This window comes from Chryseolinea serpens (assembly GCF_900129725.1).
In the GTDB taxonomy this organism is placed as follows: domain Bacteria; phylum Bacteroidota; class Bacteroidia; order Cytophagales; family Cyclobacteriaceae; genus Chryseolinea; species Chryseolinea serpens.
Genome location: NZ_FQWQ01000001.1, coordinates 1,384,115 through 1,499,457, shown reverse-complemented (window position 1 = coordinate 1,499,457; position 115,343 = coordinate 1,384,115). Strand labels below are relative to the sequence as shown.

Annotated in this window: 75 protein-coding genes (2 of these 75 running past the window's edge); 48 read left to right on the top strand and 27 right to left on the bottom strand. The window is 52.0% G+C overall.

Annotated elements, in window-relative coordinates; all coding sequences use genetic code 11:
• Both BUB30_RS35885 and BUB30_RS05795 read right to left on the bottom strand, forming a co-directional pair.
• Positions 1–182: the 5' end (the start) of a Calx-beta domain-containing protein gene (locus BUB30_RS35885; protein WP_073131877.1), read on the bottom strand. 979 nt of this gene lie to the left of the window's left edge; the window shows 182 of its 1,161 coding nt (coding positions 1–182); it begins with the start codon at positions 180–182; the stop codon falls past the left edge of the window.
• 89 nt (positions 183–271) lie between these two features.
• The gene (locus BUB30_RS05795) at positions 272–6,367 is read right to left on the bottom strand and encodes an alpha-2-macroglobulin family protein (protein ID WP_178377030.1); all 6,096 of its coding nucleotides are present in this window, start codon (positions 6,365–6,367) and stop codon (positions 272–274) included.
• Positions 6,368–6,879: 512 nt separating this feature from the next.
• Here BUB30_RS05795 and BUB30_RS05790 point away from each other — a divergent pair.
• Positions 6,880–7,617: a tetratricopeptide repeat protein gene (locus BUB30_RS05790; protein ID WP_073131875.1), complete on the top strand. Its 738-nt coding sequence runs from the start codon at positions 6,880–6,882 to the stop codon at positions 7,615–7,617.
• 229 nt (positions 7,618–7,846) lie between these two features.
• Here BUB30_RS05790 and BUB30_RS05785 read toward each other — a convergent pair whose 3' ends face one another.
• Positions 7,847–9,535 (bottom strand): D-apionate lactonase family protein, encoded by a 1,689-nt coding sequence (locus BUB30_RS05785; protein ID WP_073131873.1) that lies wholly within the window; start codon positions 9,533–9,535, stop codon positions 7,847–7,849.
• A gap of 142 nt (positions 9,536–9,677) precedes the next feature.
• On the opposite strand from BUB30_RS05785, the gene BUB30_RS05780 reads away from it, so the two are divergent.
• The 11 genes from BUB30_RS05780 to BUB30_RS05725 all read left to right on the top strand — a co-directional run bounded on the left by BUB30_RS05780 (position 9,678) and on the right by BUB30_RS05725 (position 30,757).
• Positions 9,678–10,949 (top strand): cation:dicarboxylate symporter family transporter, encoded by a 1,272-nt coding sequence (locus BUB30_RS05780; protein WP_073131871.1) that lies wholly within the window; start codon positions 9,678–9,680, stop codon positions 10,947–10,949.
• 8 nt (positions 10,950–10,957) lie between these two features.
• Entirely contained in the window at positions 10,958–11,647 is a 690-nt protein-coding gene (locus tag BUB30_RS05775) for a hypothetical protein (RefSeq protein WP_143164776.1), read from the top strand.
• A 442-nt stretch (positions 11,648–12,089) separates the two neighbouring features.
• Positions 12,090–16,202, top strand: a complete 4,113-nt coding sequence (locus BUB30_RS05770) for a carbohydrate binding domain-containing protein (protein ID WP_073131868.1) — start codon at positions 12,090–12,092, stop codon at positions 16,200–16,202.
• 9 nt (positions 16,203–16,211) lie between these two features.
• Positions 16,212–18,098, top strand: a complete 1,887-nt coding sequence (locus tag BUB30_RS34785) for a DUF6443 domain-containing protein (protein WP_143164775.1) — start codon at positions 16,212–16,214, stop codon at positions 18,096–18,098.
• A gap of 12 nt (positions 18,099–18,110) precedes the next feature.
• Positions 18,111–25,289 carry an RHS repeat-associated core domain-containing protein gene (locus BUB30_RS05760; RefSeq protein ID WP_073131865.1) on the top strand — a complete coding sequence of 2,393 codons (7,179 nt, stop codon included), beginning with the start codon at positions 18,111–18,113 and terminating at the stop codon, positions 25,287–25,289.
• 8 nt (positions 25,290–25,297) lie between these two features.
• Positions 25,298–25,849 carry a hypothetical protein gene (locus BUB30_RS05755; RefSeq protein ID WP_073131864.1) on the top strand — a complete coding sequence of 184 codons (552 nt, stop codon included), beginning with the start codon at positions 25,298–25,300 and terminating at the stop codon, positions 25,847–25,849.
• A gap of 281 nt (positions 25,850–26,130) precedes the next feature.
• The gene (locus BUB30_RS05750; RefSeq protein WP_073131862.1) at positions 26,131–26,499 is read left to right on the top strand and encodes a hypothetical protein; all 369 of its coding nucleotides are present in this window, start codon (positions 26,131–26,133) and stop codon (positions 26,497–26,499) included.
• A gap of 546 nt (positions 26,500–27,045) precedes the next feature.
• Complete coding sequence (locus BUB30_RS05740) at positions 27,046–27,651, top strand: hypothetical protein (RefSeq protein ID WP_073131859.1); 606 nt, start codon at positions 27,046–27,048, stop codon at positions 27,649–27,651.
• 10 nt (positions 27,652–27,661) lie between these two features.
• Complete coding sequence (locus BUB30_RS05735) at positions 27,662–28,144, top strand: hypothetical protein (protein WP_073131858.1); 483 nt, start codon at positions 27,662–27,664, stop codon at positions 28,142–28,144.
• 281 nt (positions 28,145–28,425) lie between these two features.
• Positions 28,426–30,129 carry a GMC oxidoreductase gene (locus BUB30_RS05730; RefSeq protein ID WP_073131856.1) on the top strand — a complete coding sequence of 568 codons (1,704 nt, stop codon included), beginning with the start codon at positions 28,426–28,428 and terminating at the stop codon, positions 30,127–30,129.
• Between the two features lie 25 nt (positions 30,130–30,154).
• Positions 30,155–30,757 (top strand): gluconate 2-dehydrogenase subunit 3 family protein, encoded by a 603-nt coding sequence (locus BUB30_RS05725; RefSeq protein ID WP_073131854.1) that lies wholly within the window; start codon positions 30,155–30,157, stop codon positions 30,755–30,757.
• Between the two features lie 144 nt (positions 30,758–30,901).
• Here BUB30_RS05725 and BUB30_RS05720 read toward each other — a convergent pair whose 3' ends face one another.
• From BUB30_RS05720 to BUB30_RS05690, 6 genes are all read right to left on the bottom strand, one after another.
• Positions 30,902–32,770: a gamma-glutamyltransferase family protein gene (locus BUB30_RS05720; protein WP_073131852.1), complete on the bottom strand. Its 1,869-nt coding sequence runs from the start codon at positions 32,768–32,770 to the stop codon at positions 30,902–30,904.
• A gap of 417 nt (positions 32,771–33,187) precedes the next feature.
• On the bottom strand, positions 33,188–34,081 hold the full coding sequence (locus tag BUB30_RS05710) for an aldo/keto reductase (protein ID WP_073131849.1): 894 nt from the start codon (positions 34,079–34,081) through the stop codon (positions 33,188–33,190).
• Positions 34,081–35,436 (bottom strand): amidohydrolase family protein, encoded by a 1,356-nt coding sequence (locus BUB30_RS05705; RefSeq protein WP_073131848.1) that lies wholly within the window; start codon positions 35,434–35,436, stop codon positions 34,081–34,083. Before BUB30_RS05705 ends, BUB30_RS05710 begins: the two co-directional genes overlap by 1 nt.
• 391 nt (positions 35,437–35,827) lie before the next feature.
• Positions 35,828–36,217, bottom strand: coding sequence for an acyl-CoA thioesterase (locus tag BUB30_RS05700; RefSeq protein WP_073131846.1), 390 nt, complete (start codon positions 36,215–36,217; stop codon positions 35,828–35,830).
• Between the two features lie 23 nt (positions 36,218–36,240).
• Entirely contained in the window at positions 36,241–37,065 is an 825-nt protein-coding gene (gene lgt, locus BUB30_RS05695) for a prolipoprotein diacylglyceryl transferase (RefSeq protein WP_073131845.1), read from the bottom strand.
• Positions 37,066–37,097: 32 nt separating this feature from the next.
• The gene (locus BUB30_RS05690) at positions 37,098–37,868 is read right to left on the bottom strand and encodes a hypothetical protein (protein WP_073131844.1); all 771 of its coding nucleotides are present in this window, start codon (positions 37,866–37,868) and stop codon (positions 37,098–37,100) included.
• 121 nt (positions 37,869–37,989) lie between these two features.
• Here BUB30_RS05690 and BUB30_RS05685 point away from each other — a divergent pair, with 121 nt between their 5' ends.
• Positions 37,990–38,565 carry a helix-turn-helix domain-containing protein gene (locus BUB30_RS05685; protein WP_073131842.1) on the top strand — a complete coding sequence of 192 codons (576 nt, stop codon included), beginning with the start codon at positions 37,990–37,992 and terminating at the stop codon, positions 38,563–38,565.
• Between the two features lie 476 nt (positions 38,566–39,041).
• Entirely contained in the window at positions 39,042–39,239 is a 198-nt protein-coding gene (locus BUB30_RS05680; RefSeq protein ID WP_073131841.1) for a JAB domain-containing protein, read from the top strand.
• Positions 39,240–39,459: 220 nt separating this feature from the next.
• Here BUB30_RS05680 and BUB30_RS05675 read toward each other — a convergent pair whose 3' ends face one another.
• The 3 genes from BUB30_RS05675 to BUB30_RS05665 all read right to left on the bottom strand — a co-directional run bounded on the left by BUB30_RS05675 (position 39,460) and on the right by BUB30_RS05665 (position 41,964).
• A complete protein-coding gene (locus BUB30_RS05675) occupies positions 39,460–39,669 on the bottom strand; it encodes a hypothetical protein (RefSeq protein ID WP_073131839.1) in 210 nt (69 codons plus the stop codon).
• Positions 39,670–39,771: 102 nt separating this feature from the next.
• Entirely contained in the window at positions 39,772–40,101 is a 330-nt protein-coding gene (locus tag BUB30_RS05670; RefSeq protein ID WP_073131837.1) for a hypothetical protein, read from the bottom strand.
• Between the two features lie 438 nt (positions 40,102–40,539).
• Positions 40,540–41,964, bottom strand: a complete 1,425-nt coding sequence (locus BUB30_RS05665) for an alpha-L-fucosidase (protein WP_073131835.1) — start codon at positions 41,962–41,964, stop codon at positions 40,540–40,542.
• A 328-nt stretch (positions 41,965–42,292) separates the two neighbouring features.
• On the opposite strand from BUB30_RS05665, the gene BUB30_RS05660 reads away from it, so the two are divergent.
• From BUB30_RS05660 to BUB30_RS05540, 26 genes are all read left to right on the top strand, one after another.
• Positions 42,293–46,438, top strand: a complete 4,146-nt coding sequence (locus BUB30_RS05660; RefSeq protein WP_084137919.1) for a two-component regulator propeller domain-containing protein — start codon at positions 42,293–42,295, stop codon at positions 46,436–46,438.
• 63 nt (positions 46,439–46,501) lie between these two features.
• Positions 46,502–46,672, top strand: a complete 171-nt coding sequence (locus tag BUB30_RS35060) for a hypothetical protein (RefSeq protein WP_178377029.1) — start codon at positions 46,502–46,504, stop codon at positions 46,670–46,672.
• Between the two features lie 225 nt (positions 46,673–46,897).
• Positions 46,898–50,125, top strand: a complete 3,228-nt coding sequence (locus tag BUB30_RS05655) for a SusC/RagA family TonB-linked outer membrane protein (protein ID WP_073131834.1) — start codon at positions 46,898–46,900, stop codon at positions 50,123–50,125.
• Positions 50,126–50,135: 10 nt separating this feature from the next.
• Complete coding sequence (locus BUB30_RS05650) at positions 50,136–51,644, top strand: RagB/SusD family nutrient uptake outer membrane protein (RefSeq protein ID WP_073131832.1); 1,509 nt, start codon at positions 50,136–50,138, stop codon at positions 51,642–51,644.
• A gap of 195 nt (positions 51,645–51,839) precedes the next feature.
• Positions 51,840–54,401 (top strand): glycoside hydrolase family 95 protein, encoded by a 2,562-nt coding sequence (locus BUB30_RS05645; RefSeq protein WP_073131830.1) that lies wholly within the window; start codon positions 51,840–51,842, stop codon positions 54,399–54,401.
• Between the two features lie 25 nt (positions 54,402–54,426).
• On the top strand, positions 54,427–56,394 hold the full coding sequence (locus BUB30_RS05640; protein WP_084137918.1) for a glycoside hydrolase family 97 protein: 1,968 nt from the start codon (positions 54,427–54,429) through the stop codon (positions 56,392–56,394).
• A gap of 12 nt (positions 56,395–56,406) precedes the next feature.
• Positions 56,407–57,609 (top strand): alginate lyase family protein, encoded by a 1,203-nt coding sequence (locus BUB30_RS05635; RefSeq protein WP_073131829.1) that lies wholly within the window; start codon positions 56,407–56,409, stop codon positions 57,607–57,609.
• A gap of 5 nt (positions 57,610–57,614) precedes the next feature.
• On the top strand, positions 57,615–58,820 hold the full coding sequence (locus tag BUB30_RS05630) for a glycoside hydrolase family 88 protein (protein WP_073131827.1): 1,206 nt from the start codon (positions 57,615–57,617) through the stop codon (positions 58,818–58,820).
• A gap of 30 nt (positions 58,821–58,850) precedes the next feature.
• A complete protein-coding gene (locus BUB30_RS05625; RefSeq protein WP_073131826.1) occupies positions 58,851–59,987 on the top strand; it encodes a glycoside hydrolase family 88/105 protein in 1,137 nt (378 codons plus the stop codon).
• Positions 59,988–60,239: 252 nt separating this feature from the next.
• On the top strand, positions 60,240–62,501 hold the full coding sequence (locus BUB30_RS05620; RefSeq protein WP_073131824.1) for an ABC transporter permease: 2,262 nt from the start codon (positions 60,240–60,242) through the stop codon (positions 62,499–62,501).
• A 291-nt stretch (positions 62,502–62,792) separates the two neighbouring features.
• Complete coding sequence (locus tag BUB30_RS05615) at positions 62,793–63,377, top strand: hypothetical protein (protein WP_073131822.1); 585 nt, start codon at positions 62,793–62,795, stop codon at positions 63,375–63,377.
• Positions 63,378–63,552: 175 nt separating this feature from the next.
• Positions 63,553–65,805 (top strand): heavy metal translocating P-type ATPase, encoded by a 2,253-nt coding sequence (locus BUB30_RS05610; protein WP_073131821.1) that lies wholly within the window; start codon positions 63,553–63,555, stop codon positions 65,803–65,805.
• Between the two features lie 89 nt (positions 65,806–65,894).
• The gene (locus BUB30_RS05605) at positions 65,895–66,098 is read left to right on the top strand and encodes a heavy-metal-associated domain-containing protein (protein WP_073131819.1); all 204 of its coding nucleotides are present in this window, start codon (positions 65,895–65,897) and stop codon (positions 66,096–66,098) included.
• A gap of 124 nt (positions 66,099–66,222) precedes the next feature.
• A complete protein-coding gene (locus tag BUB30_RS05600) occupies positions 66,223–66,630 on the top strand; it encodes an HYC_CC_PP family protein (RefSeq protein WP_073131818.1) in 408 nt (135 codons plus the stop codon).
• 107 nt (positions 66,631–66,737) lie between these two features.
• Positions 66,738–68,021: an efflux RND transporter permease subunit gene (locus BUB30_RS35760; RefSeq protein ID WP_073131816.1), complete on the top strand. Its 1,284-nt coding sequence runs from the start codon at positions 66,738–66,740 to the stop codon at positions 68,019–68,021.
• 11 nt (positions 68,022–68,032) lie between these two features.
• Positions 68,033–69,943 (top strand): efflux RND transporter permease subunit, encoded by a 1,911-nt coding sequence (locus BUB30_RS35755; protein WP_073131815.1) that lies wholly within the window; start codon positions 68,033–68,035, stop codon positions 69,941–69,943.
• Positions 69,930–71,177, top strand: coding sequence for a TolC family protein (locus tag BUB30_RS05585; protein WP_245804034.1), 1,248 nt, complete (start codon positions 69,930–69,932; stop codon positions 71,175–71,177). Before BUB30_RS35755 ends, BUB30_RS05585 begins: the two co-directional genes overlap by 14 nt.
• A complete protein-coding gene (locus tag BUB30_RS05580) occupies positions 71,155–72,468 on the top strand; it encodes a heavy metal-binding domain-containing protein (protein WP_084137917.1) in 1,314 nt (437 codons plus the stop codon). Before BUB30_RS05585 ends, BUB30_RS05580 begins: the two co-directional genes overlap by 23 nt.
• Position 72,469: 1 nt before the next feature.
• Complete coding sequence (locus tag BUB30_RS05575; protein WP_073131810.1) at positions 72,470–73,681, top strand: efflux RND transporter periplasmic adaptor subunit; 1,212 nt, start codon at positions 72,470–72,472, stop codon at positions 73,679–73,681.
• 162 nt (positions 73,682–73,843) lie between these two features.
• A complete protein-coding gene (locus tag BUB30_RS05570; RefSeq protein WP_073131809.1) occupies positions 73,844–75,658 on the top strand; it encodes a DUF4091 domain-containing protein in 1,815 nt (604 codons plus the stop codon).
• A gap of 51 nt (positions 75,659–75,709) precedes the next feature.
• Positions 75,710–76,177: a DUF3347 domain-containing protein gene (locus tag BUB30_RS05565; protein ID WP_245804033.1), complete on the top strand. Its 468-nt coding sequence runs from the start codon at positions 75,710–75,712 to the stop codon at positions 76,175–76,177.
• Positions 76,178–76,454: 277 nt separating this feature from the next.
• Positions 76,455–76,823 carry a hypothetical protein gene (locus BUB30_RS05560; RefSeq protein ID WP_073131806.1) on the top strand — a complete coding sequence of 123 codons (369 nt, stop codon included), beginning with the start codon at positions 76,455–76,457 and terminating at the stop codon, positions 76,821–76,823.
• Positions 76,824–76,916: 93 nt separating this feature from the next.
• Positions 76,917–79,415: a YbcC family protein gene (locus tag BUB30_RS05555; RefSeq protein WP_073131805.1), complete on the top strand. Its 2,499-nt coding sequence runs from the start codon at positions 76,917–76,919 to the stop codon at positions 79,413–79,415.
• Positions 79,416–79,426: 11 nt separating this feature from the next.
• Positions 79,427–81,295, top strand: coding sequence for a proton-conducting transporter transmembrane domain-containing protein (locus tag BUB30_RS05550; RefSeq protein ID WP_073131803.1), 1,869 nt, complete (start codon positions 79,427–79,429; stop codon positions 81,293–81,295).
• 255 nt (positions 81,296–81,550) lie between these two features.
• On the top strand, positions 81,551–82,054 hold the full coding sequence (msrB, locus tag BUB30_RS05545) for a peptide-methionine (R)-S-oxide reductase MsrB (RefSeq protein WP_084137916.1): 504 nt from the start codon (positions 81,551–81,553) through the stop codon (positions 82,052–82,054).
• A 236-nt stretch (positions 82,055–82,290) separates the two neighbouring features.
• Positions 82,291–84,231 carry an LTA synthase family protein gene (locus BUB30_RS05540; protein ID WP_073131801.1) on the top strand — a complete coding sequence of 647 codons (1,941 nt, stop codon included), beginning with the start codon at positions 82,291–82,293 and terminating at the stop codon, positions 84,229–84,231.
• Positions 84,232–84,605: 374 nt separating this feature from the next.
• Here BUB30_RS05540 and BUB30_RS05535 read toward each other — a convergent pair whose 3' ends face one another.
• From BUB30_RS05535 to BUB30_RS05500, 8 genes are all read right to left on the bottom strand, one after another.
• Positions 84,606–86,987, bottom strand: a complete 2,382-nt coding sequence (locus BUB30_RS05535; RefSeq protein ID WP_073131800.1) for a M43 family zinc metalloprotease — start codon at positions 86,985–86,987, stop codon at positions 84,606–84,608.
• A gap of 11 nt (positions 86,988–86,998) precedes the next feature.
• The gene (locus tag BUB30_RS05530; protein ID WP_073131798.1) at positions 86,999–87,499 is read right to left on the bottom strand and encodes a hypothetical protein; all 501 of its coding nucleotides are present in this window, start codon (positions 87,497–87,499) and stop codon (positions 86,999–87,001) included.
• 12 nt (positions 87,500–87,511) lie between these two features.
• Positions 87,512–88,303, bottom strand: coding sequence for a hypothetical protein (locus BUB30_RS05525; RefSeq protein WP_084137915.1), 792 nt, complete (start codon positions 88,301–88,303; stop codon positions 87,512–87,514).
• A gap of 3 nt (positions 88,304–88,306) precedes the next feature.
• Positions 88,307–89,674, bottom strand: coding sequence for a RagB/SusD family nutrient uptake outer membrane protein (locus tag BUB30_RS05520; RefSeq protein ID WP_073131796.1), 1,368 nt, complete (start codon positions 89,672–89,674; stop codon positions 88,307–88,309).
• Positions 89,671–92,700 carry a SusC/RagA family TonB-linked outer membrane protein gene (locus BUB30_RS05515; protein WP_073131794.1) on the bottom strand — a complete coding sequence of 1,010 codons (3,030 nt, stop codon included), beginning with the start codon at positions 92,698–92,700 and terminating at the stop codon, positions 89,671–89,673. Before BUB30_RS05515 ends, BUB30_RS05520 begins: the two co-directional genes overlap by 4 nt.
• 124 nt (positions 92,701–92,824) lie before the next feature.
• A complete protein-coding gene (locus BUB30_RS05510) occupies positions 92,825–93,733 on the bottom strand; it encodes an aldo/keto reductase (protein WP_073134821.1) in 909 nt (302 codons plus the stop codon).
• Between the two features lie 266 nt (positions 93,734–93,999).
• Positions 94,000–95,361, bottom strand: coding sequence for a sensor histidine kinase (locus tag BUB30_RS05505; RefSeq protein ID WP_073131793.1), 1,362 nt, complete (start codon positions 95,359–95,361; stop codon positions 94,000–94,002).
• Positions 95,358–96,728: a sigma-54-dependent transcriptional regulator gene (locus BUB30_RS05500; protein WP_073131791.1), complete on the bottom strand. Its 1,371-nt coding sequence runs from the start codon at positions 96,726–96,728 to the stop codon at positions 95,358–95,360. Before BUB30_RS05500 ends, BUB30_RS05505 begins: the two co-directional genes overlap by 4 nt.
• Before the next feature lie 233 nt (positions 96,729–96,961).
• Between BUB30_RS05500 and BUB30_RS05495 the strand changes: the two genes are divergently transcribed.
• Together BUB30_RS05495 and BUB30_RS05490 are read left to right on the top strand one after the other, a co-directional pair.
• On the top strand, positions 96,962–99,391 hold the full coding sequence (locus BUB30_RS05495) for an ABC transporter permease (protein WP_073131789.1): 2,430 nt from the start codon (positions 96,962–96,964) through the stop codon (positions 99,389–99,391).
• A gap of 35 nt (positions 99,392–99,426) precedes the next feature.
• Positions 99,427–101,865, top strand: coding sequence for an ABC transporter permease (locus BUB30_RS05490; RefSeq protein WP_073131788.1), 2,439 nt, complete (start codon positions 99,427–99,429; stop codon positions 101,863–101,865).
• Between the two features lie 4 nt (positions 101,866–101,869).
• Here the strand turns inward: BUB30_RS05490 and BUB30_RS05485 are convergent, their stop codons facing one another.
• Positions 101,870–102,781 (bottom strand): helix-turn-helix domain-containing protein, encoded by a 912-nt coding sequence (locus BUB30_RS05485; RefSeq protein WP_073131787.1) that lies wholly within the window; start codon positions 102,779–102,781, stop codon positions 101,870–101,872.
• 96 nt (positions 102,782–102,877) lie between these two features.
• Here BUB30_RS05485 and BUB30_RS05480 point away from each other — a divergent pair, with 96 nt between their 5' ends.
• Together BUB30_RS05480 and BUB30_RS05475 are read left to right on the top strand one after the other, a co-directional pair.
• Positions 102,878–103,348 carry a hypothetical protein gene (locus BUB30_RS05480; RefSeq protein ID WP_221408664.1) on the top strand — a complete coding sequence of 157 codons (471 nt, stop codon included), beginning with the start codon at positions 102,878–102,880 and terminating at the stop codon, positions 103,346–103,348.
• 2 nt (positions 103,349–103,350) lie between these two features.
• Positions 103,351–103,992 (top strand): ankyrin repeat domain-containing protein, encoded by a 642-nt coding sequence (locus tag BUB30_RS05475; RefSeq protein WP_221408663.1) that lies wholly within the window; start codon positions 103,351–103,353, stop codon positions 103,990–103,992.
• Between the two features lie 16 nt (positions 103,993–104,008).
• Here the strand turns inward: BUB30_RS05475 and BUB30_RS05470 are convergent, their stop codons facing one another.
• Complete coding sequence (locus tag BUB30_RS05470) at positions 104,009–104,356, bottom strand: response regulator (protein ID WP_073131784.1); 348 nt, start codon at positions 104,354–104,356, stop codon at positions 104,009–104,011.
• A gap of 446 nt (positions 104,357–104,802) precedes the next feature.
• On the opposite strand from BUB30_RS05470, the gene BUB30_RS05465 reads away from it, so the two are divergent.
• A complete protein-coding gene (locus BUB30_RS05465) occupies positions 104,803–105,198 on the top strand; it encodes an SWIB/MDM2 domain-containing protein (RefSeq protein WP_073131783.1) in 396 nt (131 codons plus the stop codon).
• A 256-nt stretch (positions 105,199–105,454) separates the two neighbouring features.
• On the opposite strand, the gene BUB30_RS05460 is transcribed toward BUB30_RS05465, so the two are convergent.
• From BUB30_RS05460 to BUB30_RS05450, 3 genes are all read right to left on the bottom strand, one after another.
• Positions 105,455–106,108, bottom strand: a complete 654-nt coding sequence (locus BUB30_RS05460; RefSeq protein ID WP_143164774.1) for a hypothetical protein — start codon at positions 106,106–106,108, stop codon at positions 105,455–105,457.
• A gap of 268 nt (positions 106,109–106,376) precedes the next feature.
• Positions 106,377–107,114 carry a LytR/AlgR family response regulator transcription factor gene (locus BUB30_RS05455; protein WP_073131779.1) on the bottom strand — a complete coding sequence of 246 codons (738 nt, stop codon included), beginning with the start codon at positions 107,112–107,114 and terminating at the stop codon, positions 106,377–106,379.
• Positions 107,111–109,060, bottom strand: a complete 1,950-nt coding sequence (locus tag BUB30_RS05450; RefSeq protein WP_073131778.1) for a histidine kinase — start codon at positions 109,058–109,060, stop codon at positions 107,111–107,113. Before BUB30_RS05450 ends, BUB30_RS05455 begins: the two co-directional genes overlap by 4 nt.
• Positions 109,061–109,238: 178 nt before the next feature.
• Between BUB30_RS05450 and BUB30_RS05445 the strand changes: the two genes are divergently transcribed.
• From BUB30_RS05445 to BUB30_RS05435, 3 genes are all read left to right on the top strand, one after another.
• On the top strand, positions 109,239–110,411 hold the full coding sequence (locus BUB30_RS05445; protein ID WP_073131776.1) for a vWA domain-containing protein: 1,173 nt from the start codon (positions 109,239–109,241) through the stop codon (positions 110,409–110,411).
• A gap of 68 nt (positions 110,412–110,479) precedes the next feature.
• A complete protein-coding gene (locus BUB30_RS05440; RefSeq protein WP_143164773.1) occupies positions 110,480–111,427 on the top strand; it encodes an ARPP-1 family domain-containing protein in 948 nt (315 codons plus the stop codon).
• A gap of 89 nt (positions 111,428–111,516) precedes the next feature.
• The gene (locus BUB30_RS05435) at positions 111,517–112,761 is read left to right on the top strand and encodes an MFS transporter (protein WP_073131773.1); all 1,245 of its coding nucleotides are present in this window, start codon (positions 111,517–111,519) and stop codon (positions 112,759–112,761) included.
• Between the two features lie 5 nt (positions 112,762–112,766).
• Here BUB30_RS05435 and BUB30_RS05430 read toward each other — a convergent pair whose 3' ends face one another.
• Complete coding sequence (locus tag BUB30_RS05430) at positions 112,767–114,383, bottom strand: hypothetical protein (protein WP_073131771.1); 1,617 nt, start codon at positions 114,381–114,383, stop codon at positions 112,767–112,769.
• A gap of 162 nt (positions 114,384–114,545) precedes the next feature.
• Positions 114,546–115,343, bottom strand: the end of a protein-coding gene (smc, locus tag BUB30_RS05425; RefSeq protein WP_073131769.1) for a chromosome segregation protein SMC. 2,739 nt of this gene lie beyond the right edge of the window; the window shows 798 of its 3,537 coding nt (coding positions 2,740–3,537); its start codon lies off the right edge, out of view — the gene reads right to left on this strand; it ends in the stop codon at positions 114,546–114,548.

The following is a 115,343-nucleotide window of genomic DNA, read 5'->3' as shown; positions in this document are numbered from 1 at the left end:
ATGAAGCCGACGGTATCCTCGCTGGCCTCGCTCAGGGTAACCGTAAAGTGCGCAGGCAAGCCTTCCTCGACGGTTATATCATCGATGGTTAGATCAGGTCTGCCTTTCGGGGGATCGTTTTGGGAGCAGGCCCATGCCAATGCAGCGACACATAACAACAGGATTCTAACGGAGTATTTCATACAAGGGGTTACTGGATAACGGGGTGCAAAATAATTGTTCAGACTGAAATCTGGATTCAATCTGAACAATTATTCCTCGGGCTTGCCAATTACCTCATATTCACCCGGATGCCTTGTGAATGGCTGCTAAACTCCGGCGCGTACATGCATTGTATGGTTGTGATGCCATTCGAAAAATCGCCCTTTTGCGACACGCGCAATGCATACTCGAAGACGTAGGTGCCTTTCGGCAGATAGCCGATAAAGAAGTTTGTGGCCAGGTCGCGGGGGCTTTCATAATAATACAAGCCATCCTGGTAGCGATAGGTCGAAAGGGTCGTCACGGGCTCGAAGCCGGCGGCGCGCATGTCTTTCAAGTGAACATATTCCATGTCGCGATCCACGCGGAGTTCGATGCGCACCTTCACGAGGTCGCCCACCTGTAAAAGGGTTTTGTCGTTCACGGGCGTGATCACCGGACCACGGTCGGTGTTTTGCTGGAGGAACAGATCCTTCTTCAGCTTCAACGGCGTTTCGGCCGGTGTGATCTTGTCGAGTTGTTCGAAGTATTGCCAATAGGCTGCACCCCAGGCCACGCCGTCGTCTGACTTGGTGACGGTGATGTTACCCATGCCGTTGGTGATCTCGCCGGCTTGCCAGGCAGTCTTGAAATAGCCCGTGCCGGCTTCCAACTTGGCGTCGTCGCGTTTGGTGGGGTCAACCACTTTGTTGTCGACTTTTACCTCTACCAATTGGGTGCTCGCCAGCAGGTCGGTGCCGCGGCGCAACAAAGCGTAGCAGGCTTCGGAAGTGGCTTTGGTAGTTTTCCAGTCCTGGGTTTGTTTCTGTTTGAGCAGCCACACCTTCAGGTCTTCCACGGATTTGATGTCGGCGGCCACTTCATCATACACTTCGATCATCAGCGCCTGGGTTTCGATGGGGGCTTGGTACCAATAGTAACCCCGGTCGCTCTTCCAATACATGCCCATCTCTTCCGAACGCAAGGCGTGTTCCGAAAACGATTTGATCATCGCGGCGGGTGTCACCTTATCGCCGGAGCGGTGCAGGGCGAGGGCCAGCATGCCTTGCATGTACAGGTTTTGTGACAGCCAATATTTCTTGGCTTGGCCGGTGTAATATTGGAAGGCTTCCTGTGTGTGCGAAGCGATCTTCACGTCTTTAAAGTAGCTGCGCGTGTACAGGTAGTGCACTTGCAGATAACCGAGGTTGTTGTCTTCCAGCTTTGCTTCCTTGCGTTTAACACGGCGCTTCAGGTCCTCATAATCGTCGGCCAGTTTGTTATCCATGTAGGCCAGCGCCTGCGTGGTCATCTGCCAGGTGTCGGTGCGCATGGATTTCACGCCCAGTGCGTCGAGGTGGCCCAGGCCGCTCACGATGTGTTGGGTCATGTAGCGGTCTTCTGGGAAACCGGGGAACCACGCAAATCCTCCATTAGGGGTTTGGGCTTTGGCCACTTTGTCGAGGGCGCGGGCTTGTTCGTTGGCCATGCGGTTCAAATCAAACAAAAGTCCCACGTTGCGTTTGCGTTCGGTTTCATTTTGTGCTTGCAATACCCAGGGTGTTTCTTCCAGCAATGCCGACTTCAGCTCCTGGTTCTTTTCCAGGTTCGACAGCAAGGCATCGGGTTGAACATTCTTCCACGTGTCGAACACCTGGCGGATGCGCGGATGGCTGTTGGCCACGTGTGCTGCAATGCTGTTGGCATAGAAGCGGCTAAACGTTTGCTCTACGCACTCGTAGGGATATTCCATCAGGTAAGGCAGGGCTTGGATGGCGTACCATGCGGGGTTGGAGGTGAACTCCAGGGTGAACTGCTGATGTTTCAACGTGCTGGAATTGTTCGCCAACAGTTTCTCGAAGCGGAAGGTCTTGCTTTGTTTGCCACGGATGGGCAGGGGCAAGCTTTCCGTCACCAGCATACGGTTGGTCACCACGGGCACAGTCATCTCTTCGCCGTCGGAGAAATTTCCGGCCTTGGCCACGACACGATAGGAGAGGGCCTGGAGTCCTTCGGGGATCTCGATGCTCCATTCCACGGCCGTGCTTTGACGGGGGCCTACGGAAAAGTTCTTTGAAGCATTCGTGTTTTTCATTTGTGCGTCGACTGGCTTGCCGGTGAGGGCATCGCGGAATTCCAGCTGAGCCTGGCCGGTCAACGCCTGGTCTACGAGGCTGCTGATCTTCACGGAGAAGGTCATCTTATCGCCTTCGCGGAAGAAACGGGGCGCGTTCGGCACTACCATTAAATCTTTTTGCGTCACCAGGTGATTGGTGGTGAAGCCAGATTTTAAATCCTGTGTGTGCGCAAAGCCTAACATCTTCCAACGTGTCAACGCTTCAGGAACAGTGAAGTTCACGATGATCTCCCCGGCTTCGTTGGTTTGCAGGTTGGGGAAGAAGAAGGCGGTCTCGTTGAAGTTGGTGCGGGCTTTTACATCGGAAAGATCTTCCGTGGCCTTTGACGCAGACCCCTTACCGGATTTGTCCTTATTTTTATTGACAACGTCACCACCGAGCGTAGCGTCAGCGTATTCCGTCACCACCTCTTCCTCCGCCATCTTTGCACTTTCCTTCTTTTCCATCATCGGGGCCGCCGACATTGCCATGGCGGGCATGGCATCTTGGTTACTAAGCCGGTACACACCACCCCTAACCGTGCGGCGGTTCATATAAAAACCAAACCAATTGAGCGCATCATAATCGGCCTCCGACGCATAACGCGAGTGGGAAGGATTCCATCCCTCAATATGGTTGGTCAATTGATGCTGTATAAATCCACGTTGACTTTCCCACGACAACGTCGAATACGTAGAAGAATAAAAAGTGGCAGCCCAGTCGTGGAACCTGAACACGTCCAGCGATTCATCGTACAAGGTAGCCACCATCTCCGCGGCGATCTTGTCGGCGTTCTTTCCTTTTACGCGGATCTTCCACTGCTCTTGTTGGCCCGGCAGCAGCTTGTCGCGGAAGGTCTCAAACGACACATCGAGCATCTTGTTGGTGTAGGGTACCTCCACCATAAAGTTTTCCGTGTAGAGCCGGTTGTTCTTCACGAAAGTATAATGCACGCCCAGGTTGCCCCGGTGTTCTTCTTTCACGGCGATCTCGAAAATGCGCTGCTCCTTGCTCAAGGTCACCCATTCCTGCGAAAGCAGTTTGCCATCGTACTCAACTTCATAGAGCACGCGTATTTTTTCTTCCGACGTGCCAGCGGCAAAGGTGGCTTTTTCACCGGGTTCGGCTTTCAGATTTACGCGTTGAAAATAATGCACCTGGGGTATGGCCAGTGTTTTCGCCTGCGGAGCAAACACCGAGAAGTAGCTCACTTCTTTCACCGGCTGCCCAAACTTGTCGGTGGAGGTGATCTCGAGCACATACTGGCCTTCCTTCCATTGGTGCAGGTTTGGGATGGAGAATGCCTTTTGCTTTTCCGTATCAAACTTCAAGGCAAAGGCTTCGTGTCCGCGTTCCCATTTGAATGGATTCGATTCGTCGGCATACAGATCGTAAGGGAACAGTTTGTAATATTCTTCCTGCGTATAGAGGTGCCGGTCGGTTTGCGGCCAGAAGCGCGGGCGGAATGCTTTCGCAGGCGCCTTCAAAGCATAAATATGAATATCGCCTTTTGCCGCTTCGGGCTGGCCGGCCAGGTTATTGGCCTGGATGGAAAACTCCTGTGTCAGCTGTGCCGTGTTGCTCTTATCCAAGTTGGGCATGGCGACGTTTACCACCAATGCTTTATAGCCGACATCAACCGTCGTGGATGAGCTATGGGTTTCTCCATTGAGGTCCGTTACGTCGGCATACACCGTATAGCTAAAGGTCGGGTCCGAAGTTTTGTCAACCGTTCCATCCGGAATGGCAAGAAAGTCGATGGTGAATTTTCCATTGGCATCCGTCTGCGCATCGCCGTGTTTGATCTCCACTTCCGGGGAAGTAGGGTAGTAGCCCCAACGGCACCACCACCAGAACGGGAAGTGCGCCACCCGCACGACGCGATAATGCACTTTGGCACCATCGATGTTGGCACCGGAATAGGCCCGCGCAAAACCAACCGTGTTCACGGTATCCGCCAGGCGGAACGTGCCTTTCACAAGGTCGAAGCCCACTTCAAATTTCGGACGTTTATACTCCTCCACAGAAAAGTCAACGCTGCCGCTGTGGTAGAGCTCCACCAGTTGCATGTTTCCGGTCAGGCCGGTGGTGGGCGCGGTGAAGGTGCCACTGAACGTTCCGTATTCATTGGTAACAACATTCACTTCGCTGCGCTGTTCCCCATTCACGTCATGAAGGGCAATGGTGGTGCTGTATCCTTTGCGGATCTCCGACGTCACGCCATCGGTGTCCACCATCAATCCCTTGAAGTAGATCGTTTGTCCTGGCCGGTAAATGGCCCGGTCGAGGAAGAAAAAGGTTTGCAGACGATGCTCGCGACCACTGGAGATATATTGCGAAATACCCCCATAATAATATTCGCCACCATCGATGCCCTGTGTGCCCGTCACATCATTTTTGTAAGTGAAGATCACCGAATAGTTTCTCCGGTCTTCCTCCCGGAAGAAGGGCACTTTGAAATGACCTTGCGCATCGCTGGTTTGCGTGCCCACGATCCTGGTCTCGTACTTATTTGTTTTATAGTTGTAATGGCTTGTCAACACCGTGGCGGTCACTCCCGCAAAAGGCTCGCCCGTTTGCCGGTGAAGCACAAAGAACTCGGTGGACCCGTCGGCGTTGTTTCGGTGCACATAACTGATGTTGGTCACGGAGGTGAATGTATACGCGATCCCATTGTTCAGTGTTGAAAAATCGGCCAGGTTACTGAACACGATCATATATTCTCCCACCGGGACAGCCTCGAGTTTCACTTCCAGACTGTGCAATTGATAGTCGCCATCGTCGGGCAGCGTAAACGAGCCTGACTTCGCCACCGGTTGCGCCAGGAAGTATTGCAAGAATTTTTGCTCCCGTTTGTCATAGTCCACCTTGTCCAGGCTTTTGCGCTGCGCTGCCACCGTCTCGCGGGTGGTCTTGATGATCCGATAGTATAACGAGGTGAAGTTTTTATATTCAATGCGACTGCGGAAGGGCTGATCCGGCAAGTTGTTCTCTTCCACCAATGCGGAGATGGATTTAATCCGGAGACTTTCTTGCAGATTTTCGCACTGTATGGCACCATCCGATTTAGGGAATCTTTTTAAAGCGCCATCACAAATCGCATAGGCTTTTTTCAGATCCAGCTTGTGCTCGTCCGACTGCAAAGGCTTATACAGGCGACCCGCCTCAACATACGTCTCGGCAATCGCATAGGTCACCCGTGTTGAAATGGGATGGGCGATAACGCCTTGCTCCAATTGTTCCAGCGCTTTGCGGTACAATTCATTTTTGGTGGAAAGCGTGAAATTATTTTTTACCAGGAGCAGCCGTTGCAGGTCCACGTCCACCAGGGCCGAGGGGTCCTTGTCGGGCAAGTGAAAGCGAATAAGTTCCTGGAGCAACAACAACGCCTGGAATTTCATGGATAGCGTGTCTTGCGATTGGATCGACAGGGTGGCAAAAGTTTTGGCAGGAGCCAGGTAAGCTTCCTGGTCCAGGGCAAAGGCTTCGGCTGGACGCGTAATGGCGGGTTCGTCGCCGGAGAAGAATTGGATGGCCCGTTGGGCGAGGAAGTCATAGAGCGTGGGGCGATACGCTCGTCCCGTTTCGTTGCCCTTGTGAATGACTTCCGGGAGAAGATCAATGGTGGCCGTCTTGCTTTTGTCGGCGTCTTCCAGCGAAAGCTTGTAATGATGGAAGGTGGCTTCCACGATCTTGTCGAGGCTCCAGGTGGCCACGTCATTATTGTCCATGTTCACCGTCTGGCTGCGTTGGTTAAAGCGCCAGCGGTTTTGTTGATAATAATTCCAATACATTTCCCCCAGCATGGTGTGCAGGATGGGTTTTACGGGATACGTTGCGGTCCGGGCTTCTTCTTCCACCACGCCCAGGTTCTTTACAAAATCGTCTTCTTCTTCATACTCGGTAAACTTCAGTTTGTGTACAACGGCTTTTACCAGTTGTGGGGCGTTTGCGTCTTTTTTGGCTTGCGCATAGATGGTGTTCACAACGGTCAGCGCGGATTTGGGCAATCCTTTACTCTCGAATTCGGTGACCTCTTTCCAGGCCTTTTCGTAGTTAAATGGGGTCATGGGAACGGATTTAGTTTGTGCCAGGGCAATGTTTACGATTAAGCTCAAGGCTACAATTCGCGCTAGTAAGTTCATGTCCGGATATTTTTTGAAGGTGTCAACGCACAATAGATGCCAGGATCGCACAAATCCACAGTTGTCTTGGGATTATTTTTTGATGGGGCATCAAAGCCTAAAAATAACGCATCAACGGCAATAAAGCGCTTTACATCAGTGATTAACCAACAACGACATCACTCAAAAAATGAAGGAATAAGCGGATCTGGAAAAACGTCCAGAAACATCCGGAAATGACGGTTAACGGGAATTGACAGCTATCGGCTCGGCGGTAAAATTATAAATTACCGTGGACAGTCAAACGCAATGGAAAAAAAATAGTTACAACGGGTTGGCGCATTCCGCCGTTGCGAGGTTTTATTTCCCTGAAAAAAGCTGTATCCTCGTGATCGAGTTGGAGCAATAGCGGGACCGATAGAAAATTTATTCCCCGACCTAAACCGCATCGCCATATTATGTTTCTTGGATTTTACACACCCGTCCTGGTACTACAGGGTTTTTGTTTGTATCACGCCTACCAAAGGAACTCTGAGCAACGCTGGTACTGGCTCATCATTTTCTTCCCCGCCGTGGGCTGTGCCATCTACCTGTATCACAATTTCTATAACCGCCGCAACATACAGTCCATCGCCGAAAGCGTAAAAACGGTGACCAACAGCAACTACCGGCTCGAACAACTCGAAAAAGCCGTACGCTTCAACAACAGCCTCGCCAACAAAACCATGCTGGCCGACGCCTACCTCCACCTGGGCCGTCCCAAGGAGGCCATCAACCTCTACATCGACTGCCTCCAGGGCTTCATGGCCGACGACCCCATCCTCCGCATGAAACTCCTCCAGGCCTATTACCTCGATGGCAACCACGACGCCGTGGCCGACATGGGCAGCCGCCTGGTCAATGAAAAAACATTCCGCGACACCGAAGAAGGCATCGCCTACGCCTGGTCGCTCCACCACCTCGGCCGCACCGACGAAGCCCAGGCCCAGTTCGAAGTCATGGACCGCACCTTCACCAACTACCGACAACGGCTGGAGTACTGCAAATTCCTGCGCCTCACCAACCAACACGAAGCGCTCAACCAAAAGCTGGTCGAGCTCCTCGAAGAGATCGCCCACATGACCAGCACCGAACGCCGCATCAAACGCGACGTCATCCGCGAGATCAAAGAGATGAACGCGACGGTGAGTGCGTGAGTCGGTAGTAAGTAGTAAGTAGTCAGTAGTCAGTAGTCAGTAGTAAGTAGTCAGTAGGTGATCGTCATTAGGCAGTGATCAAATATTTCAATAGATGGTGATCAACATCAATACATGGGATTCAGATGCAATTGAAAACAAAACACCAAATCTTTAGCTCTCCTGAATCATGACTACTGGCTACTTACTACTTACTACTTACTACTTACTACTTACTACTGGCTACTGATTAATCCCAATGGATCGCATAAGGCTTCAATAGCACTGTCCTGTTGTTGACGTGCACCGTTTGCTCTTCCGCTGTATAATTCCAAACGACGATTCGATTGCCCTCAAAAACAAAACCATCCGCTTTCAGGGGTTGTGTTGAATACGACGAAAGTACATTTCGTGGAAGGGCCAATAATTTTCGCAGCGCGTCACCCACTGGATAAGGTGTGCCATCCGCAGAAACAATTCCCTGCGGCCCATGTGTTTGAAAGTAGGTGACTGCCGAAGCGCCCGCTTCGCTCAGGTGCTTGATGCTTCCCAACGTCCATACCGCGCAGAGGGGTGTGGATTGGCGTGGGTCGGTGCGGTCTGTTTCGCTCATCACCCTATTTTTTGGATCCGACGCATAGGGATTAAACTGCTTTCGCAACGTGATGGGGGAGATGTTCACGGCGCGATCGGGATAGAGGGCCTGGGCGCTAAAGACCACGTCTTCTTGTGCGCCGAGATTTTCGATCAGCGTCAAATCATCAAAGGCATGTTCCTGTGGGTGCGCGGCAAAGGAAACAAAATCCACCGCCGTTGCGTCAAAGCTTCCCTGGTTCAATTGTTGAAAGTTGTAGTTCGTCCCCGCGCCAAAATGTGTTTTTGGAAAATAGGTTTTCAATGACGCGGCGTGGTCGATGATCGCCTGGGGCGTCACCGCGGCAGCATCGCCTAGCAGCAAGACGCGTTTCAATGTCAACCGGTTTTGTAGACAGAGTTGTGTAAAGGCGTCCAGCTCCAGTTTGTAATCCGCCGAAAGATGCAGCACAACTTCTGGTGCCAGTTGCAGTTCCGACGCCGCCACGCAGGCTTCCGAAAACGCCGTCACCCAATCATGGCCCAACGGCCGCACATCTATCCTGAAATGCGACAACCCCATCTCTCGGATCACGCGCCCAATCGCCGGCGACACCTGCACGTTGGTCGCCGCGCCCACGCCAATCTCGGGCAGCGCAACCAGGTCTTTATTCACGATGATGCGGATGGGCCCCTCATCGTCCACCGTCGGAGCCGCAGCAGCAGGAGGCGTGAATGTGACCTTCTGGTGAACGCGATCGCCCTTCTTCAATGCGACCGGAAACGGAAGGGTAGAAGGCGTGCAAAATGTTTTGAACGAGGCATCTGTCCAGTTGCGCTGGTCTTCGGTTTCAAACACATCGCCTTCGAAAGCCAGCGTGTACCAGTCACCCAACGTTTGCCAGCGGAAGCCTTTCATGTCCTTGAAAGGATTCACCGGGTCCACGTTCACGGGGAACGCTGAACGTGTGGTGTCGCCGTTGGTGTGCAATGCTTCTGCTAGCTGGCCTAGCGTCGTGTCCGGTGGATGGAGCACGCAGAAACCGGCGCGGTTTTTCAATTGATCGGCCAACGCCTCACCTGCAATCTCGAAAGTGATGGAGCCATCGCGCCGGCCTTCCAGCACCGCGTGCCACTGGAACACAGGCATACCGTTTTTGGTGTTTACGCAGTCGTAGGCAATGCGAAACGAATCGGGACCGATGGTGCGTTCTTCGTTTTGGATCTGTTTGTCCAGGGTGGTCCAGTTCTCATCCCGCAGGGCGAAGTAGATCATGCGCAAGATCTCGTGGCTCCCCAGTTGCAGGTGGCGCAAAAAACCGTTTTCATATCCCACCTGCCATTGTCCTGCGCGAAGTCGTTCCATGCCGTTAAGAATTTCGCTAAAGATAACCCCCTTTCTCAATTCCGTTTTCCGAACTTTCAAAGATTTCTACGCCCGGTGGGTTGCCATACTTTTTAAATTTCCCTATCTAGGGTCGTCGAACCTTTTTAAGACCCTTTAACTCTTGAGCACCACCGCCAAAACGATCCTGAAAAGCCTCACCTTCTGGGTATTGCTGTCCATCGCCGCCGGCATTGTCATCGGCATAGCCGACCCCGAACGGGCGGTGCAGATGGAATTCCTCGGCAAAGGCTTTATCAGCGTGGTCAAGCTCTTCATCAACCCCATCATTTTCCTCACCATCACACTGGGCATCGCCGCGATGGGCGACCTCAAAAAAGTGGGGAAGACCGGTGGCAAAGCTCTCATTTATTTCGAGGTCGTTACGAGCTTTGCCCTCCTCATCGGTGTGGCTGTGGCGTTCGTTATTCAACCTGGAGCAGGCGTAGATACCACGCGTGCGAGCGGCGCTGAGATAGGCAAGTATGTCACCGGCGCTCAGCAGTTCAGTTGGCTACATTTTTTTCAAGACAACCTCACGTTGCAAGTTCTGGTAGTGTCGCTCGTCACCGGATCCCTTATCAGTCTCTTCGATAAGCAACAACGGTTCATTAAGCCACTCACGTTCGTTTCCAAATATGTGTTCAAGGCGTTGCACATTGTGATGTACGCGGCGCCTATCGGCGCTTTCGGTGGTATGGCTTATACGGTTGGTAAGTTTGGGCCTTCTGCGTTGGTGTCGCTGGCTAAACTCATGGCGGCTGTCTACACGACGATGGGCATTTTTGTTTTTGTAGTGTTGGGGGCTATTCTTTGGATGTATCGAATACGGATCATCGATTTTTTAAAATACATCAAAGAGGAATTGCTCATCGTGCTGGGGACTTCATCGAGTGAGGCGGCGTTGCCTTCGCTGATGGAGAAGCTGGAACGTATGGGGTGTGCCAAGCCGATCGTGGGGCTTACCGTTCCAGCCGGCTATTCGTTTAATCTTGATGGCACTACGATCTACTTGTCGATGGCGTGTATCTTTCTCGCCCAGGCTTATAATGTGCACCTTAGCATGGATAAGATTCTTACGTTGATTGGTATTTTGTTGGTGACTTCTAAAGGAGCTGCAGGTGTGACGGGGAGTGGGTTCATTGTGTTAGCCACTACGTTGCAGGCGGTGAAGTCTATTCCTATTGAGGGGCTTGCTTTGCTGATTGGGGTGGACCGGTTTATGTCGGAGGCGCGGGCGATTACGAATATGATTGGGAATGGGGTGGCTACGGTGTGGCTTTCGAATAATGAGAAGGCGTTTGATCGTGGGAAGATGTTGGAGGCGTTTCAGAAGACGCCGACGAGTTTGGAATCGCCCCAGGCTGTGTCGGGAGATGGCAAATTACCATTGTAGTAGCATGAATGCGGGAAGGTTTTTTTATGCTTTCTTTTGTTGTCGCACTAGGCGTGGTTCATGCTGCTAAAGCTGAGAATCCAAAGCTCTCCATCGAATATCAATTGTCGGACAAGGACGTGGTGTTTACAATCCAATACCAAAACCCAACGTCGGATACCCTTGTTTTTTGGATTCAAAATTGGCGATTGATATTATTGAAAGATCCGAAGGTAAAATTCAGAGGTTTTCCGTATATGAGTAAGCTGGCCAATTATACGTTTTTTTTGGACAAGTCGATCGATTTGCTGAATCAGCTTTCGGATGAAGAATACTATTCGTCTATTAATGGGGAGATGGCTAGTGTATGCATGAAGAAACTTGACCCGAAAGAGACTTTTGTTGTTGAGATTGTCTCGAAAAACGAAGACTTAATTGGATTTATAAAAAAAGAATCATTTAAGATTACTTCGATCTTGAGCTATGCAAAAATAACTGATCTTAGAAAAAATGGCTCATTCAGTGAAGCGCTGTGCGTTGATTCCAATCTGTTGAAATTGGAAGATCTCCCGATTACGGGAAATGGATTGAATGAAATTCGTACTTGGGATTTTGCATTTTCAGAGAGGGTAATTAATCCACTCATTCCCTATCACAATTATGGCGATGGATTTCACTTATACATAGTGCGACAAGTGCCTGTAAGCAGGGTACACTAAGCTACACTCATTGCACGGTATACTTGTTCCGGATATTTCATATTCATAACCCGACGTAAATCCTGGTTCGAAAAATTGCCTCCTCCCTTTCAATAATTTTTTTATTTCAACCTTTTAACCGTAAATAACGCAGCTAAATATTTTTTTTCGACCACTAAACGGAAATTCCTGGAATTGTTTAGTTTTGCGTCAACAACAGTTGGGTAAAAAAAAGAAGCCTGACCAACGTTACTTAAAAATACGGCTAGCATGAATAGAATCATGCTGAATGTGAGTGATTTGGTAAGATAGCTGTGCTGTTGAATTGACCCTCCCCCGATTGTTTTATGAAGCAATTGCACAAGTCAGAAACTTGTGCACTGAGTTTACTTTGCCTGTATTTTCGGCTTGATACTATATACCCTCTTCCGAAGCATGACTTGATGGTTGTATTTGTGATGATATGGGTACCACAAACGTTGCCGATGTAGAGATTTTAATGATAAGCAATATGATAATTAGTGTAATGAAGAGAGGGACTGTTGCTCTCCTTCTAGCGTTTGTATCAATTCAACTCGTTTTTGCACAAAACGAAGATCCAGCGGCTCAATTCAAGACAAAGATCTTTCCTCCGTCACCGGAGGCGGCCTCTTTAGGAAAGTACGGGGACTACCCAGTTTCATTAAGCAATGGTCTGACGAACATTTCCGTACCGCTTTACGAGATCAATACCGGTAAGATCAAGTTGCCGATATCGTTCAGCTACCATCAGTCCGGTGTAAAGGCTTACGATATTTCTTCTGCTGTTGGCCTTGGCTGGAGTTTAAGCGCCAATTACTCCATCAGCAGGGTAATAAAGGGCCACCCGGATGAAGCTACCTACGGGATATTGAATAATCCTCTCCCGCAGCCAGACGACCCGGGGGAACATTACTCATGCTTCATCGCAAACTTAGCCAGACCAAATCATGCGGTTGATGGACAGCCTGATATTTTCTATCTTAATCTGGGAGGATTCAATGGAAAGTTTCTTTTTAAAACCGGGGCAGATCCCAGTGTGCCTTACGAAATTGTCACCATTCCCTACTCGCTGTTAAAAATAAAAGTCAATTCCGATTTTACAGAATTTTCCATAACCGATGTTGACGGCACCAGTTACATCTTCGGTAAAGTGGAAACCACCAGAGTCATGACGGAGGACGGCCAGCATTCTAACGGCCCTTCGGCTTGGTATATTACTTCCATAGTCTCGGCCGACAAATCGGACGTCATGACCTTTACATATACTGAACCTTCATTGGTGGTAACATCTCAAAGTAGTACCGCCCTGTCGGTGAAGAAGGACAGCGAGCTAAGCTTGGCAGGATGCCTGAGCTATTCACATAGCAGCGCGACAACCTATCATATGAGCGTTCTAGTTAAAGACATTACCTTTAGAAATGGGAAAGTTAGCTTTGACTACACTCCTGACAGGGAAGACCTGTCCAATGCTCAACGGCTGAGGACAATAAAAATATTTCAAGGTAAAGATGACGCCTTGATCGAGAAAAAGAGGTTTACCCTTTCGCAAACCTATTTCAGGGCTGCGGGTGGCCAGACAAGTCAGGTGGAAAGCGTTTTGATTCGTCTGGGGCAGGTGGATGAAAAAAATAAACGACTTAGACTTGATGCCTTATATGAACAAGGGTTTGGGGATGGCGTCACAGTGACGAAGCCGCCCTATACATTTACATATGAGAAAGGTGACCATCTGCCAGCGTATGGCACAACTGCCCAGGACTTTATGGGCTACTACAACGGCGCGCACGATAATACAAATCTACTTTTCTATGACTATGGCGTAGGCGAACTGGGCCCTGAAGTAAGTCAGTCTCACGGGGCCAATCGTAAAACCAATTCTAGCTATATAGACGCCGGTATTTTAACGCGAATTGATTTCCCTACCGGGGGGTATACTGTTTTTGAAGTCGAGCCGAATCAGGTGAATTATCAGGCAACCGTAACCGAGCCTGGCGTTGTAGCAGATAGCCACACAATAACAAGCAGAGACTTAACTGTTAATCACGTAACGTTCACAATAACTCTGCCCGCGGGCGCCGATGCTAACACGCTGACGGGCTATCTGTCATGTTCGCTAGTCAACAATCTAAAGGATCAGTATGGCAACGATGCACCAAAAATATCCACCAGCGTCACACTTCTCGATGAGACAACGGGTCAATTGGCCAACATTATTCCTCAGAGAGGAGGCTACTTGCAGTCGGCGATGTATGGGCTGCCTGCCGAATTGAAGGGGTTTACGGCAAAAGATGAGCTTGTTCTATTTCCTAATCATACGTACACGCTTTCTTATGGCACGAGCGTTCCGGTTACTAATAATTTTCTCTATACCACGGTTTCCTGGCAGGCGAACAACGGAACTGTTACTAGAAACATAAATGACACTTACTATACCGGAGGGCTAAGAATTAAATCGATCACTAAAAACGACGGCGAGGGCAACATTGTCAAGAAAAAGTATGCCTATACCAAATGGTACTATAACTCCAATCTTTTCAAGGGCGATGTGGGCCAGATGGCCGATCAGTTCAAGGGCAGATGCAAGGTTTTTGTGCCAGTGGATACGAGAAACGCAGCCTATTGGTATGATGTCTATGGCGAAAACATTACGTTCGAGTTAGGGTCGTCCACCAATACCACCGCTTCTTACGAAGAGGTGGAGGAATATCAAGTCGATCTGCAAGACAAGCCACTTGGAAAGACAGTTACCACGTTTAATAACGCTGTGGATCAAATCTCCAGTTGGTCACCCTATTTCAGATCCGACGAGGAGTGGCGAAGGGGTCAGGTTCTAAATCAGAAAACTTGTAAGTTTAATCCCTCCAGCCCTGCCAATCCCTACACAACAATAAAGGAGGTCACCAATGTGTATGAAAATAAATTGTTATTTGGAATCGAATACGTCTTTGCCGTAGTGTTCGAGAATGTGGATCCCGCCGTTGTACAATTGATGTTCAAAGAATGCGGTGTGCCTGTCGGCTATGTTTACAAGGTGGGTAATATTTCACAAAACATATTTAAAGGGGACCTGGTAAAAAGCACGACAACAGAATACGATCAGAACGGTGACAACGGAAAGAGTACGGAATTGCAGTTTGTTTATGATCAGACGAAGCATCGTCAATTGATACGCACTATCTCGCAGACGAGTGATAACCGGTGGCTCACAACAAACCTGAAATATTCCCCGGACTTTGCGGTGTCGCCTTGTGACGAGCAGACCTGTTTCACATCCTTTAATGCTGCGATTGATGCTTTGCTGGTGGAGAAAAAGAGTTGTGAGCTGCAAAATTATAACGATTATTTAAGTCATAGAGCCGAAGCCAATGCAATAGAGAATGTGATTAAACTTCAATATGATTCAGACTGGGAATATTGTGACACATTGGTCCCAGTCGTAGGAGATATTTGCAAAAGTGATGCTACAGACCGTTACTACAAGAGCTTAGAGAACAACGTCCAATTAAAAGCGGAAAACGCTCTTGCCGACGCAGCCTTTGACGCGTACTTGCAATGCGCCGCCACATTCCATACGGCTGTGCTGAATGCTATCCCCGCTTTCAATTCCTGCAGAGCGAATTACACATCGTGTACCACGTCGTTTTTGACCAGTGCCGCCAGCGATAGAGACAAGGGCTTGTTGCTGCTCCAGCTAAATAATGTAGTTAGCCCGGTTGTGGAGAGTAATGGCGGGTTTATGGAAGGCAGTGTTACCGGAACGGAATACACCACCTTTGGAGTTCGCACTGATTTTAAGCCCGCAACGTCCGGAGGAGTAGCGGTGCCGGATATGATCTGGAGGTTCGATGCGTCGGCAAAAGTTGCGAAAAGCGTGGTTGACGCTAATGCAGTTTCGTATTATCGCAAAATCGGTTCCTTTCCAAAGTATGACAATCGAAACAACTTGGCACAGCGTTCAAAGGATAGCGATGTGATCAGTAGTTATATCTGGGATTATGATGCACAGTATCCCATAGCAGAAGCCATCAATGCAACCGTGGACGACATTGCCTTTACTTCTTTTGAAGCCGATGGCACCGGTAATTGGGTAATCCCCAGTTCCGTAAGATATAATGAAGCACGAACGGGAATGAAATGCTACGATATCGTCAATGGTTCGATCCGTAAAAATGGACTGGTCCAGGGGCGTAACTATGTGGTGAGCTTTTGGGCTAAGACTAATAGTAATATTCTCGTGAACGGTACAGCAGCCTCTGCCTCGGGACCGGTGATTGGGGACTGGCAGTATTACGACATGAAAATCACAGGAAGTACAACCGTCACTGACATTGTCATTTCCGGAACGGGATACATTGATGAACTCCGCTTGGCACCAGCCAATGCGCTAATGACGACCTATACCTATGAACCCTTGGTGGGCATCCGGTCGGTTACCGATGCCAACAATCAATCCGTTTTTTACGAGTATGATGCATTGCAGCGGTTAAAATTGGTTCGCGACTCAAAGTTGAACCCCTTAAAGACTTACACCTATCACTACGCTGGCCAGAATTGATTTATGGTTATGAAAACATTATTTAAGCTTACCCTATGTCTTGCCCTCGTTTTTCAACTTGGCCAGGCGTACGCGCAATGCAACTTTGATGGAACGTTAACGATGACCTCCGGTTGCAACGGAAATAATACAGTCACGCTTCGAATTTGTGCGGCGCCATATCCTGGGCAATTTGATACGTATCAACTCGTCGGTACCAACCAAACTTATGTGGGTACGTATGGTGCGGTCGGCGGCGCTTGCAGCGTGATGGTGACGTGGCGCGGGGTTGCAGATGGGACATATACGTATAAGCTCAATACCAACGCCCCTTGCAGCAATCACACCGTAACGGTCACCAGCGTTCCGGCGACAGGTGCTATTACTTTAAATGCTTCCCGTTCGCCTCAGATCTGTCAGGGAGAGTCGATAACACTCACTGCGGCAGGAGGAACAGACTATCATTGGTCCAGCAGCGCGGGCGATTCGTGGAATGGTGGCACCTCCATTTCGGTTTCGCCCCAGGTCTCAACCACCTATACGGTAACAGGAACCCCTTTTGGATGCAGTGCGCCCGGAAGTGAGACAAAGAGCATACCCGTTTCGGTTACCCCCACGGTAGGGCCAGTGGCCATCACTTCCGGAACATACGAACGTTGCCAGGGCGCTGGCCAGAGTACTTTCGTGGGATCAACAGCAACAAACGCGTTAACGTATGGCTGGACATTGTCGCCTGAAGAAGCTGGATCGATTACAGCCGGTGGCGTGGCGACCTGGTCCGCGTCATTTTCGGGTACCGCTTCCGTTACCTACACTGCCAATGGTTGTGGAACATCCTCCGATACGAAGTCCGTGACCATCGACCCACCACCGAGCGCGACATTGTCGCCCAGCGGTGTGGTTCAAGTTCCCCTGGGTACATTTCAAACTGATTTGACCGCGCCGCTTAATAGCACATATACCTACAAATGGAGCTCGGATGCTGTCGACTACTCTTGGGTTACCGGGAATGTATTTACGGCCAAGGAATCCGGTTTGTATAAAGTGAAGATAACAACGCCACAAGGTTGTTCGGCCACTTCTGCCGCGACGAGAGTGATCATTTCGAAAGACCGGAATTACATCATCGAGCGAAATGTTCAGATCGACAAAAAAACAAACGGACAACCTGTTGAAGAGGCTGATGTGCCTTTGCTCGCTATCGGTGCCAAAACCGAGAACTATACTTTTTTTGATGGCATCGGCCGGCCTCAGCAAACGGTGGCAACGGGTGCTTCCCCAGGCCACATGGATGCGGTGCAACCCATAGCATATGATGTGTATGGCCGGGAAACCGTAAAATATCTGCCCTATACTTCGGCACAGAGCCCCGGCTGGTTCAAGGAAAATGCGTTGGGTACGGGGGGCGATTATGCCGGATCGGAGCAATATGATTTTTATCAACAACCGAATTCGACGATCGCACAAGATGAACCTTATGCGAAAACTACGGTGGAGATCAGTCCCCTGAACCGGGTTCTAAAGCAAGGCGCTCCTGGCGCGGCATGGCAACCAAACAATGATGACTATAGCCTGGAGGACAAGACAATAAAAAAAGGCTATTGGAATAACGCCCCCGAAGAGGTGCTATTTTTTACATACGACCTTCAAGCTGATATTTTGAGCGCAGGCGATGCGCCGTCATTTGACTACTATGACGCGAATACCCTTACGGCAAACAAAACGACGGATGAAAATAAAAACGAGGTTATTGAATTCATAGACAAACAAGGACGCACCGTTTGCAAAAAAGTGCAGTCAGGAACACAGAACGGTGTAAAGCAATATGCCTGCACCTACTACATCTACGATGACAAGGACCAGCTCATTTTAGTCCTTCCTCCCGAAGCCATCGTCGAGATCCTGAAACAACATTAATCGTTTACCGAGATGAAAAGAACGTTACATATTTTCCTGGCGTGCATTAGCCTAACGCTGTTTGGAACACTCCAAGCCCAAACTTTATATCCGATCCAATGGATCAACGTAGCAGGAGCGACGGTGAACGCCGACAACACTTTGACGAAAGTAGGCGCCAATGGCTGGACCAGTGGTGCGGCGTCCAGCAATTTATTGTATGCTGGTGTAGACGGCTCCGTGCAATTTACATACACAGGACCATCCACCGCGTATTACATGGTTGGCCTTTCACGAACCGACAAGGATGTGAATTACAATTCCATTGAATATGGTATCGCCTATAGCAACGGAGTGATCAGCGTGATCCAATCGGGCGCGAGTGTTTCCTATGGAGCACCTCAGGCAAACGAAGTGTTTAAAGTGGTTCGCACCGGGAACACGATTTATTATTATCGAAGCTCGTCGGCCACACCCATGACCACAACCACGTTGTCCAATATATACAATAGCACTTTCCGCGTCGACGTGTCCGTGTATAGCGGCACTATGCCCGCGGTGCAAGCCAGCTTTGATGTTGCGCTCAACATATCAGCCTCGGTAACCCCCGTAAGTTACGGCGGAATAAATGGAGGTATTTCCCTGTCGGTCACACAGGGCACGGCCCCCTACACGTATTCATGGAACACCGGCGAAACTACCAGCACCATCACTGGTAAAACCGTCGGCCCCTATACGGCTACTGTTACCGACGCGGTGGGGCATGTTACTACCAAAACGGTTTCCATCGGCTACAAACCCAACTGGACCAACCTCGTGGGAGGCGTTGCGGTGGATGTGAACAAGAACCTCGTGAAGACTGGTGCCAACGCCTGGGATGCTGGTGCGTCATCGTACAACATTTTGCCCAGGACGACGACCAATGGCTGGATCGAGTTTGCCTGGACAAGTTCACAACTGTATGAGATCGGCCTTTCCCGCCGGGACCCGGACGTGCTGACATCTTCACTGGAATACGGCTTCTACATTACCAACGGCGACATCGACATTTTCGAACTGGGTACGAACCTGGGTACATTCGGTCGCGCTGCCTCGGGCGACATCTTCCGCATTGTCAAGAATGGTGCGGCAGTGGAATATTATCACAACGGCATGTTGTTGCGCAGCGTGACGTATGCTACTCTCGATGCCGATTTTTTGGTAGACGTATCCGTCTATCACAACGGAACGGCGGTGCCCGCCATCTATACTTCCTTTGATTCGCGCCTCACGATCAAGAAAACAATTACGCCCGTTCAAAGTGCGTCCGCAGGGGGCTCAATTCAGGTAACCCCTAGCGGCGGCATGCCGCCGTATACCTATAGCTGGGACGTTGGGGGCAATACGGATCAGGTTACAAACAAGCCAGCCGGTAGCTACAAGGTCACCGTCACGGATGCTGAGGGCAGAACGGGCCTTTTTAATATCGGTCTAGGCTATGAAATCGACTGGACGTATCTCAATGCGGCCACGGTCCAGGTCTTGTCGAACGGGTCTATTCAACGATACTCAGCGACAAGCGCTTGGGACGGCGGGGCCAGCAGTTTAAATATGTTGTTGCCCAATACCGATGGCTGGGTAGAATTTGAAATAGAGCGAGCCACCGGAAGTTATTTTGAAATAGGCCTTTCCACGGGTGATATCAACTATTCTTATACCGGTACCGACAATGGCATTATGGCTAATTCTGATGGTAATGTTTACTTCTTCAAGAAGTCGGCTAACCAAGGTGCGATCGGGTTAAATAGGGCGACCGATGTGTACAGAATAGCACGCGAGACTACCGGTCCGAACACAGCCAGTCTGAACATTTACCGGAATGGGGTAGTGGCATACACCACGGCGATCGGCACGTCGATTCCTCAAGTAGTGGACGTGACGGTGCTGCAGGGAAAGACACCGGTGATCTACAGTTCGTTCGACACGCGTTTGCGCGTGCTCCCCACCATCAGGCCGCTCGACGCCAACGGCAACAACGCATCCATCGGGTTAACGGTCACAGGGGGCACCGCACCCAGTACAATAACCTGGTCACCAACCGAATCGGGGCCGGTATTGAGCGGAAAAGATATGGGACAATATACGGCCACCATTACCGACCATGCAGGACGAACGCTCACTCGATCCTACCGCACGGGATATCCCATTGAATGGGGTAGCCTGGTGAATGCATCTCGTGAAAGCAGTTATAGTCTCAGAAAATCCTCAACGAACGTTGGATGGGATGCCGGCGCGTTTTCGCACAACACGCTTGCCGCCAATACTGCTGGCTGGATTGAATTTGTTGCACCACCGGTATTCGGCAACATTTTGTGGGCGGTGGGTCTGTCGGCCACGAATGCAAACGCTTCGTTTGCCAGCATCGCGTACGCATTCGTATTTGGTTCGTCGGGTAACACGGTGTACATCTATGAAAATGGGACCTACAAAGCCAGTGCCGGGTACTGGTTCGCCGGCGACGTTTTCACCATCACACGCACCCAAGGCGGTGCGATGGCCTATTTCGTTAATGGTCAGCAGGTATACACGAGCGCAACGGTCAATACCCAAAATTTGTTTGTCGATGCCGCCATCTACTCGCCTGGCATGACCATTCCGACCGTGGTGGGATCCTTCAAAAGAGAACTTACCACCGTCGATCAAACGATCCGTAACAACTGGGCGTTCGAATATCGCTACGACGAGCGCCAGCGGATGATCGCCAAGAAAGTACCCGGCGCAGATTGGATATATATGGCATACGACAACCGCGACCGGCTGGTGCTGACACAGGACGGCAACCAAAGAGTCACCAACGAATGGTCATATACCAAGTATGATGTCTTGAATCGACCTATTACGACCGGGTTGTATAAGCATACAGGTAACGAGGCTACCCAGGCCGAGATGCAAGGCTATGTAAACACGCAGTACCAAACCTTGGCGTACTATGAAGACTATGACGGCACAACAACCCTTGGTTATACAACCAACAAGTCGTTTCCGGCTGCATCGACAACGCCGTTGACAGTGACCTACTATGACGATTACAAGTTCAAAGCGCTTTATAATGACCCCCGTTTCGATTTTGTGGCTGATCATTTGGATGGGCAATCCACCGCACCCAACGACCGCGTAATCGGCCAGGTCACCGGCGCGCAAGTGCGCAGCCTCAACGACGCGTATAACTGGATGGCGTCCGTTAACTATTACGACGACAAATACCGGGTCATCCAACGTGTAGAGGAAGACCACCGGGGCAAGATTTCCCGGCATACATCCACCTACGATTTCGTAGGGAAAGTAATCGAGACGAACAGCACCCAAGCACATGAATACGATGTGGTATGGAGAGCGGCCGGTTGCCGGATCGACAATATGAGCAACAAATTGATCTGCACCAGTGGCGCTTGGTCGGGCGGTGGCTCTTCGTTACAAGTATTGCCTGCCGCACAGGATGGCTGGGTGGAATATGTTTATGACGGAAGTTCGAGCAACGCCGTCGGGCTCTCGGCGACAGACGTCAACTACAATCAGACCTCAATTCAGTACGGTGCCTATAGCCTGTCAAGCGGCAAGCTTTATGCCCTGGGCAACGGCATCCTGGCGTTTCTGGGCGACATCCACAAGAGCGACGTCATTCGCATCGAGCGCGTTAAGGGCACGGTGTTGATGAAAGTGAACGGCACCTTATATTACACCTTTGCTACGGCCTCGACCACTTCACTTGTCGTGGATGTTTCGCTGGGCTCTGGAACCCTGGAACACGTCCAGACTTCATTTGGCGCCGATAAAACACAGTTCACGGGCATAAGCTGGCTGCTTTTCAAAGGTGTTTCCTGGGCAAACAATACCATCACCAAGACGGCCGGGAGCGGCTCATGGTCAAATGCAGCGACTACCTCGCAGAACGTGATGTCCGGTCCGGGTTGGATACAGTTCAAAGCCACAGAGACCAACACCAATCGATTTGTCGGCCTTTCATCGATATCGCCCATCGTCGACTATACCAACCTGGAGTATAGTTTTTATCTGGCCTCCGGCAGCGTTTTGCAGATTCGGGAAAACGATGTTGTTAAATACACTGGCACATTTGCTACCGGCGATGTATTGCGCATAGAAAGTACCGGTAGTGCCATAGTCTACTCAAAGAATGGACAGATCATTCCCATAGTGCCGCCGGCCCAGCCCTCTCCACCACCAACGAAAGCCTACCGGCTCGCAACGGTGTTGTCCAGCGGCACGGTGGGGGATGTAAGTGTTTCGTTCGGCGTTCCCCTGACCGAACAAAAGATCGACCTTTACAGCCGCTTTGAGTACGACCACGTCGGCCGCCCCCTCAAAGCATGGCAAAAAATCAACAGCGACCCGGAAGTATTACTCACGTCTAACGACTACAATGAGTTGGGACAACTGATTACCAAAAAACTTTATAACACCGATCCGAAGGAAACCGACGACAATGCCCGCCGGTTCAAACAAGAGGTAGACTACCGCTACAACATCCGCGGCTGGCTCACGCGCATCAACAACAGCGACCTGAAGCCCGACAACGGTGACGGACCTCAAGATCTTTTCGGTATGGAACTGGCCTACGAACAACCTATGACCAGCATCACGAACGAAAACCAGGTGGCCTTTAATGGCACTATCTCCGCCATCCGCTGGAGCAATAATCTTGGGCAAGGAGGTACCAACAATCCAACGCAACGCGCCTATCGCTATAGTTACGATCCCATGAACCGGCTCACCTCTGCAGATCATTTCGAGGGAACGCTAAGCGAGCAAGTCACCAACGGGCAGACCGTGCTGATCACCACATGGAATGCCTCGAATGCTTACAAGGAATCTATTATGGGCACGGGCGGCAAGAGCGGCTATGACCTGAACGGTAACATTCTCAAACTGCAGCGTACAGGCAAAGACGGCGCGAACATCGACATGCTCGACTACGACTACGGCTCGGATCTGCAACGCTCCAACAAGCTGTTGAATGTGGCAGATGCACCCAATACCGATGCCGATGTTAGAGACAAGGGCTTTAAAGACGGTGCCAGCACCGTCCTTGACTACAGCTATGACCTCAACGGTAACATGGTGAGCGACCTGAACAAAGATGTGCAAAGCATCACCTACAACTACCTGAACTTGCCGACACGCGTAAACAAGACCTCGGGAGAGTACATCAAATACATCTACGACGCCAACGGCCGCAAACTGACCCAGCAGGTATTCGATGCCAGCAACGTCATGATCAAGCGCAGCGACTATGTGGGTAGTCTTTTCCTGGAGAATGGCGAGTTGAAATTTATCAACCTTGCCGAAGGCCGCATCATTCCCGCTAAGGCGAAAACAGAAACGAACGAGTATCAATACCACCTGAAGGATCACCTGGGTAACATCCGCCTGACATTCACCACCAAGGATGAGACAGAGACCGTGTTGGCAACATTAGAACCCGACCATGTTGATGATGATCGCGCCAACTTCCTCTATTACGACGAAGCCATTCTGGTGAAAAACAATTGGTTTGATCACACGAATAATACACCGACCCCTGAGCACGACGACCCTGACGACAAAAAAGACACCGGATGGGGCGCCACCTCGGGTACGTCCACGCGTTTGACAGGCACCGACTATGACGGCGACGGTGTGAAGGATGATCAATATGGTCTTGCCCGCTCCATCAGCGTGATGCCGGGCGATGAGGTAAAGATGGAAGTCTATGCCAAGTATGTAGACTTGGCACAAGCCGACCCCAATGGCGCGTTCACAACCTTCATCCAATACCTCGCCACAGCCGGGGCAGCCACCACGGGAACGATCGTTGACGGCGGAGCCGCCGGTAGCCTGGGAGCGACTCCGATGCCCGTAATTCCCTTATCGCATGCCGACGACAACAATGGCACCCAAGCCCCCAAGGCTTACCTGAACTATATCTTCGTAGATCGCGATATGAACCGAATCTCTACTGATATCGGTTACAAACAAATCACCGAAGCAGCCAGGGAATCCGGACAAGATGGTCCACACGAATACCTGTCATTGTCCTTCCACGCAAAGCAGGCGGGATATTTGTATATTTATCTCAGCAACGACAATCCGCAGCCGGCGGAGGTCTATTTTGATGACTTTAAAGTGACGCAGACTAAATCGCCGGTCGTGCAGCAAGATGACTATTATCCGTTTGGACTTGTAGCTCAATCCTTTCAAAGGGAAAATAGCGTTACGCAAAACTATTTGTATAATGGAAAAGAAATGCAGGATGAGCTCAATCTTGGCGTGATAGATTATGGCGCTAGAATGTATATGCCTGATATAGGTCGATGGTTTGGTGTTGATTTAAAATCTGAGAAATATCACACTACTTCTCCTTACAATTACGTTCTTAATAATCCTGTTATTTTGGTCGATCCAGACGGAATGAAAGTGGAAGCTGTTGAAGGAGGCTACAGATACACAGAGGAGGATGCAAGGATGGCCTATGCTTTTACAGTACAAAATCAACATAAGAGAAATGTTTACATAGCTTTAGTTGAAAATGACGTCTTAAGAAAAAGTACGAACCGGCAAGCGAAGACTATTTACTACGGCCAATGGGCAGTTATGGCAGTTAAAACGGCAAAGGAAGCGGCTTTCCTTTTAACATTTCGAAATTCCAAAAGCCTTGATAATTTGGTGTACCAAGCTCACGGAGCAAGGCGCGTTGGAAAGGACCATGAAACTGCTTTCATGACGAGTATTGATTTTGACCCAAAGGATACGAAGTATGCAGTTACTGCAAGTCGCATTGATAAATACTTGAAAAATTGCGTAATAGATGAGGAAGTGGAGGCAATTGAAAATATAATGAGCAAAGTTAAGGATGACGGGAATGTTGTTTTTGAGTCATGCTTTACCGCAAGTGGAGATTCGGGGGATGAGATGTTGTCCAAGTTGCTCGAGTTGTCAGGAAGTAAAATCAATATTTCCTCAAGCGTAGACTTGTGTAGGCATTTTGATGGAACGAAAGTCCAAGGGGTGCCAAATTTTAACCAGGGCGTCTCAACGTATGGACCACTTCAGGACTCTAAGGACAATCCCAACGCCGGTTGGAAAATGATTCGGGCTTCCGATCATCATATTATTAAATATTCTGGAATTTCGGCATCGACTGTCTATGGAGAAAAACCTTTGACATTTGAGCCATAAGAGATTTTATGAACAGAATTATCTTGACTACGTTTTTTTTTATCTCCCTTATCGCCGCTTCTTGCAAGAGTCAGGCGCCGAGGCAAAAGGTTGATGGTGACCCCGAGATACAGGGCGTTAGTGAGGATCACGAGCTAGTATTCGAACAGGACGCCGCATCTATTTATGATAGCATTGCCCCCCCGCGCCTTCTTGCCGATAGCGTTTTGATTTATAAAGAACTAGCTAATCGTTTGAAATTTGCAAACCATTTGAAAGGGGATGGTGGGACTGACCTTGTTGAATGCTCCTTTGCGATAAATGAAAAGGGTGAGATCGAGTCAAAATTCTTTAGGTCATCAAAAAGCATCGACGCGAGTATGAGGACGATCACCGATGATTTATTAGATCAAATGAGAAACTGGGAGCCTGCTTATTATAAAACAGACCCAAAAAAGAAGATGAGAATCAGATTGAACATGTACTTTTTCTTTCATGAAAAGGAAATTTTGTTTAGGTTTTACGGTCCAGAGCGTTACTATATCTTGAAGAAGTCGTTCCAACGACCCATCTCCGAATAGGCAGAGCATCCGGTACACGGTATGGGCGAAACGTATTCTAAATCTAAGCTTTGTCTGTTGATTTATGTTTTTTGATTCAAATCGATAAGACCGCTCTGTAAGATGGTGCAAAAAGGGGAATTGGGAGTTCTATTGTGTTTGTCCTCTGCATGGTCTGTATATCTTGCCTATTATTCGCATGCAGGAATAGCAGGGCCGAGAATCCAGCAGACCTGTCAAATGGGTGCAGGTCGCATGAATTGTTAGACAGTAGCCACCACGCCAACTACTGCAATGGCTTTTTGTATAAAGAGCTGAATAAGAAAGATGTATTCGTGGTTTGGATTGGCGATTTTTATCTTAATTGGAGCGGTAGCAAAACCGATTTGGACGATACCCTGGTTTATGTGTTGAAATTAGAAGAAAACGAGGAAAGACAGTATAAATTTTGTTCTGATGTTGACTACCTGAATCTTACTTCGGGTGCTCTCTTGGAATTTAAAGGAGGCTCAAAGATAGATCCGGCTTTTTGCCGTCTTGACTCAGCGACGATCCGTGTCACGTTAACTATTGAAAAAGCTGATTTCGTCGCCGGCCATGACTCTATAACGTTATCGCATGAGTTCTTTTGGATAGATCTGAAACCGGAGCAACTACTTTCGAGGAAGTAATCTGCCATTCTGATCGATGAAACGATATCGAAAACTTACACGGACAGGCATTTACATCTTCATTGCCATCGGTGTAACGGCTGTTGCATTGATATTTAGTGGCTGGTATTTGCGGCTCAAGGGCGATGTGTATGGTAGGGAATACAACGAGAGCCGCATGAAGCAAGGGCAGCCTATCATTGAAGATTATTTCGTAAGGAAACCAAAGCGCAATGAGCATCTCACGGTTTGGTTTGACAGCACAGAATCTCATGTACATACGGATAAGTCTTACTTCACAACGACTACGGCGGACTATCGTACGAAACGGACTATTACAAACCAATTATTGACAGCAAATGGCTGCGAAAGCAGTTGGGTACAGCAGCGACCGAGCAACTGGAGTCATGGACTTTCAACAGGACTTATTATCCTGGCAAACCCGAACCGGCCTATGAGATCCGCTTTCGTTTAAAGGATGGACCAGATAGAACTGTAATAGTTAACCAACACATCGGAGATAGTTTGTTTCAAACTTTGAACTAGTCAGCATCAAAAAAACAGGGAATGAATGCGTCGACCGTAAATGAGATGAGAGGGAAGTATCTCGCCGCCGACTATAGTGGAGTGATTCAAGGCATCGAGGATTTATCTGATAAATTCAAATCGGATGAGATTTTAAATGATGACGATCTTGAAATTTTAGCCTTAGCATCTTTCAGCTATTTCAATACGGATGATTACGAGAATACTCTATTTTACGCAGTTAGATTGGTTAAGTATGTGATATCAAATCGTCGGTACGATGATAGTCGTAACCTATTTGAGAATTCTGTAATGATCGTCGTTGATTCATTGCTTCATAAGAAACGGGAGATTAAAGCCTATTTTTTTCTTAGAAAAACAGTTCGCTATGTACACAAGGATGGCGAAGTTGGGAGACGCGTAATGCAGCACTTCGATAGCATACGAAACAATATCGCAGAGAGGCTTGGCAACATGAGTCGGTATTTAGTCCTGATATTGGGGTTCATTTTAGTTGCACTACAGAAGTATTTTCACTTTTTGTCGCCCAAGGGCAATTTGTTAATGTCTGCTATTTTGGTTTTTTTAGTATTGTTCGGATGGAAATGGAATTATCTCCTGATACGGATTATTAGAAAAGCATTATGATTGATAACTCATGAAGATCAACTATAAAACAGTATTGTTGGTCGTCATCTCGAATTTTTTCGCCTTGAATGCCTTAGCGCAGGGTGCCTGGAACATCAAGTATCTGCCAATCGATTCGGTTAAAGAGTCTTTGGTAGGAAAAGCCGTGAGAGTTGATTTTAAGGCAAAGCCATCTGACCGGATTGAGGGAAAGGTCAGCGTACGTAGAATGCTTATCAGACGTGATACCGTTAGCTTGTCGATCGATGGTGTGTCTAGACGCTTCATAGAAAACTGGGCAATCTATGTGGATAGCGGAGTGCTTGGGGATCAAACATTAACAAGTATTGACAAGAGCAAAAAGATAATTATAAAGGAAATGTTTATGCAGGCTATTGGTAGTTCTTCAATTACCCTGCAGGTATTCGTCTATGCCTCTGGTGAAACCAACAAAGAAGTTAAAGAGATCACGATTGATAAAAAGGTGATACAAGGGATTCTTTCGACCTTATAATCTCGCGCCATATCAAGCCCGACCGAGGCATTCCTCAATTTTAACAATTGCGACGATCTCCAAGTAAACCGTTTTGTTCCTTTCAGAGAATTCGCACAGACGGACCTTTTGCGGCTTTGCGATGTCATCTGATTGAGTGTCAGTATTTTATTGATGATTTTTTCGTTTTAGATAGGCTCCGCTAGTCTTTCTAACCCCCGCACAATATTCTCTAACCACTCATATAATTTTCTTCCTAAATCGATTGAATAGTCTATTTTTAGGCAAACTTTCTATGGAGTATGAACCTGAATATCGACGCTGAGAAGCAGAATACTTTCGATGCCATCGTGGTGGGCACGGGTATCAGTGGCGGGTGGGCCGCAAAGGAGCTCACCGAAAAAGGATTGAAAACCCTGGTGTTGGAACGGGGTCGGATGGTGAAACACCCCGACTATCCCACGGCCACCAAAGACCCCTGGCAATTGCCCTACGCCGGCAAACCTACCCAGGAGGATCTGAAGCAGCAGGCCAAACAAGCCCGCACCGGCTACACCATCTCCCAAAGTACAAAACACTGGTTTGTAAACGACCTCGAAAACCCCTACACCGAAGTGAACCGCTTCGACTGGATGCGGGGCTACCACGTAGGCGGACGTTCCATCATGTGGGGCCGCCAAAGCTATCGCCTCAGCGACCTCGACTTCGAAGCCAACGCCAAAGATGGCATCGCAGTGGACTGGCCCCTGCGTTATAAAGAAATCGAACCCTGGTATGACTACGTCGAGTCCTTCATCGGCGTGAGTGGTCAGGTGGAAAACATACCCCAGTTGCCCGACGGCAAGTTCCTGCCTCCTATGGAGCTGAACTGCGTGGAGCGTGACCTCAAGAAATCGGTAAAAGATAAATTCGGCCGGCTCGTCACCATCGGCCGCGTGGCCCATGCAACGGCGCCGCTGCCGCATAGCCCGCAGCGCGGCACGTGTCAGTATAGAAACCTTTGCTCGCGTGGATGTCCGTATGGTGGATATTTTAGCAGCAACTCCTCTACGCTGCCCGCGGCAGAGAAGACCGGTCTTATGACACTACGCCCTAATTCTGTTGTACATGAACTGATCTACGACGAGAAGCAAGGCAAAGCCACCGGCGTAAAAGTGCTCGATGCTGAGACCGGCGAACAGGTAGAATACTTTGCTAAAGTGATCTTCCTTTGCGCGTCGACTTTCGGATCAGCTTTCATCATGCTGAACTCGATCTCTAACCGCTTCCCCAATGGTTTCGGTAACGACAGCGGCGAACTCGGCCACAACATTATGGACCACCATTTGAGCGTAGGTGCCCGTGCAGAAGTGGAAGGCTACGAAGACCAATATTACTTCGGACGTCGCGCCAATGGCTTCTACATCCCTCGCTACCGGAACTATGACGGCGAGAAGCGTGACTATATCCGTGGCTTTGGCTACCAGGGCAGCGCCAGCCGTCAGGGTTGGGCCGACCAGATAAAGGAATTGTCGCTGGGAGCAGCGCTGAAAGAGGCCGTGACCACACCCGGCAAATGGACCGTGGGCATGGGTGGCTTCGGCGAGATCTTGCCCAACCACGCCAACCACGTGGTCATCAACAAAGAAGTGAAAGACAAACACGGCCTGCCTACGCTCACGTTCGACGCCATCCTGCGCGAGAATGAATTGAAGATGCGCAAAGACATGGCCAATGACGCTGTGGAAATGCTCACTGCCGCAGGCTTCAAGAACGTGACGCCCTATGATCGCGAGATCGGTATCGGCCTTGGCATCCACGAGATGGGAACGGCCCGCATGGGTAAAGATCCAAAGACGTCTGTGCTGAATAAGTTCAACCAGGTGCACGCCTGCAAGAACGTGTTCGTCACCGACGGCTCGTTCATGGCCTCATCGGCTTGCCACAACCCTTCGCTGGGCTACATGGCTTTCACGGCGCGCGCTGTAGATCATGCCGTAAATGAATTGAAGAAGCAAAATATTTAAATCGAATCTGTAATCTGACAATACTATGGATCGTAGAGAAGCATTAAAGCGCACAGCCTGGATCATGGGCGGGGTAGTATCGGCCCCCACCATCATGGCTGTATTGAATGGCTGCGCCGCCAAACCCACCATCGACTGGAAGCCGGTGTTCCTCACCGAACCTCAAGGCTCCCTGGTTGCCACGGTGGCAGAGATCATTATTCCCAAGACCGACACTCCCGGTGCGAAAGATACGGGTGTGCCCGCCTTCATCGACCTGATGTTGAAAGACGCGTACGATCAGGAGACGCAAGACCATTACAACAAAGGGCTGAAGGAATTCGAGGAGGCTGCCGAAAAAGAATACGGTGATCCGTTCATCGAGTTGAAGCCGGAGCAACAGGCTGCCTTTGTGAAGAAGGTGCACGATGCTGCGGTAGAAGAAGAGAGAAATCGCAAGAAACCTGAACCGGGTAAGCCTGCGCCGAAGCGTTCGTTCATTCTTTTCACGAAAGAGCTGACGTTGTTGGGATTCTTTACTTCCCAACCCGGTGCTACGCAAGTGCTACAGTACGAAGCTGTGCCTGGCGCTTATAAAGGTTGTATTCCTTTGAAAGAAGCTGGAAATGGAAAGACCTGGGCTACCTAGTCTTTAGTCACAGGATAAAAAAATCATGCGCAGAGATGAAAGCTTCTTTTGTCTCTGCGCTTTTTTTGTGCAAAAAAAACTCCGGAAGTGATAAGCCTTGGTTTGCTTTTTCTTCCGGAGTTTGAAAGTTAAGATTCTCTATTGTTACCAGCCGATGCCGTAGTCCTCCCCGTGATTACTAGACCCACCCCAAAAGCTTCCATGCGTCCAGTCGATATAGATCGCATTGATGGGCCCCGACGTACGGTCATCAAAAGAAAGTTTATATCCCATCTCAAATAATTCCTTCCGCGTAAATTCAGGCGTAGCCGATTGCAGCAAGATCGCTCCTGGCTTTGGCTTGCGATCTTCACCGCCAAGCGACAGATACATTTGATAGGTGTTAATGTTCGGCGCTTCAGCAGCCTCTTGCACATTCATCCCAAACTCGACAACGTTGAGGAAGAACTGCAAAAGATTCTGATCCTGAGAGTCGCCGCCCTGCACAGCAAATGACAAATAAGGTTTGCCGTCTTTCAAAGCCATCGTCGGCGTGAGTGTTACGCGCGGTTGTTTGCCCGGAGCTACTACGTTGAAGGGATTCAGTTTTGGATCGGTCACGAAGCTTTGCATGCGTTGGCTCATGCCCACGCCGGTCTTGCCTGCAATACACGCCGGCAACCATCCGCCGCTAGGCGTGATCGACACTACCCAGCCTTCTTTGTCGGCTGCTTCCACAGACGTGGTGCCCAATAAAAATTGTTCGAGATAGCGATCGTCCAACGGCGACACGGGTTTGTTCAGGCTGGCTTGTCCCCATTGCTTCAGGTAGTCCTGGTAGGGGTTGATCTTGCCTTCGAAAGGGTAGGGATCGCCGGGGCCGGCCTTGGCGTCGTTCCTGTCCCAGCGAATGGTCTTGGCGCGTTCCTTGGCGTAGGCTTTCGAGAGCAGGCCTTGGATGGGCTCTTCGGGGGCAACCGCAGGATCGCCGTAATAAAAGTCGCGGTCGGCAAAAGCCAGGTTCATGGTTTGATAGAGCGTGTGGATGTAACGCGTGGAGTTGAAGCCCATCGCTTTCAGATCGAAGTTTTCGAGGATGTTCAGCGACTGCAGCAGGGCAGGACCTTGGGTCCACTGCGAGAGTTTGTAGACGTCGATGCCTTTGTAGTTTACTTTCAGGGGCTCTTCGGTTTTCACTTTCCAGTTGGCCAGGTCACTCGTAGTGATGAGGCCGCCTTGTTCTTGTGCACCGCGCACGAATTCTTTGGCGATGTCGCCCTTATAGAAGCGGTCGTAGGCAGCATAGATAGCTTCCTTCCGGGTCTTGCCTTTTTTCAAGGCTTGTTGTTCGGCGTCCACCATCTTCTTGAGCGTTTCCAGCAAGTCGGCCTGGCGGAAGATCTCGCCGGCGGCGGGGGCTTCGCGTTCCTGGCCCAGGTGGGGAAGGAAGACGGCTTTGGAATAGGGCCACTCTTTGATGCGGTCTTTGCCGCGCTCCATGCTGTTGGCGGTCTGGGCTTCGATGGGATAGCCTTCGGCCAGGGTCATGGCGGGAGCGAGGACATCCTTCAGGCTCATGGTGCCGTATTCGGCGAGCATCGTGCAGAGTCCACCGGGAGTGCCGGGGGTCACGGCGGCGAGGGGGCCGTATTCGGGAGGGAAGTTCATGCCCTTGCCTTTAAAGAATTCGGGGGTGGCGCCCGTGGGGGCGACGCCCAGCGCATTGATGCCGATCACTTTGCCGGTCTTGGGATTATAGATGAGGGCTTGCGTTTCTCCACCCCAGCTCAGCACATCCCACATGGTGCAGGTGGCGGCCAGCATGGAACAGGCGGCGTCTACGGCATTGCCGCCTTTTTGAAAGGTCATGGCACCGGCCGTAGCCGCGAGGGGTTTGCCGGTAATGGCCATCCAATGGCTGCCATGCAACACCGGTTTTTGCGTCCCACCCGGGCGCGCATTAAAGCTTTGAGCGTTTGTCTGCATTGTCGCACAGAGCGTTACGACAAAGACGATAGAAGCGATCTTTTTCATGGTGGTTTAGGATAATGAATAGAAAGATACGGGGAAGCTGTGACGAAAACAGACCGCTGGTCAAAAATGCTGGGGGTTGATGACGGAAACGAATGAATCCACTGTTCAACGGCCCCATCGCCTTTGTTGGTGTTCTTCACCAACAAAATTCGCTTCTACTCAACATTCCCGAAGCGACGGGAGCTAATGGCCATCAATGCCGCCACAGATTTCATAAGGGTGAATCATTTGGAGACACGCGCCATCAAATCTTGTTGGTGAAGAACACCAACAAGGGCGATGGGTAAATTTTGTTGCGACAAGGAGTATGATTCTTGAGAATGTTTGGTGGAAGCGAATCTTTGTTGGTGGGACACCAACAAAGGGGTGACTCCATTCTTTATGGATGAAGACAAAGGAGATGGCTGGTGGTCTGATTTAGCAGTGGTCTTGATAGGTATTCGCTGGGAGTACATTAAACGCATCCAATTCGCGCACCGAAAGGGGAAGGGTTGAGGCGGCTTCCAAGACATTCATCAACTGCTTTTCGGTTCGCATCCCGACCACGGCGGAGGCAACGGCATCCGGGGCCAGTGCGAAGTTTAGAGCAATTTCGGTGAGAGAACGTTTCGATTGGCTCACGTTTTTCATGACCTGCACCAACTTTGTCACGTCCTGTTCTGAATAATTGAGATAGGATTTAGCGGGTTTGTCGATCAGCAGTCCGCTGGCCAGGCTTCCGCGCACCAACACGCTGATGGAATGATTATTCAGCAACTTTAGGCACTCCTCTTCGGGGCGGCGGTCCAGCAAACTATACTGCATCATCACGCTCACGATGTTGGAGCGTTCTACGTATTCGCGGATCACATTCGGGCGGATGGAGGAGATTCCGTAATAGCGGATCTTTCCTTGGGAGACGAGCATCTCGAAGGCTTCGATCGTTTCATCGATCGGGTCGTTGATGGTGCCGCCGTGAAGTTGATAGAGGTCTATGTAGTCGGTGCGCAGGCGCTTCAGGCTTTGCGTTGCAGATCTTAGAATATGGTCCTTCGAGGGATTCCAGTCCAGCCCGCTGCCATCGGCTCTCCACACGTTTCCTGCCTTGGTGGCGATGATCACTTTGTCGCGGCGGCCGGCCAGCGCTTTGCCCACGGTGATCTCGTTCTGACCTTTGTTATAAATATCCGCGGTGTCGAAGTAGTTGATCCCTTCGTCGTGCGCGCGATGAAGGAGCTGCGCATTGGCGGCATCATCGCTCCCCAGCGACATGCAGCCAAAGCTTACTTCGCTCACGTTGAGATCGGAGGTGCCGAGTGGATTGTACTGCATTATTTTACGAGCTTTTTCAATCCGGCATCGATGTATTCTTTCGACAGCCATCGCCCGTTCAGCATAACGCCTTCTACGTTGCGGGTTTGCGAAATGTCTTTCAGGGGATTGCCGCTGATCAACACCAGGTCGGCGATGGCGCCTGGTTTGATCACGCCCGCGTTGGGTAGGTTTAGGTAGGTCGCCACATTCACGGTGCCCGTCTTCAACGCATCATACGGCGAAAGACCGCTGTCGACAATATAACGAAGCTCGTTGTGCGCGGAGAATCCGGGAACATTAAAAACCTGTGGCGCGTCACTGCCCAGCAACAATCCCACACCGGCAAGGTGACAGTCGCGAATGATGCGACGCCGTAGTGAGATGAGCTGCTCCACACCCGCTGCACTATAGCGCGGGTTGTTGAGCAGATTGTTCTTGGCTTCGACCCAGCTGTTGATCGTTTCTTGTTTTAAATATTTGTTTTCGGGATCGCCCTTGAATTTCTCCACCGTAAACCCCGGTGCAAACCAACGCTCGGCGAGCGACTGCGTGGGCACTACCCAGATGTGATGATCTTTTAGCCCTTTTGTAAGCCGCGGGATTTGGGTGGTGTCGGCACGGTTAGCGAGGTACAAGGCAAACAATCCGGCGTGTGTTTCGGGAATCGTGTCGATGCCGGGGACAAGGCCTTCTACAAAACCATCGAGGTGATCGATCGTGGAGTAGTCGGCATCAATGGCGCGCCAGATGCCTATGCCATAGGATACGTGGCCCACAAAAGGAATACCCACTTCTTTTGCTGTGGACACGATCGCCGGGAAAGTTTCCCTGTTAAGACCCGGGTGAAGTTTCAGAAAATCATAGCCTTCCTTCTTCTGACTTCGTACCATAGCTTCGGCTGCTTCGGGCGTCTTAACACTGAGGCCGTTGAAAGACGGACCGGTTGTATAAAAATGTGGGCCCAGCACTTCGCCGCTGTTGATCATGTCGCGCAGCACGAGGTGTTTGGGATGGCCCAGCATGCCGCGGATGGTAGTGATGCCGTTGGCGGCAAACAGGAAGAGCACTTCCTTCATCGGTTCCAGGTCGTCGATGGGTGGCACGTGGGCGTGCATTTCGGCCAGGCCTGGGATGAGGTATTTGCCTTTGGCTTCGATCACGAGCGCGTCTTTGCCGTATTTCGCCTTTGGGCCAAGCGCTGTGATGGTGCCGTTCTTGATGACGACGGTTTGATCGACAAGGATTTGTTCTTTGTCCATCGGCACGACGTTTACGTGGCGGATGACGATCTCGCGTTGGTGGGAGTCGACGAGCTGTTGGGCTTGGGTGAGGAGGGTGGGCACCCAAAGTAATAAGGAGAGGAATGTTTTCATGGCGGGGAAGGGTTTGGGTGAAGTTACGATGTGGGGGGCTGGAAAAAAATAGTGGGGTGATGGGTGGGATTTGGTGGGGATGAGGATGGGAATTGTGGGAATTGTTGGTGATGTTTTATCGGTTGTGTGAGGGAAAGGATTTTGTTAGTGGGACACCAACAAAAGGGTGTGGGGATGATTTTAATGTGGGGAGAAATTTTGTCGATGAGGGATATTAATGACGCCCACAATTTATGTGGGGTAAGGAAATTTGTTGGTGAAGAACACCAACAAAGGCGTAGATTTTAATGTGGGGAGAAATTTTGTTGATGAGGAATATTAATGACGCCCACAATTTATGTGGGGAAGGAAATTTGTTGGTGAAGAACCCCAACAAAGGCGGGTCGACGGGTTAGAGTAACCCCGTGATCTCATCAGACACCCGTGTGGGCCGCATCGCTTTGGCGTCCAGTAGGCACCAGGTGGTTTTGGCTTCGGCCAGGGTTTTGCCGCGGGCTTTGATGGTGACGAAGCGGTCGAAGCGGGCGCCGTGATATTCGCCGACCCAGGTGTAGCCGGTCACTTCGTCATTCAGGAAGGCGGGATTTTTGTAGTCTATTTCGTGGCGTAACACGACCCACGCGTATTTGGCTTTCAGTTCCGCGGATGCGAGCGCATGCCAGTGGGCGGCGGCCACTTCCTGGACCCAGCGTACGTATACTACGTTGTTCACGTGGCCCATCTCGTCGATGTCGGCGGGCGTGACCGTGAGGGGATGGGCAAAGGGGTGTTCAGCGGACATAATTTGTTTGTCGATCTATGGGGTCATGCGGCATCGCGGTGCAACGTGGGTGCCTTTTCCTTTTTTGTGCGGATGGCGATCAGGATGGCGATGCCGGCCAGCACGAAGGGGACGCTTAACCACTGGCCCATGTTGAGGATCATTCCCTCTTCAAATTCCACCTGGTTGATCTTGAAGAACTCGTCCACAAAGCGAAGACTGAAAAGAATGACGAGGAACCAGCCAAAAAGAAAACCGTTCTTTAATTGCTCACGGCGTTTATACCAGGTCCAGAATAGAAATACAAAAAGCAGGAAGCAATAAATGGCTTCATAGAGTTGGGCCGGGTGGCGTGGCACGTTGTCTACCGCTGTGAAGATAAAGGCCCAGGGTAATGTTGATGGAATGCCTACCATTTCGGAGTTGGTCAGGTTGCCCAGGCGGATGAGACACCCCAGGAGACACGTCGCAATGGCGACGCGATCCAGGATCCATAAATAGGGCACCTTTGTTTTGCGGGCAAACAGGTAGAGCCCGATGAGCACGCCGATACCCCCGCCGTGACTGGCCAGCCCACCTTCCCAGGTAGCGAAGATCTTCGATGGGTTTTCAAAATAGAAAACGGGATCATAAAACAACACGTGTCCCAACCGGGCGCCTAACAGCGTGGCTACGATGACGTAGATCGTCAGCGAATCCACGTCGCCGGAGGGCTTGCCTTCTTTGCGATAGATAAAAGACACGATAAGTTGACCTAACATAAATCCCAGCGCGAACAGCACGCCATACCAGCGCAGGGGAATGCCGAGAAAGGGAATCGTCGTGATGTCCGGGTTCATGTCCCAGACGATGTAGGTCAGTATGGTCATGGTTCAAAAATACATATTCTCCAGGGGTTCCGCTATTTTTTCCAACCCACCAGATACAACACCACCCCAGGCCCGGATTTTACCCGTTTGATCTCCCAGGCATACGTGTCTTTTCCGCGCACTTCATCGACCAGGGCCTGCATCTCGTCCACCGAATAGGTGCGGAGTGCCGAGACGATACCATCCCACCAAATGAACAGGGGAACGAGCGGCACGAGGTAAGTAAAAATGATCCTGCCCACACGAAACGGTCGGATAAACGGCGTGGTGATCAAAACCGTGATCGGCGAAAAGAACATCGCCAACAGGCTGGGCAAGCTTCGTTCCTGGGCCTCAAAGATGCCGATAGCGCTGCCGTTGTCGACGGCATTTTGGAGGATCTGCCGGGCTTGGTTGGGCGCGAAATGATGGAAGGACAGGAACTGGGTGCGCAAACCTGTAAGATCCCGCGGCACATCCCGTGCATCGACGGGATACCCGACATAGCGAAAGCAAGACAGTTTTTGCGCGGTGTGGCGGAAGGCATCCAGGTTGGGATAGAAATCGGTGAGGATGATCTTCAGGTTGGGTTGGGCGGCCACCAGGTGTTTACTCAGCCGCACCAGGCCCCCGCCACCTCCCGAGGCCAGGTCGACAATCGTGTTGGCCTTGCTTTGCGCCAGGGCTTTTTCAATGACTGGCACCACTGGCTTGAAGAAATCCGACGCATTGGCCAGGAATTGAAGGAAGTCGGTCATGTAGTTGCGAATAAACGCGGGAAACCAGGGAAAGTCCTCAAATTCGAAGGCCTGTATGCGGGGCATGGCTTTTTTTGGTTGACTAAAATAGCGATTGCCAAAAGGACTTGCAATGCGAGAACTATTTCGGGCAGGCTATTGGTTTAGGATGAGGAACGGTTCATCCGGCTTCTCTATCTTTACACACATGACAATACACGTCAAAAATATGGTTTGCAATCGCTGCATCACGGTGGTGGAGCAGGAATTGAAGAGCCTGGGCCTGCATCCCGAAAAGATCGCACTAGGTGAGGTGGAGCTGAAAGAGACCAGTCTCTCGGAAGACCAACAAAAACAACTCGATGCCGCCCTCATCAAAAACGGTTTCGAGCGCATCGACGACCGCAAGGCCCGCATCATCGAGCACGTCAAGAACACCATCATCCAAAAGATACACCACACCGATCGTGTGAGCCGCAAGTTCAACTGGTCCAAGGTGCTGGCCGATGAAGCGCATTATGAATACAACTACCTCAGCAACCTCTTCTCGTCCATGGAGGGCATCACGTTGGAACAATATATCATCCGCCAGAAAATTGAGCGCGTCAAGGAATTGCTTTTCTACGATGAGCTCACCCTCAGTGAAATCGCCGACAAGCTGGGCTACAGCAGCGTGGCCCACCTCAGTGCTCAATTCAAAAAGCTAACCGGGCTCACCCCTTCGGAGCTTAAAAAATCGCGCGCTATAGAACATCCGCGCAAGCCACTGGACGCAGTGTCGTGAAAATACGAATGGGAGTGGGCGGCCCCCTCGGAGGCCTCGGGTCGGGCTGTCCGTTCCAAGTCCTCGCCCCTCCGCACTTGCCAACCCTTCGCTGTGGGCTTTCCACTACCATCCCTGGCCGGGCGGACTGGCCCGTTTTAGGCATGCTCGAACGCTGAGAGCGCAGGAATCGCAAGAAATAAAACTAACCCAAGACAAAAAAGATTTCCGTCCCCTACACGCGGGTGTGGCGAAGGACGCATCATAATCTATAGTCGAAATTATCCGATTGCAAACGGCTAATTTTCTCACCGACTTGCTACCTGTCTCCATGACAATCGAACTCACGCCAAAGTCCGTATTTTGAATTCTGACCACGTGTTCGCTATCATGCGCGAGGTGCTCGCTCGTGAAGACGAGATCGATCGGGATCGTGAACACTTCTGGGTAATTGGCCTGGCTAGTAACCATCGCCTTTTATTCATCGAGTTATAACAATGGGTACGGTAAACAACGCATTGGTTGAACCCATGGAGGTATACAGCCTGGCCCTGCAAAAGCGTGCCGTAAAGATCATGCTCGTTCACAATCATCCTAGCGGAGACGTCAAGCCCAGCGAAGCAGATAAAGACATAACAGATCGCCTCTTCCAGGTTGGGCTTATTCTCAACACCCCGTACTCGACCACCTCATAATCACTCCAACCACCCTTCATGAGTTTCGCAGACACCGGGTCTGCTTGACGAAATTGCCAAGAGTGGAAAATATGTGTCACGGTACAAACAGATCGAGAAACTGAGAAAAATCGCCGAGGAGTTGGGTATGCAAAAAGGACTGAAAAAGGGAATAGAAATTGGCAGGGAAGAAGGGAGGGAAGAAGGTGTCGAGGAGGGAGCAGCGTCAAGTAGCTTCCAATTATTCCAATGATGATGCTCTTTTTTGGATCTCAATTATAACTTTCTCTGCTTCTAATTGATTGGCGAGTGCCCTATTTGCATCCTTTTTACTTACCTCACTCTCAATCATTTTTATAGCCACACCTCCTTTGTCATAGCGAATAATATATTTATCTCCACGCTTGATTACTTGGCACCAACCGTAGTCTTTTAAAATCTCGTCATTCATATTTTTTCTTTAAAAAAGCGGACCCGAAACAAATGTACCTGGTTGTATTTGATCAACGGGCGCATCAAAAAAGCCAGGCGCTACGTCTGGCTCCGCTCATTTTTAAGTATTCATTAGTTTCAACGCATTACTAATCTCAGCGTAATTACTTCTTTGCCAGGAGAGATATTTTTGAAAATCAAAATTTCTTCCTCCGGATGTGTCATCAGAAAATTTAGTGTATAACAAATTATAAAATTGCCTGGCTATTGTTTCGTCCCTAAGTTGACCCTTGTACTGTTTAGACAAATTAACATTCCTAGATAAATAATATTCCAGCATAAAATCCAACCTTATCCAATCGCTCTTATCTTTCCGAATCCAAGCTTCAAGACCCTCATTTTTTTGATCAATATACTTTAGCTCTACATCATTGTGACTCTTGTCTTTCATATCAACTAATTGAAGCTCTATTTCTTATAAGAAAATGTAGACGGTGATACGTCTGGTGGCAAATTTTTTAAGCGGTTGGCTAAGTTAAATGATTTATCGAACACGAAGCATAGCAGGTCATTAATTTTCAAACACTGCCCAAAGTCGCGTGCTGAATGGCATTCGTATCATCTCCACCAGACGGACTCAGCGTAATTTTTGCAGAGGCGGAAGGAATGCTGACACCACCTCCCTTGTAACCTGCATGGGAGAAGTCTGCTATCCTATCTCCGCCCGCTAATGTCTTGTATATGAGCTTGCCTTGAGGGTTGGTGACGACCCATTGGCCCTTTGCCGGGACCGATGTTGTGGACGTCTGGCACCCCGGACGTATAAAAAGCTGTGGCAAGAAATGTTGCTATCAAAAAACGCATTGAAAAATCAGGAGGCAGTTTCATTTCAATCAAGCTCCCCTGCTTTCATCTTTTCCTTTTTACCGGCGATTACGCCATTCGTCATTCCTTTCAGCTCAAGTTTGATAACCGTGGCAACCGGATCAGAAGCTTTTTCAGGTAGTGTTATCACCAAACCCATTTCGTCTGTTTTTGTTTTTACGGCTTTACCATCCGCCAGAAGTTTTGCAGACGTGATCTTGTTCTTCAACCCAGGCACCACCAGGTTGCCATCTTTTGGCCATTCAAAGACGGACAGATAAAGCGTTGTGTTCCCGTTTTTCTCCTTGCGGGTGCAACGTCCCCACGGCAGTGGCGCCAGCGGACTTGCCTTCGTTGCATAAATGGATTCGCCGTTTATTTTCATCCACGCTCCTATTGCCTTCAGGCTTTCGATACTTTGGATTGGAAATTCTCCATCCGCTTTCGGTCCTACGTTCAGTAAATAGTTTCCGCCCTTTGAAGCGATGTCTATAAGATTACGGATCATTGTTTCAGGACTCTTCCATTTATCCGCATAGCTTTTATAGCCCCATGTTTCGTTCATGGTCATACAGGTTTCCCAATCTTTTCCATCCAGCTCTTTCAGGTCGGGGATGCGTTGCTCCGGAGTTTTATAATCGCCGGGAAAATTCGGGCGCTTGAGCCGGTCGTTCGTAATGATGTTGGGTTGCAACGCCAATACTTTCTGGAATTTTTCGGCATACTCATCTGTCATGCCGGTTGGTGTATCCCACCAGAGAACGGCTACGTCGCCATAGTTGGTCAGCAGTTCTTTTACCTGTGGCACGGCTACTTCGTCAATATATTCCGACATTGTTTTTGTTGTCTGCGCCGGATCCCAATGGCCGCTGTTGGCAAGCGTGTAGGCGTCGATCCGCGCGCTATCCGGATTGTCCCATCCCTCTTTTGCTACTTTTCGCGCCGCTGCACCCCCTGGGTTGTTCCAGTCTTGTGCGTGAGAATAGTAAAGGCCTAATTTGATCCCGTATTTACGGCAGGCTTCCGCCAACGGCTTGATGAGGTCCTTTCCATAAGGAGTGGCGTCCACCATATCCCATTCGCTGGCCTTCGAATCGAATAAAGCAAAACCATCGTGGTGCTTGGCGGTGATGACGATGTACTTCATGCCGGCATCCTTCGCCATCTTCACCCACGCCTCGGCATCGTATTTTACAGGGTTGAATTGTTTTGCAAACGCCTGGTAATCGGCTACGGGAATTTTCCCGCGGTTCATGATCCACTCGCCAATGCGGCCTATCTTCTGACCGTTATACGTACCGGCCGGCACGGCATAAACGCCCCAGTGAATGAACATTCCAAAGCGTGCCTCACGCCACCACTCCATGCGCTTATCGGTGTCGGTGGTTTGCGCAAAGAGCGCCTGGGTTATGCTGATGATGGTGACGGTGATTAGAAAAATCTTTTTCATTGGGCTATTCGTGTTGGTTACTTGTTGAAGTCAGTTTCCCGCAGATCTCGCAGATGGCCGCAGATCAAAGACAGGAAAAAATCTGCGATCATCTGCGAGATCTGCGTGAAAAAAATTAATACTCCTGGTATTAGACCAGCTACTAGTTAGACGAAAAAAAGTGAGAACCACCCCATCCTTCTATGTAAGTATTAAGGGGTATTTGGAGGGGAATCGGCCATTTATAAAACCCATTACATAAAGGGCAGAAAGGCACACAAAGAATTGCTGATAAGAAAAAAGTCACTATTGCAATCGATTTCTAGTTGTGCAATCCTTATCTTGGAATATGATTTTTCGTGACCCTCGATCGCTTTTCCTGGCTCTCCTTTTTGTCCTGCCAGGCGGCGTTCACCGGGTTTGTGCCCAAACCCAGGATTTCAGATTTCAGCACATTACCATTGAGCAAGGATTATCGCAAAGCACGGTATACGCTGTCGTGCAAGATACCAGCGGTTTTATGTGGTTCGGAACCCGCGACGGATTGAACCGGTACGACTCACGGAAGAGCAGAACCTATCGCCATGACATTGAAAAAGAACATAGCCTTTCCGATAATACGATCTTTAGTTTGTACATCGACTCCCGGAGCCGTTTTTGGGTCGGTACAAACCAGGGTCTGAATCTGTATGACCCCCGGACGGATGGGTTTACAAGGATCATGCTGCAGGAGGGACCGCAGGGAGGTCAACCCGGTAATGCTGTGGCCTGCATGCTGGAAGATCGCCAAAAGAATCTGTGGATCGGAACGCGTAACGGGTTGAATGTGCTGAAGGCGGGAAGTACTTCCTTTTCTTTTTTACGGTTCACACACACCGACCAGGAGGCGAACAGCCTGGCCCATAATGATGTTCGTTCTATTTTAGAGGATGGCGAAGGGAATCTTTGGGTCGGTACATCCGCGGGCCTTTCAAAAATAATGGCCGGGCAAAACGGCACGTATCATTTTACGTCGTACCAGGTACCGGAGTGGAAACCTACCGCGTCAAAAACCAACGAGATCAATTCCATCGTCGGGGATGGAAAGGGCGCCTTGCTGATCGCCACCGAAAACAGCGGACTGCTATCCTTTGATCCGAAAACAGAACAGTTCCGGTCGCTGGACTGGATCGGAAAACCGGACGAAGCCGTGCGGGTAATTTTAAAAGATAAGCGTACGCAGGCCTACTGGATCGGCACGATTGGCGGCGTGTACAAGGTCAATCCGGAGCAGGGTAAATTCATTAGCCTACGGAATATTCCCGACGACCCAGGTTCGGTGAGCGATAACTCCGTGCGCTCGTTATATGCCGATCGCGACGGGTCGATCTGGATCGGTACCTTTCATGGCGGTGTCAATATGTACAGCGCCTTGTCCAGACAGTTTCAGCAAGTGGTGCAAGAAGGGAAACTTCACTTTAAGGTGGCCAGCGCGTTGGTTGCCGACACCGACAATAATTTATGGCTTGCTACGGAAGGGAATGGGCTGTTTTTTACAGACCGCCGAAGCGGCGTGACCCGGCACTTTAAACACCTGCAGGATGACCCCCATTCCTTAAGCCACAACAATGTAAAATGCCTGTTGCCCGATGGCCACAAAGGACTTTGGGTAGGGACGCTCAAGGGGTTGAATTATTATGATTTTAAAACGGATAAATTCACGACGTTCCACCATCAGCCCGGCCATGCCAACGCGCTCCCGGATGATGCCGTGTATGACCTGGTGCAAGACCGTGATGGCGCAATCTGGATTGCCACCTACCGGGGCGGGCTTTGCAAATTCGATCCGCACAAAAACAAATTTGAAACCTTTGTCCCCGACCCGCAAGACAGCACCACCCTGAGCTCCGACGGGGTCACGCGGCTGCTCCTGGACACGCACCAAAATTTATGGGTGGGCACCATCACCGGGTTGAATGTTAAAGCCCCTGACCAGAATTCTTTCCGGCGCTACATTCACGACCCTGCCGATACCACCACCCTGAGCAATAACTATATTCTTTGTGTGTTTGAAGATCGCCAGCACCGGATCTGGGTGGGTACGCGAGACAACGGGTTGAATTTGCTGTTGCCCGGACAGCGCGGATTCAAACGCTTCAGCATGCAGCAGGGGCTTCCCGGCAATACGATCTACGGTATACAGGAGGATCGAAATGGGTATTTATGGATCAGCACCGACAATGGATTATCGAAACTCAATCCGGTAGATTTTTCAGTGCATAACTTTGACCGCAATGATGGATTGGTCTGCAAGCAATTCAATTTCAATTCCTATTGTAAAGACGGATCGGGCACGATGTATTTCGGAGGGTATAACGGTGTGGTGGTGTTTAGCCCGGAAGGGATCTCCGAGAACCAGATCGTACCCAACGTGACTTTTGTGAATTTTAAACTATTCAACAAAGAGATACCCGTCGACCCCGCACAGGGTATCCTGGAACAGGATCTGAATTACACCCGTGAGCTTACCATGGGCTATGACCAGAACATCTTTTCTATTGAGTTTGCCGTACTGAATTATATCAACTCAGAAAAAAATCAGTTTGCCTATAAACTGGCGGGGTTTGAAGAACAATGGAACATCACCCCGGAACCTGTGGCCACCTATATGAACCTGAACCCCGGGAGCTATACGCTCCTGGTGAAGGGCTCGAACAACGACGGCCTCTGGAACGAGACACCGATCTCCATAAAGCTGAAGATCCTGCCCCCGCCGTGGAAATCGTGGTGGGCCTATTCCATCTACGTTGGCATCTTTCTCGCGTTGCTATACGCCTGGTCTCGGTTCCATAAAAAACGGATGAAGCTCGAGCACGACCTGGAGATCGAATACCTGGAACATAAAAAACAGGAAGAGTTGCACCAGGCCAAGCTAAGCTTCTTTGCGAATATTGTCCACGAGATCCGCACCCCGCTGACCCTGATGACCGGCCCCGTGGAGAAATTACTGGACCAATACACCGGGGATGTATTCCTGAAAAAAGAATTATCACGGGTGCACTCCAATACCAACCGCCTGCAACGGCTGCTGAATCAATTGCTGGATTTCCATAAACAGGAAACCGGCAATGTGCGGCTTAAGGTTCACGAAGAGAACATCGTGGAATTTATTGACGAAATACAGCTTTCCTTCCAGGAGTATGCCCAATCGCGGAAGGTGACCTTGAATTTTCATCCGCAGGAGCCGGTACTGAAACTCTGGTTCGACCGGGAGGAGTTGTCGAAAGTATTTTACAACCTGCTGGTAAATGCCTTTAAGTTCACACCCGGTGGGGGAACGGTATCCATGGCGATAAGCAGAGAACCGGAGTTGCCGGGCACCGATGATTTTAAGGTCAGGATTACGATGGAAGATAACGGCCTGGGCATTCCTGCGTTGTACCTGGAAAAAGTATTTCATCGGTTCTACCAGGCAGAGAATTCCGGCATGAACGGAGCGGGCGTGGGGATTGGCCTGGCCCTCGCTAAAGGTATCATTGACCTGCATCACGGTTCGGTAGTGGTCGAAAGCAAGGAGGCTACATCCGATACGACCGGGTTCACCAGGTTCACCATTCTTCTCCCATCCGGCTGCACCCACTTTAGCACGGACCAGATCGTACCGAAAACGGAAGCGGAGCAATACCGGTGTCACGATACGGTGCCGGAAAATCATCCATCGGCCGAAGAGACCGTCGGTAAAAAACAGGCATCCCATGATAAGCCTTTGGTGTTGGTGGTAGAAGATAATGACGAGATCAGGGCTTTTGTACGCGATACGCTGTTGCCGTATTACCAGGTAACGGAAAGCGCGAATGGGTTGCAAGGTCTCGAGATCGCCGTCGAGCAATTGCCGGACCTCATCCTCAGTGATGTGATGATGCCCAAGATGGACGGCCTGGAGCTGGTCCATAAGCTCAAAGCCGATCCGCGCACCAGCCACATTCCCATGATTCTGCTCACCGCCCGGGGCGCGTTAAACTACAAACTGGAAGGGTTCGAGACGGGCGCCGATGATTACCTGACCAAACCCGTTGAGATCCGGTTGCTCCTGGTGAAGATCAAAACCCACTTAAGGATCCGCGAGAAGCTGAAGGAAAAATACAGCCGCATCGTCACGCTTCAGCCGCAGGACCAGGTGGTCGAGAACCCCGATGATAAATTCCTTCAAAAATTGATGAGCGCCCTGGAAGAGAACATCACGAATGCAGAATTCAATGTCACGAAACTCGTGCGCGAGATCGGTATGAGCCGGCCGGTGCTTTTCCGCAAGGTCAAAATGCTTACCGGCCTCTCCGTGATCGACCTGATCCGCAAGGTCCGGTTGAAAAAAGCGGAGATGCTGCTGAAGCAAAAGAAATTGAGCATCTCGGAAGTGGCCTTCACGGTGGGATTCAGCGACCCCAAATATTTCAGTAAGTCCTTCCGCAACCACTATGGAAAATCTCCGTCAGAATACCTCGAAGAACTGAGTTGATCAGTTTTAAGGACTCCCCAATCCAACACCCGCAAATCCGCAATCGCTTAAACGCGAGCCTGCATGGATGCTAAAACCTCGTTTCGTGGCTACGAAACAAATGCTGAACGATTTCTACCCCTGAAAAGACTGTTTTTTACCCCTGAAAGGAGGGTGGGCTCTGCAATTTTAGGTAAGGTCTGCAAACGATTTAATCGTCTTGAATATGAAGAAATCAACCGGAGCGAGCCGTAAAGGCAGGATCCTGGAGGTAATCCTCCTGGCCCTTCTTGTTCTCGTGCTGACCTTCATTTTGACCTCAATTACCTAACCAAATCTATTTCGCTATGAGCCCAAAATCAGTACTACGATCGGTCTCCGGTCCTCTGCCTCGTGAAAGGTGTCTCCGCTTTTTAGACGCCTGTCCACACCGGCACGCCGGCTTACTTAATTTCTCTAAACCTATTATGTGTCGGATCTATGAATAAAAAACTACCAAGCTTTAAAAACCGGCTGCAGGCTTCTCTGGGGTTCGGATTTATGCTGATGCTCTTTTGCCAGGCCTCCCTGGCACAACAAATCTCCGGCAAAGTCATCTCCGATGACGGTGAAGCTTTGCCCGGGGTGAACGTGCTGATTGAAGGCACCACCACCGGTGCATCAACCGATGGTGACGGAAAATTTGTACTGAACGTCAATGACCCCAATGCCGTGCTCGTGTTTTCGTTTATCGGGTATACAACAGAACGCAGGACAGTCGGAAATCAAACGACCATCAATATCACACTCACCGCTGACCTTCAAAAGCTGGCCGAGGTGGTGGTCGTCGGTTACGGCGTGCAAAAGAAAGTGAATCTTACCGCCGCTGTAGCCACGATTTCAGCGGAAGACCTCGTCTCGAGGCAATCGCCCAACACGATTTCGCTTTTACAGGGCCGTACGCCCGGGCTTCAGGTCGTTCAGAATTCAGGGCAGCCGGGCCTGGAGAACAACGACATACGCATCCGCGGGCAGAGTACCTTCAGTAATGCGGGGAACAACCCCCTCATATTGATCGATGGCGTGGAAGGCCGTATGGATTTGCTGAACCCGAATATGATCGCCGATATTTCCGTTTTGAAAGATGCTGCTTCTGCTGCCGTCTACGGATCACGTGCCGCCAATGGCGTAATCCTGGTGACTACCAAAAAAGGGAAGGAAGGCCGTTTGAATATCGATTATAGCTATACGTACTCGAGTATGAAACCCTCCATGAAGGTGGACCGGGTTACCAATGCAGTGGAGTATATGGAGTTGATGAACAAAGCGATTGATCATTCCGGCAAACAACCTACCTGGTATTACACACCCGAAATGATCCAGCCGTACCGTGACAATCCGAATTCGGCGCAATACCCCAGCTATGACTGGACCGATGCGCTGATCCGCACGGCACCGATGCACAAGCACTTTCTGAGCTTGAGCGGCGGCAAAGGTGGTACCACCTTCAACGCAGGCCTGGGCATTTTGGATGAGACCGGCATGCTGTTGGCCACGGGCTACAAACGCTACGATGCCCAGATCAATTTCAAAACCGAGCTGAGCAAGTTTGTTACTTTCGGCAGCGATATCTCGATTGCCCGCGGCAAACGGACCGATACGGCGATAACGGCGGGGAGCACGATTGCAGACCTGATCGATTTTAACTCATCGGAAGACCAGATGCTGTCGGCCTACGCTGCGCCGCCCGTTGCCACACCCTGGCTGCCCGACGGAAGCGGAAGGTTCACCGCCTACGCCTATCCGAACCATGGCGGCAACAAAAACCCAATAGCGATTGCCACCGATGGCGGCGGCAAACGAGCGGACAACACCTACCTGTTGTTCAGTCCTTACCTGAATTTCAAAATCCTCCCGGGCTTAACGGCAGATGTCCGTGGCGCGTTTAAGTTCCAGGAAGAAATGATCAAAGCCCTGATCGTTTCATCGTATGGTAATGAGTTTTTCCCGGATGCCAACGGTGTTTATAAAGCGAATGCCTCTGTCTGGAACGGTGGAACCAACTCGCTGGCCCAGCGCAACGCGCGTGAGAACCAATACACCGCGTATGCCACGTTGAGATATGATAAAACGTTTGCCGGTGGGCACCATTTCACCGGCATGGTGGGATATCAGCAGGAGAACTATCGCTACGACCGCCTCGAGGCTTATCGCACCAAGCTTCCCTCCAAGACGCTATGGGATCTGTTTGCCGGAGCCGCGGCAGCGCAAAGCACCAGCAGCAATTCCTATGAATGGGCGACTCAATCCGTTTTCGGACGAATAAACTATGACTACAAAGACAAGTATCTGGTGGAATTCAGCTTCCGTGATGATGCTTCTTCCCGTTTCCCGAGCGATAACCGCATGGCCTTCTTCCCTTCCGTATCGGCGGGATGGCGTTTGACGCAGGAGTCGTTCATGTCGAACGTGAGCTGGATGGATGAATTGAAGCTCAGAGGGTCGTGGGGGCAACTGGGTAACCAGAACATCGGTAATTACCCGTATCAGAATTCTTTGAGTATATCCAGTGAGGGCACTGAACAGCTGGATTATAATTTTGGAGGTACGATCGCGCAGGGTGTTTCCAAGCGGACCACGAATAATACAAAAATCAAATGGGAGACTACCTCCGTTGCCGACATCGGTCTTGACTTCTCTTTATTCCATTCGAAAGTATTCGGATCGGTTGACTGGTATGAAAAGAGAACCTCGGATATTCTCCGGGCACTGCAGGTTCCTGACCACATGGGACTGAGAGCACCTACCATCAACGATGGCATCATGAAAAATACGGGATGGGAATTTATTCTCGGCCATAAAAACCAGATCGGTAAGTTCGGTTACAGCATCAGCGCCAACCTTGAAACATACAAGAATACCCTGGTTCGCTATGGCAATCGTGAAATCGTAGGCACCAATATCCGGCAGGAAGGTTTACCCTTTAATGAGTACTACCTTTTGGTTCAGGATGGCGTTTATCAGAACCAGGCAGAAATCGACAACGGACCTACACCGTCGTACACCTCAGGGCTCCTTCCCAAACCCGGCGATCTGAAATTCAAGGATATCAGTGGTCCCGATGGCGTGCCCGATGGCCGTGTAGATCTTACCTACGACCGCGTGCCGGTCAAGGGCGCATTTCCCAAATTCAACTATGGGTTTAACGTTACGGCCACCTACGGAAGCTTCGACCTGACCGTTTTTATTCAGGGCGTGTATGGTCGCAAAACATTTGTAAAAGACTGGGGAGTTTCGCCCTTTAACCAGGCTGCGGCGCCTCCAAGCTGGTGGGCAACCAAGGCGTGGGATGGCGAAGGTACCTCTAACACCATTCCTGCCGTATACGTCGACTCTCAGTATACACCCAACAATCAAAACTCTACATTCTGGCTGGGTAACTCGTCTTACCTGCGCATAAAGAATGTGCAGTTGGGATATACACTCCCAGCAGCCTGGAGCCAAAAAGTGAAGATGCAGCATCTCCGGGTATTTGCATCGGGGGATAACCTCTATACGTTCACCAAGTTCTTCAAGGGGCTGGATCCTGAACGTGCGGCGCAACCTATACCGTCAACCGCGTCGTCGTTCGGAAACCAATTCAACAGCACAAGCACATCGGTACCGACCCGGGCGGCAATCTTTCCTCAACCGACGATCTACTCTTTTGGTGTAAGAGCGACCTTCTAATTCAACACGTATGAAAAAGAATATAAAATTAAAATTGTTATGCCTGGCGATGGCCACGGTGTTCATGGCCTGCAGCGATTTCCTGGATAAGAACCCGCTAACACAACTGGATAGCGACACCTTCTGGAAAAATGAACAGGATGTGCAAGCGGCGCTGACCGCCACCTACTCGACACACCGCACCAGCATTTTTGGCTCCGTGCGGGGCGCCAACGGGGTGGCTATGGACATCGAATCGCTTTCAGACAACGCCATCACGACATCCAGCTATGTCAGTTATGGCACCATCCTGCAGGGCGGCGTCGGCCCCAGCACCGGCGGGGCGATCAACCAGTTCTGGTCCGACTGTTACGACGGCATAGCCAAGTGCAACTATTTCCTGGATAATATCGACGACGCGAAAAGCTTTTTGACCGATGCGAATTACAGCAAATACAAAAGCGAGGCCTTGTTCAACCGTAGCTATTATTACAATGAGCTGGTGCAGAAATATGGCGACGTGCCGCTGGTACTCTATACGTCAACGATTGACAGTGTTGGCCAGCTCAAAGCCATGCCCCGTTCTCCCAAAGCAGATGTGGTTGCCAGGATGTTGAAGGATATCGATGCGGCCATTGCCGGGTTACCGGCCGATCGCTATAACGATGGCCATGCCGTGAAAGGCAGTGCCATTATGCTGAAGGTTCGGATTTTAATGAACAACCAGCGCTTTGCCGAAGCGGCGGATGTAGCGTGGTCGTTGATCGGCGATGCCGCGAACCCCTACAGTCTGTATAGGAACTATTCCGGGCTTTTCTTCAAAGAACAAAGAGCTGCCGACAACAAGGAGATCATGTTCTCGGTAATATACCAGGCGCCTGCAGATTACCATCAGTTGGATCAATACGTCGGCAGCCGGATGTCCTGCTTCCCGACGCCCCAGTTGCGCGACGCGTATGAAACGAATCCCAACACCGGCCTGAAAGATCCGCGTTTGGGAATGACGATCTTCCAGGATGGAGATCCCTGGGTGAACAACACCAAAACAGGCACCTTTAAGCAAGATGGAAGTGTGGCCGAGAGTACGATACCGTTTACGAAAATGGCCTTTAAAAAATGGATCGATCCTACGATCAGAACGCCGAATGCCTCCACCTTGAGTGATCAGAATATTGTGAAGATGCGGTACGCCGACCTCCTGCTGCTCTATGCAGAGGCTATGTTCGAAAGCGGCCAGGGTGGTGATGCCCGTGCGCTGAAGGCGTTGAACGATGTGCGCGCCCGGCCCGGTGTAAATATGCCGCCACAAGTCGCATTGACGCGCGATAACATACGCAACGAAAGAAGGGTGGAGCTGGCGTATGAAGGCATACGTTATAACGACATTATCCGCTGGGGCATAGCCGAAACGGTGATCCCGCAAATCGTATTTGCCGCCAACGGAGCCAAGCGGAAATTCGACGGGTATTTGTGGCCTGTTCCGCAAGGGCAGATGGATATTATGCAGGGTGTATGGCAAAATAATGCGCCCTGGAATTAAGATAATGAAGTTTGGGGTTCAGTGTAGTGCAGTCAGGTGGAGACATCTGACTGCCTTTTCTAAAAGCACTAGCCATACCGTGAAACAACCGCCCGGCACGCTATGGAGTAGGCCATGTAAAAGGAACGTAAGAGTCTGACGCGTAGTAATGGCGTTGTATAATTTTTTTAGTCTGTGAAAGGGGAAGTGATTTTAATGAAAAGACAATTGATTTTTCTGGTATCCTTGTTTTTTTTGACGCCACTGTGCAGTGCGCAGTCTTTAAAAACGGATCCGTATCTGAAACTATGGTACACACAACCCGCTTCCGCCTGGGAAGAAGCATTGCCGTTGGGCAACGGCAAAACGGGCGCGATGGTCTTTGGCATTATCCGCCGCGAAAGGCTGCAGCTCAACGATAACACCCTTTGGTCAGGATACCCCGATCCGGGCAATAACCCCAACGGTCGCGTCTACCTTCCGCTGGTGCGGAAAGCGGTATCCGATGGTGACTATGCCCTGGCGGCGGCGTATTGGAAAAAGATGCAGGGACCTTATTCGGCACGATACCTCCCGATGGCCGATCTCTTCCTCGACTTCATAATAAAAGATACCGTGGTCAGGAAATACAACAGGAGCCTTGATCTGAGTACAGCCACCGCTGCTGTTACCTACACCACGGCGGGGGTAACCTACACCCGCGAAATGTTTATCAGTTACCCGGATAAAACACTGGTGATTCGGTTGTCGGCCGATAAAAAGAAAAGCATCTCATTCAAGACCTTCTTACGCAGTAAATTGAAATATACCGTCACGGCGCCGGCGAACGATCAATTGATACTTCGGGGCAAGGCGCCGTTGCTGGTCGCTAACCGCGAGGCGGAACCCCTCCAGGTTGTTTATGACGATTGGAAAGGAGAGGGGATGAATTTTGAGGTGCTCTTGAAAATCAAAGCCGAAGGCGGCACGGTACTCAAGCAGGATACATCGCTTTCGGTGTCCGACGCCGATGCCGTCACACTCTATCTAACCGAGGCGACCAGCTTTAACGGATTCAATAGATCGCCTGGACTGCAGGGTAAGGATGCTGCGGTGGAGGCCCAAAGAACACTCGACGTAGCAACCGCTAAAACATGGGCGCAACTGAAAGCCAGACACCTTGCCGACTACCAGGCATTATTTAATCGTGTTACACTCGATCTGGGTACCGACCCGGAAGCGATGAAACTTCCTACCGATAAGCGCATGTTGCGCCTGAACGAAGGGAAGCCGGACCCCCAGCTTCAGACCTTGTATTACCAGTTCGGGCGCTACTTGTTAATTGCCAGCTCCAGGCCTGGAGGACCACCCGCTAACCTCCAGGGTATTTGGAACGACCATGTCAAACCACCGTGGGGAAGCAACTACACGACCAACATCAATACCGAAATGAATTACTGGCTCGCCGAAAGCACGAACCTGTCGGAATGCCACGAGCCTCTATTGGATTTTATACAGCAACTGGCTGTCAATGGCGCAGAAACGGCGGCGGTCAACTACGGCATTACCGAAGGATGGTGTGCCCACCACAATGCCGATATCTGGGCCAAGACTTCCCCGCCGGGTGGATACGAATGGGATCCCCGCAGCCAGGCGCGGTGGGCTTGCTGGCCAATGAGCGGCGCCTGGCTGAGTACACACCTTTGGGAGCATTACCTCTTTACAGAGGATAAAACCTTTTTAAACGATAAAGGCTGGCCCGCTATGAAAGGCGCGGCACAATTCCTTTTGACGTGGCTGGTGGAGTCACCCGACGGCTACCTGGTGACGAACCCTTCCACATCGCCGGAAAACGTATTTAAAGTGGAGGGCAAAGAATACCAGGTCAGTATGGCCACGACCATGGATATGGCCATTACCCGCCAGCTTTTTGAGAATTGCCTGAGTGCAGCGGCAGCCCTGGGGATCAAGGATGAATTCGTCAGAAAAATAGAAACAGCGACAGCAAAACTCTACCCCTACCACATCGGTCAGCATGGTCAATTGCAGGAGTGGTTCAAAGACTGGGATGATCCCAACGACAAGCACCGGCATTTATCGCACCTCTTTGGTCTGCACCCCGGCAACCAGATCTCGCCGGCACGTACGCCGGAGCTGGCCGCCGCCGCAAAACAATCGCTGATCCAACGGGGTGATATGAGCACCGGGTGGTCCATGGCCTGGAAGATCAACTGGTGGGCTAGGTTACAGGACGGCGACCATGCGTATACGATCTTGAAAGAAGGGCTCACGTACATCGACCCGAAGCAAAAAAAAGAAACGATGGGTGGGGGAGGAACGTACCCCAACCTTTTTGATGCGCACCCGCCTTTCCAGATCGACGGCAATTTCGGAGCTACCGCCGGCATGACGGAGATGCTGCTGCAAAGCCAGGACGGAGCGTTAAGCCTGTTGCCGGCGCTCCCCGGTGAATGGAGAAATGGAAGCGTCTCGGGGCTGAAGGCCCGCGGTGCTTTTGAAGTAGACATCACCTGGAAAGACGGAAAGTTGCAATCCGCCACCATCCGGTCGAAGCTCGGCGGTAACTGCAGAATACGTACGGCCATCCCTGTGAAAATCATAGAGGCCACGGCGAAGAACGTGGAGGGCAGAAACCCGAACGCCCTTACACAGGCGGCGAACGTTCCGCCCTATAAAAAGAACGCCAACGCAACGTTGCCTGAGCTGAAAACCGGCGAAGGCTATGTGATCGACGTGGACACTGAAAAAGGAAAACAGTATACCCTTGTTCCAAAATAAACTACACACTATAAAAACCGATATTATGTTTGCCAGAACGATTGCCCCCCTGGGGATTTTTATTTTACTCCTTTCTTTTTCAGCCGTGCAGACCGTGCAGGGCCAGGGATGGGATGTATCCTCACCGGATAAGAAAATTAAAGTGAGCATTGTTACAAAGGGAAACCGGCTGAGCTATTCCGTTTCCTACGCGAATACACCGGCGCTGGAGTCTTCCCCCCTGGGTATTGTGCGCGACGATCAGCAGTTCTCGGAGAACCTGAAATTTATTACGGAGTCCACGGCGGCCATCGACGAAACCTATACCCTTAGCGTTGGCAGGAAACTGCAGTGCCGCAATCAGGCCAACGAAGTTACCCTGACCTTCCAGAATGAAAATCAGGAAAGCGTGCAGCTCATTTTCAGGGCGTATAATGATGGCATGGCCTACCGCTACCATTTTCCGAAAACCGATAACAACCCGCACAAGATCATTCGGGAAGAATCCGGTTTTGCGATTGCCAGGGATGCCAAAGCGTGGATACAGCCGTACGATATGAACGTGCGGAAGAAACCCTGCTATGAGGCATTTTATGAAAATGGAATTGCTGTCGGCAGCCCGTCTCCGAACCCGGCCGGGTGGGCATTCTCCGCGTTATTCAATACGAAAGGCCTTTGGGTATTGCTGACAGAAGCTGGCCTGGACGAAACCTACCCTGGCACGCATATGGAAGACAAAGCCGGTAATGGAATATACACCATCCGCTTCCCGGAGAAAGAGGAAGTCACAAGCGACGCAGCTCCTGAACCGGTCTCCACCTTGCCGTGGACAACACCGTGGCGTGCTGCGGTGATCGGTCCGTCGCTGGCGACCATTCAGGAAACATCGCTGGTGACCAATTTGAACCCGCCATCGGTGATCAATGACGTTTCGTGGATCAAACCCGGAAGATCGAGCTGGAGCTGGTGGTCGGCAGGAGTAACCACCCGGGATTTTGAGGTGCAGAAGCAATACATCGATTTTACCGCGGATATGAAATGGGACTATGTGCTGATCGATGCCGGCTGGCCCGAAATGAAAAATGGAAAGATGGAAGACCTGGTGAAGTATGCGGATTCAAAAGAAGTCGGTATCGTATTGTGGTACCATTCCGGAATGGGCCGGGAAAAGGATACGCTGAGCTATGCCAACCTGATGGCCTTTCCGGAAGCGCGGAAAAAGGAGTTTGAAAAAATTGCCGGGTGGGGAGTGAAGGGTGTTAAGGTCGACTTCTTCGACGGCGACAAGCAGCCCGTGATCAAGCGATACTACGATATCATGCGCGACGCTGCTGCCAATAAGGTCATGGTAAATTTCCACGGCTCCACGTTACCGCGGGGGTGGGAGCGTACCTATCCGCACCTGGTGTCCATGGAATCGGTAAAAGGAGCGGAAGGCGCCGGCCGGCAGGAATTCTGCGACCGGGCACCGGTGCATAATACCATTCTTCCCTTTACGCGTAATGTGGTAGGGCCAATGGATTACACACCCGTAACCTTTACCAATAAACGCGAAGCCAAACGCCAGACGACCTTTGCGCATGAGCTTGCCCTTTCCGTGGTCTTTGAATCCGGTGTATTTCACTTTGCCGACAATATGATGTCCTACCAGGCGCTGCCGGAAGGACCGAAGAATTTTCTCCGCCAGGTGCCCGTGGCCTGGGATGAAACCCGCTACGTAACCGGTATCCCCGGAAAATATGCCGTGGTCGCCCGGAGAAAAGGAGATTCGTGGTACATCGCCGGAATTAACGGTCAGGATGCCGAACAGGAGATCACATTCGATCTTCCCTTCCTGAAGAAAAAACTCACCCTGACCCAGATCACCGACGGTCCCGAAGCCGGAACATTTGCTACCACGACAATGAAAACCAAAGGCAAAAATATCCGCATCAAGCTGATCGCCAAAGGCGGCTTTGTTCTTTATGCTCCGGAAGACACTGTAAACACGAAACAAAATGCAGCCAGTAAATGAGAGTAGGCTAGCATGAACGCCCCTGTACGATCTCTTGCATTTTTGCTGTTGTCTGTGGTCTGTGGACTTTGGACCCACCCCATGCACGCCCAAGGCGATGTCACGAAGGAATGCGCAGCCGTACTCAAGGAGCAGATCCTGGCACAGGCCGCGTGGGCGTTGGCACAGGAACCCGTTACGATCACGGCTTCGGCATCGCCCCGGAGTGCAGGGGGCAAACACGATTTTTATTCGGAGGGAGATTACTGGTGGCCTGATCCGAACAATCCCGGCGGCCCTTACATACAACGGGATGGCCAGAGCAATCCGGATAATTTTGTGGCCCACCGTCAGGCCATGATCCGCTTCAGCAAGATCGTCGGTGCGCTGGCCTCTGCGTATTTACTGACATCCAACGAGAAGTATGTTATGCATGCGTGGAAGCACGCCCGGGCATGGTTTGTAGACACCACCACCCGCATGAACCCCTCGCTTCTCTATGCGCAGGCGATCGGTGGTAAAGTCACCGGCCGGAGCATCGGCGTGATAGATACCATCCACCTGATGGAGGTCGCGCAGGGACTCCTGGTGATGGAACGGTCACCCGCGAATAACAAAGCCCTGTATGCTGCGATCAGAAACTGGTTTTCGGAGTACCTGGTCTGGCTGACGACCCATCCCTATGGCAAAGAGGAAATGGCCGCTGAGAATAACCACGGCACCTGTTGGGTGATGCAGGTGGCTTCTTTTGCAAAATTTACCGGCAACCAGGAGTTGATCGGGTTTTGCAGAGAGCGCTATAAAACGGTTCTTCTTCCCGGTCAGCTGGCGGCAGACGGAAGTTTTCCACGGGAACTAAAGCGAACCAAACCGTATGGCTATTCACTTTTTAACCTCGATGCCATGACCACCATCTGCCAGATCCTTTCGGATGAAAAGGAAAATCTCTGGACCTATACCACACCGGAGGGCAGGAACATCGAAAAGGGTATTCGCTATATGTTTCCGTATGTGCAGGATAAAGATAAATGGCCTTTGCCGAAGGATGTTATGTATTGGGAGCAGTGGCCGGTAGCGCACCCGTTTCTTGTTTTTGGAGCCGGGGCGTTCCATACGAAGGCGTGGTTTGAAACCTGGAAAAGGTTGGACCATTTGCCTGCCGTGGAAGAAGTAGTGCGTAATCTCCCGATTAGAAACCCCCTCCTCTGGCTCGACGCATCGAATAAAAGAAACTAAACGATATGCGGATCAATTCCATTTGTGTAGCCCTCTTCCTCCTCTGTTCAGCGATGGTGAACCGCGACAAGGTCATTTCCAGATCCTTTGTGCTGGCTGAAAAACAAGCGGCCGTGATGCTGAAAGAGGTGGAAGCCGGTGTTGAGAAAAGCAGAAGCGAGAATAAAACACCCGTACCGGTTGGGCCCCGCACCTTGAAGGGTGGTGAGCTTGTGCTGGCACCCTCGCGGGATTGGACCAGTGGTTTTTTTGCAGGCGAGCTTTGGTATTTGTACGAATATACCGGCAAAGACGAATGGCGGAAAAAAGCAGAAGAATTTACCGCCCGGATGGAACCGGAACAATGGAACCGGAAGACGCACGACATGGGATTTAAAATGTACTGCACCTATGGCAACGGCTACCGCCTCACGAAGGATGCTTCCTATAAATCGATTCTGATACAATCCGCAAAAACATTGAGCACGCGATTCCGGTCGGCCACGGGGGTTATTCGTTCGTGGGATCACAGCCAGGACCGGTGGAGCTACCCGGTGATCATCGATAACATGATCAATCTCGAATTGCTTTTCTTCGCCACGAAAGTTACCGGTGACTCCTCGTTCTACAAGATTGCCGTAAGCCATGCGAAGACCACACAAAAAAATCATTTTCGTTCCGATTACAGTTCTTATCACGTGTTGGACTACGATAGCGTAACCGGCAAGGTGCTCAAGAAAAACACACATCAGGGCTACAGTCATGAATCGGCCTGGGCACGGGGCCAGGCCTGGGCGCTATACGGCTACACCATGTGTTATCGCGAAACCAAAGACCGTTCGTTTCTCCGGCAGGCGGAACAGATCGAAGGGTTCATCTTTAATCACCCCAACCTGCCGGAGGATCTTATTCCCTACTGGGATTTCAATGCACCGGCTATTCCGAATGAACCGCGCGATGCTTCCGCCGCTGCCGTGATGGCCTCCGCCCTTTATGAATTAAGCGGGTATAGCACCAACGGAAAGGCGTATCGCGCCAAAGCCGATAAAATTGTTGAAAACCTGGCGGCGCACTATACCTCTCCGGCAGGAGCGAACAAAGGATTTATCCTGTTGCACAGCACCGGCTCAAAGCCGGCAAACAGCGAAGTAGATGTGCCATTGAGCTATGCCGATTATTATTTTCTCGAAGCCCTGCTGCGGAAGCAACACCGGGATGAAAATAAACACTAACAAACCCAGCTCCTCACAATCTCTTCTTAAATGAAAAAGACTTCCATACGCGTACTTCTCGCGATCTTATTCGTATCGTCAAAATTGCAGGCACAGTCTGTTGCCGTCGCCGACCTGCAGAAGTGGCCTAAAGGAGCTTCGCCGGTGGAAATTGGAAAACGTGTGGCCGATCGCTTCATCGCTACGCTCCATCCGAATTTTGGGCGGCCCACACCACCCAAGGTCATTACGTACCCGGAAGTTTGCGCCTGGTATGGTGCGCTTAAATTTTCGCAGGGGAGCAAAGACAAAAAATTAAAACAAGCGCTGGTAGCGCGTTTCGAACCTTTCTTTGGACCAGAAGCGAACATGGTACCCCTGCCGGATCACGTAGATTATTGTGTATTCGGTTGCATACCACTGGAGCTCTATACGCAAACCAAGGAGCAACGGTACCTGGACATGGGAAAAAATATTGCCGATAAGCAATGGGGGCCTCCGGAGGGCCCTCGTGTAAAACCGGAGTCGCAAGGGTTTTATGACAAGGGATATACCTGGCAGACACGTTTGTGGATTGACGATATGTTCATGATCACCGCCGTACAGGCACAAGCCTTTCGCGCTACCGGCGACAGAAAATATATCGACCGGGCGGCGCGGGAAATGGTGATGTACCTCGATTCCCTGCAGCGCGACAATGGCCTTTTCTATCACGCTCCCGATGTTCCGTTTTTCTGGGGCCGTGGCGATGGGTGGATGGCTGCCGGCACAGCAGAGCTGCTTCGTTCGCTGCCGGCCGATAATCCGGATCGTCCGCGAATTATGGAAGGATATCAGAAAATGATGGCGTCGCTCTTAAAGTACCAGGATGAAAAAGGGATGTGGCACCAGTTGATCGACGACCCGGAATCCTGGCCGGAGACCTCGTGTACCGGTATGTTCGCCTTCGCCATGATTACCGGGGTGAAGAACGGCTGGCTGGATCAGAAGACCTACGGGGCCGCTGCACGGAAAGCCTGGCTTGGGTTGACTTCGTATATCGACGAAAATGGAGACATCCGGGAAGTGTGTCAGGGAACCAATAAAAAGAATGACCGCCAATATTATCTTGACCGGCGACGTATAACAGGCGATATGCATGGTCAGGCTCCGGTGCTTTGGTGTGCTGCCGCGCTTTTGCAAAAGTAAAGTTGGTTTATCAGTTTCTGCGAGAACAATGGCCGTCGTCGAATACCTACGGCGAACTTGAAGCCGACAAACTAAACAAACCGGCGCACGCGTTCCCCACGCGACCGTTGACGGACAAAAGACTGCGCAGACGGACAGCTTCATGGCTGCCGTGATCCCTTCGGCCGCCACAACGCGGTTTAATTATGGTATGAGTATTGAATAGCGGTAGTCGTGTAAGAACCAACACAACCCGCTTATGCATCAAACGTTATGCCCCTGACGACTTTGCAAGGTCGCTTGTTCCTGCGGATCATCGCGAAAAACCGCGAGGCCTACGGGTTGAAGATCATTTCCCTGGCCATTGCCTTTGCATGCTCGACGCTCATCATTCTTTTTTCGATCAATGAACTTGGCTACGACCGGTTCCACAACGACTATCATTCGATTTTCCGGATCCTGCAAAGAAACAACCAGGAAGACTACAGTGGCAATCGTCTCTCCAACCGGATTCCAACGGATATCCTGATGCACCTCAAAAAAAAAGCGGGGAAGGCGGTGGTCGTGGCGAGGGTGAAGGGCATGGAAGAAATGGGCATCGGTGTCGGCGGCAAGATCTTTCGCGATCAAAAGATACATGCGGCCGATGCGGAACTTGCCGATATCTTCTCCTTTACGATCCTGAATGGAGCGGTATCGGACTTCAAAACACACCAACATACCATCATGCTCTCTTCATCGGCTGCGCGGGAGTATTTTGGAAGCCTGGACGTACAGGGACGGGAAATGAAGATCAGTGCCGTGGGCGACACGGTCGTCTTTCGTGTGGCTGCAGTCTACAAGGACTTCCCCCAAAATGCGCATACGGAATTCAATACGTTCATACACTTCGACGATGCGTCTATCCAGACCCTGGGTTTCAATCCCCGGGATCACCTCGCGTATGGTAAGTCGCGCGCCGTGTCGCGAATAGAAACCCTCATGAACGAGCAACCCAAGACAGCCGATGTGACCTACCGTTGCCAGCCCATTGCGGACATCTATTTTGGACCGCGAGCAATGGGAGAGGACGTGAAGCATGGCGATCACTACAGCATCATCCTTTTGATCTGTATTTCCGGTCTGATATTCTTTTTGGCGCTCACCAGCTTTGTCAATCTCACTACCCTGACGTTGCCTCACCGCTCCAAGGAACTGGCCGTGAAAAAACTGTCCGGGACAAGCCAGTGGACATTATTGATAGCGTTTGGAAAGGAGTCGTTTTCGTTGGTGGGTCTTTCGTTGGTGTTGGGGTTGGCCGTATTGCTGGTTGCCTCTCCTGAGATCGAGCTCCTGTTGGGCATAGATCTCGTGGCGTTGTTCCTGGGCTTCGACGCCTCGCTGATCCTGATCATCACAGGACTGTCGCTGATCCTGGGCATTGCACCGCTTTTCATGACCTTCCGGTTCACACAGGCCACCCCAAGCCGGCTCCTGGGCACGGCGCCGATCACGTTCCCGCGCTTCAAGCGGGTCATCACCTTTCTGCAGTTGGGCATCAGCATCTTTCTCATCGTGGCCTCGATGGTCATCCGGCGGCAGGTAAACTACTCGTTGCTCAAAGAGCCCGGCCGGAACCACGACCAGGTGGTGTATCTCTCATACCCCAAAGGCCTGACCGACGAGGGGCTGCGCAGCATGCGGGCAGGCTGGAAAAAGTATAACCCCAACATCGTCGACGTCATCGCCACGTCGCAGCTGCCCAACCAGATCAGTAGCAAAGAATTGAATTCGGAATTTTACTTTATGTCGGTCGACCCGATGTTCAAAGATTTTTTCAACCTGAACATGGTCGAAGGAAATTGGTTCCGGGCCAACGATGGCGATTCGGTGATGGTGGTCAACAAAAGAGGAATGCAACTGCTGGCCAACGATCGACAACGGGTGATCGGTGTCTTCGAGGGGCTGAGCGATGGATTCGACCAGCCTGAAAAACCGGTTAAGATAAAAGTTGCGTCCTATCTCCATTATAATTTCCTCTGTGTGCGGATACTGGAAGTCGACATCCGGAGAACGGTAACCTTTCTGTCCAATCAATTTGAGAATGAAAAGGGAAAGGCCCGGATTTCTTTTCTGAACAGGCGTTTCGAAGAATGGTTGATCTATCAGGACCGGCTCAATACGTTGTCGGAAATTTTGGCGATCATCTCGGCGATCCTATCCTGTTGTGCGATCTATGGGTTGAGTGTAAGCATTGTTCGCGACAAACTAAAACAGATTGCCATCCGCAAGCTTTTCGGTGCCAGCAGTTTGAAGATCACGCAACTGCTCATCCGCGAGTTTGCCCGCCAAATGCTGATCGCCATTTTGATCTTCGGACCCTTCACCTTCATCGTGTTGAAAGAGCTGCTGAGAACCTTTGTGTATTCCACCCACTTTTCCTGGACCGATCCGCTCTACCCGCTGCTCTATTGCATGGTCGTGATCAGCGCCATTTGCGGCTTCCAGGCCCTGAGCCTGAATCGCGCCGATCTCACGTCGGCGTTGAAAGATTGATTCCTCACTTGCGCCCAAGCTTGATGGTGTCGTGAAATATAAATAGGAATGTGGCGGCCCCCCTCGGAGGCCTCGGGTCGGGCTATCCGTTCCAAGTCCTCGCTCTGCCCGCCACCCGCCCTTCGCTGTGGGCTTTCCACTACTATCCCTGGCCGGGCGCTCGTTCATTCATTCATTCATGAAAGTACGAGATAGGGCAAGCGTTGTCGTTTGAGCAGGCTCATAACTTGTTCCTTTTGCCGTTTTTGGTTTTCTTTAGGTTTGAAGAGAAATCCACGTTAACCGTTTTGCATGAGAAATATCCTATTGATCGCCTTCCTGTTGCTGCCGGTAACGGTCTTGGCACAAAAGAAAGTAAAACTTCTACAAGGCAGCCTAAAGCCTCTCAAAGAAATAAAATCCTTCAACATACGGTTCGTTTACGACAGCATGATGGTGGGGCAAGATGTTCCAGAAGAAGCCTACCTGGCACGCAAGAAAAAAGACTGGGAAGAGAAGGAGCAAGGCAAGGGCGTCGAGTTTTGCAACCTGTGGTTCGACTACCGCAAGTTATACGCTTCATGGTTCAAGCAGAGCTTCTCACATCTCTCCTCCGTCAAGGTCGACGATGCTGATGCAAAATATACGATCGTAGTGCGAACACGACGCACGGAGGGCGGATGGAACTTGGGCATCGTAAATCAAGCTGGCCAAGTGGAGGGAGAGTTTATCGTGGTAGAAACCGCAGATAATAATAAAATCGTTGCCAAGATCCGCTTTCTCGCCTCCGCTGGCCCTTCAACAGGCGGTGATTTCGAGATGTTCTCCCGCATTCAAAACGCCTACCAGGCTGCTGGTAAAGTTCTGGGTGAATATTGGAAGGAAAAGGCAGGATAATCCCTGTGTCTCATTTTGTGCCCCCACGCCCCCAGCAGTCTTTAGTCTGTTGTGCCGATCTCTGGCCCTGATGGTAATTCTATAAATCAAACCAGCAATTCTATAAAACTAATCCCCCGGTTTCCCTGTAATGTTGTAGTATCCTTTGATGATAATGTCGGGGGATACCAGAGATATGTCAGAACAGACCCTAAACATAGCAACAAAAGCAGGCAAGTTCACGCGCGAGTCCTTTCCCGTGTTGGAAATGACCTGTGCGGCGTGTGCCGTCAGCGTGGAATCCATTTTGAAAACAGCGCCGGGTGTGAAAGACGCCGGGGTGAACTTTGCTAACCAGTCGGCCTGGGTTGAGTTCGATGCGCAACGCACGTCGCCGGCCGCGTTGCAGAAGGCCGTGCAGTCCATTGGCTACGACCTGGTCGTCAACGTAGAAGATCCGCAGGCCGTGAAAGAGGAGGCGCAGCGCAAACAGTATGAGGCCATCAAATTCCGCACGATCGGTTCCACGGTGCTGGCGTTGCCCGTGGTGATCATCGGCATGTTCTTTATGGATATGCCCTATGGCAACTATATTTCCTTGCTGCTTTCAGCGCCCGTGGTATTCTATTTTGGTCGCCAGTTCTTTGTAAACGCCTGGAAGCAGGCGCGGCATGAAAAGGCGAACATGGACACCTTGGTGGCGCTGAGTACGGGCATTGCTTTTTTGTTTAGCGCATTCAACACCTTCTTCCCGGAATTCTGGCACGCCCGCGGGCTGCATGCCCATGTCTATTTTGAAGCGGCTGCTGTGGTGGTCGTCTTCGTTTCGCTGGGCAAACTGTTGGAAGAGAAAGCCAAGTCCAACACGTCGTCGGCGTTAAAAAAATTGATGGGCCTGCAACCCACCACGGTGCGCATCATCAGCGACGGCAACGAACAAGATGTGCCGATGGCGGCCGTCAAAATCGGGAATACCATTGTGGTGCGCCCGGGAGAAAAAATCCCCGTTGACGGCGTCGTGGTTTCAGGTTCTTCGTTTGTCGATGAGAGTATGATTACCGGCGAACCGGTGGCCGTGGAAAAACGCAACGGCGACAGCGTGTATGCAGGCACCCTAAACCAAAAGGGCAGCTTCACGTTCGAAGCCAAAAAAGTTGGAGCCGATACTTTCCTGGCGCACATCATCAAACGCGTGCAGGAGGCCCAGGGCAGTAAGGCACCGGTACAAAAGCAGGTCGATAAGATCGCGGGCATCTTTGTGCCCGTGGTGTTGGCCATCGCCTTGCTCACGTTTGGTGCCTGGATGGTTTGGGGTGGAGAGCAGGCGTTCACCCACGCGTTGCTCACTTCGGTGACGGTGCTGGTCATTGCTTGTCCCTGTGCCCTGGGGTTGGCCACGCCAACGGCCATCATGGTGGGCGTGGGCAAAGGCGCGGAAAACAACATCCTGATCAAAGATGCGGAGAGCCTTGAACTGGCCCATCGCGTCAACGCGATCGTACTCGACAAGACCGGAACAATCACCGAAGGCAAGCCGGCCGTGAAAGATCTGGTGTGGGATGGAGGCGTGAAGCAGACGGCTGGCTATCGCGATCTGCTGTACACCATCGAATCGAAATCCGAGCACCCCCTGGCCGGGGCCGTGGTCCAATGGCTGAAAGATGCCGGCGCGACACAATATCCGATTGACGCTTTTGAAAGCCTCACCGGGCGTGGTGTTAAAGCCGTGGCGGGAAAGGATAGCTATTATGTCGGAAATAAAAAATTGCTGGAGGAAAACAACATTGCCATGAGTTCATCGGTGGAAACTGCCGCCGCTCAATGGCAGGCCAAGGCACACACCGTCGTATATTTTGCAAACCAAAATCAAGTCCTCGGCGTAGCGGCCATTGCCGACACCATCAAATCGACGGCGGCCAGCGCCATACAAGCACTCCAGGCCAAGGGCATCGAGGTCTTTATGCTCACGGGCGACAACGAACAAACCGCTCAGGCCATCGCGCGCCAGGCTGGAATAAAATCCTATCGCGCCGGCGTGCTCCCCACGGAGAAAGCCGACTTCATCAAGACCTTGCAAAGCCAGGGAAAGATCGTGGCCATGGTAGGCGACGGCATCAACGACTCACAAGCCCTGGCCCAGGCCGACGTGAGCATCGCCATGGGCAAAGGCTCCGACATCGCGATGGACGTGGCCAAGATGACGCTCATAACGTCCGATCTTGCCTATATCCCGAAGGCGTTCAACCTCTCCACGAAAACGGTGCAGGGTATCCGGCAGAACTTGTTTTGGGCGTTTGTCTATAATGTCATTGGCATTCCGCTGGCGGCAGGGGTGTTGTTTCTGGTGAATGGATTTTTGTTGAATCCCATGATCGCCGGGGCGGCGATGGCGTTAAGTTCGGTGAGCGTGGTGGCGAATAGCCTTCGGTTGAAGGCGGCAAAGATCTGAGGGAATTATGTAAACCTTTCCGGTAATTCTGAAACACCGGCGAGGCGAAGGTTGCGTTTATTTGTATAGAGAATCAAAATCAAAATGGTATGGAAACATCAAAATTCAAGACGAATATAAAGTGCATGGGATGTGTGGCAAAAGTGACGCCGCATTTGGATGAGGCTGTTGGGGTTGGGAATTGGAAGGTGGATATTGAGAACCCTGCTAAGATTCTTAGCGTAGACGGGGAGGAGGGGAAGGTCCTGGAGGCTTTGAAGAAAGCTGGGTATGTAGGGGAGAGGGTGCAGTAATTTTTAACCGCAAAGGCGCCCTCCTTCGCTGAAGCTTCGGCGGGCAAGCAAAGCGCTTCGTGTGGCGGTCCATTGGCGGCTTATTCACCATATTAAAAAAAACATTATCTTTGTAGCCATTGTCATGAAAGCCATACGCTTCATATCGGCCCTCACCTTTAGTCTGCTGGTGTTTATCTCCTCCAGCAGCTTCATCGTGGGTATACACCGGTGTGGAGGCCAAGTGCAGAATATGGCTTTGCTTACCAAAGCTGAAAAGTGCGGGATGGAGCAACAAATGCCGCCATGTCATCGTCATCTTCAAAAGCCCTGCTGTGAAGACGAGACCGTTGTGCATGAAGGACAGGGCTTCAAGCATACCCTTTCAGAATATCATATTGGCCACGCTCCTGTAGTGGACCTTGAACAGCCGTCGGTACTCATTGCCGAGATCATTCCTACAGCGCCCGTAGCGCGCACGTTCTTTAATTATTACGATCCCCCATTACGATCGACAGACCGCACCGTTTCGCTGCGGGTCTTCCTCATTTGATCTGATCTTTCCTTGCCTGCCGGCCTGCCCGCTGGCTTGCCCGCCGTAGCTTTAGCGAAGGCGGGTGCATAACTCCTTTTATTTCAATTCCTCTTACGTTTTCAATCATGATTGAAAAAATAATCTCCCTGTCCTTGCGGAACAGGTTCCTGGTGTTGCTGGTGGCCGCCGGGTTGTTGGCCTGGGGTGTTCAGGCCGTCAGGGTAAACAAGATCGATGCCATTCCCGATGTTTCGGAGAACCAGGTCATCGTGTTCACCGAATGGATGGGCCGCAGTCCGCAGATCATCGAAGACCAGGTGACATACCCGTTGGTCACCAACCTGCAAGGTTTGCCTCAGATCAAATATGTGCGGGGCACGTCGATGTTCGGCATGAGCTTCGTCTATGTCATCTTTCAGGATGATACTGATATCTACTGGGCCCGCGAGCGCGTGCTGGAGCGTTTGAACTATGCTGCCCGCTTATTGCCGGAAGGTGCTACGCCCACATTGGGTCCCGATGGAACTGGGGTGGGCCACATTCTCTGGTACACGTTCACGGCGCCAGGCATGGATTTGGGTGAGCAACGCGCCCTGCAGGACTGGTATGTGAAGTTCGGCCTCCAAACCGTGCCCGGCGTGAGCGAGATCGCTTCGTTCGGCGGTTTTCAAAAGCAATACCAGGTGAGTCTCATTCCCACAAAATTGGCGTACTACAACCTGTCAGTGCAGGATGTGATCCAGGCCGTGCGGGCCAACAACAACGAGACCGGTGGACGCAAGTTTGAGATGAGCGACATCGGTTACATCATCAAGACATCAGGCTATCTGCAATCCATCGAAGAGATCGAGAACATTCCTGTGAAGACGGTGAACACCGTGCCGGTGAGCATCCGCGACGTGGCGACGGTGCAGACCTCGGGGGAGACGCGTTTGGGGATCTTTGATTTGAATGGTGAAGGGGAAGCTGTTGGGGGTATTGTCGTGATGCGCTATGGCGAGAATGCGGACGAAGTGATCGGGCGGGTGAAGCAGAAGATGGAGGAGGTGTCGAAAGGGTTTCCCGAGGGCGTGAAGTTTAATGTGGTGTATGACCGGAGTCAACTTATTGAGGAGTCGGTGTCGTCGGTGAAGAAGACGTTGATGGAGGAGATGATCGTGGTGTCGCTGGTGGTGTTGATCTTTTTGTTTCATTGGCGGAGTGCGGCGAGTATTCTGATCCAGATCCCGGTGACGCTGGCCGCGAGCTTTATTCTTTTGAATGCTTTTGATATCACGTCCAACATTATGTCGCTGACGGGGGTGGCGTTGGCGATTGGAGTGATTGTGGATAATGGGATCATTATGGCGGAGAATGCTTATAAGCATTTGTCGCATCGCTTTGAGGAGCTCAATCCTGAGGAGGTTTAACACAAAGACTTATGAGAAAAAAATATAATGCTATACCGGAAGGTGAGCGGCTGGCGATCATTGAGAAGTCGTCGCGGCAGGTTTCGCGGGGAGTCTTTTACTCCACGGTCATCATCATCGCTTCATTTTTGCCTGTGTTTTTGCTGACGGGGCAGGAGGGGAAGTTGTTCCATCCACTGGCTTGGACAAAGACATTCATACTAATAGTGGACGCGGTGTTGGTCGTGACATTGGCGCCGGTGATCATTTCGTTTTTTATGAAAGGGAGATTCCGGAGCGAGAAGCATAACCCGATCACGCATGGGTTGGAAAAAATCTACGAGCCAGTCATCCGCGCGTGTATGAAGTGGCGTAAGACCACGCTCGCGGTCAACATCCTCGCTTTGGTGGTGAGCGTGCCCTTGTTGCTTTCGCTGGGCACGGAGTTTATGCCGCCCTTGGATGAGCAATCCATCTTATTCATGCCGGTAACCTTGCCCGACATTTCGAACGAAGAGGTGAAGCGCATCCTGCAGGTGCAGGATAAGATCATCAAGTCGGTACCCGAAGTGGACAAGGTGCTCGGCAAGGCGGGACGTGCCAACACCGCCACCGACAATTCGCCCATCAGCATGATCGAGACCATCATCATGCTCAAACCGAAATCGGAATGGCGCCCGGGCATCACCAAGGCGGCCATCATCAACGAACTGGATGCCAAAATGCAAATCCCCGGTGTCGTCAACGGCTGGACGCAGCCGATCATCAACCGGATCAACATGCTCTCGACCGGCATTCGAACCGATGTCGGCGTAAAAGTATATGGTCAGCAACTCGACAGCATCTATGCGCTGTCGGAAAAAGTGAAGAAAGCCCTGGCGGGGGTTCCGGGTGTAAAAGATTTATACGTCGATCCCATCACGGGGGGGAAATACCTCACCATCGAAGCGAACCGCGAAGCGCTGGGCAGGTTTGGGGTGAGCGTCAACGACGTCAACACCATTGTGGAATCGGCCATCGGGGGTGCGGCCATCGGGCAGACCATCGAAGGGCGCCAGCGCTTCACCATCAGCGTGCGCCTGGCACAGGATTTTCGCAGCAGCATCGACCAGATCAAACGCATTCCGGTGAAGACGCCGGCATTGGGCATCGTGCCGCTGTCGAGTGTGGCGGACATAAAATTTGAGGATGGCCCTCCGATGATCGTTTCGGAAAACGCTTTGCTGCGCGGCGCCGTGCTCTTTAATGTTCGCGATCGCGACCTGGGGGGCACAGTGAAAGAGGCGATGGAGACCATCAACAAACAAATGGGCACGTTGCCCAGCGGTTACTACCTGGAATGGAGCGGGCAATACGAAAACCTGATCCGTGGCCAGCAAACACTCATGATCATTTTGCCGGTGGTGCTGCTCATCATTTTCATCTCGCTGTATCTTGCTTTTCATTCCATACGCGAAGCCTTCTTCAGCCTCATCACCGTGCCGTTCGCGCTGATCGGTGGCGCCTACATGGTTTACTTCTATGGAGTGCATTTATCCGTGGCTGTAGCGGTAGGATTCATCGCGTTGTTTGGCATTGCGGTGGAGACGGGCGTGGTCATGGTGATCTACCTGAACGACGCCATGCAGCAACTGGTAAAACTCCGCGGCAACTCGAGCGAGACGATCACACGGGAAGAACTCAGAGAATTTGTTATTCACGGCGCGGCCAAACGCTTGCGTCCCAAACTCATGACGGTGTCGGTGGCGCTCTTTGGCCTGGTGCCGGTGCTGTGGTCTACGGGCGTGGGCAGTGACGTGATGTTGCCCATCGTGCTGCCCATGATCGGCGGCGTGCTCACATCGTCCACCCACATCCTGCTGGTGACGCCCCTCATCTTTTTAATGACAAAGGAATATGAGCTGCGCAAGCTCGGTAAACTTGACGTATATGAAAAAGCATAACATCCTGATCCTGCTTTCACTCCTGGTGCTTGGTCTGTCGCCGGTCATGGCGCAGGTCGTCACCCTCGACAGCGTTCTCGCGCGCATCGATCGTGCGAACCCGATGCTGAAGGAGTACGATCAACGGGCGCAAGCCTACGAGGCCTACACGGGTGGCGCCAAAAGTTGGATGGCTCCCATGGTCGGCGCCGGAACCTTTATGACGCCCTACCCAGGCCAGCGCCTGATGGAGGAACGCGACAAAGGTTCGGTCATGATCTCGATGGAGCAACAGATCCCCAACCCCGCCAAGCAGCGGGCCAACCAAAACTACCTGGCCTCCCGCGCAGCGGTGGAAGGCGAGGCGCGTGCGGTAAGGTTCAATGCCTTGCGGGCGGAAGCGAGGACCTTATACTACCAGTGGCTGGTTGCCACCGAAAAAATGAAAGTGCTTCGCGAAAACGAGCAAACACTCGAACTCATGCTGAAGCTGGCCCGCGTGCGCTATCCCTACAACCAGGGCAGCCTCGGCAACATCTATAAAACCGAAGGCCGCTTGCTGGAAGTACAAAATATGTTGTTGATGACCCAGGGCGACATCGATGAAAAAACATTCCGGATAAAATCGCTGATGGCCTTGCCGGCAACCACGCCCCTGCAAATCGACACCACCACCGAAGTGACTTTCCGGTTCAGCCCCCTCTTGTCCGATACGGCGGCGATCGGCGCGCAACGCAGCGACGTGCGCCAGATCGACAAGACCATCCAGGTGATGCAACTGAATCAGCAGTTGCAACGCATGCAGGCCAAACCAGATTTCAAAATTCGCTTCGACCACATGCAACCCATCGGCGATATGCCCACGCAATTCACGGCCATGGCCATGATCTCCATACCCATCGCGCCCTGGTCGTCGCGCATGTACAAAGCCGAAGTGAAAGGCATGCACCACGACATCGAAGCCATGCGCCGCCAGCGGGAAGCGCTGCTCATCGAAACGCAAGGTATGCTGGGGGGAATGGTGGGCCCGATCAATAACATGCAACGGCAGCTCACCAACTATGCGGAGAAGATCATCCCCGCCTTGCGCAAGAACTACGAGTCAGTGCTGCTGGCCTACGAAGAGAACCGCGAACAACTGCCCGCGGTGCTCGATGGCTGGGAAGCGTTGAGCATGGCGCAACTGGAATATTTAAGCAAACGGGAGTCGTATTACATCATGATCGCGAACTATGAGAAACAAGTGGAAGAATAATCAAACTTCGGGTAGCCTGCATCGCTTGGCACTTGCTGCGCTTTGTCTCGTGTGGTTGATGGCCTGCACAAAAAAGGAAACGGCGCACGATGAATATACCTGCCCCATGCACCCCACGGTGCTCGCCGACAAACCCGGCACCTGCCCCGTATGCGGGATGGACCTGGTGCGCAAAGCTCGTCCCGGCGAAGTATCGGCCGCCGATGGCGACCTGACACCGCTGCTGAAGTCTACCAACGAGGTAGTCGCCAGCAACGTGAAGACCATCAAAGGAGAATACCGCACGGTGCCGCTTTCGCAAGAAACGCAGGGCATCATCACCTATGACACGCGGAGCAGCTACACCCTCTCGGTGAGAACCGGAGGACGGTTGGAGAAAGTGTTTCTCAAGTATGCCTTTCAACCGGTGAACAAAGGACAGAGAGTGGCCGAGTTGTACAGCCCCGAGCTGCTCACCGCGCAACGCGAATTGCTTTTTGTATTGGAAAGCGATGCAGGGAACACGGCGTTGGTTGAATCAGCAAAAAGGAAACTGGAACTGCTGGGGGTGGATGCGGATTACATCCAGAAGCTGATAGCCCGGAAAACGGTGGCCACTACTTTTCCGATCTATAGTCCATACAGCGGATACGTTGTGACCGCCGCGCAGCAGACACCCCCGACATTACCTCAAAAGCCAAGCAGCCCAGCGACGAGCATGAGCGATAATGGCATGGGATCCGCCGCAAATGCCGGCACAAACACGCCATCAACAACCGGCGCGACATCCAGTGCTACCCTGCTTCGCGAAGGCGACTACGTCAGCGCGGGGCAGACACTCTTCAACATTGTGAACACGGCGGCGTTGCGCATCGAACTGGATGTTCCCGCAGCCCAGGCCAGCGCCATCCGCAAAGGCGATGTGCTCACGCTCGACTTCGGCAACGGCACGAAGGAAGAAGCCACCATCGATTTTGTGCAACCCTACTTCGCGCAGGGGGAGGAGTTCTTGAAACTGCGCGTGTACACCAAACACATGCACGACCTGCACATCGGCCACCTGGTGCGCGCGAAAGTCCAACTCACCGCCAAGGAATCCCTCTGGGTGCCCCGCGATGCCGTGCTGGACATGGGGCGCGACCGGCTGGTGTTTGTCAAAGACGGCAGCATGCTGAAGCCGAAGAAAATCACCACGGGCATCCATGCCAAGGGTTGGATCGAGATCACCCAAGGCCTGACGCCTTCGGAAGAGATTGCCGCCAATGCCCATTACCTGATCGACAGTGAAAGCTTTGTTAAAACCAATCCCTGACATGAGAACCCTATTCATATTCATCGCCTTACTGTCCGTGTTGGCGGCATGTTCCGAAAAGCGACCGGCTGCCGGGCACGCCGATCATGCGCATGAACAACCTAAGCCTGCGCCGGAAAAGTACACGTGCCCGATGCACCCCGCGGTGGTTCAGGATGGACCGGGGAAATGTCCGATCTGTGGAATGGATCTTGTTCCCAAAAAAGCGGGCATCGAACTCATGTTGAGCGAAAACCAAATGCGGCTGGCCAACATCACGACCGCGGCAGTTGCGTCGCAGCCCGTAGGCCAGACCATTGTGATCAATGGAAAGCTGGCGCTGAACGAGGAAGGTTCTTCCGTGATCAGCAGCCGCGCCGCCGGTCGCGTGGAAAAACTTTTTCTGAAAGAAACCGGTCGCCCTGTGAAGAAAGGGGAGCCGCTCTACGAGTTGTATAGCGAGACCCTGCTAACGCTGCAACGCGAATACCTGTTGGCCAAAGCGCAATACGATGCGCTGGGCAAAGAGAATCCACGCTATGCAACGTTTTTGAAAAGTGCCGAACAAAAACTCCTGCGCTATGGCCTCACCCCAGCCCAAGTCGACCAGTTGGGGAAGTCTAAAGTTTTTAAGGAGCGGATCACGTTCCTGGCGCCGGCCTCGGGGTTGATCACCTCCATCCGCGTAGCCGAAGGGCAATACGTCGAGGAGGGGGCAGCGCTTTATCAACTGGAAAATATAGGCACACTGTGGTTGGAAGCGGAGACCTATCCGCAGGAAACCTCGCTGGTCAAGGTCGGCGACATGATCAGCGTGCGGGTGAATGGATACGAGGCCACACCCGTGGAGGCGAAGGTGACCTTTCTCAGCCCGGAGTATCGCGCCAACACGGTGGTGACGGTGCTGCGCGCGACCCTCGCCAATCCCAACGAGATTTTCAAGCCGGGCATGCAGGCGCAAGTGCTCTTCACCCACTCGTCGCGCCAGGCGTTGGCACTCCCGACCGACGCGGTGATCCGCGACGCCCACGGAGCGCACGTCTATGTGCAAACCCTGCCGGGCACTTTCGAGCCCCGCGAAGTGGAGACGGGGCTGGAGGATTTTGGAAAGGTGGAGATCACCAGCGGATTGTCGGAAGGCGACACGGTGGCGGTCACCGGGGCCTATTTGCTTTACAGCGAGATCGTGCTCAAAAAGGGTGGCGATCCGATGGCCGTTCATCAACACGAATAGTCGCCAGGAAAGGAAATCTTAACCATGAAATGAAAACTAAAAGCTTGAATAAAAACCGGCTGTATCTGGGCAATTTTGATGAGGGATGACCCCTCTGAATAATGTAAATTTGGCGGACGTCATAAAAAAGAAACGCCTCATTCATTTTAACTTTAATGCATCATGCAAAAAATCTCAGCGCTCATTTTTCTGCTTCTTTTTTCTCTGACGATTGGTTTTAGCCAGGCATATAAAGGCCGGATAGAGGCGTCGAAGGTGGTCGTGCCTGACGGCCACTACCAGGATGAATATACCTTTGATACCTCCGTAGATCCGCAACGCTGGACAAAAGAGAAGCCGGGCTTGCACATCTCCTTTGCCTCGACCGATAAACTCTATTTCAGAAGTGAAGTGCCCGACCTGCAGCCCGAGTCCCTCGTGTGGGAACAAGCGGGGTGGAGGGGCGAGCGCCTCAATACAACGCTGGTCGTTTGGTCGCCAGACACTCTGGACCAGGTGAGGTTTGTCCTGCACGACCTGGTGGGTCCAAAAGGTGCCGTGTTGAAGCGGGAAAACATCAAACTTAACCTCGTGCGCTATGTGCTGTCGAACTATCCTTATGGCGACGGCAACCTGGACTGCGGTCCCTCGCCCTACAGGGATGTGTTCCTGATGCCCGATCGATTCGAGCCGTTTGAAAGATTTCAACTGCCCGGCCGTACGTCCCGCCCGGTATGGCTTTCTTTGGAAGTGCCCCCGGGCACCGAACCAGGAGCATACCAGGGGACGATCGATGTAAAAACAGATCGCTACAACGCTACGCTCACGCTGAAGATAAAAGTGCAGCCCCCCACCTTGCCTCCCCCAACCGAATGGAAATTCAGACTTGATCTTTGGCAAAATCCCTGGGTGCTGGCTTGGTACAATCATGTTGAGCCCTGGTCGGAGGAACACAAACTGTTGTTGAAAAAACACATGAAGCTCTATGCCGATGCCGGTGGAAAGTACATCACTACCTATGCGGTGCACTCACCCTGGGCCGATAATTCATTCCGGATCGAAGACACGATGATCGACTGGACCAAACAAGAAGATGGTAGCTGGAAATTTGACTACAACATTTTTGATCAATATGTAGAGCTTGCCATGGGAGTAGGCGTGGACGAGGCCATTACCATCTATTCGCCGGTGCCCTGGGGAAATCGCTTTCGCTATCGCGATGGGAAAACAGGGAACTACGCCTATGCGATCATGGCACCCGATTCAAAAGAATACAAAGCCTTCTGGAATATTTTCCTGACCGACCTGAAGACCCACCTGCAACGCAAGGGATGGTTTGAGAAAACGTATATCGGCATCAACGAAAGTGAAATGAAACAGACGTTGGCGGCCATCCAGGTGGTGAAGGATCATTCAAAAGACTGGAGGATCACCTACGCCGGCGATTGGCACAAAGAACTCGATCTTTTGCTGAGCGACTATTCTTTCCTCTTTGGAAAGGAACCCAGCATGAAAGAGGCAGCCGAACGTGCGGCGAGAGGCGCCTCGTCCACCTATTACGTCTGCTGCAATCCGGCCAAGCCGAATAACTTTGTTTTCTCTCCGCCCATCGAAGGCCGGTGGATCAGTTGGTATGCCGTCGCCTATGGCTACGATGGATTTTTGCGATGGGCCTATGATGCATGGCCTGAAGATCCCACCCGCGATGCACGCCACGGATCGTGGGCCGCGGGCGATTGTTTCCTGGTCTACCCGGGCGCAAACAGTGGCATTCGTTTTGAGAAATTGCGGGAAGGTATTTCCGATGCAGAGAAAATAAGGGTGCTGCGGGATAAGGCGGCGAAATCGCCCGACAAGAATGTCAAAAAGCTCATGCTGGAGTTTGACCAACATCTTAAATCGTTTACAACGGAACGCGATTTTAACGAACAAAAGATCACGGATGCCGTACAGACCGGAGAAAAGATGCTCGACCAGCTTAGTGACCTGCTGAAATAGTGAAATCGTAAATAATAGATAATCATGTATAACCTCCAAAATGTAACACGTATGAAAACATCCCTGCTCCTTTTCGTTGCCCTGGTGTTGAGCGCCACGGCCTTTGCCCAAGCGCCTTCTTTTGTAGATAAGAACATCGGGGACGCGTATCAGGAATATGTGAAGGTGAAAGATGCCCTCATCGCCTCCAAAAGTGCCGACGCCAAAACGGCGGCTACGAGTCTTCAAAAGAAACTGGCCGGCGTAGCCTCCGCGAAAAGCGCCGCTGCCGAAGCTTCGAAAGTGAGCACCGCAGCCACCCTCGATGCCCAGCGCCTGGCTTTCTCCTCGCTTAGCAATGAGATGGCCAAGCTGGTGAAAGGCGCCAAACTGTCGTCGGGCACCTTGTATGTGGATTATTGCCCCATGGCCAACAACAACGCGGGGGCTTTCTGGCTCTCCAACGACAAGGCCATCAAAAACCCCTATTTCGGTGACAAAATGCTGACCTGCGGCATGGTGAAGGAAACCCTGCAATAACCGGGGCCAAATTTTTTTTATATCCGCCTGTGACTTTCCCGCGGCCGCTTCATCTAAAACACGAAGCGGCCGCGAAAGGTGGGGGCCTTTCAAGACCGCTCTTTATCTGATTTCCCGGTGGGAAGGCCCGCCGAGAGTATATTTTAGAGTGAGAAGGATTGAAAATGTGGTCCTTCCAACCGGGAAAGAGGATATTTCATGTTGCAAGGATCGCGTGCTGACGCTGTTGGTAGCTATTTGATATGTTGTAAATTTTTTTATATTTGTTTCGGTTCTTATGAAGCAATCGAATCACATCAGACTTTTGGCGAGCATCCTGGTGGGATTCTTTATGATCTCCTCCATCGTTTCCGACAGCCTGGCCGCTCTTCACTATTTTTACGAGGTTGAAGGCTTCGCCCTGGCAGAAAAACTCGCCCCGGCCTGCAAATGGATCGACCTCACCTTCGAAGAAAAAGAAAAAGAAGAGGAGAACGTTTTCACACCTGAAATACAGAGTAATCTTTTTTTTATCGGACTTGTCGACAACACCGGGTTGTTTACCATCGCCGAGTCCTCATCCCACAGCTTTTATGACGCGGTCAGCGTTTGTGGTCATGCCACTACCATGCCCTTGTACCTCGCCACGGGGTCCCTTTTGATCTAAGCGTCTTTTTTGTTGACTACCTCCCGCAGGAGGTCCCATTCTTTATTCCCCCTGGGTTTACGGTCATCACAAATTTTGCTTTACGCAACGCTTATGCATCAAAATCCTCTCTTCGATGAGCATGAAGTACTTCACGACCTGAAGCACTACCTGCCTGCTCAAGCCCCGCTCAAGGATTTCATCCACCACAACACCCTGCACGCATTCCAGAAACTGAAGTTTGAAAAGGCGATCCGCAGCGCAACCGAGATCTTCGGCTACAAAGTGGGCCTCACGTTGGATGAATACCGGGCGGCCTATGCTTCTGAAAGAATCCGGGAGGATGTCCTGGAGATGATCATCACGCAGCGGCACGGCGTGTCGGCCGTGGCAGCATGGAAAGAGAAAGCGCTCATCAAAGCATACGAGAACAACACCTCTCCCCGCATTGGCCAGCTGCGCGCCAACTGGAAAAGAGAATATCGCATGGACCTCGACTCCCTGGTGCAGCCGGTCCTTTTCCGTACGTTGTGCAGTTACCTTGACCAGGGCATTTCCATCTGGGATTTTCCCATCAGTCATAAAACCTTTCTTTCGGCGTTGCGCGAAATGGAACGCAACAGCCTGGCCAGCTTCTTTCACCGGAGCCGTGCAAGAGAAGTATTCCTGAAGACATCGTGCGAGATCGCCGACTTGCTGAAAGTTCTGGTCGGGGACGAGTCGCTTTATACGCAATATTTATACGATCAACAATTTGGACACCAGGGATGGTCAGGCATGGTATCGCAGATCGAAGACCAACCCCAAACGCTGCTCGACCACCGGCAGATCTCCCTGCACGACCTGATCGTGCTCGAACTGCTGATGGAGATCGACGCCCTCGACACGCACTTCGGGGTGGCCAACTGGACGCCACTGGCGACCAAAATAAAAAGTCCTCCCATCGGATTGTTTGCACCCGTGCCCAACACGGAGTACAACGAAGTGCTCAACATCCTGCAGGAAGCCTACGAGTGGTCCTACTACGATGAGGTGCTGGAAGGCATACAGTTTCCCAAACATCCCAAACCGGCATCGGACCACAAAAGCTTCCAGGCCATGTTCTGTATCGACGATCGCGAATGTTCGCTCCGCCGCTACCTGGAAAAATTCGATCCGGCATGTGAGACCTTTGGAACACCCGGCTTCTTTGGCGTGGAATTCTACTACCAGCCCGAAGATGGCAAGTTCTACACCAAGTTGTGTCCCGCCCCCGTCACACCCAAGTACCTGATCAAGGAAGTGGGCTCGAAAAAAAGCAAGCGTGAAAAAGATGTACACTTCTCCAAGCATTCGCATAACTTCTACAGCGGTTGGCTCATATCCCAGACGTTGGGATTCTGGTCGGCCCTCAGACTGTTCATAAACATTTTCCGCCCGTCGATGAGCCCGGCAACGGCCTCGTCGTTCAAGCATATGGATAAAATGTCGCGGCTGACCATCGAGAACAAAGGGTTGGACCACCGCGAGAACGACCTGCAGATCGGTTTTACTATCGAAGAGATGACCAACCGCCTGGAGGGTCTGTTGAAAAGCATCGGGTTGGTGAAAGACTTTGCTCCGCTGGTGTATGTGGTTGGCCACGGTTCCAGCAGCATCAACAACCCGCACTATGCCGCCTACGACTGCGGCGCGTGCTCGGGTAGAGCCGGCTCGGTGAACGCCCGCGTGATCTGCGCCATGGCCAATCACCCCGAGGTGAGAAAGGCGCTGGCCGGCCGCGGCATCGCCATCCCCGAGACCACGCAATTTGTGGGTGGGATCCACGACACCACACGCGACGAGATCATGTTCTTTGATGAAGAGTCGCTGTCCAGGATGAACGCCGAAGAGCACAGCAAGCACGAAGTAGTGTTCGCCAATGCGTTGGACTACAACGCCAAGGAACGCTCCAGGAGATTCGAGTCCATCCCGACCACACAGAGTCCGATGAAGATCCATGAAAGAGTCAGAATCCGCTCCGTGTCACTGTTCGAACCGCGCCCCGAACTGAACCACGCCACAAATGCGCTATGTGTCATCGGCCGGAGAAGCCTGACCAAAGATGTCTTCCTCGACCGCCGCTCGTTCCTCAACTCCTACGACTACCAGATCGACCCGCAAGGCGACATTCTCCACAACGTAATGAAACCCGTAGGCCCCGTATGCGGGGGCATCAACCTCGAGTATTTCTTCTCGCGCACCGACAACCAGAAGATGGGCGCCGGCACCAAACTACCCCACAACGTGATGGGACTCTTCGGCGTGGCCAACGGCATCGACGGCGACCTTCGTCCCGGTCTGCCCAGCCAAATGATCGAGGTGCACGACCCGATCCGGCTCATGGTCATCGTGGAGCAGTTTCCTGAACTGCTGCTGGATGTCATACAGCGCAGCCCCGAAGTATACGAATGGTTCATCAACGCGTGGGTATACCTGGCGGCCGTCAATCCAGAGACACGCGAGATCGCTGTGTTCAAGGAAGGTAAGTTTGCCGTATATAAACCCTTGCTCAGCAAGGTCGACGTTGTTCCCGACGTCACGACCATGATCGAGACGCATCACGACAATCTTCCTGTTTACTCCCTTACCTAAGCCCCCGCATGATGACATCGCTTCTACAACTTTTTATCGTGATTCCGCTGGCGGGGTTCATAGTGAGCTTATTGATCCCGGGCAAGCTGGAGACCCTCATGTCGCGTGTGGCGTTCTCCACGGTAGGGCTGCATTTGCTGAGCTTCCTCGTCTTTGCCGTCTACTGGTTTATCGACGACATGCCTTCGTATGATCTGAAAGACATCGTGCTTTTCAAAACCACGGGCTACGAATTCTTCATCGACTTTTATTTCGACCGGGTCACCGCCACCTACTTGTTTGTAGGCTCATTCCTCACGTTTTTGGTAACGATCTACAGCCGCTACTATTTGCACCGTGAGACGGGCTACAAACGGTTCTTTAACACGATCCTGTTCTTCTACTTTGGCTACAACCTCACCATCTTTTCCGGCAACCTGGAGACACTGTTTGTGGGGTGGGAGATCCTGGGCATTTCTTCGTTCCTGCTCATCGCCTTCTATCGCGATCGCTACCTGCCCGTGAAAAATGCCGTAAAGGTGTTTTCCATCTATCGCATTGGCGACGTGGGACTGATCCTGGCCATGTGGCTTATGCACCACCTGTGGCACGAGAACGTCACCTTTGCGAGGCTGAGCAATTTCGAGCTGGTGCACGAACACCTGCAACGCCACAGCTGGGTAGGGGTGCTCATCTCCCTGTTGATCCTCATCTCGGCCGCAGCCAAATCGGCACAGCTCCCGTTCTCCTCCTGGCTGCCGCGCGCCATGGAAGGGCCTACGCCTTCGAGTGCCATCTTCTATGGATCACTTGCCGTGCATTTGGGTGTGTTCCTTTTGTTGAGAACCTTTCCGTTCTGGGAGCACCAGCTTTCGGTGCGCATCCTCATCGGCCTGCTGGGCTTTGTAACCAGTGTGATCACCACAGGCATCGCCCGTGTGCAGTCGTCGGTGAAAAGTCAGATCGCCTACGCGTCCATTGCCCAGATCGGGTTGATCTTTATCGAGATCGCCGCCGGCTTCAGCGGACTGGCTTTGTTCCACTTTGCCGGCAATGCTTTCCTGAGAACCTATCAATTGCTGGTATCGCCTTCCGTGGTGACCTATCTCATCCGCGAGCAGTTCTACAACTTCACGCCCCACGCTCCCTCGATCGAAGATTCATTCCCCAAGAAAATGCAGTACACGCTGTACATACTGTGTTTGAAAGAATGGAACCTCGACTCGTTCATGTACCGCTATCTCTGGAACCCGTTGAAGTGGGCTGGTCGCGGTCTGGACTTCCTCACGGTGGGGCGCGTAATATTATTTTTTGTGCCGGCCTATCTCATCGGCGTGGCCAGCTTGTATGGCGAAGAGGTGATACCGCCTGCCATACACCAGGCGCTGCCCATCTTTTTCTCGCTGCTGGCATTGATCGCGGTATTGAAGTCTTTCACGGAGAGAAAGAATGTGGAAATGAGTTGGATCCTGGTGATCGTGAATCACTTTTGGATCGCCCTCGCCATTTCCTTTAACGAACATTTCAAGTACGACCAGACGCTCCTGTACTTGAGTGGTATCCTCGTCTCCGGATTGCTGGGATACTTTTGTCTGCGGTGGCTGAAATCGCTGGAAGAAAACATCGACCTGGACCAATTCCACGGCCATTCCTACAAACACCCCAAGCTGGCGTTTGTCTTCCTGCTGTCGTGTTTGGGGGTTTCGGGATTTCCCATCACGCCCACGTTTATCGGCGAGGACTTGATCTTTACCCACATCCACGAAGATCAGTTCCTGCTGGCGTTTTTTGTGTCGCTGAGCTTTATTATCGACGGCCTTTCTATTATCCGGATCTATGCACGGGTGTTCCTGGGGCCTCACGTAAGATCAGTTTACGAGATGGGCTATCGTTCATCCTAAGCGATCAGGTGAGTTAATTTATTCAGGAGAGATCCCGCTTCCGCTCGTACTTCGTATATGACCGGGAGACGGGATTTTTCTTTTCCCCAGGATTTTTAGGATGTATCTTGGGTTTAGGGTGACACGGTCCCAGGATTTGGATGAGGTAGGGTAGGAGGCCGGGCATTTTTATTGTAAAGGAATGTATGTTGCGCGACAGTTTCCGGCAAACCAAAAACTCCGGAATAGCGTTTTTTGATCATAAACTAGAATACCATGCAACGATTTGTTTTCATAGTAACCATCGCCTTGTTCGCCGCCTGTACGGGCAATAGTCAAAACCGCGTCGAAAAGGAAAAGATCGCAAAAGATACGGCCAAGGTGATCCAACGCACGGATGCCGAATGGCGTTCGATCCTCACCTCCGAACAGTACCACGTGTTGCGTGAAAAGGGAACCGACGCCCCCTACATGGGCAAATATTACCTGAACCACGAAAAAGGAGTCTACACCTGCGCCGGCTGTGGCGCCGAATTGTTCACCTCCGACATGAAGTTTGATTCCGAATGCGGATGGCCCAGCTTTGACAAAGAGCTTGCGGGCGACAAGATCCTGAAGATCGAAGACACCTCCCACGGCATGATCCGCACCGAGATCGTCTGCGCCCGCTGCGGCGCCCACCTCGGCCACCTCTTCGACGATGGCCCCACGCTGACGGGCAAACGCTATTGCGTGAACTCCACGTCGCTCAATTTTGAATCGACCAAAAAGAAAAAGTAAAAGGAGAACTGTTTTGTATAGAGGGGATGCTGTAAAAGGCATCCTTTTTTTTGGCTTTATTTCCCCAGCGGGAATAGCACATTTTGTCGCCAGACCAGGAGCCCTCCGGATAGGTTCGGCTCAAACTGGACGGGTGTAGGGTTGCCATGAAATTATCGTTATTTTAGGGTAAAACTATTGTTACTTTTGCAACACCTTAGCATCTAAACCTAAATAATACCAGGCTTCTTTCACACATGGCGATTACAAACCTAAAGGAGGGTGCGCTCACCAGGCACCTTCACGGAAGATTCGGCACGGCCCTTCTTCTTGTATCGTTGCTCGTCGGCATCTCCCTGCTCACCCGAATTGTCTTCCTCATCTATTCGTTCTCGAACGTCGATGTTTCCGTGGGCAATTTGCTGGGCATATTCCTCTTCGGCTTTTTCTATGACCTTGTCAATGCCGCCTACTTCATCATTCCGATGATGTTGTACTTATGGCTGGCGCCGCAGCGCATCTATGGAAAGCGCTGGCATGGGGTGGTGCTGATCGTGCTGGTCACGCTGTTCACCTTCCTGTTGCTGTTCAATGCCGTGGCCGAATGGTTCTTTTGGGAAGAATTCAATACCCGCTATAATTTTATCGCCGTCGACTACCTGGTGTATACCAACGAAGTGCTGGGCAACATCCAGCAGTCGTATCCCATCGCCTGGATCGTCACCGGACTGGTGGTGCTTTGCGCGCTCATTGTGGTTCCGCTGGCGCGTTTCGTGAAACGCCTGCCGGCCGGTGAACCCATGCGGTTTAAAAAACGCAGCGTCGTGTTCCTGGGCTATGCGGTGTTGCCGGTGTTGCTTTATTTTACGGTGAACTCGAAGTATCACCAGTTCAGCAACAACGCCTATGTGAACGAGCTCTCGGGCAACGGCATGTATGAACTGTTCGCCGCCTACCTGAACAACGAACTGAGCTATGATCAGTTCTACAAAACCATGTCACAGGAAACGGGGTTCCGCGATGTGCGCGAGATGATCCGCACGCCCGAAGCCACCTTCGTGAACGACCACCCCGAAGACATCAGCCGTCGCATTGCGCACACTGGCGACGAAAAGCACCTGAACGTGGTGCTCATCTCCGTGGAAAGCCTCAGCGGCGAATTCATGAACGCCTTTGGCAGCACCCTCAACATCACGCCCTTTCTCGATTCGCTGGCACAACACAGCCTGTTTTTCACAAACCTCTACGCCACCGGAACGCGCACCGTGCGTGGCCTCGAAGCGTTGTCGCTTTGCGTGCCGCCCACGCCAGGTCAATCCATCGTGCGACGGCCTAACAACGAAAACCTGTTCTCGCTTGGAAGAGTGTTCGCCGAAAAAGGATACGAGACCAAATACATCTACGGCGGCTATGGCTACTTCGACAACATGAACTACTTCTTCGCCAACAACGGCTACAAGGTCGTGGACCGCGAAGAACTCGCCGACAACGAAATTGACTACGAAAACATCTGGGGTGTGGCCGACGAAAACCTGTTCACGCTGGCCATGCGCGAAATCGACAAGACCGTGCAAAATAACAAGCCCGTCTTCGCGCACGTGATGACCACCTCAAACCACCGACCCTACACCTATCCCGAAGGCAGGATCGATATTCCCTCGCACACCGGACGCGAAGGCGCTGTGAAATATACCGACTACGCCATCGGCGACTTCATCCGGAAGGCTCGCAAAAAACCGTGGTTCGACAGCACCGTCTTTGTCATCGTGGCCGACCACTGCGCCTCCAGCGCCGGCAAATCTGAACTGCCCATCAACAAATACCACATCCCGCTCCTCGTCTATTCCCCGGCAAACATCCCCCCGGCAAAGATGGAACGGATGATGAGCCAGATCGACCTCGGTCCCACACTGCTGGGACTCCTCAACTTTTCCTACGTCAGCAAATTCTATGGCTACGACATCTTCCAACTCGAACCCGGCCGCGAGCGCGTCTTCATCAGCACCTATCAAAACCTGGGCTTCATCCACGACAACAAAATGATTGTCCTCTCCCCCCAACGCAAGCTGGAGACCTTCAACGTCACCCTGGGAAGCGACAAACTCACCCCCACAGCCGAAGACAAGGCACTAGAGGAACAGGCCATTGCCTGGTACCAAACGGCGAGCTATGCCTTTAAAAATGGGTTGATGAAATAGGGAAAGGACAAGAGCGGAAGACCCTCTAAGCGTTCATCAGATCACGTCATTCCGCAGGCACACACTTCCTCTGGCTTCGCATGTGGCCCAAGGAATCCCGTGGAAAGCACCTTGAATCCGTGCAGTGATGCATTCGAGATCGGGCATGCGACAATCGGTGTTTGCCGATGTTCGTTTTAGTTCATGCGCAGGTTATCCAGGCTCAGGGCTCTCGGAATTCGGGATGTCTTGAACTACTGGCGTAGATTTTTAAAAAACGTGTGCCTGCGACATGACGCGGCACCGAACTCCTCGCCCCGTACGCTGGATACTGACTACTGAATACTGGCTACTGAATGCCGAGAAAAAGATTCTGGCTCCTGGCTCCTGAATCCTCACTTCTTAATCCACTTCTTCACCACCGCCTGCTGCCCCATCTGTACCGACACCAGATACAACCCCGAAGGCCAAAGCGAAGTATCAACCGAAGTCGTCAACGTTGCATTCTCCTTGACCAACCGCTGTGGCGGATGAACATCCTGCCCCAACACCGACTGCATCCGCAGCGTAATATCCCCGACATAATCATTATCGATCGTCAGATTCAACACAGATGTCCCAGGATTAGGATGGACTTGTATACTGGTCTCCAACGCTTTCTCCACCCCCGTCACTCCCTCGACATAAATGGTCTGATCGGCTGTGGCATTACACAGATCCAACCCCGAGCCGTTCACGGTATAGGTCGTGGTCTTGGTCGGATTCACGACCAGTTGAGGTCCGAGCACATTATTGATCACATTATCATTCGAATCCCACGAGAAGATGGTGGCCCCGCGACCGTTGAGGATCACTTGTTCGCCGGGGGTGATCAGCAGTTTGGAAGCCGATATTTGAACGGATGGATTGATGCCGACGATAGGCTCGATATCCATCGCAATGTTGGCACCATAAGCAATGGTCATCAGGCGCCACTCACCGGTGGCATCCTGCACCCACGAAGTAGAGTTATTCGCCTCGTTGTTGGCCGACGATACGATGGCCAGCTTGTAGCCCGCATCGTTGTTTATCTCCACACCCACATGGAAAGGCTTTCCAAAGCCCGCGGGCGTTTCGCGGTCCAGCACCACCTCGGTGTAGCGGTTGTTCGCGATGTCGTCCTTCACCTGCTTGAGCAACACTTCCTTGCGCTCCAGCACGGCACCGGGGCCGCCTTGGTAGCCCAGGGCGTTGTAGATGGTGACGGTCACGGTGGCATCATCCGGGGCGTCGGCGAGGTTGGCGAATTTTATCTTGGCGCCGCTCACATACGCATAGCCACAGACGTTGGCGAAGCGTTCGGAGTAGGCCATGTTCTTGGTACTGTTGGTGCCCGTGAGGTAGCCGGTGTAGCTTCCAAAGTCGGCGGCGTTCAGAATGGAGGGCGTGTAGGCAGGGTCAAAGTTGGTAAGGCTGCCGCAGACGCCTTCGTTCGAGACGTGGATATATTGATCGATGTTCAGCGTGTCGCCGTAGCCTTTCTTGTTCCGGGCCACGAGCGCTACGCGGTACACACCGCCCACGTTGTATTGGATCGTCGGGTTAGCGGCCCGCGACGAGTCGGGGGTGCCGCCTTCAAAGTACCAGCGATAGTCGGTGGGGAAATTGGTGGCGATGCTGGTGAACTGCACTTTCGCTTCGCGCAACACACAGCTCGTGCGGTCGGCAAAGAAGCTGACGGTGGGAGGAGCGGCTGGGTCGATGGGGGTGCACAAGGAGCCCAGTTCATAAAGGGCTTTTCTTCTGGGGCTGTTGATCAAGACGGCACGGATGCGATCCTTTTGTCCCTTCGTGAAAATGTTCATGCAGGCATCGTCGCTATAGTCCATATAGTTTTGTGGCATGATGGGCCCGCTGTTGTCGCAGGCGAGTGTGGTCACCGGGCAACCGCGGCTTGGGCCTTTTGCCGGCGGGGTGTCGGCAACATAATCATCTGCACAAACACCATCGCCCCAAATGTGACGCAATCCCAGCCAGTGGCCGGTTTCGTGGCTCAGGGTTCTGCCCTTGTTGTAGGGTTCCGACATGATGGGGAAATTGCCCTTCTGTGCCGAACCGAATGACGTGTATTGAACAACCACACCATCGGTGGATGCAGAGCCCCCATCGCTGATGCCACTCAACCCCGATTTGTCGGGAAACTGCGCATAGCCCAACAGGTTGGCGTCTTCACCGCCAAATTTCAGCGTCCAGATGTTGTAGTACTTGCTCGGGTTCCAGATGGTTTGAGGTTTAAAGGCTTCGATTTGTGTGCGGGTCCAGGTATCCTGGGAGTTGGCGATGCGATCGATGCCGGGTTCGGCCATGGGGTTGCCTTGCTGGTCGACCGGTGCAAGACAGAATTCGATCTCGATGTCGGCCGAGCGGGGATCCGTGTTGTAGCCATTGGAGCCCACCTTGCGGCGGTAGTCTTCATTCAATACGGCGATCTGCGATTGGATCTGTGCCTGGCTCAGGTTGCGTCCGGTGCCCACAGCCTCGCCTTTGTGCACCACGTGCACGATGATGGGGATCGTGATGATGATGTCCTCCGTTCTGCCGTTGGTTGGATTTCGGGCTTCCTGCTGCAGGGTTTGCTGGATGACTTGCTCCAGGTCGTCGAAGTTTGAGCGCCACGGGTATTTAAGCTTGTTGATGCTGTCCTGCTCCATGGTTGCGCATTGGCGGATGGACTGGGCCTTGGCGGCGTGCAGGGAAGCGAGGGCACAGGCGGCTATAAATAAAACACGGCGTATCATGTTCTTCGTCGTTAATTGTTGTTGGTAGCCTTGAAGGTCATCCGGTAGCTACTGGTATTGTTTTCATCCAAAAAAATCTCGAGCTCCATCTGTGTATCGTCTGCACTGCGCACAAAATAGGGGAGCTGTTGGTCCGACAACACGGGAAAAATAAAGGCGAGGGTGGCGTTGGCGTTCGAGAATGCCCACGCATCAGTCAAATAAAGTTGAGGATCGCCGGGCTTGCAGGTGCTGGCGCCTTCCTGCACTTCATAGGTATGCAGCGTGTTGGCATAGAACACGTAGCGGTCGTCGGCCACGCAACTGCCCAACGCCTGGGCAAGGTCCGACTCGCGGAAAACGACGTCGCCTTTGCCGGCTTGCTTGATCACCAGGCCGGTGAGCTTCCACGCGCGACTGGTGGTGCCCGTGAAGTGCTGCGTGTAGGTGTAGGGTATGGGTTTCACTTCCTCCGAGCAGGCTGCGGCCAGCAAGAGCAAGAGACTGTAGAAAAGGACGTTCCGTGTTTTCATGTGGCGCAGCTTTTAGTCCCTTATGAGTTTGAATGAGAATTCGGGTTGTCCCTTATAGCCGGCCAGCTTCACTTTCATGAAGATGTCGTGCGTTTGAGGATCTACAAAACCCGAACCGTTGATGGTAGCCGAATCAGCCGGCAGGGTGGCATCTTTCTGATCGGGAATGGTCAGGGTGTTATCGCCGTTGTCGATGAACTTGAGCGAGCGTTCGCGCGGGAACTGGAAGATATCGATATCCCAGTTGGAAAGCGTATACTCCTCACAATCCGTGCTGATGATGGTGATGTCCTCCACGGGCACCGACAACTCGTCTTTCAGGCCCTGGTAGTTGCCGCCCAGGATGCAGTCGTCCTGGATGGTGAAGATAAATTTCTTGCCGAGGCCGCCGCCGTCTTGCCCCACGCCGATGTTGGCGTGATCGGTGCCGGTCAGGGTGAGGATCAGCGTTTGCGAGCGGAGGATGTTGTTCGAGTTGTTGATGAGCTGGACGGTGATGTAGCCGAAGCTGCTCTCGCGGGTCAGCTTCACCTTGCCGCGGTCGCCAACGATGGTGTAGTCGATGCCCTCGCGCGCCGTGCCGGTGATGGAGTAGGTCGCGGTCACGTCGTCCTGCAACTGGGGTCCGGCCAGGTGAACTTCGATCTTCACGGGCTGGCTATGGCTTTCTTTCAAGGTCTGCAGCGTGTCGCTGAACCGGACGTGATAGGGTCCCGTAAAAATGATCTTCTCCGTCTCGCAGCTCAGTACCACGGCGACGAGGCCCCATAACATCACTTGCAATATCGCCTTGTTATACTTCATAGATTAGTAGCCAGGGTTTTGATTGCCGACCAACGCCGGGTTATTTTGAATTTCACGCTGCGGCACAGGCCACACTTCATATTTATCCTGCCAGTTGGTCGAGAAAGCAGACATCACCGCACTGGCCCGCCCCGTTCGCACCAGGTCAAACCAACGGTGGCCCTCAAACGCTAATTCATACAGCCGCTCGTTCTCGATGATCTGCATCATCTGTGTTTTGGTCACCGCCGAGATCGTAGGCGCTTTGGCGCGTTTGCGCAATACATTAATATCGGTTTGCGCCGAATTGTCACCGGTCACATTGTTCTGTTGCGCACGGGCCTCGGCGCGGATCAGGTAGATCTCGCCCAGGCGGAAAAACATCACGTTGTTGTTGTCCTGGTCGGCTGTGCCGAATTTGGCTACCGACCAGCCGTTGTCGTTGCCCTTCAGGTTATCGGCGCTAAACCTGATGCTGCTAAACCGGTCGCCCGACTCATCCGAAGCCAGCGCCACCACGGCGGGGTTGGACGGGATAAGCTCGCGGCGGCTCACAAAAATGTTGTTCAACCCGATGTTACCATCAGTACCCGGATCATCCGTAAGCGTGTAAGCACCTTCCAGGATCGACTCGGCCGGAAAATCTTTGGTGACCACATAGGAAAAAAGCGTGTCGAGTGAATACTGTTTTGAGTTGATCACGTTGGTGGCATACGTTTCTGCATCGGCCCAGTTTTCGCGGTAGAGGTGAAAACGCGCCAGCGCCGATTGCAAGGCATACTCGCCCGCAAATGCTGTGCTGGTAGGCTTGGCCGGCATCTGACCCAACGCGGCGGTGTAGTCGGCCAACGCAAAATCAAGGATCTCCTCTCGGTCGGTGCGGCCAATATTCCGGTTGGTCTCGATCGATGTCGTGGTGACCAGCGGCACAGCACCAAACGAATAGGCCAGAATGAAATAGCAATAGCCCCTGACGAAATGTGCTTCGCCCATCACCTGGTTGCGCAGGGCGGTGGGAACGCCATCTACGTTAGGCAATCGTTCCAGGATGAAGTTGGCCACATAGATGGTCTCATACAATGCCGACCACAACGTGGACACCGATGCATTGGCAGAGGTGATCTGTTTGGTGCCCAGTTCCTGGTACTGCGTAAACGTCCCGTTGTTGATCAGCAGGTCGGCCGTGGCATCGCCGGCAATCACCGTAGCGGGCGCGACCGTCCGGAATGCGCTATACAAACCGATCTCCACATTGGGTACGTCGGCGGGTTCGTTCAGCACCACGTCGTCGGTGAGGATGTCAATCGGCTTGGGCTCGAGCGTGTCTTTGCATCCGCTGACGAAAAGGGCCAGGCTGAGGGTGGTGAAAAATATGGCGGATGATTTTTTCATTTTAATGTGGCGTTAAGTCCAACGGAAAGGGTGCGTACCTGGGGCAACGTAAAGAAGTCGATGCCTTGTGCGGTGGTGGAACCGTCGAGTGTGCTCACTTCCGGGTCAGCACCGGTGTACTTGGTATACGTCCACAGGTTGGTGGCTGCGGCAAAGATCCGGACCCGTTCCATTTTCAGGCGGTCCGTAACACGCGAGGGCAGGTTGTAGCCGATGCTCACGTTCTTGAGACGCAGGTAGGAGCCATCTTCCAGGAAGCGGCTGCTGTGCAGGTTGTTGAACGTGTTGCCCAGTTCATAGCGGGGCACATCCGTGATGTCGCCCGGCTTCTGCCAGCGGCGAAGCGCGGCCACGGACTGGTTGTTTTGGATGTCTTGCCCGGCGTTGACAAACGTTTCTTTCGAGAAGTTCAGGATCTTGTTTCCCAGCGAAAACTGGAAGAAAACAGACAAGTCGAACCGTCCGTAGCTGAGCTTGTTGGTGATGCCGCCGATGAGCTTAGGCTGGGCGTTGCCAATCACCACGGCATCGGCGTTCGTGATCTTGCCGTCTTTGTTCACGTCGTCATAGATGGCGTCGCCCGTGCCAGGATCTACGCCCAGGAAGCGCAGACCGGTGAATGTGCCGATCGGTTGACCTACCTGCAAGACGTTCGTGCCATCGACCCCGTTGGCCTGGTAGCCGGTATACACCGGGATTGAATCGGCCAGGAAGAGGATCTTGTTCATGTTCTTGGAGAGGTTCACCGTCGTGGTCCACTTCAGCCGCTTGTCGATGTTCACGGATGTGATGCCCAGCTCAAGACCTTTATTTCGCATCTCCGCGATATTGTCGGTCTGGCCCGCGAAGCCCGTTGTGGTAGGATAGGGCCGGTTGTACAGCATGTCCGTTGTTTTATTGTAGTAAGCGTTGGCCGTTACCTGGATGCGGTTCTCCAGCATGGCCAGGTCAAATCCCACGTTCACCTCGCGTGTGGCTTCCCATTTCAAATCCGGATTGCCCACCTTTTGAGGCGACACCCCGGCACTTCCATTGTAGGTAGAGGCAGCCCACGTTCCGAGGAATTGGAAGTTTCCAATTCTTTCGTTTCCGGTAAAACCAAAGCTGGACCGGAGCTTCAGGTCGTTGATCACATTACTGACCGAAGATTCTTTAAAGAATCCTTCCTCAGAAATTCTCCACCCGGCCGACACGGAGGGGAAATATCCAAAACGGTTACCGGGACCGAATCGTGACGAACCATCGGCGCGCATCCCTGCCGTGAGGAGATACCGGTCGAGATAGTCGTATTTCACTTCCCCGAACACGGAGAAAAGTCCGTTTTGAGCTTTAAAGGATGAGCCCTGGTCAACGATGCCCGCCGACCCGATGTAGGTGAAATCGTCGCTGGGAAAAATTCTTCCCTGCACGCTGCTGGTGCGCGATGTTTGCCGGATCATCTCGGTGCCCAGCAGACCCGAGAAGTGATGTTTGTCGCCGATCGCTTTATTGTAGTTCAAGGTGGCGTTCACAATGAACGATCCCAGGTTGGTGGTGCTATAGACCCCATAGCCTTTGCCCCCAACGCTTTCCAGCACGCCGCCGATGGCGGTTTGCGTGGACTCATATTGATCTTCGAGCACCTCGTTGTAGTCGATACCCGCTTGTGCCCGCAGGAAAAGTTCGTTGGAGATCTGGTAGCGCGCGTTGACGTTGCCAAGCAATTTGGTGGTCAGCGCATCGAACCGGGGCAAGAGGGCCTGTCCTACAGGGTTGAAATTAGGGAAGCCCGGGTACAGCGAGGAACTCGGTCCCACGATCCTGCCATTCTCGTCGTAGGGTGTGTAGTAGGGGAGGCTTTTTACGGCGCCGGAGTATACGCCATCCAAAAAGTTATCGCCCTTGATGCGTTTGTTGACCGTATGCGAGAGGTTTAGATTGGTGCCTATCGAGAGTTTGCTGGAAAGCTTGCGGTCCAGGTTCAACACGCCGGCCAGACGTTGGAAGCGGTTGTTCAATTGCACACCCTCTTCATCGCGATAGCTGCCGCTGATATAATAGGTCGTGACATCGTCGCCGCCGGAAGCCGACATCTGGTATTGCTGCATGATGCCAGTCCGGAGCACGGCATCCTGCCAGTTGGTGTTCACGGCATCGGTCACCCCGGGAATAAGCCCGAGGCCGTCTGGATTTTTGCCTGCGTTGCGCACAGCCTCCCGTTGCAGTTCGAGCAGTTGCGTGGAGTTGAGCAGATCCAGCTTTTTGACGATATCGACCATACCGCGTTGCACGTCGAACGTGATGGCCGCTTTCTTCTGCTTTCCGCGTTTGGTCGTGATGATGACCACGCCATTGGCGGCGCGTGAGCCGTACATGGCTTTGGCGGAGGCGTCGCTTAAGATTTGGTAGGATTCAACATCCCCGGGATTGATCAGGGCCAAAGCGTTGTCGTCCTGGCCGCCGAAATCCCGTTGCGACAAGGCTCCCACCTGAATGGGCACGCCATCGATAATGTAAAGCGGGCGGTTGGAGGCATTGATGGACGTGCTGCCGCGGATGCGCACCGCGACGCCACCCCCCGGCGTGCCGGAAGATTGCACCACTTGCACCCCCGGCGCCTGTCCCTGCAGGGCCTGGTCAATGCCGTTGATGGACTGGTCTCTCACCGCGTCGCCTTTAATGGACGAGACCACCCCCGTAATATCTCTTTTCTGTACGGACGAATATCCCGTGACGATCACTTCGGTCAATTCCGTAGATTCTTCTGCCAGTGTGATGTTGACGGCCGTTTGGCCATTGAAGGTGAATTCCTGTGTAACATATCCTACAAACGAGAAAGCGAGAACGGAACCGAGCGGTGCCTCGAGAGAATACTCGCCATTGATATCGGTGATGGTGCCCACCGACGTACCTTTCACCACCACGTTCACCCCCGGCAAGCCGTTCGGCTCGGTGGCAGACGCGACCCGTCCTTTCACCAACACGCCCTGGGCGAAGGTGAAAGAAGACAGCAATATGAACAGCAATCCGGGTAAAAATCTCAGCATAGAGAAAGGTTAGTACAGGTGTTCTAAAATTAGATATTTAAGCCTAAAGAACAAGGAACGGCTGGCGAAAGAAGCTGCGTGGTAAATATTTGCAGATCAAATCCCGCAAATCGGAGAGTAAATTTCAGGTGTTGATAAATTTCACCATTTCTTCCCGCTGTTTTTCGGAAGGCAACCGACCTAAACCAGCGCTCAGGTTGTCCAGCATGTGCTGGGGTTTGGAGGTGCCGGGGATCACGCAGGTTACGGCAGGATGGGAGAGGATGAATTTTAAAAAGAACTGGCCCCAGCTGTGGCAATTGAACTCTTCGGCCCACTCCGGCGGCACCTTTCCTTTCACCCGGTGAAACAACGCGCCCTCTTCGAAGGGCTGATTCACGAGCACACTGATCTTTTTTTCCTGTGCCAACGGAAACAGGCGTTCCTGTGCCTTCAGGCTCAGCAGCGAATAGTTGATCTGGATAAAATCCAACGGCTCGCGCAGCATGATCTGCTCCATGGCATTGTAGGCGCTCTCGGTATAGTGCGTGATGCCAATGTAACGCACCTTACCCTGTTCTTTCCAGCCCCGCAACGTCCTCAAATGCGTTTGCCAGTCCACCAGGTTGTGGATCTGCATCAGGTCGATGGTTTTGCGCTGCAGCAGGGCGAACGACCGGTTCATCTGGGCAATGCCCTCCTGTTCGCCGGTGGTCCACACTTTGGTGGCAATGAAAAGTTTGCTGTTGATGCTGAGTTCCTCACAGAGGTCGCCCACCACTTTTTCCGACTCCCCGTACATCGGTGAACTGTCCACCACGCTGCCACCCTTCTCCACCAGCGTTTTTAGTACGGCTTTGAGCGGGTCGCGCTCTGCGGCATTGCTGCCCACATCAAACGTTTGCCAGGTGCCCAGCCCCACGGCCGGCAGCCATTCGGAAGCGCTGAGGATAGGGCGCTTTAAGAGCGTCTCATCATCCATAAGTTTCCATCCCGACGATAGCGACAGCAAACCTAAAGCAGAAAGATGTTGAAGCCAAGTTCTCCGGTCCATAGGCGTATTCGTTTTGTTCACTTGCTGATGGTCCCGTCAGCGGCAACGCAGGCAAGAGGGTTGGGAAGAAATGTTCCGGTAAGTCATGAACTTAGGGCTCTCTTAAGGCATGACGGAGATAATACATGACCAAGTTATCACTTGGGTAAACGTTTAACAAGCAGAGTACGAAGATTTTATACCACAGGAAAAAATCGCGAACCTGGAGGAGAAAATGCGGGTGATGCGTTTGCCCTGTGTTTCCAGCGGAGCGCCGCAACATTTGGTCAAAGCTTCATAGGAAGCAGGATGTAGAACGTTGTTCCTTCCCCGGGCGTGGAGGCCACTTTCAGGGTGCCGCCGTGCAGGCTCACGATCTGTTTGGAGAGGCTCAGACCGATACCGCTGCCTTCTTTTTTGGTGGAGAAAAAGGGCACAAAGATCTCCTGCAGTTCCTTTTCGGGAATGCCCTTGCCGTTGTCGGCCACTTCCAGCCGCAGGTGGTTGTCGACGCGGAAGGCACGCAGGTCGATGCGTTTGGACGGACGGTTCTCCAGCGCGTGCGTACTGTTGGTCACCAGGTTGATAAACACCTGTTCCAGCAAGGTGGCGTCGAACGAAGCTTGCAGCGTTTCAGGCACAACGGAAAGGCTAAGCCCGATGTCCTGGCGGACAAGATTGGGCTTCATCAGTTTTTCGATGGTTTGCAGAAATTCACTAACACTCACGGTGGCCATCACCGGTTTGGGTACGCGCGTGAGCTGGCGGTAGTTTTCCACAAAGTCGAGCAACCCATCGCTGCGTTTGTGAATGGTGGCGAGCGAGAACAGGATGTCGTCCAGCGTTTCCGGGGTGATGTGGTCGGCGGGTTTTGGCTGGCCGTTCCTGTCCGTCAGCAGGCTTTGCATGGTTTCGGTGAGCGAGGCGATGGGGGTGACGGAGTTCATGATCTCGTGGGTAAGGATGCGGATCAGCTTGTGCCACGCCTCGATCTCCTTCTGTTCGATCTCTGAATTGATATCCTGTAGCGTGATGAGTTTCATCGGCGTGTTGAGGATCACCAGCGTGCTCACATCCACGGCCAGCAATTTGTTCTCTGCCGCCGTGCGCACCTCCACCAGTTTCCTTCCCGCGTCGCCCAGGGATTCTATGTCGTTGATCAGTTTGGGGTGAAGCATGCCGATGGCCTTCCAATGCTTGAGTCCGCTCAACCCCAGCAGGCGTTCTGCCGTGGGATTGACGAGCGTCACCTCGTCGTGCTCCAGCGAGATGATGCCCACCTTCAGCTGGGCCACCAGCAATTGCAGGAAGTGATACTGCGCTTCTTTCTCGATCTTCACCTGTTTGTAGGCATCGACGATCTCCGCCATGCTCTGCTGCAGTTCCCGGAACGACCCCCCCAGCGGACCCTGCTTGAAGGTGACCGAGAAATCGGCGTGCTTGATGGCCAGGAAGAAACGCGACAACTCACGGTTGGTATGATTCACATAGCGGATCAGCTCCGCGACTTGCCCCACCAGCAACAGGAACAGGATGATCTGGTTGAAGAACAACCGCGAATCGCCAAAGATCCAGGACAACAAAAGCACGTTGCCCATCAGCAGTGCGATGCGAAGAATGATGAGGAACGTAAAGCGCTTATAGATCATTGGATGCCGTGTTTTTTCATCCTGCGGTATAAGGCAGTGCGCGTCATGCCCAGCGTTTTCGCGGTGTTGCTCACATGGCCGTCGTGGTCCTGCAGCGATTGCTGGATGAATTGTTTTTCCATTTCATCCAACGTCAGGGGCAGGTGATCTTTTTTGGGCGAATAGCCGGCGTTGTTAATGAGCAACTCGGCCGAGTGGATCACTTTCTCTTCGTTCAGGATCACGGCGCGCTCCACAGCGTGTTGCAGCTCGCGGATGTTGCCCGGCCAATGATACTTTTTCAATTTGGCGAGTACGGCCTTGTCCACTTTGATGTCGGGGCGCTTGTACTTTTGTCCATAGCGCTGCAGAAAATGGTCCAGTAGCGAGGGTATGTCTTCCGACCGTTCGCGGAGCGGAGGCACGCGCACTTCGACGGTGTTGATGCGGTAGAGGAGGTCCTGGCGGAATTTCTTTTCATACACCATTTCGTGCAAGGGCATGTTGGTGGCGCAAAGCAACCGGAAATCCACCGGGGTTTCCTTCCCGGAGCCCACACGTTGTACTTTGCGGTGCTGGAGCACCGTGAGCAGCTTGGCCTGCAGGGGCAGGGACAGATTGCCGATCTCGTCCAAAAAAATAGTGCCGCCGGAGGCGATCTCAAAACGACCGGGCTTGTCCTGCTTGGCATCGGTGAAGGCACCCTTGACATAGCCGAACAATTCACTTTCGAATAGCGTCTCTGTAATGGCGCCGAGGTCCACGCTGATAAACACCTGGTCTCTGCGAGCCGACCGCCGATGAATGGCGCGGGCCACCAATTCTTTTCCCGTGCCGTTTTCGCCCAATATCAACACATCAGCGTCAGTGCCGGCCACGCGGTCGATCATCTCGCGCACACGCCCAATGGCGGGGGAGTCGCCAATGAAATCCACATAGGCATGATCTATATCGTCGCTCAATTTCTCTTGCGCCGATTTCAGTTTCTCCACTTCCTTGCGCGACTGCCGGAGTTGCAGCGCCGAGAGGAGCGTGCCCAGGAGTTTTTGATTCTTCCACGGCTTCAACACAAAATCCACGGCGCCATTTTTCATGGCTTTCACCGCCAGGTCCACTTCGCCATAGGCGGTGATGAGAATGACCACGGCTTGCGGATCGGCTTTCAGGATCTGGTCAAGCCAGTGAAATCCTTCTTCTCCGTCGTTCACCCCTTTTTTGAAATTCATGTCGAGCAGGATCACGTCGAAGTCCTGGTTTTTCATGAGGGAAGGAATTTTTGCGGGGTCTTCTTCGATCTGCACCAGCGAAAATTCCTGTTTCAAAAACATGCGGGCGGTTTCCAGCACGTCGCGGTCATCGTCTACGATCAATATCTTTGCAGCGTTCATCAGGTCAATAAAAGTCGGGTTTAGGATGGCCGGCCCTGCGTGTAATCGCCAGCCCAAACCATCTATTCCGTTGTTTTTTGTTTATAAAGCTACTGGAATTGTATCATATTCAAACGTTTCTTTGTATCGTTTTTGATACAGGTTGTCGGCTTGAAATCGGATAGTGTTTATGTAAATGTTTGATTATTAATGTATTGCAACAATGGCACAACTTTAGTAATGGGTGACGCATTATGATAAAAAACTATCTGATCATCGCCCTTCGAAATTTCCTCCGGAACAAGAACTACACCCTCATCAACGTGCTGGGGTTGAGCATCGGCCTCACCTCGTGCATCGTGATCTTTTTGATGATCACCTATGATCTGAGTTTCGATAAATTTCAGGCGCACTACAACAGCCTTTACCGGATTGTCCAGGATGCAGAAAGCGCATCAGGCATCCAGTCGGAAGCCGCTACGCCTTACCCACTGGCGCAAGCTTTCCGCAATGATTTCCCGGAGATACCGCTGGTCACCCAAATGCACTACCAGGACGAGGTCCTCGTGCGGGTGGGCGATGACAAGCAGATCGTGGAGAATATCCTTTTTGCCGACTCCTTGTTTTTCGAGGTGTTTAGTTTCAAGGTGATCTCCGGAAATCCCAAAGCTGAATTAGGTCAGCCCGGAAAAGTGTTTCTCACCGAGTCGCTGGCCAAGAAGCTGTTGAAGCAGGAAGGCGTGACCACCATCAAGATCGGCAACAAAGTGCAACTGGACGTAGCCGGCATTGTGGCCGATCCTCCCGCCACGTCACACATTCAATTTACCATGGTCGTTTCCATGCCTTCCCTCACGGAGGATTTTCTGGGCGGCCTGCCACTGGATGAGTGGGGAATGACGGCTTCGGGTTTTACCTATATCGTTCTGCCATCAACGATCGACCCCGCTTCGCTGACCCCTCGCTTCGCTGCATTTGTGAAAAAATATATGGCGGGGGAGGACCAATCGATCAAACAGACGTATTCGCTCCAGGCCTTGCAAGACATTCACTTTAGTAAAAAATATACCAAAAACCCCGGGACGTTCTCCAATGCCGAATATACGGACCTGGTGGTGCTGGGCATCCTGGGATTGTTCATCTTGGCCATTGCCTGCATCAACTTCATCAACCTGGCCACGGCGCTGGCGATAAAAAAATCCAAGGAGATCGGCATTCGCAAAACGCTCGGTGCCAAGCGCGGTCAGCTCACCTTGTATTTTTTGGGTGAGACGTTCCTGATCACCTTGTGTGCCGTGCTCATCTCTCTTTGTGCAACGGAGTGGCTGTTGCCGTGGATCAACCGGTTTCTCACCAAGTCGTTGGAGCTGAACATTCTTTCGAACCCCATGCTGGTGTTGTTCTTGCTGGGGTTAATGGTGACGGCCACGCTGTTCTCAGGATTTTATCCGGCGGTGATCCTGTCGGGGTTCAATCCGGCGGCCGTTCTGAAAAATAAGATCTCGGCCCAGGGCAGTTCCGGCGCCACCGTGCGGAAGGTGCTGGTGGTGTTCCAGTTCATGATCGCGCAGGTGCTCATCATCGGCACACTCATCGTGGCCGACCAGATGGAATATTTTAACAGCAAGCCACTGGGCTTCAACAAGGAGGCGATCATCACCATTCCCATCCCGGAGATCACCGCGCAGAACAAGCTGGCCTTGCGGGCACGCCTGGAGGCCAACCCCAACATTCAATATCTATCCTATTCCCTGGGCGCACCGACCTCCAACAATAATTTCAACACGGGATTCTACCTGACGGAGAAAGGCACGGGCGAACGCTACGACGTAGGCCTAAAGCCTGTCGATATACACTACCGCGACACCTATGGCCTCAAGCTGGTGGCCGGACGCTGGTTCACGGAAGCCGAAGAGAAACGTGCTGACTTTAGTTTGCCGGAAGGCGAAGCGGAATTCAAATACATCGTCAACGAGGCCGCGGTTCGGACCTTGGGTTTTCACGATCCGAAAGACATCATCGGAAAATTCATCACCACCGGTGTACGGCGCACGAGCGCGGAAGTGATCGGTGTGGTGGAGGACTTTCATGTGACGTCGCTGCACGACAAGATCAAACCCGTATTGCTCATGAGCATGCCTGAATTTTATTTCACGGCGGGCATGAAGGTGGCGCCCGAACATTTTTCGGAGACCATCAAGTTTATCGAAAAGAATTGGAACGAAGTTTTTCCCGACTACTTCTTCGAATACGAATTCCTCGACCAGGAACTGGCTGCCCTCTACCGGCAGGACGAAAGAACGTTCACCCTCTTCAAGATCTTCGCCGGCATCTCTATCTTTATCGGTTGCCTGGGCCTGTACGGACTCATCTCGTTCATGGCCAACCAGAAACTGAAAGAGGTCGGCATCCGCAAAGTGATGGGCGCATCGGTGACCAGCATCATGATGCTGTTCTCGAAGGAATTCATCAAACTCATCGTGATCGCCTTCGTGATGGCGGCACCGCTGGCCTGGTATGCCATGCACCGGTGGCTGGAGAACTTTGCCTACCGCATCGACATCCGCTGGACGGCATTTCTCATCGCGGTGGGCGCCACGCTGGCGATCGCCCTGCTGACGGTAAGTTATCGCTCGCTGCGGGCAGCGGTGACCAACCCGGCTGAAACCTTGCGCACAGAATAAAAATTTCATCTCAAACGCCTTAACCTCATCATCATATGTTCCAGAATTATTTTAAGACCGCCATCCGCAGCATTGTTCGCGAACGCTACTATGCGCTGATCAAGATCGCCGGGCTCGCCCTGGGGCTGGGCACCAGCCTGGTGTTGTTCCTGTATGTGACCCACCAACTTTCGTACGACACCATGCATCCCGATGTGGATCGCCTGTATCGCGTCAATCAAACCAACATCTGGAATCCCAAGGGAGGCTTTTGGGGGTCCACAGGGCCGGCGGTAGCCAACGCGTTGATCACGGAATACCCCGCGATCGAGTCCGTCCTGCGCATCAACACACCCGGCGGACAGATCGTGCGCTACACCAAACCCAATCGCGACGTGGTGGCCATCAACGAAGAAAGTGTTTTGGCTGCGGACTCCACCTTCTTTTCATTTTTTGCTTTTGAATTAAAAGAAGGCGACCCGCGCACCGCCCTGGAAGGAAAAAATAAAGTGGTGCTTTCCGACAAAGCAGCCAAGAGACTGTTCGGCGACGAACCTGCTCTGGGCAAACTCATTCAGATCGGCGACAAGCGGGAAACCGTGGAGGTTACCGGTGTGACCAAAGAGCAACCCACCAACGTGCATTTCCATTTTGACTATCTCCTGTCCATGCCGACCATAGCGATCATAAAAGACATGGAGTGGAGTTGGATCTTTACCCAGGTGGTCACCTACGTAAAACTCAAACCCGGCACCGACGTTGCCACACTGAACAAAACCCTGAAGACCTTGCCCATGCGCTACGCACCGGCAACCTTTAAGCGGATCGGGATCGACTTCGATGAATTTATAAAAGAGCGCGGTGCGTGGGAGGTGTATCTGCAACCCATGCGCGAGATGCGGCTGTATTCTACGGACACCGGCAACCGCCTGGGCCCCGTGGGCGACATTAAGTATGTGTATGTCTTCAGCATTGTAGCCGCGTTCATCCTTTTGATTGCTGTCGTGAATTTTATAAATCTATCTACCGCCCGTGGCGCCAGCCGGGCAAAAGAAGTGGGCGTGAAGAAGACCCTGGGACTCCACCGGGCTTCGCTTATTGCCCAATTTCAGGTAGAGAACATCCTGGTCACGTTCGTTGCCATGTTGCTGGGGTTGGGTGTGATGGAGTTGCTCCGTCTGGTCATTCAACCGCTCACGGGGCTGGAGATCCCCGTCACGCTGTGGGATAATAAATTGTTCTTTGCCATCATCATCCTGCTGCCGTTGGTGGTCGGCTTCCTGGCAGGACTTTACCCAGCCTTCTATCTCACATCGTTCCGTCCGGCACAGGTGCTCAAGGGCAAGACGATTTCGGGGCTGCGCACGTCCAATCTGCGGAACGTGCTGGTAGTTTTCCAGTTCACCATTTCCATTGCGTTGATGGTGGCTACCATGGTCGTGTTCGATCAACTGAAGTATTTCCAATCGGCGAGCCTGGGCTTCAACCAGGAGAGCATGCTCATCGTGAACAACGGCGAAAAACTGGGGAACCAATTGCAATCTTTCCGCGACGAGCTCGCCACCTATCCCGGTGTCGTGGAAGTGTCGGCCTCCGCCGATTTCCGCAAAGCCTTTGAGGACATTTTTATGCGCGAAGGCAACGACCTGAAGCTGCCCATCGCCTATATGAAAATAGACGAGTACTACATGGCCACAGCCCAACATCAACTGGTCGCCGGCCGGGGCTTCGAACCCAACCGGCCGTCGGACGTAAACGCTGTGATCCTGAACGAGACCGCCGTCAGGCTATACGGCTGGACCCCCGAGCAAGCGATCGGCCAGCACATCATTTACGTTGGCGACGATGTGGGCCGGCAGGAGATCATTGGTGTGGTAAAGGATTTTCATTTCCGGTCGCTCTATGAAACCATCAATCCGTTCATGTTCTTCAACATAAAGTCCAAGATGTTCGGCGACATTCGCACGGTAGCCATCCGGTTTAACACGCCCGACGTGCCCTCGTTGATCGCGAAAATTGAAAAGCGCTGGAATCAGATCGCAGACGCCACACCGTTTGAATACAACTTCCTGGATGAATCCTTGAAAATGCGCTACCAGGAGGAACAGCGCCTCGGTTCCCTGTTCTCCGTCTTTACCGTCCTTTCCATTACCATTGCCATCATCGGGTTGGTGGGGCTGGTGGCCTACTCGGCCGAGCAGCGCAAGAAGGAGATCGGTGTTCGCAAAGTTTTTGGGGCTTCGCTCACCAGCATCTATGTGATGATGAATACACAGTATGTTAAACTGCTGGTGGTGGCGTTGATCATTGCCACCCCACTGTCGTGGTGGGCGATGCAGCAGTGGTTGGATACCTTCCAGTACAGAGTGTCCATCAGCCCCTGGCTATTCGTCTGGGCGGGAGCCGCGGAACTTATCCTGGCCATGGTTTGCGTCGGCTACCTGGCCTTGCGGGCGGCGTCGCTCAATCCGGCCACGGTGTTGAAAGAAGAATAAAGATTTATTGAAGATGATCCATTCTGAACCGGCGGGGCGACCTGCCGGTTATTTTTTTGAATGACCAGCTGAAGGAACTCAGGCTTTCAAAACCTGCTGCCTGGCAGATCTCGGTGATGGGCAGCGTCGAATGTTGTAAAAGCTGCTCGGCGGTTTTCATCCGCAGACGGGTGAGGTATTGAAACGGCGTACAGCCAAAATAAGCACAAAAGTTGCGCAGCAAATGATTGGGGGAAAGCATCGAAGCGCTGCTCAACTCCTCCAGACCGATGGCCTCCGCTTTATAGGCATGCAGATAATCGCGGGCCACGAGCAGACGGCGCGCGATCTCTTGTTTCGTGCTCGTCTTGGCAAAGGGCAGGCTCAGGGCGCGCGATGAGGCGCGGGCTTCGGTTGAGCGCAGGGTATGGAAGAGGAAAAAGAGATCCTCGCGCAGCGAAAGCATGGGTGCGTTTTTCGCGATGGATTGTTTGAGCTGCAGCAGGTTTTGGCGGAGGCTCTCGTCTAATTCGAGGGTGTTCAGGTTGAAGGTGTAGGGAGAAGGAGCGCAGTCCGCTGGATTGTCCAGCAGCCGTTCATCGGAGCGTTGAAAATGTTGGAGCACGTCGGCCACCAGGGAGGCGTCGAAGAAGACAATAAAGGTTTCGGCTTTGAAGGGGCTATTCACCAGCACGCGATATTCCTGGGCGTCGTTGAGGATCAGGAGACGGTTCTCATCGACGGTCAGCCGCCGGTTCTCCACTTCATACAGGGCCTCGCCTTTCAAAGCCACTTTCAGCGAGAGCGGGCCCACACCTTTCCAATCGTGGAAGCGGGCGCTGCTGTTCATGATGATGGAGCTTTCGCGCGTGCTGGCGAACAGCGAGCCTTCCGGGGCGCCCTTCTTTTGGGGATCTTTATGTACGAATGCCAGCACGATTGCGTAATTTAAAGTAAGATACAAAAAGGTGATTTAAAAGAAGTTCTCCGACCCGCATCACCCTAGCTTCGCCAACATAAACCCAAATTTTCTATGATAACCCGACGCAATTTTATCACCGGACTGCCCATCCTCACCCTCGCCGGCAATCCGGCCCTGGCCCAGGACAAACGACCCGACCCGCTCAGCATCGACAAAGTAAAAGAGTTTGTGAGACTGGGTCACGGCGACCTTGTGGGCACCAAACAGATGCTGGAAGAAACACCAGCCGTTTTGCACGCGACCTACGATTGGGGCAACGGCGATTTTGAAACCGCCCTCGGAGGCGCATCCCACATGGGCCGCAAGGATATCGCCGAGTACCTGGTCGGAAAAGGTGCCCGCATGGACATCTTCACCGCCGCCATGATGAACAAGATCGACATCGTGAAAGCCATCTTTGCCGCCTTCCCCGATACCCACCTCTGCAAAGGACCCCACGGCATCACGTTGCTGATGCACGCCCAGAAAGGAGAGGCAGGAGAGGTCCTGGAATTCCTGAAGCTTCGTAACATCACCCAATGACCATGGAAGAAAAAGTATTGACGCTCCTCAAGGCGCGCCGCACCACCGATCTCATCGACGAATTGAAACAACACCCCGCGCTGGTCGATACCCGCGACCCACAAGGTGTATCCCTTTTGTCACTGAGTTTTTACTATGGGAACACCGAACTGAGCGACTACCTGCTGGCCCACAAAGCCAACCTCGACATCTTCGAAGCCAGCGCCGCAGGGCGCCTCGACAAGGTCAAAGCCTTCGTCACCGAACATGGCGACCAACTCAACGCCTTCTCTGCCGATGGCTTCACACCGTTGGGGTTAGCCTGCTTCTTTGCGCGAACCCCCGTGGCAGCGTACCTGCTGGACGCCGGCGCAGACCCCAGCCTGGCTTCACGCAACGCCTTCCACGTGGCCCCGCTCCACTCGGCGGCTGCCGCACGCGCCACCGACATCGTGCGCCTCTTGCTGGAACATCATGCCGATGTGCAGGCCACCCAGCAAGGCAACAACACCGCGCTGCACTCCGCCGCCCATCATGGCGAGCTAGAGATGACCCGGCTGCTCCTCCGCTATGGCGCCAACCCGAAAGCAAAGACCGACCAGGGTCAAACGCCCTATGACATGGCCATCGAAAAGGGATTCACGGAAGTGGCTGCGTTGCTATAAGGGGGGCCGCGGGGGGTTACAGCCCCAGCTGAACCTTGAAGTATTCCAGGGTGAAAGGCTTGTGGATAACGGCGTCGAACCCGGCGGCCTTCAGTTCGGTCACCTGCTGGTTGTCGACATAGTTGGTGAGCACAAAGGCCTTGAAAGGGTGGGTCACAAAGGTGCGCAACTGCTGCAGCACGTGGTGGGCCAGTACGGTAGTCGTGAGGTAGTAATCGATGATGACCACGTCGAATGTATTTGCCCGGGCCCAGTCCAGCGCCTCCTGGGGAACGGTGAAACCCTCTGCTTCGAACTCCAGTCGCACTAATTTTTTTACTACGAACAAATCGAACTTCTCATCGTCGAGGATCAGTACCTTCATTGGCGTCAGCCTTTAGTATATCAAAAGTATCTTTCCGCAGGAGAAACTACAAGCAGAATGAAAAAACTTTGCCGCTCCCGGGGGAGAAATCCAGGAGGGTGCCAAGGTGTTTTTCATAACGTATCGTGTTCTTTTTCTTTACTATATGATTCCCTAGCTATAGTAAGAATGTAAGCTGGTGGGACGGGTAAGGTTAAGGTTAGATGAGCATCGGGGAGCGCTTCGCGAAGGGGTACACAGCATGTTTTTTCAGAGACAAAAGGGGCTCATCACGTGGGGCGATGGGGGTGATTTTCATAGGGAAAATGCACGTCGCGAAGGGTGTAAAAGAGGATGAGAAAAAGATGAAAATTGTAAGTGTGATTCAAAATATAGTATATTCACAGCAAAGTGTGAACCATAACATTTTAAGTAATTATTAATTAACTCTAAAATTCAAAAACGCTATGGCAAAAACAGCGAAAAAAGCAGCTAAGAAAGCTGCGAAGAAGACCGCTAAAAAGGCGGCAAAGAAAGCAGCTCCCAAGAAGGCAGCAAAGAAGGCCGCTCCTAAAAAAGCAGCCAAGAAAGCTCCTAAGAAAGCCGCCAAAAGAAAACCCAACGCAGCCTTCATGGTTCCTCTGACTCCCAGCGCAGCCCTTGCTGAAGTGATCGGCACCAAAGCCATCCCCAGAACAGAGATCATCAAAAAGATCTGGGACTACATCAAGAAGAACAACCTTCAAGACAAGAAGAACAGAAGAATGATCAACGGCGACGTGAAGCTGAAAGCCATTTTCGGTGGCAAAGATCAAATCTCCATGTTCGAATTGGCTAAAGTCGTGAACAAACACGTGAAGTAATTCAGACAGGACAGACGCGTGCTTGGCAGTTGCTGAGCATACAAAGCCTAAAAGAAGCACCATGGTTCATAGCCGTGGTGCTTTTTGTTTTTGGGGAGAACTTAGGAGCCAGGAGTTAGTAGCCAGTATTCAGTAGCCAGTAGTCAACTAATCAGGGATCAGTATTTTAGTAATCAGTAATTCATCGACGGAGTAGTTTTTAAGGGCGCTTGGCTTCGGGGGCGTAGTAGGTGGGGTGAGATGGGTTGGGGTGTTCTTAGTTGTCCTGGTAGGGCTTGGGTGGATTGAAGGTTTGGTAGCGGATGAAGGCGGCCTTTTTTGTGGTGTCGCGGAATATAATTTTTGCCCTCCCTTTCTTGTCATAAGTGGTGACAGTGAGGCCGAAATGTAATTCGACCTCGGCGAAGGGCCTTAGGCTGTCGCCACTGATTTTTAGGAAGACGGTTGAACAGCCCCCATAGACCTGGAGGGCGTCGATACAATTCAGTTTTTTGTTGTAGAGCATATTGGGGTAGTCCAGAGAATTTTTCATGGACACGAGTTTGTCGTCGCGCACATCATAGATGAAAAGCCGCCTCATTTCGTTGGACCCCGGCCTTGCCGCCACATTGGCGACATACGTGATATCGTTCAGCTTGTCATTATTGAAGTCCGTAAACTGCGGCTCGCAACCCCTAATCCCATCCTTCTCAAACCGAAACTCATTTTTTAATTTCCACCGGGAATGCTGTTTTGAATAAAACTTAATGATCACATACATGCTATCAATAGCCCTGTATTTTGAAATCTCAACCTTATTGAACGACTTCCTCCCAACATTCAAACTGTCCACATAAAATTCCTCCAACAGGGGTTCAGCCCTCAACGTGTCGATCTGGACCGTGTCGAACACCGGAACTATTGGCTGCATTGCTGCGGCAACACTATCAACAGAATTTACATCAACGTTTTTCTCCGACCGATTTTGACAGGAAAGGAGTAACCCCAACACCCAGAAATATTGCCTCATACCCATAACATTCTATTCCGATAAATCTACACCAAACCACCGAACACCCAAAATAGTGATTGCCAGCCACTGAACTACTGACTGCTAAATACTGGCTACTGAATACTGGCTACTGAATGCCGAGAAAAAGATTCTGGCTCCTGGCTCCTGGCTTCTGGCTCCTGATCCCTCATCGCTCAAACAACTCCAACAACTCCTTCTTCTTACTCGGCGACACCTCCAACTCCCGCTTATCCTTCATCGTCACAAACCCTCCCTTGCCCTTCGAGTATCGAATCACATGGTGTGGGTGGATCAGATGCGATCGGTGAATGCGTAGGAAGCCATGTTCCCCCAGCACCTCTTCAAAATATTTCAACGTGCGGCAAATGAGCAGGGGAGTGCCCGTCTCGAAATGAAAGCGGGTAAAATTATCTACAGCCTCGCAGTACAAGATCGTGTTGATCGCCACGATCTCGAACCCTTCTAGCGTCGGCAACATGATCTTTTGAGGTGACGGTGCACGCAAATTGTCCAGCAACACCTGCGCGTGGTGTTTATAGTTTTCCGCGGCGCGTTCCTCTTTTATTTTGGTCACGGCCTTGATGAGCTCGTCGATGTCGATGGGTTTCAGCAGGTAATAGGCAGCGCTCAGGTTCAGGGCCTGGATGGCGTAAGTGTCGAAGGCGGTGACAAACACCGTCTCGAAATCTACTTGTCCAACCTTGTCCAGCAGATCGAATCCGTTGCCATAGGGCATTTCGATGTCGAGAAAAACAATGTCGGGGTGGTGAGCTTCGATGGCCTCCAGCCCGGTGGATACGGACTCGCCAAACCCACAGACCTGGACTTCGGGACAATATTTGGCCAGGTAGTTCGCCAGGATCTGGCGGCTGTCTTTTTCGTCGTCAACGATCACGGCTTTCATAGGCTACCGGTATGGTTTTTCATAGGTAAATAAACACGCACCTCCGTGCCCGACCCTTCCGGCAGGTCGTCGATGGCAACGCGGTAGTGCGTCTTGTACACTTTGTTGAGGATGTCCAGACGCTCACGGATATTTTTCAAGCCGGTGGACCGGTGTTTTTTCTGTTGTGCCGTCTTCAAGGCGGCCGATCGTTTGCGGCCGATGCCATTGTCTTTGATCTCTACCACCAACTGGCCGTTGTCCTTGATGAACCGGAGCGACAAGTGCCCCTTCTCCTCCCGGTACCTCAACCCATGCCAGACGGCATTCTCGATGTAAGGCTGGATTAGCATGGGAGGGACCTCCATCGCCTCGGTGTTCAGCGACGCATCGACGTCGATGGTGTAGTCGAATTTGTCACGGAAGCGATAGTGCTCGAGTTTCAGGTACAGCGAGAGAATATCCTGTTCCTGTTGCAGGGGGATAAAATCTTCCTGTGAATTTTCGAGCACCAGCCGCATCAGTTGCGAGAACTCGGAAAGAAATTTATTGGCGGCCCGCTCATCCTGCTGGGCAATAAAATGGTTGACGGAGTTGAGCGCATTGAAAATAAAATGCGGGTTCATCTGGCTGCGCAGCGACTTCAGGGCCAGCAACTGGTTGGCGACTTTGCTGGCCTGCGCATTTTTATAGGTGAAATAGGAGGTGGTGCCGATCACCAGCAACAAGGCCAGCAGTCCATAGATGATGATCCGCTGGCGTGCAACCGTGGCCAGCTCCAGGCTTTCTTCCTGTTTGCCGAGCGACACATTTTTGGAGAGCTCGGTGATGTCCTTTTGAATGTTGAGGATGCGGGCCTGTTGGAGGCGTTGTAATTCATTGAGGGAGTCAGCCTGGTTGACATGGAAACTGAATTTATGATACGCGTCCAACGCTTTCGATGTCATGCCGTTCTTTTCATACAAGTTGGCCAGCGTTTGATAAGCGTACATCTGCTCCTTGGGATTGTGGAGAGTGTCGGCCATGCGCGTGGCCTCTTCGATGGCTCTCAGGGCAGCGCGGGGCTCACCCTTGGCGTCGAGGGTTTTCCCGATCTCGACTTTGTCCTTGGTAACTTCAGAAAAGTTATTGGATTCCAGGTTATATTCAATAGACTTATTGCGCAGGTCGATCTCATCGTCATACCGGTTTTGAGAGCGAAACACACCGGCGATCTCTTCTTTGGTCTTTTGCAACGACTGATCTTCCTCGGGGCTTACGTCTTTGGTTTGCCGCAAGGTGTTCACGGAGTTATCGAAAAGGGCTTTGCTTTTGTCCAGGTCGTTGAGGCGTGCATAGATCTTGGCTTCCTGGTTGTTGGCCTGGTTGGAAAAGCTGTTACTGCTGGCGATCTTCTTGGGTGAGAGGTCGATTTCTTTCAGGGCGTCCAACGCTTCCTGGTAGCGCTCCATCTGGTAATACACTTCCGACAAGCTCAACTGCAAGGTTGCCTTTTGATTGGCATTCTTTGATAACTGCAAGGCCTCTTCAAAGTACTGCAAGGCTTCGGAATATTGCCCGAGCTTGAGGGCCGTGTTGCCCATGCCTTGTACGGCGCGCACATATTCGTCTGAGTATCCTCCCTTTGGGTTAAGGAACTTCTCCCGGGCATGCCCGTAGTTGTCCAGGGCCAGCTTCCATTCCTGCAGGCCTTCATTGATCTCACCCAACAACAGGTAGCAGCGTCCTTCGTTGAACGACTCGCCGTTGGCCAGGCTGAGCCCAAGCGCTTCCTGAACTTTGCTGAGGGCGCCTTGCGGGTCTTTGTCCTTCAATCCACTCGCTTCATTCAACAACACCGTCACCGACTGGCGCGAGGAATTGCTCTTGAATTTTGAGTAGGAGTCCTTTTTGGAGGCCTGACCATAACCGGTCGTCCAGAGCAAGATCCCCAGGAAACAGAACGCGATAACGATTCGATGGCGCATGCAGTGAGCTTTGAACGGGAAAGTTAATACAATATTTAAAATGCAAATTTTCAGGAGACCAACCTAAATCAAGGTTTCACGAAGCCGGTCGGGCGGTTCACCCGGCGGGGTGTCGCCTTCCCTCAGTTTCGATACCCTTTCCTCTTTTTTCGCGTGAGATTTAGAAAAAACATTAGCCATGAAACACCTGAACACCGCTGCCGGCATGCTTTTGAAAGGCATCGTTTTCACCGCCGCCCTGTGCCTCTACACCGAATGCCAACCGGCCCATTCGGAGGCCAACCCTGCCGCCACGACGGTCGCCGTAAAAAATCAAAGGATCAAGCTGGCCTTGCTGCTGGACACCAGCAACAGCATGGACGGCCTCATCGAACAAGCCAAATCGCAGCTGTGGAAGATCGTGAACGAGCTGGCCGCCGCGAAATGCACCGACGGTGCTTCACCCGAGATCTCCATCGCGCTCTATGAATACGGCAACGACGGGCTGCCATCCGGCAACGGCTACATCCGCCAGGTGAGTCCGCTCACGGGCGACCTCGATGTTCTTTCCGAAAAATTGTTTGCCCTCACCACCAACGGGGGCCAGGAATATTGCGGACACGTGATCCGTACCGCCCTCGAACAACTGCAATGGTCAGGAGAGAAAAACGACCTCAAAATGATTTTCATCGCCGGCAACGAGCCCTTTTCGCAAGGAAGCGTGTCCTATGAATGGGCCTGTCAATACGCCAAAGAAAAAGACGTGGTGGTGAACACGATTTTCTGTGGAAGTTTCGACGAAGGAATTGAGACCAGTTGGAAGCGCGGGGCCGACCTGGGAGGAGGCGCCTATATGAGCATTGAGCAAAATCGCAAGACCGTCTACATCGCGACGCCCTATGATGACCAGATCAGTGCCAAGAACGACGCGTTAAATGCTACCTATGTATACTATGGCGCGTCCGGCGCATACAAGAAAGATCAGCAGCGGGTGCAGGACAGTAACGCTGCACAGTACGGCAAGGCGAATGAAGTGGAGCGCACGCTTTCAAAAAGCTCCAAGGTCTATTCCAATTCAAGTTGGGATCTGATCGATGCCTCCAAGGATAACGCCAAGATCATCACCGACACCAAGACCGACGACCTGCCCCAGGAAATGCGTTCCATGACCGTCGAGCAACGCAAGAACTACGTTGCACAAAAAGCCGCCGACCGGGCCCGCATACAGGCCGAGCTGCAAACGCTCCAAAAAGAACGCCGCAAATACATCGAAACCCACACCAGCGCCGCCGACAAGACCGCTTCCCTGGATGCCACCATGATCAAGTCCCTGAAAGAATACGGCCAGGCAAAAAATCTAAGCTGGAAATAACAGCTGGGGCATCCTCAGCTGGGGCATCCTCAACCAAGATCAACCCTGGAAACCAAAACCGATAGCACATGAAACCTTACCTATTCACAAGTCTGCTCATGGTGATTTCGATCGCCACCGCGAACGCGCAATACAACAAAGCCAACCTGAAACTGGAACCGGCCACGGCCGCCAAAAAGTATGCCTATGGAAATCTACAGGTCTATCCGGTGCGGGCAAATGCCGCCTTCAAAGAACAACATAAGCATGTCGGAAAATATGTTACGCTCAAGGACGGCCTGCAAAAAAATAAAGCAAAGATCACGGAGCGCGATGGGGGAGAAGTGAACACACTCTACATCGAAAACATATCCTCCGATACCATCATGGTGCTTTCTGGCGAAGTGGTCCAAGGCGGAAAACAAGATCGTGTCATCGCCCAGGATTTTCTTTTATATCCCAAAACCAAGAAGGATATTTCTGTCTTCTGTGTAGAGCCCGGCCGTTGGCAGCCGCAAAAAGTCGGAGGCGATGGCATGACGTTCACGTCCTATTCTTCCTACTCAACCAATGAGGTACGCAAGGCTGCCATCGTGGAAAAGGACCAGCAAAAGGTTTGGGACAAGGTAGCCGAAACCACATCGAAAAATGACGCCACCACCAGCACCGGTACCCTCACCGCTTTGAAGAATTCCGGATCGTTCACGACCGGCCTGAAAAAATACACCGACTATTTCAAATCGTTTTTTGCCAGCGAACCCGATGTGATCGGCATGGTCGTGGTCTCAGGCGATGCCATCCTGGGGTGTGATATGTTTGCCACACACGAAATGTTCATGGCCCACTATCCCGACCTCGTCAACGCCTACGCCACCCAGGCCATCACCACGGGCAAACCCGTGACCGTGTCCTATGGAAACGTGCAACATTACCTCGACACGCTCATCACCGACGAACGGAAACAGGAAAGCGAAGTGAAAAAGAAAGGATCGCTTCTCAAGGAGGGCGACAAAAAGCTGCACTTCTCTACCTTCTGATAAAAAGACCCTGGCCTGAACGTTGGGTGAGGATGCTCTATGGCATTTGAGCAATCCTTTCTATCTTGAAGGTATAATCAACAGGTCTCTTGAAAGTACGCTACCAGGTCCTCTTGCTCCTCGTCCTCCTGTCGGTCATCACCTACCTGGACCGCGTGTGCATGAACGTGGTGGCCAAATACGTGAAAGCCGACCTCGGGCTGGACAATCAACAACTTGGCTACATCCTGGCGGCGTTCTCTTTGTCCTATGCCTTGTTTGAAATTCCGACGGGAGCGTTGGGCGACCGCATTGGGGCGCGGAGAGTGCTCACGCGCGTGGTCGTCTGGTGGTCGGTGTTCACAGTACTTACGGGTTCGGCTTTCAGCTTTATTATTTTGCTGGCGATCCGTTTCCTCTTCGGGGCAGGCGAGGCGGGCGCATACCCCAATGCATCCATCGCTATCGCGCATTGGTTCCCTCGCACCGAGACCGCCCGCGCGCAGTCGGCCATTTGGGCGGCAGGTCGCATAGGCGGGGCGTTAACACCCCTGATTGTCGTGCCGCTGGTTCATGCTTTTGGATGGCGACTGGCTTTCGGGGTATTGGGTATCCTGGGTTTTGTTTGGGCCGCTGTCTGGTTCACCTGGTTTCGCGACGAGCCTCGTCAAAAACCTGCCGTCACCGAACACGAGCTCGCTGAAATTGAATTGGGTCGAAAACTCGGCAGTGCCAGGCATGGAATTCCCTGGAAGGCCATCACCCGGAATACAAACCTGTGGACCCTCATGCTCATGTGTCATTTGTTTTTCTATGGATCCTATTTTTTCACCAACTGGTCGTCCACCTATTTCCAGGAAGGGTTGGGCATGACGGAAGATGAATCCAAAAATTTCGTTTCGCTTTCTTATTTTCTGGGCGCGATCGGCTGCCTGAGCGGAGGCTTTCTCAGCGACTGGCTTGCGCAGAAATTTGGTCTGAAACCGGGGCGCAGGGTCGTGGCCGTAGTGGGTTTAGGATTGTCGGCCCTCCTGTTCCTGGGGGCTGGCGTGTTGCATAGCAAAACGTCGTCGGGCTACCTGTTGGCCCTTTCCGTGCTCACAAAAGATTTGGCGTTGCCCGTGGCCTTTGCCGTGTGTGTGGACATCGGGCGGCAAAACTCGGGCGTTGTGGTGGGAGCTATGAATTTCGCGGGGCAATTGGGTGGCTTCTTCATCACCCTCATCTTTGGCATCCTCGTGCAACAAACCGGTAACTTCAGCTACCCGCTGTTTCTCATTGCCGGGTGTTTGCTCGTGAGCGCAGCGTTGTGGTTCAGGATCGACCCAACAAAGCCCGTCGTCCTCGACGAGTAACGGTATCATTCAAAGAAAACCCGGGCAAACTGCTGCGTCTTTTTCCGCTGTCCAAACAGGATCACCTCACTCGATGAGATCTGCTGACAAACTTTGGGTCGCGTGATCACCTCCGCGTCAAGCGCGCCGAACAACGGCTGTCGCACTTGCTTGCCCGCCGGGTCGATGCTCACCAGCATGATCACCGAGTTCTCGTGGCGACTGTTAGGGCTGTAGTTATAGATCTTGCCAGCGCCGTTGTAGGTCGCGTTTTTCCGGTTGTCGTTAAAGATGAAGCAGATCTGGCCTTTCACAATGGCCATGGTATAGGAAGAATAAAAGCCCCCGTCATCGATCGTGTGCTGACGCTTGGCCACCTTCTCGGCCCACTCGATCTGGCCCGAGGGATCCACCTTCACGGTGATGATGTCGTTGTAGTTGTAATGATACGTGGTGTAGTTTTGCATCATGCCGTTCATCATCATGTTGCTCGTCGATTGGCTCACATAATATTGCTCGCCGATGAGCATGGCCCCACCATCTTTGCCCACGAGCAACTTATCAAGGTCATATTCATACAACTCATTCTCTTCGCCGCTTTTCTCCTTGCGGCGTGCCCGGTCCGCCTCACCCTCCTTCATGTTTTGCGTAATGAAGTCGATGCCGAATTCCTTGTAGCTCTGTGTTTTGATGTCTTTGGTCACCGCATCGAGGGTCAGGAAAAATGTTCCGCGAATGCTATTGGTCCCCTTCTCGGAATAGAAGCCTGCGCAAATGAGATTTTTATTGTTCAGGACTTCGATCTGCATGTCGGTGAGGAAACGGTCTTCGAGGCGGATGGGATATTCCTTTGCCGTCTTGCCCTGGTCGCGAAACGCAAAAACACTGTACGTATAGTTGGGCAATCCGTGCCGTTTGCTTTTGCGCTTGTCTTTGTAGATAACCGCCAGGAGGTAGGCCTCGCCGTCGTTGTCTACGCGGATCGATTCGATCGTGAAGAGTCCATCCTCATAGGGCAATTTCACCTCTTTGTTCCATAACGGATTCATGGCGTCATCCAGCACTTGGAAACCGAAAGACTCGGGTTCGTTCTTGGCGTAGGGGAGGGCGTAGAACACCATCACCTTCGAGCTGTCGCGCGACACTTTGATGGTATACGTGCCGCTGTTCCGGCGCGACTCCGATCCAAAATCGATCTCGGCAATCTGCCGCTTGTTGGGCAGAGGCTCCAGTGTGGCGCGGTTGATCTCCTGTACAAATAATTTTTTGCGCGACGTCTGCGTGTCCCGGAAGGAGGAGAACAGGTAAAGCCGGCTGTGCATTTGCAGGATCAATTCCACGTCGGCAGTCTTCCCTTCGTGTGTCAATTTCAGGTCGAATGTTTTGGTGGGTTGAAAATTGTTATCGTAATGTTCCAGCGAAAACGTGGTGCCCGTTCCAAAGCCATACCGTTCCTTGACGGCGTAGATACCGGTTTGATCATGCCCCACAATGGCACTGAGCGACGAATGGCGCGGCGCCTCAAATTCCTTACCCCACTTCACCTGGGGCTTCAGGTCCTGGGCTTGGGTGGACACAGCGATACAAAATAGCAGGAGCAGCATGTTCCGGGCATGGCCGGGTTGGGATGGTCTTGAGATCATAGGGTGAATAACGCTAAAGCCCAGGCCAATCGTACACGGGAGGAAAAATTGAACGACGGGCGCAGGCGAAGATGGGAGGAATATTCCTCATTCAAAGATAACCACATAAAAAAAGACCTGCAACGGTGCAGGTCTTTCCTATAAATCGATTTAAAAGCGCGATCAGGCCAATTCGCGAAGGTCCACGGGAACCACGCGGGAGATACCTTTCTCCACCATGGTGATACCATAGATCACATCCGTTGAGCTCATCGTACGCTTGTTGTGCGTCACGATCACGAACTGCGAATCCTTGCTGAAGTCGCGGATGATGTTGTTGAACTTGTCGATGTTGGCGTCGTCCAACGGTGCATCCACCTCGTCGAAGATACAGAACGGTGCGGGCTTCAACAGGTACATCGAGAACAACAACGCCGTAGCCGTCAGGGTTTTTTCTCCCCCCGAAAGCTGGTTGATGGTCAGCGGGCGTTTGCCTTTTGGTTTCGCAATGATGTCGATGTCCGACTCCAGCGGGTTGTTGGGATCAACGAGACGCAAGTCGCACTCGTCGCCTTGCACAAACAACGACTGGAATACGCGGATAAAGTGTTCTTTGATCTTGTTGAAAGCCTCCATAAACGTCTGGCTGGCCACACCTTCGATTTCAGCGATGGTGTTGAACAACGATTCCTTCGCTTTCAGGAGATCTGTTTTTTGCGTGATGATAAAGTCATTGCGCTGTTTGATCTCCGTGTAGGCTTCCATGGCCATCGGGTTGATGGGACCCATGTTGTCGAGCCGGTCGCGGATCTTTTGAACGTCGTGACGGATCTTGTCTTCGTCGGCTTTCGAATAGTCTTCCGACTCTTCGGCAGCGGTGTGCCCCACAACAGCATCCAGGTCGATGTTGAACTCCACGGAGAGGCGTTCCTTCACCGAGTTCAGTTGCATCTTACTTTCGTTCAATTGGGTTTGCAGTTC

Excerpts from the sequence above, each read along its gene's own strand:
- BUB30_RS05795 (WP_178377030.1), bottom strand. The coding sequence starts at position 6,367 with ATGACCCCATTTAACTACGAAAAGGCCTGGAAAGAGGTCACCGAATTC.
- BUB30_RS05790 (WP_073131875.1), top strand. The coding sequence starts at position 6,880 with ATGTTTCTTGGATTTTACACACCCGTCCTGGTACTACAGGGTTTTTGT.
- BUB30_RS05785 (WP_073131873.1), bottom strand. The coding sequence starts at position 9,535 with ATGGAACGACTTCGCGCAGGACAATGGCAGGTGGGATATGAAAACGGT.
- BUB30_RS05775 (WP_143164776.1), top strand. The coding sequence starts at position 10,958 with ATGCGGGAAGGTTTTTTTATGCTTTCTTTTGTTGTCGCACTAGGCGTG.
- BUB30_RS05770 (WP_073131868.1), top strand. The coding sequence starts at position 12,090 with ATGGGTACCACAAACGTTGCCGATGTAGAGATTTTAATGATAAGCAAT.
- BUB30_RS34785 (WP_143164775.1), top strand. The coding sequence starts at position 16,212 with ATGAAAACATTATTTAAGCTTACCCTATGTCTTGCCCTCGTTTTTCAA.
- BUB30_RS05760 (WP_073131865.1), top strand. The coding sequence starts at position 18,111 with ATGAAAAGAACGTTACATATTTTCCTGGCGTGCATTAGCCTAACGCTG.
- BUB30_RS05755 (WP_073131864.1), top strand. The coding sequence starts at position 25,298 with ATGAACAGAATTATCTTGACTACGTTTTTTTTTATCTCCCTTATCGCC.
- BUB30_RS05740 (WP_073131859.1), top strand. The coding sequence starts at position 27,046 with ATGAATGCGTCGACCGTAAATGAGATGAGAGGGAAGTATCTCGCCGCC.
- BUB30_RS05735 (WP_073131858.1), top strand. The coding sequence starts at position 27,662 with ATGAAGATCAACTATAAAACAGTATTGTTGGTCGTCATCTCGAATTTT.
- BUB30_RS05730 (WP_073131856.1), top strand. The coding sequence starts at position 28,426 with ATGAACCTGAATATCGACGCTGAGAAGCAGAATACTTTCGATGCCATC.
- BUB30_RS05725 (WP_073131854.1), top strand. The coding sequence starts at position 30,155 with ATGGATCGTAGAGAAGCATTAAAGCGCACAGCCTGGATCATGGGCGGG.
- BUB30_RS05720 (WP_073131852.1), bottom strand. The coding sequence starts at position 32,770 with ATGAAAAAGATCGCTTCTATCGTCTTTGTCGTAACGCTCTGTGCGACA.
- BUB30_RS05710 (WP_073131849.1), bottom strand. The coding sequence starts at position 34,081 with ATGCAGTACAATCCACTCGGCACCTCCGATCTCAACGTGAGCGAAGTA.
- BUB30_RS05705 (WP_073131848.1), bottom strand. The coding sequence starts at position 35,436 with ATGAAAACATTCCTCTCCTTATTACTTTGGGTGCCCACCCTCCTCACC.
- BUB30_RS05700 (WP_073131846.1), bottom strand. The coding sequence starts at position 36,217 with ATGTCCGCTGAACACCCCTTTGCCCATCCCCTCACGGTCACGCCCGCC.
- lgt (WP_073131845.1), bottom strand. The coding sequence starts at position 37,065 with ATGACCATACTGACCTACATCGTCTGGGACATGAACCCGGACATCACG.
- BUB30_RS05690 (WP_073131844.1), bottom strand. The coding sequence starts at position 37,868 with ATGCCCCGCATACAGGCCTTCGAATTTGAGGACTTTCCCTGGTTTCCC.
- BUB30_RS05685 (WP_073131842.1), top strand. The coding sequence starts at position 37,990 with ATGACAATACACGTCAAAAATATGGTTTGCAATCGCTGCATCACGGTG.
- BUB30_RS05680 (WP_073131841.1), top strand. The coding sequence starts at position 39,042 with ATGGGTACGGTAAACAACGCATTGGTTGAACCCATGGAGGTATACAGC.
- BUB30_RS05675 (WP_073131839.1), bottom strand. The coding sequence starts at position 39,669 with ATGAATGACGAGATTTTAAAAGACTACGGTTGGTGCCAAGTAATCAAG.
- BUB30_RS05670 (WP_073131837.1), bottom strand. The coding sequence starts at position 40,101 with ATGAAAGACAAGAGTCACAATGATGTAGAGCTAAAGTATATTGATCAA.
- BUB30_RS05665 (WP_073131835.1), bottom strand. The coding sequence starts at position 41,964 with ATGAAAAAGATTTTTCTAATCACCGTCACCATCATCAGCATAACCCAG.
- BUB30_RS05660 (WP_084137919.1), top strand. The coding sequence starts at position 42,293 with ATGATTTTTCGTGACCCTCGATCGCTTTTCCTGGCTCTCCTTTTTGTC.
- BUB30_RS35060 (WP_178377029.1), top strand. The coding sequence starts at position 46,502 with ATGGATGCTAAAACCTCGTTTCGTGGCTACGAAACAAATGCTGAACGA.
- BUB30_RS05655 (WP_073131834.1), top strand. The coding sequence starts at position 46,898 with ATGAATAAAAAACTACCAAGCTTTAAAAACCGGCTGCAGGCTTCTCTG.
- BUB30_RS05650 (WP_073131832.1), top strand. The coding sequence starts at position 50,136 with ATGAAAAAGAATATAAAATTAAAATTGTTATGCCTGGCGATGGCCACG.
- BUB30_RS05645 (WP_073131830.1), top strand. The coding sequence starts at position 51,840 with ATGAAAAGACAATTGATTTTTCTGGTATCCTTGTTTTTTTTGACGCCA.
- BUB30_RS05640 (WP_084137918.1), top strand. The coding sequence starts at position 54,427 with ATGTTTGCCAGAACGATTGCCCCCCTGGGGATTTTTATTTTACTCCTT.
- BUB30_RS05635 (WP_073131829.1), top strand. The coding sequence starts at position 56,407 with ATGAACGCCCCTGTACGATCTCTTGCATTTTTGCTGTTGTCTGTGGTC.
- BUB30_RS05630 (WP_073131827.1), top strand. The coding sequence starts at position 57,615 with ATGCGGATCAATTCCATTTGTGTAGCCCTCTTCCTCCTCTGTTCAGCG.
- BUB30_RS05625 (WP_073131826.1), top strand. The coding sequence starts at position 58,851 with ATGAAAAAGACTTCCATACGCGTACTTCTCGCGATCTTATTCGTATCG.
- BUB30_RS05620 (WP_073131824.1), top strand. The coding sequence starts at position 60,240 with ATGCCCCTGACGACTTTGCAAGGTCGCTTGTTCCTGCGGATCATCGCG.
- BUB30_RS05615 (WP_073131822.1), top strand. The coding sequence starts at position 62,793 with ATGAGAAATATCCTATTGATCGCCTTCCTGTTGCTGCCGGTAACGGTC.
- BUB30_RS05610 (WP_073131821.1), top strand. The coding sequence starts at position 63,553 with ATGTCAGAACAGACCCTAAACATAGCAACAAAAGCAGGCAAGTTCACG.
- BUB30_RS05605 (WP_073131819.1), top strand. The coding sequence starts at position 65,895 with ATGGAAACATCAAAATTCAAGACGAATATAAAGTGCATGGGATGTGTG.
- BUB30_RS05600 (WP_073131818.1), top strand. The coding sequence starts at position 66,223 with ATGAAAGCCATACGCTTCATATCGGCCCTCACCTTTAGTCTGCTGGTG.
- BUB30_RS35760 (WP_073131816.1), top strand. The coding sequence starts at position 66,738 with ATGATTGAAAAAATAATCTCCCTGTCCTTGCGGAACAGGTTCCTGGTG.
- BUB30_RS35755 (WP_073131815.1), top strand. The coding sequence starts at position 68,033 with ATGAGAAAAAAATATAATGCTATACCGGAAGGTGAGCGGCTGGCGATC.
- BUB30_RS05585 (WP_245804034.1), top strand. The coding sequence starts at position 69,930 with ATGAAAAAGCATAACATCCTGATCCTGCTTTCACTCCTGGTGCTTGGT.
- BUB30_RS05580 (WP_084137917.1), top strand. The coding sequence starts at position 71,155 with ATGAGAAACAAGTGGAAGAATAATCAAACTTCGGGTAGCCTGCATCGC.
- BUB30_RS05575 (WP_073131810.1), top strand. The coding sequence starts at position 72,470 with ATGAGAACCCTATTCATATTCATCGCCTTACTGTCCGTGTTGGCGGCA.
- BUB30_RS05570 (WP_073131809.1), top strand. The coding sequence starts at position 73,844 with ATGCAAAAAATCTCAGCGCTCATTTTTCTGCTTCTTTTTTCTCTGACG.
- BUB30_RS05565 (WP_245804033.1), top strand. The coding sequence starts at position 75,710 with ATGAAAACATCCCTGCTCCTTTTCGTTGCCCTGGTGTTGAGCGCCACG.
- BUB30_RS05560 (WP_073131806.1), top strand. The coding sequence starts at position 76,455 with ATGAAGCAATCGAATCACATCAGACTTTTGGCGAGCATCCTGGTGGGA.
- BUB30_RS05555 (WP_073131805.1), top strand. The coding sequence starts at position 76,917 with ATGCATCAAAATCCTCTCTTCGATGAGCATGAAGTACTTCACGACCTG.
- BUB30_RS05550 (WP_073131803.1), top strand. The coding sequence starts at position 79,427 with ATGACATCGCTTCTACAACTTTTTATCGTGATTCCGCTGGCGGGGTTC.
- msrB (WP_084137916.1), top strand. The coding sequence starts at position 81,551 with ATGCAACGATTTGTTTTCATAGTAACCATCGCCTTGTTCGCCGCCTGT.
- BUB30_RS05540 (WP_073131801.1), top strand. The coding sequence starts at position 82,291 with ATGGCGATTACAAACCTAAAGGAGGGTGCGCTCACCAGGCACCTTCAC.
- BUB30_RS05535 (WP_073131800.1), bottom strand. The coding sequence starts at position 86,987 with ATGATACGCCGTGTTTTATTTATAGCCGCCTGTGCCCTCGCTTCCCTG.
- BUB30_RS05530 (WP_073131798.1), bottom strand. The coding sequence starts at position 87,499 with ATGAAAACACGGAACGTCCTTTTCTACAGTCTCTTGCTCTTGCTGGCC.
- BUB30_RS05525 (WP_084137915.1), bottom strand. The coding sequence starts at position 88,303 with ATGAAGTATAACAAGGCGATATTGCAAGTGATGTTATGGGGCCTCGTC.
- BUB30_RS05520 (WP_073131796.1), bottom strand. The coding sequence starts at position 89,674 with ATGAAAAAATCATCCGCCATATTTTTCACCACCCTCAGCCTGGCCCTT.
- BUB30_RS05515 (WP_073131794.1), bottom strand. The coding sequence starts at position 92,700 with ATGCTGAGATTTTTACCCGGATTGCTGTTCATATTGCTGTCTTCTTTC.
- BUB30_RS05510 (WP_073134821.1), bottom strand. The coding sequence starts at position 93,733 with ATGGACCGGAGAACTTGGCTTCAACATCTTTCTGCTTTAGGTTTGCTG.
- BUB30_RS05505 (WP_073131793.1), bottom strand. The coding sequence starts at position 95,361 with ATGATCTATAAGCGCTTTACGTTCCTCATCATTCTTCGCATCGCACTG.
- BUB30_RS05500 (WP_073131791.1), bottom strand. The coding sequence starts at position 96,728 with ATGAACGCTGCAAAGATATTGATCGTAGACGATGACCGCGACGTGCTG.
- BUB30_RS05495 (WP_073131789.1), top strand. The coding sequence starts at position 96,962 with ATGATAAAAAACTATCTGATCATCGCCCTTCGAAATTTCCTCCGGAAC.
- BUB30_RS05490 (WP_073131788.1), top strand. The coding sequence starts at position 99,427 with ATGTTCCAGAATTATTTTAAGACCGCCATCCGCAGCATTGTTCGCGAA.
- BUB30_RS05480 (WP_221408664.1), top strand. The coding sequence starts at position 102,878 with ATGATAACCCGACGCAATTTTATCACCGGACTGCCCATCCTCACCCTC.
- BUB30_RS05475 (WP_221408663.1), top strand. The coding sequence starts at position 103,351 with ATGGAAGAAAAAGTATTGACGCTCCTCAAGGCGCGCCGCACCACCGAT.
- BUB30_RS05470 (WP_073131784.1), bottom strand. The coding sequence starts at position 104,356 with ATGAAGGTACTGATCCTCGACGATGAGAAGTTCGATTTGTTCGTAGTA.
- BUB30_RS05465 (WP_073131783.1), top strand. The coding sequence starts at position 104,803 with ATGGCAAAAACAGCGAAAAAAGCAGCTAAGAAAGCTGCGAAGAAGACC.
- BUB30_RS05460 (WP_143164774.1), bottom strand. The coding sequence starts at position 106,108 with ATGCAGCCAATAGTTCCGGTGTTCGACACGGTCCAGATCGACACGTTG.
- BUB30_RS05455 (WP_073131779.1), bottom strand. The coding sequence starts at position 107,114 with ATGAAAGCCGTGATCGTTGACGACGAAAAAGACAGCCGCCAGATCCTG.
- BUB30_RS05450 (WP_073131778.1), bottom strand. The coding sequence starts at position 109,060 with ATGCGCCATCGAATCGTTATCGCGTTCTGTTTCCTGGGGATCTTGCTC.
- BUB30_RS05445 (WP_073131776.1), top strand. The coding sequence starts at position 109,239 with ATGAAACACCTGAACACCGCTGCCGGCATGCTTTTGAAAGGCATCGTT.
- BUB30_RS05440 (WP_143164773.1), top strand. The coding sequence starts at position 110,480 with ATGAAACCTTACCTATTCACAAGTCTGCTCATGGTGATTTCGATCGCC.
- BUB30_RS05430 (WP_073131771.1), bottom strand. The coding sequence starts at position 114,383 with ATGATCTCAAGACCATCCCAACCCGGCCATGCCCGGAACATGCTGCTC.